The sequence below is a fragment of the Euzebya rosea genome (assembly GCF_003073135.1).
GTDB classification, from domain to species: Bacteria; Actinomycetota; Nitriliruptoria; order Euzebyales; family Euzebyaceae; genus Euzebya; species Euzebya rosea.
In genome coordinates this window covers 345,863-438,098 of sequence record NZ_PGDQ01000005.1, presented here as the reverse complement: position 1 = coordinate 438,098, position 92,236 = coordinate 345,863, and the positions used below count along the sequence as shown (strand labels likewise).

The window sequence follows — 92,236 nt, the reverse complement described above, 5'->3', positions numbered from 1 at the left end:
CCTCGAACCCCTCCTCGACCGGCCCGACGACCAACTAGCATCCATCCCCGCAGTGACCAACTGAATCAAGCGCACGGGCTTCTACACCACCCGATGGGACTCCATCCAGGCTTGCGGGAAGCGCACTAGAAAGAACGGGCCGAGCGGTAGCATCATCGTGGCAGCGGCCGCGCCGCCAGCAGTGGCGTCGACCCTTGCGAGTTCGCTGCCCGCAAGGCGATGTGGCCAACTGTCCGTTACGTGGCCCGTCGAGTCGGGCCCAACGCCGGTTACCCACACCACCAGTCGCGGGGCGACTGAAGCGCAAGCCGTACATCTATGGTGCAGGGGTGAGAGGGACCATTCCCACGTCGGTCGCCCACATGGGGGACCACCGGGCGTAGGTCCCTCTCGCCATCCCCGGCCACGCCTGTCCCCATCACCGCCCACCGGTCGCATTTTGAGCGGCGAGTCAGTCGCCGCTCTCGGTGCCGGGATCGAAGCGACCGGCGTTCGTCACGTTGCAGCGGCGTCCCCCTAGCCAGGTCACTGCCCACATCGTCCCTGACCGGCGACCGGCGACCCGGCGACCGCCGCATGCAACCCCGGACTCCTGTCACACACGTCTTGCAGACAAGGCCCGGCTGGGGCCGGCGGGACACCTCCCCAACATGGGAGGTGGTCGCCGGTGACGGTGTCGATGCGGGTCATGTCGGCCGGCAGCGGCTACCGGTACCTGCTTGATTCCGTCGCGGTGGGCGACGGCCACCGGCCCGCGCTGGACTACTTCACCGCTGCGGGCACCCCGCCGGGCCGTTGGTTGGGGGCAGGCCTGGCCCAGCTCGGCGACGCCGGCGTCCGGGCCGGCACGAGGGTGGAGGAGCCGCAACTAGCGAGGTTGTTCGGGGAAGGCCGTGATCCAGTCAGCGGGACAGCGCTCGGCCGGGCGTACCCGTCCTACACGCAAGGGTCGGGCCGGCGTGCCGTGGCCGGGTACGACCTGACGTTCTCCGCCCCCAAGTCGGTGTCGGTCCTGTGGGCCCTGTCCCCGCCGTCGGTGCAACGGAGGATATGGGAGGCCCACCACCGTGCCATCGACGACGTGCTCGGCCTCTTCGAACGGGAGGTGGCGGCCACCCGGATGGGGGCGACCGGCCCGGACGGGGCCGTGGCCCAGGTCGACGTGCACGGGGTGGCGGCGGTGGCGTTCGACCACTGGGACTCCCGCACCGGCGACCCGCAGCTGCACACCCACGTCGTGGTGTCCAACAAGGTCAGGACCGTCGCCGACGGCGCATGGCGGTCCCTTGACGGCCGCCCGGTGCACGCGGCGATGGTAGCCCTGTCGGAGCACTACAACGGCCTGATCGCCGACCACCTCACCCGGACACTCGGGGTGCAATGGGGGTTGCGTGCACGTGGTGCCGACCGCAACCCCGCGCTGGAGATCACCGGTGTCCCGCAATCCCTGCTCGACGGCTTCTCCTCACGCACCGCCGCGATCGAGCAGGCCAAGGACCAACTGATCGCCGACTACGTCACCACGCACGGTCGGCAACCCACCACAGAAGTGGTGATCCGGCTGCGCCAGCAAGCCACGCTGGCCACCCGTCCCGACAAGCAGGTCCGCTCCCTGCACGAGCTCACCACCGACTGGCTCGACCGGGCCGCGCGAATGCTCGACGACGACCCCGCCCAGTGGGCAGCCGGCCTGCTGGGGACCCCTGCAACCCCCGTGTTGTCCTCCGGCGCCCCGGATGTGGAGCAGATCGCCGCTGCGGTGCTCGAGTCGGTAGGTGACCGACGGTCGACCTGGCACCACTGGAACCTCCACGCCGAGGCCAGCCGCCGGTTGACCGATCACCGGTTCGACAGTCCCCGGGCGCGCGAGGCCGCCGTCGAGCAGGTAGTCACGCGAGCGAAGGCCGGTTCGGTCTCGATCGAACCACCTGACCTCGCCCCGGTGCCGGCGGCGTTGCGGCGGGCCGACGGCACCAGCGTGTTCCGACCCAGGCACGCCGTCCGCTTCACCTCCAGCGGGCTGCTCGCCGCGGAGGACCGACTGCTCCGGCTGTCTCGCGACACCAGCGGACCCGCCAGCCCCGACCATGTCGCATCCACGGTCGTGCAACTCCCCTACCGGCACGGCCACACACCCGGGAACGACCAGGCCGACGCAGTTGTTACGATCGCCCGGTCCGGCCGGAGGGTGGACCTGCTCGTCGGGCCGGCGGGCACCGGCAAGACCACCACGCTGGCCGCCCTCCGCAGGGTGTGGGAAACCAGCTTCGGCCCGGGCAGCGTGGTCGGACTCGCACCCTCCGCGGCAGCCGCACGGGTGCTCGCCGACGAGCTCGGCATCCCAACGGAGAACACCGCCAAGTGGCTCCACGACCACCGGAACGGACGCGCCACACATGGGCCCGGGCAGCTGGTCATCATCGACGAGGCCACCCTCGCCGGCACCCACACCATCGATGCGCTCGCCACACACGCGGCCACCGTCGACGCGAAGGTCCTGCTCGTCGGTGACCCAGCCCAGCTCGCCGCCGTCCAGGCCGGCGGCGCGTTCAGCCTCCTCGCCACCGACCGGCCCGACCACCCCACCCTCACCGAGGTCCGACGGTTCACCACCCCCTGGGAAGCCGACGCCTCGCTGCAGCTGCGTCGCGGCGACAGCGCCTGCCTGCACACCTATGCAGCGAACGGTCGGGTCCATGACGGGCCGACCGAGACGATGGTCGACACCGCCTACACCGCCTGGCACGCCGACACGCGGAACGGCCGGCACAGCCTGCTCATCGCCCCGACCCGTCAGCTCGTGACCGACCTCAACGGCCGGGCGCGGACCGACCTGATCGCCACCGGCCACGTCACCCCCCTACGCGAAGTGCCACTGCGCGATGGCACGCGCGCCTCGACTGGCGACCGGATCGTCACCCGCCGCAACGACCGGCGACTGCGGGCCGGCCGACGGTGGATCCGCAACGGCGATCACTGGACGGTGACCGCCACCCACGACGACGGCAGCCTCACCGCTACCGCGCCCGGCGGCGGGCCGAGAGTCACGCTCCCCGCCGACTACGTCGCCGAGCACGTCGACCTCGGCTACGCGACCACCACCCACCGCGCGCAGGGCTCGACGGTCGACACCGCCCACACCATCGTCACCGACTCCCTCACCCGCGAACAGCTCTACGTCGCCATGAGCAGGGGCCGGCACGTCAACACCGCCCATGTCTGTACCGACACCCCCGACGCGGAACCCCACAGCCGACACCGGAGGACCGCAACGGATGTCCTCGTTGCGGTCCTCGCCCGGACCGGGGCAGAGGAGTCCGCCCACGCCCGGATCCGCCAAGCCCAGGACCGCGCGGGCTCCGTCGCCACGCTCGCCGCGGAATACGAGACCATCGCGGCCGCCGCCCAGCACCACCGCTGGACACGGCTGCTGGAGACGAACCTTCCCGACCCCCTCGCCCGGCGTGTTGTCCGGTCACTCGCGTTCGGCCCGCTCGCCGCCGCACTCCGGATGGCCGACGCACACGGCCGGACCCCCGAACAGGTCCTGCCTGACCTTCTCGCCCGGGCTGGGCTGAGTGGTGCGCGGGACCCGGCCGCAGTGCTGCGGCACCGGGTCCTGTCCCACCTCCGATCGGTCGGCCCGACAGGCACGCCCAAGCTCGTCGCCGGGTTCCTCCCCGAAGCCACCGGGCCCATGGACCCGACCATGGTCGCGGCGCTGGACACCCGCCGGGCACTGATCCTGATGCGGGCCAAGGAACTGGTCCGTACCGCCATCGCCGACCGGCAGCCGTGGATCGTCAGTCTCGGCCCGCCCCCGCCCGACCGCGACCGGCGTCGCGCCTGGACGAGGGCACTGGTCACCATCGCCGCCTACCGCGACCGCCACCACATCCGCGCCGACACTCCCCTCGGGACCACGAGGCCATCCCTGCCCGACCACGCGCTCGCCGCCGCGGCACTCCACCGCGCCAGAACGCTCGCGCCCCGTCCGGTCACGGCGGTTCACCGGGATCCACGGGCACCCGATCGGGCCCATGGCGCCCCTGGGATGTAGTAGTCCCGCGCTGTCGTGCCGAGTCATTCAGCGCGATGGCAACGGCGGGCGCTCGGGTCAGCACGTCCAGCCATTCAGTGGAAGCGGGGATCTGTGTCCGCCGTCCTGACTGATGTCGCCGGTCAGCTCCCCGGGGGACCCGGGGGGTAGGTGTGGGTGTTCGGCCCGCTGATCAGGCAGGGACGCCGTTCGGTGCTGCCGACGGTGTCCTGCACGATGGACCCATCGGCGAGGAGGAGCACCCGGCACGCCGATCCGAACGCCAGGTCGTACCCGAAGAAGACGAAGTCGATGGGATGATCGGCATAGGCCTCCACCACCGCATCCACGCCGGTGGGGGTACCTCCCTCGATCGTGAAGGACTGCCACTGTCCCTGGATGGAAGATTCGACGTCGTCGGTGTGGCAGTGCATCGCGATGGGCGGGGCATGATCGGCGATCTCATATCCTTGGCACTGTCCGGTGTTGAACCCGGGCAGGTCGTCATCGAACCAGCCGACGCGCCGCGTGATGCCCACCAGACTCGGCGCCTCCCGTCCACCGGGGGTGACATCCGTGACCTCCACCGACACGCCACCGCGGATCGCAGTACGGACGGCGGTGTTGGGCGGTGGCCAGTCCTCCTCGAAGTACGACCCGACGGCAACGGCGACGTCGGCGACGACCTCCACCTCGTACAACCAGCCGTGGGTGCTGTCGAGCTCGAATGTCCACGTACGCACCAACGCCGGACCGTACTCGAGTGCGACCTTCTCGGGGTCGGGAGTAGGCGTTGCCGTCGGGGTCGGGGTCGGCGTGACGTCCGTGACCGGCGCGACCGATGCCGGTTGCCGGTTGAGGTCGATCGGGCCGTCGCCGAGGAGGCCGTCCTCGGGTTCGTCGTCGCCACCACCCAGGCTGAGCACGGCAAACAGCACAAGGACCGCCGCCACGGCGGCGCCAACAGCGAATCCACGCCGCCTGCCCCTTCTGGGCAGAACCGGCGTCGGGGCGACCGAGGGGCCGGCCCACGTCCGGCAGGCCCCGACGATGGGGGCCAGCCAGGCGTCGGGGTCGGGTGGTCTGGAATCGGGGTCCTCGGCCAGCCCGGCTGTGATGGCCCGTACGACGTCCGCCGGGACGCCACGTGCGAGGAGATCCTGTCGGGCGCGGTCCTGGTCCACGGGGGCCGCCCCGCTGATCAGCCAGGTCAGGACCGCTGAGGCCGCCCACAGATCCGATCGCACGTCCACGAGCCCGCCGACGCGCCGTTGCTCTGGAGGCTGGAAACCGTCGGTGCCACCCGCGGCCGTGATCCCGGTCGACCGGGCCAAGTCCTTGCAGAACCCGAGGTCGGTGACGGCCAGCCGCTCCCCCGGTCCGACCACGAGCGAATCCGGATCCACCGGCACCGCGGGTGGTGCGGTGGTCAGCAACAGGTTCGAGGGCGTCAGGTCCCGGTGCACCACCCCGGCAGTCGACATCGCCCCGATGGCCGCGGCGAGCGGTCTGGCTACCGCCGTGACGTCGGCCGCGCCAGCCGTCCAACCCTCCTGCCACAGCTCGTCAACGCGTTCGCGGACCGTTCCTCGGTCGCACAGCTCGAGGACCAGGAATGGCCGTCCGTCGTCGCCCTCTGCCAGGTCATGGGCCCGAACGACATGAGGTGAGCCGATCCGGCGCAGCACCTGCCCCTCGGCCACGAACCGGTCGCGCATATCGGGGTCGGCGGCACGGTTCTCGGCCAGGATCTTGACCGCAACCGGATCGTCGAGCTGCTCGTCGAAGCCGCGGTGAACCGTCGCGAAAGCCCCCGAGCCGAGCACACCGTCCAGCCGGTACCGGCCCAGCAGTCTGGTGGTCACTGCGCAGACTCCTCGAGTCGACGACCGATCATGTCCCGACCGCGGGACACACGCGTCCGCACCGTTGCAGGCTTGAGGTCGAGCAGCGCAGCGATCTCGTCGTAGTCCAACTGGTCGACATCGCGCATGATCACCGGGCGCCGGTAGCGCTCGGGCAGGTCGTCGAGCATCGCTTGGACATCACGGCGTTCCGCGATCATCGACGACACTCGCCGCTGGTCGGCGGCGAGACGCTCAGGGATCTCCTCGGTGGGTCGCTGGCGTCGGAGGGCGTCGATCGCCCGGTTGCGGGCGACTGTGTACAGCCAGGTGGAGAACCGGCTCCGACCGTCCCACGACCCGACCCGTTCCGCCACGACCACCACGACGTCCTGACAGACATCCTCCACCATCTCGGCATTGACGACGACACGCCGCACGGCAGTGCGAACGAGGCCGAGCCGGTCGATGAGTTCGAGAGTCCGATCGAGCGCCGCACGGTCGCCGGCGGCAGCAAGGACGGCGACCCGCTCGAGCTCCGCCCGCAGGTCGAAGCCGTCGCGTGGTGCGCCGCCGCGGATCATGACCGGTCGAGTCCCACTACACCGGCTGCGGGACGTCGCTGAACTTCACGCACGTGATGAGGTTCGACTCGAATCGTTCGGTGAGGCTCATCGTGACCCGCCGCCCCTCTTCCCAAGTCAGTTCGACGTCATGCACGCTCTCGGTGTCCTCGATGAACAGCCTCCCCACCGCCTCTCCCATCGAGCCCTCGAACCCGTAGTAGTCCAGGGACTCCCGGCCCTCCTCGCGCACGACGACGACCGTCACGTCACCGTTGTCCTGCCACTCACCCTCGAAGAGTTGCCCGTCGGTCAAGGGGCCGCCACGGGCCCGGAAGAACCCCTCGGGATGCACCGCAACCGTGGCCTCCACGACATCCAGGGAGTGGGACACGACCTCGTCGGGATGGGCAAGATGGGGGAACGAGTCGATCGTGCCATCGAGTTCGAAGGCCCCGTCGAACGGCGCAGGAAGGGAGTCGAGCTCGGCCACGTCACCCTGGTGCTCGTCCACCTCTTCAGCGCGGCACGACCACGTGCCTGCCGCCATCTCCGCAAGCGACGGTCGAAATCCGCACGCAACCGCCACGACGGCCATCACCCCCGCGATCCCCGCCCGAACCGGATGCCGAGAACTGCTCATCATCTTCTCCCTCAACGCTAGACCATTAACGGCCGGTTGGACGCGACAGGTTGTCCATCTGTGTCACCGCATTGCAGAAGTCGGCGGAACCCTGCAATCACGGTTCCGACCCCCCCTCAGGCGACTCGATGTCGCGGCTGCGCTCGACTTCGAGGGTCATCGCGCCTCACGCTGGACGACGGTCCCACGGCGCTAGGCGCTGCAAGGAGGACAAGCCAGGTGAGGTTTCGGCCGGATACAAAGTGGGACGAGATGTGTACGAGGAAGACGACCATCCACGGCTGGTGCGGGGTTCCAGCGATGAACAACAGGTCGGGCAGCATCGCCACCACCTGCCACACAGGATCGGCAGCAGCGGGATGGACACCGGGGCGTCGCGTCCGCAGGGTCCGGGACGGTCGAGGCGCTCATGAAGATCGTGCCGATCGCGATCGGAAGCACGAAGCCGATCGGCGCCAAGAAGCACGCGGCGAGTGGTACGGCGGCCGAGTTGTAGCCGGCAGCCACCACAGCTTCTGATCATCTTGCGGTAGGACGCGGCTGAGAGCTCGCCAATACCGACCACGACACGGGGGCCGTCTGATGCGAGACGAGTCCGGCGGACTCGATGGCGACCGGCATTTGACGGCCAGCGCGAACAGCAGCGCGGGTCGCTCCTCCGTCCTGGTAGCCGGACCGAGGCCGCCGTCGCGATCGCCGAAGTGGCGGCCGTCGAGGTCGCGGGCCGGCAAGGGTCTGACGTGTGGGAGCCCTCCACGCCCCTTGCGTCAGGTCAACACGGATCTCCTACCCCGTCGAGGTCGGCGAGGGCCATCCGGACGAGCTGTTCCTCGGTAGGTCTGTCCATGCCGTCGACGTGGAACCGGCCAACGGTCAGGTGGGCTTGCGTCCGGGTGTGGTGCCCTCGGCGAGGTAGACGGCCCCGGCGTGGCTCGTGGTGATGGTGGCGTCACTGAGGTGTTGACGGATGCTGGTCCACGGGGCGATGTCCCGGTAGGCCGGCGTCACGCCGAAGGGTCGGTTGAGCAGCGATCCGAGTCGGACGGCCCACTCCGGCCACCCCGCGGGCTCGCGGAGCCCGACCGAGGCAATCCGGACCCCCGGCGCGAGGTGCTCGACCAACCGCCGGATGGCCTCGTCGTGGTCGGGGACCATCTCCAGGGCGAACGCAGCGATGACTGCTGTGGTGTCGGCGGGCGGAACGTACGTGCGAAGGTCGGCATGCACAAACTCGACGCCCGAATGTGCGGCTTCCTCGACGCGTCGGCGTGCCCGGTCGAGCATGCGCTCCGACAGGTCGACGCCGATGACCCTACCGTCGGAGCCGACGCGGTCGGCGAGATGAGGCAGGTTCCACCCGGTCCCTGTGCCGAGGTCGACCACGGTGTCCCCGGGCTGCAACCCAAGCGCGTCGATCGCCTGCCGCTGCAGCCTCCGCCCGTCGATCAAGTCGTAGGGCGCAGCGAGCCGGTCATAGACACCAGCGAGCCGGTCGTAGAGTCGCTGCACCCCGTCGGCATCTCTGATGCCGGACGACCTGGTGCCCAGCCGGGCCAGTCCGCCGAGTGCCCCGGCCGCGCTCCACAGGCGCCGGCTCATGTCACAGCCATTTCGGTGGCGCATGAGGCGGTGTCGTCGATGGCCAGCACGACATCGAGGAGGTCGCCGAGGGCGTGGGCCAGGTTCCCGTCCACCAACTCGTAGCGCACCCGGCGTCCCTCGTAGGTGGCCACCACCAGGCCGCACCCTCGCAGGCAGGCCAAGTGGTTGCTGACCACCTGTGGTGAGACCTCCAGGGCTGCGGCGAGCTGCGCCGGATAGCCCGGGCCGGCAAGGAGTGCCATCAGGAGCCGACAGCGGGTCCGGTCGGACAGCGCGCGGCCGAGGGTAGCCATCGCGTCGAGTCGTGATGTTGCGTGAAACTTCATGATGATCGCAACTATACAGATCGTGCTGTACAGTCAATGCTCATGTCCGAACTGTTGCTCGTCCTCGGCTACGCGTTGTTGCCCGCAGCCGGCAATGCTGCCGGCGGGCTGCTGGCCGAGGTGACCCACCCGTCGTCCCGGTCTTTGTCGATTGCGCTGCACCTGGCCGCCGGCATCGTGCTGGCGGTCGTCGGGGTCGAGTTGACCCCCCGTGTGCTCGACACCGACATGCCGTGGGTGCCACTGCTTGCGTTCGTTGCCGGCGGTGGGGCGTTCCTCGCTCTCGAGCGTGTCGTGGAGGCCCTGGAGTGCCGCATGCAGGACGGGCAGGGTGGACTGGCGGTGTACGCGGGCGTGTCGATCGACCTGCTGAGCGACGGAATCCTCATCGGCACGGGTTCGGTGATCGACCCGGCACTCGGGCTTTTGCTCGCGCTCGGACAGGTCCCTGCCGACCTCCCGGAGGGATTCGCGGCCGCCGCGACGCTGCGCGAGCGAGGTGTCCCTCGAGCACGACGGTTGTGGCTCTCTGCTGCCTTCGCCTTGCCGGTGCTGTTCGGCGCCGCAGTCGGGTACCTGGCCCTACGCAACGCGCCGGAGATCCTGACGCTGTCGGTGCTCGCGACAACAGGGGCCGTTCTGCTCGCGGTCGCGGTCGAGGAGGTCGTTGGTGAGGCCCACGAGCATCCGCACGGCCGAGCCGACATCTGGGCGCTGGTCATCGGCTTTGCGCTGTTCACCGGCACCGCACTGCTGCTCGGTGACTGACACCCGCTTGAACCACGAGCGCGGGGCGGGTCATGGTCGGCACAAGGCAGCTGCGATCGGGTACGGGTCGGTCGGGCCTCGTCCTCCGGGGTGGACCTGCCAGTGCAGGTGGGGCGGCGTGCCGCGGGCGTTCCCGGACGTGCCGGCCCCACCGACGGTCTGGCCGGCGGCAACGGTCTGGCCGCTGGTCACGGCCACGCTGTCGAGGTGGGCGTAGTAGTAGCGGTTGCCGGCGGTGTCGTACAGGTTCACCGTCAGCCCGCCGAGGCCGTTGGAGCCCACGCGGACCGTGCCGGCCGCGGCGGCGAGGACGGGCATGCCGCGAGCGGCGAACATGTCGACGCCTTGGTGGCTGCGCCCGCCGGATCGGGGGGCTCCCCATGACGGGCTGAATCCGTTCGGCAGTCCGAGGGGGCAGGCCATGACCGGGGGTGGGGTCCAGCCGGCGCCACCACTGACCTGAGTCGCCGCCGCCTCAAGGTCCGCGGCCTCAGCCTCCCGCTCCTGTGCTGCCTGCACGATCTCTCGAGCGCCATCGACCTCCCGCAGCGCGATCTCCAGCTGTTCGTCGAGTCCCGCCCTCGCCAGTTCGAGGTCGTCCTGCGACGTCGCGGTGCCCGCGGTGATCAGCTCGTGCTGGCGGCGCTCGTCTGCCAGGAGGGTGCTTGTGGATTCGGCCCGCGCAGCTCGATCCGCAAGCAGATCCGGCAGTCGGTCGGCGAGGGCGGTGAGGTGCAAGGCGCTGGAGGCGTCCGACGCGCGCCGCCACGCCTGGAACACCCACAGCTGCGCGAGGGGCGGGGTCATGGACCGCCTCCGAACGGCGGCACGGACGGCTTCCTCAGCCTCGGCGTGGCGTTCCTGCGCATCCTGAACCGCGGCATCGGTCCGGCCGACCTCATCTGCAAGTCTCGTGGCATGCGCAGCGAGCGACTCGTAGGTCTCGGCCAGCCGGTCGAGACGTGTCTGCACCGCGGCCAGGCGCCGCTCGGCTGCGCCGAGCTCGGCTTCGGCGTCGGCGGTCTCATCGACCGTCGTCGCTCCCACCAATGTCAAGGCCAGCGCGACCGTGGCTGCCGCCCTGCGGATGGCGGTCACGTCGAACCGCTCTCCGGGGCGTCGGCGTCACCGGGATGTGGTTCGAGCTGCGCTGTGCCGCTGCGGTCCCGACGCACGGCGTTCGCCACCAGTCCGATGACGAGGCCGGCCATGCCGAGGACCACGACCACGAACACGATCGTGGCACCCCCGCGTCTGCCTCTCGCGGCCCCGGTGACCGTGGCCAGGATCAGCGTCGACGCTGCGGGTCCGCTCATCGGTTCTCGGTCCCGTCCGCACGTGGCGTCGCGTCCGTCCCAGGGACGTCCGGGTCCTCTGCCGCGTAGACGTCGACGAACGTGTCGAGCGCCGCCAGGTCCAGCGCATCGCATCGCTGCATCACGCCCCATGCAGCAAAGACGACTGCCTTCTGGCCGAGCGCCGGATAGGGCGTGACCGCGACCCGTGTGGAGTACCGATCGGTCACGTGCTGCTCCAGCGCCGTCTGATCCGGACCGGACAGACCGTCGTGGCTGACGACGACCGCACCCACCTCCAGCACGCTGACCTGCTGAGGTTCACTCAGCGTTGCGATGGTGATCGGGATCGCCCCCGACGCATGCCACCCGGACGTCGGCGGTGTGGAGCTGTAGGGCAGCGGGGGAGGCGTGTCACCCAGCAGATGGCTGCCGAACTGCAACTGCGGGAACTCCGGTTCCGCACACGCCGCCGTGGCTGATGGGGTTCGATCCTGTGCCTCCGGCGTTGAACATGCCGCCAGCAGCACCATCGCGATGCAGACCACGATCCGTGCGCGACGGGTCATACGAGCTGCTCGGCAAGGGCCATGATCTCCTCGGGCAGTACCGTGAGGGGGCCGTCGAGGCGACCCACGACGGTGCCGTCGGCACCGACGCCGAACAGCCAGGGTTCGGAGGGCAGGTTCCAGTCGGTCACCTGCTCCGCCAGGGTGACGCCGCCATCGACGAAGACCTCCAGGTGCACCCACGCAACGCGATCGTCGTCGCCTCGGGCCGTTCGGACCGACTCCACGACCTCGACAGTCGGCCCGCAGATCGCCGTCTCGCAGAAGCCCGGCGTGGCGATGCTCAGCATGACCGGGCGGCCGTCCGCGATCAGCGAATCGAAGCTGTTCTTGTGCATCCCGCACGGCGGGTAGAGCGTGCAGAGTCGCTCGAAGCCGAGGAGATCCTCCGTGGTCGGGGTCGCCACGACCGGGGCAGTGTCACCTGCCGCCGGCACGGTGGCGGTCTCGGGGTCCGCGACTCGGAGCGCGGTCTGGCCCGCTGCGCCGTCCGACGTGACTGCCGCCAGCGGAATCGCGCCGGCCACCGGCAGGTCCAGCCGGACGACGTACAGCCCGAGTGGCTGGTTGGGGATCTCGCGGAACTGTGCCGGCACCGGTCCGACCGCGGGTTCGCCCTCCCGGGTGCGCGTCCACACCTCGACGTCGGCGCCGATGACCGGCGTGTTGTCGGCGCCGACCAGACCGAAGGCGAACAGCTGGGTCGGCCCGGTGAGCGTCTCGAAGCTGGCGTTGATGACCTGGAGGTCCCCAGTACGCGACGGCGCAACCTCGTTCACCAAGTCGCTTGGACCGGTTGCAGGTGCGGTCGACGTCCTTGCGGTCGGCTGGACGGCTGCGTCTTCCTTCTCAGTGAGTGCGCTGCAGCCGGCCAGCACGGCCGCGATCGCGGTGCCTGACGTTGCGAGGAAGGTTCGTCTGTCGAGCATCACTGGTCTCCGTGTTCGTTCAGGGGGCGATACGTTGGGTCACGGCGTCCACGGCCGCGTCGGGGAGTGCTGCTGGACCACCGATCCCGTGGACGGCGCCTATCTGCACCGCGTTGTCGCTGACCCAGTCCAGCACCGCCGCAGAGCTCGAGGGCGCGCCCATGAGCAGCAGGACCGAGCCGACCGCGTACATCGCCGGGCCGGCGGCGAGCGCGTCCGGGAAGTTGTCGGCGGTCGCCAGGTGCAGCACGGACGCGGAGGCGTCGTCCACTTCAGCCAGAACCACGTCGGTGACGGCCAGCGCCGTCGTCAACCGTTCCGGTCCGGCGAGTCGTCGGACCGATGCGCCGCCGGCGGTGAGGTCATCGACGACTGCCTCGCTGATAACCGCCGTACCACCGATCACGTCGACGGTCTCGGTATCGTCGAGCGTCTGCACGACCGCTTCGGACAAGCTGTCACGCTGGGTCAGCAGGACCGGGGCGAAGGTGTAGGCCGCCAGCGTGCTGCCCATGAGCGCGTCGGGCCATCCGCGTGCCGCCTCGGCACTCAGCGGCGTGACCACCGCGGCGTCGCGCCTGCCCCCCGCTGTCCGGACGGCCGCAGCGACGGCAACCGACAGGGTGATCGGATCGGCATCGTCGATGATCTCCGGCTGCGTTCCCGTCGCCTCGCCCAGATCAGTGGCGACGGTCGGGGTCACCGTGCCGATGATCGTGACTCGCTCAGCGTCCAAGCGCTCGATCTCCTCGATGACCGCCTCGGGCACGGGACCATCCGGCGGAACGAGCAGGACCGGCGCGTGGTCGATCGCCGCGAGTGGCGCGGCGAGGAGGGCCGGGATGTAGTCGTCGGATGGCGCGACGACGACGTGATCGGCGCTGTTGTGCCCCGAGCGTGACAACGCCACCGCCGTCCCGATCCGATCCGCGCCTGCCTCTCGGATGATCCCCGACTCCACCTCTGCGCCCTGAGCGGTGGTGCGGCCGGCCTGCTCCGCAGCCACAAGCGAGGAATACGGGTTGACCTTGCCCGTCGACCCCCAGTCGTGATCGTTCCAGATCTCGAAGTGCAGCTGGTCGACACCGCACGTCGCGTTGCCGGAGGACCCGATGTAGCCAATGTGCTCGCCCTGCGCGACACGGACACCCGTGAGCGTCCCGCGTGCCCGCAGCTCCTGGACCAGCCTCGGGCTGAACGCGCTGCCGACTCCGCCCAGCCCGTCACATCCGTCCGGCCGGCCCGGTGTGTCGTTGTTCAGGTGCACGTAGAAGTAGCCGCGTCCATCGTCGCCGGCGACCGCAAGGTAGTACGACGAGCACGGTTCGTCCGCAACGCAGTCCTCGCCACGTGCCTTGATGATCTCACCCGCTTGCGCCGCCAGGACCTCATGCATCTGTGGCGCGAGCACGTCGGTGCCCTCGTGGGTCCGGTCCTCGCCCCGGGGCGCACCCCAGGTGTCGTCATAGCTGGTCACGGGCATTGCGACCGGAAACCAGAGGGACACCTCCTGCGCCGAGATCGGCGGCGCGACCAATGATGAAATCAGCACCGCGACGACGATCAGCCCGCCTCGTCCCCTCATGCCGACTTCGCCACACCGAGGTCGTCATCCACAAGACCCTCCTCGTCGAAATCCGGCAGCAATGCCCGCGTGCCCAGGATCGTCGCGGCCCCGAGCGGGACGATCTGCGCGACGCTGGCAGCGATGATCGCCCGGGTCAGCCACCCCGGGAACAGGCTGGCCGTCTGCGAGGCGCCCAACACCGAAAAGTACAGTAGCCCTTGGCCGATGAAGATGGCCCCCACGGCCACACCCAGCGCAGTGAATCCGCCCTCTCGGGACTGAATCGCTTTGACGCAGCCGAACACAGCGACGGCGATGAAGAAGAGCGTCTGAATCGCAGAAACCGCACTCTCGCTCAATGGCAACGGGGTGGCGAAGAGGTCGTCAATCAGGTGCACCACGTTGGCCAAGGCGATCACCAGGCCGATCCATCCTGCGACCCGAGACAATCCTGTCCATGTGAAGGCCTCGCGGTCCGGTTCAGTACGCCGGATGGCGACGAGGATGGGGACGGTCAGCAGGACGAGGGCTGGGAGCAGCCACAGCCACGGTGAATCGCCGGGAACCCAGGTCAGGTCGCCAACCACCTCGAACATCTCACCACCGATGGCGATGGGAACAGTCCACGTGTTGACCAGCTGCACCGTGCCCGGGTTGGCTGCGACAGCTGGCGGATCAGCTTGCGCCATCCAATGGATGCGGTGGTCGTGCCAGGCGTACGACGAACCCGTGCTGATCTGCTCCCAGTCGGGCTCAGCATCGAGATCGAGACCCGTGGGGGGGACCGACTGGCCGAACCGATCCTCGTTCAGATAGGTGGCAGTGCTGTTGAGATTGCGGAACACGCCGTCGGGGCCGACCCGCAGGTACGGCTCGCCGGTGTACCCAGGTACAGTGACTTCCGCGCCCGAGTCATTTCGCAGCTCAAGATATTCGTCACCGTTGAGCACACGCCACGACAACCCGTCGACATCAGGTCGAGCCGTGATGGTCGACGCGAAGTTGGTCGAATCCGACCCCCGCCCATGGGCCAGCGCTGGAGGCGTGGTCAGGGCGAAGATGGGCAACCCCAGCAGCAGAACAGTCAGTACGCGTCTCATCAACATTCCTTCAAGTCCCAGTCTCATCGGATGGTCACTGTCGCCGTTGCACGCCGGAGTTCGCCGTCCAGGTCGACCTCGACCGCCATGAGGTAGTCCCCGGCGCTGGGGATGGTCTGATCGAGGACCGTGTAGTGGCCCGGCCCGGAGACGAAGAGATCGACGGGTAGGTCGGCGGCACCGGTCAGACTGAGTCGGGCACCGTCGACCGGGCGAGGCTGACCGTTGGCACCCAAGATGTACAGATGCAGGACGTTGCTGCCGGGCTGGGCCGGGTCGATCGTGAGGTTGACGGTGGCCTCGTCGGTCAGCTGTGCGGCGATGAACTCCACGCGCGCCGCTGCCTCGGCCTCGGCGGGGATGCTGGACGCCAGTCCGCCGGCCACACCAAGCGCCACAACCATCACCGCGAGCTCCGTGAGTCCCAACCGCCAGAGCATCCGTCCGCCGGCCGCCGAGCTTGCTCCCCGTTGGACCGCCCGCCTCAGTTCGGGAATGGCCCGCGTCCGGTTCAGCAACCCAAGTCCGGCGATCCCACCGAACAGCGCCGTCTTGGCGATGACCAGGCGGCCGTAGTCGGTGCCGGCCAGCTGCGACAGCTCGCCGATGTGCAGCAGCGCGGTGACCACCCCGCTCGTCAACACCGCCCACACCGCGACGCCGGCCAGCCGACTGAACCGAATCACCGGCTCCAACCCACCGCTCATGTCACGAGCGCCGCGACCGACGACGCCGAGGGTCACCGCAAGGCCGCCGACCCACACGGCAGCGGCGACGACGTGCGTCCAGTCGCTAACGATGGCGACCGGAACGGGACTGGTGGTTCCTGCATGGCCCCACACGCCCGGCAGCGCCGCAGCCGTTACGCCCAACGCGGCAGCCGCCCACGGCCCACGACGACCCATCCGCGAGGCGGACAGCATCGCGATCCCCAGACCGATCGCCGCTTGGATGAGCACCAGACGCCCGAACCGCGTGCCTGCGAAACGCCCGACGAGTTCGCCACCCAGGGCGGCCGGCAGCGGTTCGGCAGCAGCCGAGGACAACCCGAACAGGAACACCATCACCGCGGCCACGGCGAGCGCAACGCCACCTGAGGCTGTCACGCGTTCCATGAGCCTGTGACGACCGGCAACCCCCGGTCTTTCGTCAGTGAACAGCCACAGCCTGCCCACGAGCCCGGCTGCGATCACGACGAGCGCGACGTAGTCCAGGATCCGGAACATCAGGAGGCCGACGTCGGTCCCGGGGCCGGCATCCTCGAGCTCGATGCTCTGCGGGTCCACAGCCGGACTCTCGCCAAGCGTCGTCGGGTCGAGCGTCGGGAGGACCGCAAGCTCTTCGTCTGTCGCGTCCTCCGCCCCCGGCGACGGCAACGCCGGCGGGTCTGTCGGCCCCGTGGGAACAGCGGTCTCGACCTCCGTCGTGGCATCCGCGGGCGTCGACTCGCTTGGTTCGGGGGCAGGTGTTCCCGCCAGTTGCGCGACTGGTTCGACGGTGAACGTGAGACGGGACTCCACCGGGTGCCCGTCCACCCCGATCACGCGGAAGAGCACCGTATACGTGCCACCGTCGGCGATCGGCATCATGGGTACGACGATTTCCGGCCCCTCGATCCGGGCCGCGCGCGCATCGACCCGGGTGCCTGCGGGATCGAAGACCTGGACGTCGGAGAAGGACTCCTCGACCGGTTCGCTGTACGTCAGCAGGACCTGATCGGGAGCCTCCGCGAGCGTTTCCCCGGCAGCCGGCTGGGTGGCGACCAGCCGCGCGTGAGCCATCGCCGGTGCCGCCAACAGCACGGACAGCCCGGTCAGCACCAACACCGCAACGGCAGTGACCACGGACAGCCGCGATCGACCGCAACACAAGAACTCCACAACGCAACCCACCTCGACCCTCAGGGGCCGATCGACGATTCACCGACGCAGCGCAGGTCCGGGAAACCGGCCTGCGCGTCAGGTCGTCAGCGGCGGAGCCCTCCCCAACGCAGACGAAGCCCACAGACGAGCCCTCCACGTCGCGGTCGCGGGCGAGAACCCATGGTGCAGGGCCACGCGCGGCCGATCGAACCCAGCACGCGGTAGCGCCTCCCAGATCGCGACGCCGACCGTTGCGATCAGCGCCGCACCACTGCACGCCACCAGCACGCCGATTGGAGCCAAGAAAAGCCACGGATCGTGGAACAGGTGCCACCCGAAGCCGTCGACCATGACCGTCTCAGCTGCCGAATAGGACGCGAGCCACGCTGTCCGACGGGCCAGCACGGCCGCCCCACCCAAACGTGAGCGAAACGCCGTCTGTCTGCACGCGACGGCGACCATGACGACGAAGGCGAGCACGGTCATGGGCAGATGCACAGCATGCGCACCCACGGCAGAATCGCTCGGTAAACCGTGCACGATCGCACCGACCGCCGCGTGGGACAACACCACGCTGGCGATCTCGACTGCACCTCGGCGCGCGAACGACATGGACCTGACCGACCTTACCTTCGCACCAGCGTCTTGGACGCATCCCGACCGGATCGCCCGGACAACTCGCGCCGCCGTGCGTTCGGGTGAGTCATGGTGGCGACATGTCGGTGTGGTCGCCTTTCTCCTGTCGGGCTTCCTCCTCGTGTCCTGCTGGATCATGACTTGGCTGCTGGCTGATCGCCTACCGAGTGGTGGGGGCGTGGCGACTGGCATCGGATTCCCGGGCTCCGTGGCGTGCGAAGGCGGCGGTTGGCGTCGCCGGACTGTTCGCCCACGTCCGCATCGACCCATCCTGACTTCCTTCCCGTGATCGGTGCACGGGTCGACGTCGTGGCAGTGGCGCCGGCGCTACGGTGTGAAATGCGCTCGCTCGCGATGCAGAAGTGGTGCGAGGTTCTGGTCGGGGATGCTGCCCCTTGCAATGGGCCTGCCACGACAGATGGGACGTCGGTGGGTCTCGCGGACCCAGTCTCACGTATTCCTGATCAGTTGGTTCACCGCCTCGAGGAGCGCGGTACCGATGCCACTCAGAGTCTCTCTCTGTCCCGAATCGGTCCTTCGCCCCGTCGGCGCACTGCTCGAGGCGGTGAACAACGAACTCGTCTTCACACGCGGCGCTTCGGGACCGCCGCCAGCAGATCCGTCCCGCTGCAAAGGCCAACGGCTGCGCTACGTGGGTGTCGAGGCATCCTGCGCCTCGCGCTGGACGATGGCCGCCGCGGCGCTCGTCGCCGCAACGAGGCCCAGCCAGGTGAGGTTTCGGCCGGGCACGAAGTGAGACGAGACGTGTCCGAGGAATACGTCCATCCACGGCTGGTGCGGGATCCCACCGATGAACAACAGGTCGGGCAGCATCGCCACCACGTGCCAGAACAGGATCTGCAGCAGCGGACTGCTCGCAGGACGTCGCGTCCGCAGGGTCCGGGCCGTCATCAGGGACAGTGCCGCGAGTGCACCGACCAGCAGATGGGTGAACCAGTGGAACGCGGCATCGTGACCGGTGTAGGTGGCGTAGAGCGCGGCCTCCGACGCCAGCACCACAACGATCTGTGCCCGTGTGCTCAAGCGTTCCTCACCGCCTCGATCATGGTGTTGATCTCGTCCACCAGGTGCGCCATGTCCGGGTCCAGCGTCCTGTACCGCAGGAGACCATCGGCATCGACGATCGCGTAGCCGACCGGGAAGCCCCCGTCGCGGGGCGTTCGCATCCCGACCTCTCGCGCCAGTCCCCAGGGGTCCGCGACACCCTTCAACCCGGGGCAGCCAGCGCGACCCGCCGCACCCTCGGGTGCCCCGATCGCGAGCACCACGGCGGCACGGGCGATCTCGAGCGCGTCCAGCCACGAGCAGGGCGGCTGGCTCTCACGCGCGAAGACGAACAGGGTCGGCCCGCCGTGGTCCTCCAAGTCGGGAAGGATCGGGGCTGGGGCCGGCAGCGAATCGAGGTCGAGGAGGCCGGGCCGCTGGTGCGCCGGGTCGGGATCGTCCAGCGGATCGACTCGGAGCTGGGTTGCACCCATCATCACGCCCACAACAGCAACGAGGGCCAGCGGCCACCACCACATCAACGGCGACGCATCGTCCATCACAGGTTGGTGATGGGTGCCCTGCGCAGCAGTTGGGCATTGAGAGCGACGATGACGGTCGAAACGCTCATGAAGATCGCGCCGATCGCAATCGGAAGCACGAAGCCGATCGGGGCCAGGATGCCTGCGGCGAGTGGTATGGCGGCCAAGTTGTAGCCGGCAGCCCACCACAGGTTCTGGATCATCTTGCGGTAGGTCGCGGCTGAGAGCTCACGAATTCCGACCACGCCACGGGGGTCGTCTGATGCGAGGACGAGTCCGGCGGATTCGATGGCGACGTCGGTGCCGGCGCCGATGGCGATGCCGACATCTGCCCGCGCCAGGGCCGGGGCGTCGTTCACGCCGTCGCCGACCATCGCGACGCGCTTGCCGTCGTCCTGCAGTTGACGGACTTTCTGCTCCTTGTCCTCGGGCAGCACTTCGGAGAATACGCGATCCAGTCCGAGTTCGTCGCCGACCGCGTCGGCAACCTGCCGGGCGTCCCCGGTGATCATCACCACTTCGACACCGGCGTCCTGCAGCGCCTCGACTGCCGCGCGTGATTCGGGTCGGATTTCGTCTGCCGTTGCGATCGCGCCGATGATCTCGCCGTCGCGCACGACGTGCAGAATCGCAGCGCCATTCGCAGCTGCGCCCCGGGTGCGTTGTTCGAGTCCAGGTGGCGGGCTGAGGCCGCGCTGCCGGAGCAGGCTCGGCCCGCCGACGGCAACCTCGGCACCAGCGACGGTGGCAGTGACTCCACGGCCGGTCATCGAGGCGAAGTCGTTCGCGTCCGGGATGATCAGTCCCTGCTCGTCGGCATGGGTCACGATCGCACGGGCGAGGGGATGTTCCGATGATCGCTCGACTGCGGCGGCGGTTGCCAGGAGATCGTCGGGGTCGATCCCGTGGGCTGGATGGATCTCGGTCACCACGTGGGCACCTCGGGTCAGTGTCCCGGTCTTGTCGAACAACACCGTGTCGACGTCACGCATGGCCTCCAGCGCCATGCGGTCCTTCACGAGTACACCGGCCTTGGCCGACCGCGACGTGGAGATGGCGGTCACCAACGGGATCGCCAACCCCAGCGCGTGGGGGCACGCGATCACGAGGACGGCGACGGTCCGATCCAGCGCCTGGTTGGAGTCGCCGGCGATCAGCCACGCCGTGGCGGTGATGACGGCCGCGGCCAACGCGACATAGAAGAGCATCGCCGCGGCACGGTCGGCGAGCACCTGGGTGCGTGACCGCGACGACTGTGCGTCGGCGACCATCTTCTGGATGCCGGCAAGCGTGGTGTCCTCACCGGTCGCCTCCACCGTGACCTCGATGGCTGATTCCGCCACGACGGTGCCCGCGACGACCCGGTCGCCCTCCCCGCGACTGACGGGGTTGGACTCGCCGGTGATCATGGACTCGTCTATGTCGGCGCTGCCATCTCGGATCGTTCCGTCAGCGGGGATCCGACCGCCGGGCCGGACCAGGACGACATCGCCAGGGGTCAGCTCGGCGGCGCTGACAGTGCGTGTGGATCCGTCGTCAGTGACGAGCTCGGCATCGTCAGGGAGCAGCTCGGCCAACGCTGCGAGGGCGCCCCGGGCCTGACCGACGGCGCGCATCTCCACGAAATGACCAAGGAGCATGATGTCGATCAGGAGCGCCAGCTCCCACCAGATGGCGCGGTCGAACAGGCCCACCCACTGCGCCATCGAGGCCAGATAGGCGACGGAGATCGCGAGGGTGATCAGCAGCATCATCCCGGGTTGTCGCCGCCGGGCCTCTGCGAGACCTCCGGTGAGGAACGGTTGGCCTCCGTACAAGTAGACGATCGTGCCGAGGACGGGCGCTAGGGCCGACGATCCGGCGAAGGTGGGGGCCGTGTAGCCCAGCAGCGACTGGACGGGTTCAGCGAAGACGAGGATCGGAACGGTCAAGACCGTCGACAGCAGCAGCCGGTCGAGGAACATTCGGGCATGGTCACCGTGTCCGCCGTCGTGGCCCTTCTGGGCGTCGTGGGCAGAGTCGCCCGGGCCGCCGCCATGTGGCCGGTGCGATTCGTCGGTGTCGTGGCTGGACCGCGCGTGAGATGTCGATGCCATGTGGGAATCCTCGCTCGAACCTGACCGGTCGATACTCCTGAGGGGTATCCACGACTGTAGGTCGTGCCGCAACCTGCGATACAGTCCCCGTGGTGCGCGTACTCCTGCTCCTCTGCGTGAGCGTCATCGTGGTGACGCAGAGCCTTGGCGTGCTCGTGGCACACAGCCACATCGACGCCGTCGGCGACGGGGGGCAGCACGCCCATTCCTACGTCGCGGATGCCGATGGCCACACCGGGCATCCAGACGACGCCACACCGGCCGACGGCGAGCACCTGAGGGGACAGCCCACCGCGCGCCTGTACGGCCTGGTGCTGCTCCTGGCTCTGGCGTTCGCCGCAGTGATGCGCGGCGAGCGGTCCGCCGATCAGTCAACCGGACCGGTGCTGCACGGCCTCTGGACCGGCCGACTGCAAAGGCGGCAGGCAACGCGACTGGCACTGCTCGCCATCCTCCGGATCTAGAGGACAGCGGGTCGCCCGGCCCGTGTTGCTGCGCCCGCACCCGGCGATCAGCGCGCCCAGGCGTTCATCACGCGACCACCAGTTGTTCGCGTGCACCGTGACCCGCCTCGCTCCACCCGGGTGCGACCCGCGACCACCGGTTCCTGCCGGATGGTCCCACCGAGTCGCGACCAAGGAACGCATCGCCATGACCACCCCCCACCAGAGCCGGCGACCGATGCCGGCCAGCCTCGTGCTGCTCGACCGCCAGCTCGCCGCGCCCGCCGCGGCCCGCTCCGCCCTCACCAGCACCTACAGGACCGAGCCAGTCGGGCCCCCGAAAGCGGCGACCCCACCGACTTCGTCGGTAGCCACCAACGTCCCCAGCGAGACTTCCCCAGTGGCAGCAGAACCGGCACCGCCCGCATCACCGTCAACCACCCCAACCGCACAGGCAGCTGCCTCGGGAGCCACGGAAGCCGCCGTTGGGCCGACTGCACGCTGGGCTGGAGGCGAGCCGGTTCCCCCTCCCGTCATGTGCATGGATATCGCCATGTCTCCCTCCGCCATGGCGCTCACCTCCGTCCTCGTCCGGATGTCGTCATGAGGCGCCTCATCACCGGCCTGGAGCAGCTGTTGCGCAACAGCCCCCTGTGGGTGCCACTGCGCAACCTGACCCGCTACGTCCTGGGACTGCTTGCCCGCACCGGGCTGAACCAGGGTGAGTCCGCCATCATCGATCAGTCGCACGACTACTGGACCCGCGAAGCGCTGGATGCGCCGAACATGTTCCACTGGCGCGGCGAAGAGGGCATCGGCGATGACGCCTTCGACCGGATGGGCGCTCGCAACGCAGCGCGCTTCCAGCGCTTCGCCACTGCGATCGATTTCCCCACGAGCGACCTGACGGTCCTCGAGTGGGGCTGTGGTGGCGGCACCAACCTGCGGGCGCTCGCCCCACACGCCTCGACGCTCTACGGCGTCGACGTCAGCCCGGAATCCCTCGACGAAGCCGAGCGTGAGCTGGCCGAGGTCGGCCCGGCCTTCACCCCGGTCCTGACCACCGTGGCCGACCCCGAGGCAGCCCTCAGCGCCGTAGCCGCCCCACTCGACCTGTTCCTGTGCGTCAACGTCATGGAGCTCATCCCGAGCCCCGAGTACGGCGAGCGCATCCTGCAGATCGCACGGCAGATGCTTCGACCCGGCGGTATGGCGCTGATCCAGATCCGCTACAGGACCGGTCGCGTCCGGACTCGCCCGATGCGCGCCTTCTACCGTCTGGATCCCGCAGCCGTCACCACATACGGCATCGACGAGTTCTGGACCCTGTGCCAGGCGAACGGCCTGACCCCGCACCTGTTGACCCTCGAACCCGCCGAGGAGGTCATCGGCGACCGCTACGCCTACTACGCGCTCACCGCCACCGACCGACCGATGGGCCGAACGGGGGCATCGTCGTGAGCGCCCTCCAGCAGCTGCCGCTCCGGCCTGGCGATCTCGTTGCGGTCAGATCTGCCGAGGACATCATCGCGACCCTTGATGCTGACGGACGGCTTGACGGACTTCCCTTCATGCCGGAAATGCTCGCCTTCTGCGGGCAAACCATGCGCGTGCACAAGACGGCGAAGGTGACCTGCGACGGCCGGGCTGACCTCCGCGAGATGGATGACGCCGTGTTCCTCTCGGGCGTTCGATGTGACGGGTCTGCTCACGGCGGATGCCAGGCACGATGCCTCATTCATTGGAAGGCAGCGTGGCTGGAACGTCTCGACCCCGATGGTGTCCGGGCGTTGCCGGGCAGCGGCGGCCAGCTGACGCCGGTACAGCGCGAGCAGCTCCTGCCCCTTGTCGCCCCGACGAGACACGACCCCGACGATGCAAGCCCGGCCTTCCTGTGCCAGGCCACCGAGATCCTCGATGCGACACGCCCGCTGCCGTTCACCCGCCTGGCGCAGTACCCGCACCACGTGCGGAACTGGGGGCTGCGCCGCCTCGTGAAGGTCATGCTCGTCGCACTGCTCAACAAGTACCAGGTCCTCAGCCGCCGACTCCCACGACGACTCCAGGTCAAGGACGGCGCGACCTTCCCGGCCATGCACGGCTCCCTTCGGGAGACACCCCCTTCCCCGTTCGAGCTGCAACCCGGCGACCGGGTTCGGATCAAGAGCCGAGAGGAGATCGAGGCGACCCTGGACGCCAACAACGCCAACCGCGGCCTGATCTTCGATGTCGAGGAACTCCGCTTCTGTGGACAGGAAGCCACCGTGCTGCAACGCGTCGATCGAATCATCGACGAGCGCACCGGCAGGATGATCGACTTCAACTCCGACGCCTACGTCCTGGACGGCATCGTCTGCCCCGGCGACTACCATCGCCTCTGCGCCCGGGGCATCTACTCCTACTGGCGGGCCGTGTGGCTGGAGAAGCTTCCACCAAGACCGTAGAACGCGCGAGATCGCGCGCCGACATCCAGACTCTCGACGGTGTGGCGGACAGGGCGATGCACCTCGGGCAACCGCCAACGGATCAGCCGGTTCCCACGCTCGTTGTGGCCTGTCCGCCTCCGTGCCGCAGGCCATGCGAAGTCCGTGCTCCTGCGCATCGACACGGTCGTTCCCGTCGTCGAGATTCGGCTACTGGAGTTCGTGGCGGAAGATGGCGATCCTGGTGTCGTCGCGGCCGGGCCACCCATTGGATGTTCGAACCCGACGAAATCCGCCGGCGTCGACGATGACCTGTTCGTACTTCGGATTGGCGTAGATGATGGTGACCTCGCGCGGGGTGCGGAGGATGGACTCCCTGAGGCTGTCGAGCACCGCAGACAGGATGTCGGGTCCGAATGGGTTGAACAGGTACACGAACGTGACGTCGTCGGGGACGGGATGGGTCCGCAGGTCTGCCGTCACCAGCTCGATCTGCCCCGCCCGACGGGCCGTACCCAGGCGTCGGACGTTCTCCTCCGCGACCGCGGCCAGCGCGGGATCGATCTCCACACCCAGCACGCGCTGGAACCGAAACTGCCGTGCCACCTGGCAGACGACACGGCCCATCCCGGAACCCAGGTCGATGAAGACGTCGTCGGGACGGACCCGAAGTCCCCGAAAGGCCCGCCGGACGAAGAACCACCCCGATGGATGATAGGGCCGACGGCCAACCGCCTCCCCAGCGGACCCTCTCGCGGCGGTGGCTGAGGTATCGGCCTGCCCACGTTCGAAGAGCAGGTGGCACACCCGCACTCCCACGATCCGGGCGGCGCCAACGACGGTCGTGAGCAACCCGTCCTCCATCCGTTCCGCACCACCCCAGCCACCGAACCACCGTCGGTCACCAGTTCGCTCCGTCATCCCGGGACGAGTCTAGTCACTGTCCTACCCGCGACCCTTTCACTCCCGTTCGACACCCTCCATGGGGGTGTCAGACGCCGAGTGGGCGAAGGGACGACCCTCAGGTCGGCTGGATGGTGATCACCATCCCGGAGGCGTAGTGGCCGGGCTGGTGGCAGCCGATGAGGGTGCCGTCGGGGCCGCCGGTCACGAGCAGTTCGGCGTCCTCGCCGGGCTGGACGGTCACACCTTCGGCGTCGGAGTCGTCCGTCCCGTGGTCCATGTCGGCCATCTCGGCCATTTCCTCCTCGTGGGCGTCCTGGGCGGCTTCGTCCCCGGCGAACGCGTCGTGGGTGATGGTGCCCTCGTTGGTGAACTGCAGGCGGACGGTCTCACCGTCGGCCACGGTGACGGTGTTCGGTTCGAAGGCGATGTCGCGCATCGTCACTTCGATGGTTCGGGTTGCTGCGGAGTCGTCATCGCCTGGAGGTGCGGTGCTGCATGCGGTGGTGAGGAGGGCGAGGACGGCGAGGGCCGCCCGGAGGAGGCGGTGGTGGGTGGTGGGCATGGTGATCATTCTCCGTCGACGGTGCGAGGTCGGAGCGAGTTGGCGTCGATGGACAGGATCGAGACCGCCCACGCGCGGTTCCCCGAGGGGGCTGGCGGCTTGCCGGGACCGGTGCTGGCGGTCGCAGGGGAGCGACCGATGCGAAGCCCTGGGGGCAGCGCGAGGCCAGTCAGTTCAACGGCTCGAGCCCGGCCACCAGGTTGAACGATCCGGTGAGCACGTTCAGTGCGACCAAGGCGACGATGTCGAGGATGTCGCGGTCGGTCAGCCCCAGCGCACGGAGCCGGGCGACGTCGTCGTCGGTGGTCGAGGCCGGGTCGACGTGGACCTGCCAGCCGAAGGCGACGACCTGCGCGAGCCGGGGGTCTGCAGAGGTTCCCTGCTTCGCCAGTGCGATCTCGGCCTCGTCGATCCCAAGGCCACGCGCGGCGTCGGTGTGGGCGGCGAGGCACAGCGCGCAGTCGAGGTTGGACTGCACCGCCAGCGAGATTCGTTCGGTGAGCGTGCGGGGCAGGCGGCTGCGGCCCATCGCGCGGGAGAGCTCGTGGTAGCCGACCAGAGTCGACGGGGACCCGGCCATGGTGGACACCATCGCCCCCACGGGGCCGCTGCGGGACTCCATCTGGGCCAGGCGCTCCGCCACGCCTCCACTGGTGGTGGCGGAGGAGTGGCGGGCGAAGCGGGCGGCGGTGGTGGGGACGGTGGACATGCGGGTGCTCCTTGGGGCGGCGGGCGGGGACGTTGTCGGGATATGGGTCGGTAAGGGTCACGGGTTCCAGCCCAGCACCGCCGCCCCGAGGGTCAGGAACGCGTACCAGACGAGGAGTGCCTGCAGTGCCACGAGCGGGACCAGACGGGGGCGGCGATGGCTGATCCGGGCGGCCAGCAGCGCGTGGGCGGTCCACAGCGCATGGACCACCAGGACGGCCCAGCCGGGGGCGATCAGACCGGATGCGGAGAATGGGAAGAGCCAGATGCCGATCAGGGCGGTCCAGCCGAGGCCGGCAAGCGCCCGGTCGAGGAGGACGGCGCTCCGTGACCGCGGCGCGTTGCCACCGAACCAGAGCGGCGGCCACGGGCGTGGGGTTGGGGCGACGGGCGGGGCGTGTGTCACCGCTGCCCGCCGGGGGCCAAGTCGATGCGGCGAAGCAGCTGGGCGTTGGCCGCCACGACGATGGTGGACAGGCTCATCAACGTCGCCCCGACCGCCATCGGCAGGACGAACCCGGCGAAGGCAAGGACGCCTGCGGCGAGCGGGATGGCGAGCAGGTTGTATCCGGCGGCCCACCACAGGTTCTGGATCATCTTGCGGTAGCTGGCCGCTGACAGGCGTCGCACGCCCAGGACCCCACGCGGGTCGTCGGATGCCAGTACGACGCCGGCGGACTCGATGGCGACGTCGGTGCCGGCACCGATGGCGATGCCGACGTCGGCGCGTGCCAGCGCGGGTGCGTCGTTGACGCCGTCGCCGACCATGGCCACCACATGGCCGCGGGCCTGGAGCGCCGCGACTGCGGCGTCCTTGTCGGCAGGCAGCACCTCGGCGAAGACCTCGGTGAGGCCCAGCTCGTCGGCGACCGCCTCGGCCACCTGTCGGGCGTCGCCGGTGATCATGCCGACGGTGATGCCGAGGCGCTGCAGTTCGGCGACCGCCTCGCGGCTCTCCGGACGGATCTCGTCCTCCAGGGCCAGGCTGCCGACGATCGCGCCGTCGCGGATGACGTGGAGCACGGCGGAGCCGCGTCGCTCCCACCGGCTGATCTGTCCGGCGAGCGCCTCGGGGATCGCGACGTCCAGCTCGCGCAGCAGCGCCGGCCCGCCGACGGCGACGGTGGCCCCGGCGACCTCGGCACGGACACCTCGGCCGGCGAGCGGCCGGAAGCCGGTTGCCGTCGGTGCGCGAAGGCCTTGCGTGGCCGCCGCGGCGATGATGGCGCGGGCGAGGGGATGCTCGCTGTCGGCCTCCACCGCGGCGGCCAGGGCCAGGATCTCCTCGTCGTCACCGCTGGTCGATGCGACGCCCGCCACGGTGTGCGCGCCGCGCGTCAGCGTGCCGGTCTTGTCGAACAGCACCGCGTCGACGGTGCGCATCTGCTCCAGCGCCAGCCGGTCCTTGACCAGGATGCCGCTGCGGGCGGACTTGGCGGTCGAGATCGACGTCACCAGGGGGATGGCAAGGCCCAGCGCGTGCGGGCAGGCGATGATCAGGACCGTGACGGCCCGTGTGAGCGCGTTGGCCGGCTGGCCGAGCATGGTCCAGACCAGCAGGGTGAGGGCACCGCTGGCCAGCGCGACGTAGAAGAGCAGCGCGGCGGCCCGGTCGGCGAGGACCTGGGTCCTGGAGCGGGACAGCTCCGCCTCCGCGACCAGGCGTTGGATGCCGGCCAGGGCCGTGTCGGCGCCGACCGCGTCGACCCGCAGACGGAGCGCGCCGTCCGTGGCGACGCTGCCGGCCACGACGCGGTCGCCCTCGCCGCGCGCGACGGGGTTGGACTCACCGGTCAGCATCGACTCGTCGATGTCGGCGGTGCCGGAGACGATGGTGCCGTCCACGGGGATGCGACCGCCGGGGCGGACCAGGACGACGTCGGCGATCCGCAGGTCGGCGACCGCGACGCGGGTGGTGCTGCCGTCCGCCGACACGCGTTCGGCGTCGTCGGGGAGGAGCTCGGCGAGGGCGGCGAGCGCGCCGCGGGCCTGGCCGATCGCCCGCATCTCCAGCCAGTGGCCGAGGAGCATGATGACGATGAGGAGCGACAGCTCCCACCAGACCTCGACGGAGAACCATCCGAGGCTCGCGGCCATGCTCGAGCCGAACGCGACGGTGATCGCCATCGAGATCAGCAGCATCATCCCGGGTGTGCGCTCGCGGGCCTCGGCGATCCCACCGGTCAGGAACGGCCAGCCGCCGTAGACGAAGACCAGCGTGCCGAGCACGGGGGAGACCAGCTCGTCGAAGGTGAAGTGGGGGAAGGAGTAGCCGAACCACATCTGGAGGTTGTGGCTCATGGCCACGACCGGGATCGCCAGCAGCAGGGAGAACCAGAAGCGGTCGCGGAACAGCGCGGCGTGGTCGCCGTGACCACCGTGCCCGCCGTGCCCGCCGTGCCCGTCGTGGTCGGGGGTGTGGGTGACGGTCAGGTCGGCGGGGGCGAGGCCGTGGCGGGCCGGGTCGCGGTGGACAGGATCGGGGGTGGTGGTGGTGCGCATGAGGGCAGCCTGCGGTGCCCCGCCGTCCAGCGACTGTCCAGCCGCCGTCCACGCCGCCGGGCTGCGCTGCCCAAGCCGACAGCGTCCGGACATCCGCACGCGGCATCGTCGGCGTCATGGACGACCTCGAGCTGATCGTCGTCGGTGTCGACGACCGCGAATCCCTCCGTCGTGTCAGCGCATGCATCCGCGACGTCGAGGGCGTCGTCACGCTGCTGGTCGACGTCCGGACGGGCCGGGTCTGCATCGGCGGCACCGCCACCCGCGACGCGGTCTGCCGGGCGATCCTCGAGGCGGGCTTCCGCACCGAGCCGTGACCCTCAGGCGCAGTCCGCGCACTCCTCGACGTCGCGCAACTGCACGGCCGGCGCCGGCAGCCGGTGCAGCCGTCGCAGGGAGGAGGCCCGTGCCAGCATGGCGCTGCAGCGCGGACCCTCACCGTCGCGCGCCGCGACCCGCGCGAGCTGCTCGCAGGATGCAGCCGTGACCCCCATGTCGGCGTGCCGCTCCCCGGCGTCGAGCGCCGCCAGCAGGACCCCGGTCACCTCGCCCGGGTCTGCCGCGCCGTCGTCCAGCAGCGCGGCGCCGAGCCCCACCCGCGCGGCGGCTGCCGTGATCTCGACGCCCGCGGCGTCCAGGTGCGCGATCGCCTCGCGGTAGCGGGCCTCCGCGGCTGGGCGGTCGCCCCGCAGCCGGGCAGCGGTGCCGCGGCCGAGCGCGATCAGCCCGTCGGAGGTCGCATCCGGGACCTGCGCGGCGACCTGCTCGGCCTCCGACAGCTTGCGCTCCGCCGTGACGGGGTCCCCACGGTGCAGCGCCGACTCGCCGAGCTCGACGAGCGCGCGCAGGAGGTTGTTCGGCAGGCCGCACTCGGTGGCCACCGACACGACCTCCGACAGGAACCGCTCGGCCTCCTCAATCCGGCCCGCAAGACGCATCGCCATGCCGAGGTGCAGCCGCACCGCCGAACGCCCCCAGGCGTCGTCCAGCCGATCGAAGGCCGTGGCGGCGCGCACACCCAGCTCGATCGCGAGACCCAGGTCCCCCGCGTGCAGCCGCAACTCCATCTCGACGAAGTCGGCCAGCGCCGACCCCCAGGCGTCGCCCACGGCGTCCAGGCGGGCACGCGCCGCCGCGACCTCGGCCACGGACGGCAGCGGATCGGCGGCGACGACCCCCTCGACGGCGGCGAGCAACGCCGAGACGGCCGCGGGACCAACCAGGCCGAGGTCCTCGAGGAGTGCGCGGCTCTCCCGCGCGGCCGCCGCGGCGTCCGCGTGGGGGTGCACGATGCAGCCGGCGGGGCGCAGGACCAGCGACAGCGACTGCAGCGCCCGCGCGCGTGCCTGCGATGGGCGCGGCGGCGCGGCGGCGAGCATGGTGGCCAGCCGCCCTCGCCCGTCCGCCTGTCGGCCGACGTACCAGTACCAGCCGAGCGAGGCGGTCAGCCGCAGCCCGAGGTCGGCCTCGTGCTCGGCGTGCGACTCCGCCCAGTCCAGAGCGGCCCGCAGGTTCGCCTCCTCCCCGCGCAGCAGCAGCAGCCAGCGCCGCTGGTCGGGACCCCGCAGTCCCGGCTCGGCCTCCTCGGCGAACCGGGTGAAGAAGTCCGCGTGGCGTCGGCCGGTGCGCTCGACGTCGTCGGGATCGGCACGGTGCCGCTCGGCGGCGTACAGCCGGACGGTCTGCAGCAGGTCGAACCGGCCGTCGTCGGTGAGGGCGACCATCGACTGCGCCACGAGTCGGTCGAGGAGGTCGAGGACCACGACCCCGGGTTCGGCGCACACGTCCTCGGCCGCCTCCACGGTCCAGCCACCGGCGAAGACGGACAGCCGACGCACCAGCCGTTGCGCACCGTCCGACAGCAGGTCGTAGCTCCAGTCGATGACCGCCCGCAGCGTCTGGTGACGACCCTCCGCGGTCCGCGGTCCTGCGGTGAGGACGCCGAAGCGGTCGTCCAGCCGTGCGAGCAGCTGCTGCGGGGGCAGCACGCCGACGCGCGCGGCCGCGAGCTCGATCGCAAGGGGCACGCCGTCCAGACGTTCGCAGATCCGGGCCACCACCGGATCGTCCTCCGCGATGCGCAGCCCGGGGCGCACCGCGTGGGCGCGGGCGACGAAGAGCCTGGAGCCGTCGGCCGGGGGCAGCGGCGGCAGCGGCACCTGCACCTCCCCGTGCACGCCGAGCGCCTCACGGCTGGTGGCGAGGACGCGGACGCCTTCGCCGGCGCCCAGCAGGTCCTCGACCACGTGCGCACACGCGTCGATGAGGTGCTCGCAGTTGTCGAGCAGCAGCAGGGCCTGGCGCTCGTGCAGCCAACGGCGGACGTGGGTGGACGGATCGGCGCTGGGCCCGACGTCGAGGCCGATCGCCCGCGCGATCGCGGCCGGGATGGCGGCGCCGTCGGCCACCTCGGCGAGGCGCACCAGCCAGCAGCCGTCGCGGTGGGCGCTGGTCAGATCGCGCGCGAGCGCCAGCGCAATGGTGGTCTTGCCCGCACCTCCGGGACCGGTGACCGTGACGACGCGGTGCTCAGCGAGCGCCTCGCGCAGCTGGTCCAGCTCGACCTGACGTCCGATCAGCTCCTGCAGCGGCGCACCGATGTTGCCGGTGCTCGTCTGCACGGCGGCCGGCGGCGCGAGCGCGGGGTCGTCGGCCAGGATCTGGCCCTGCAGCTGCCGGAGTCCGGCCGATGGCGGGAGACCGTAGCGCTCGTCGAGCACGCGGTAGCCCTCCTGGTAGATCTCCAGCGCCTCGGCGGTCCGGCCGCTGCGGTGCAGGGCGAGCATCAGCTGGCCGCGGAGCCGCTCCCGTAACGGATGCGCCACGAGCAACGCCTGTGCGTCGCCGATGACCTGCTCGTGGCCACCTGCGGCGAGGCGCTGCTCCAGCAGTTCCTCGTGCGCGTGCGCGTGCAGCTCCAGCAGCCGGGCGCTCTCGGCCCGCGCCCAGTCCAGCTCGATCATCTCCTCCAACGGGTCTCCACGCCACAGCGCCAGCGCGTCGGCGAACCGCCGGGCTGCCACGAGCCGCTCGAACGACACGAGGTCGACCTGGACCCCGTCGGCGAGGCGGTAGCCGGGCGGCTCGTGGACCACGGCCCCCGGCAGCGCCCGACGCAGCTTGGAGACGCGCACCTGCAGCGCGTTGGCCGGATCGGCAGGCAGCCTCGCCCCCCACAACCCGTCGATCAAGCGGTCGGCGCTGAGCGCGCGTCCTCCGGCCGTCGCCAGCATCGCCAGCAGGCTCCGCTCCGCCAGCGGCAGGGGGATCGGCGGGGAGTCGGGGTGGAGCCGCACCGTGAGCGGGCCGAGCACATCGATCTGCACCACGCCCTCCTCGCATGGACGGTCCCCACGGGCAGCTGTGGGGAGAGGAGCCTAGTCGCTGATTCCCGTCCTGCCTCGCGTCGGAGGGGCGGAGACCCAAGCCGGCTGATGCGCAGAGCCCCACCGTCCGCCTTCCTCAGCTGACTCGCAGCGTTGCCTCCATGCCTGCCTCCCGGTGGCCTTCGAGGGCGCAGTAGACCTCGTACTCCCCGGCGGGGAGTGCAGGGAGCGGATAGGGCAACGACGCGCCCTCGAACACAGCGAGGTCTACGAGGATGTCGTCGGGCAGGCCGTCGACGGTGAAGTCGTGTGGAACCGTCCCCTTGTTGGTGAGGGTGAGCTCGAACCCTTCGGTGTCAGCGGGAAGGTTGATCGTGGTCGGTCGGTAGGAAAAGTCGTCCATGACGAGCTCGCTGGTGGTCACCGGCGCCTCACAGCCAGCGCCGACCAGGGCGATGATGGCGAGGAGCACCCGAAGCGTGCGCATGCCGGGGCTACTCCAGGAGGCCGGCGGCCTGCTGCTGCGCACGGACGTAGGCGACGATGTCGGTGACGTCGTCGTCGCTGAGTCCGTCGATCGAGGGCATCGGCCCGAAGTTCCAGTGGTGTGGCCGGACGCCATCTCGGACGGCGAGGAAGAACGAGATGTCGGCGTGGTGGTTGGGCAGGTAGACGGCGTCGAGGTGCGGCGGCCCTTGGTCGGTCCCGCGAAGGTCGACGCCATGGCACTGAGCGCAGTTGGCTTGGTACAACTCCTCGCCGACGGCAACGTCGGCGGTGGCCCCGTCGGCCGATACGTCCGTCGAGGGAGTGCCGGCGCAGCCGGCGAGCAGCACGAGCAGGACGGTTGCGGTGAGATGGGCGCGCATACCCCCGCACAGTATCGTGGTCCCGGCCGAGTAACCTGTCCGGGTCAGTTCCAACGAGACGAGGACGGGCGCAGGTGGCGTACGGCTACTCCATCAACAAGGATCAGTACCGCAGCCGTCTTCGCCGCATCGAGGGTCAGGTGAAGGGCCTGCAGCGCATGGTCGACGAGGACGAGTACTGCATCGACATCCTGCAGCAGATCGCGGCGATCGATGGGGCCTTGCAGAAGGTCGCGATCGGGTTGTTGCACGATCACATCGGCCACTGCGTGGCGGGGGCCGGTGCGGACGAGGAGCAGCAGACCGCGCTGGTGGAGGAAGCCACGTCCGCGATCGCCAGGCTGATACGCGCGAACTGAGGCACTGCGCGGCCGTCGCAGCGGCTCGGGATCCCCCGAGGTCCCTAGAATTCGGGAACGGGGCGGGCGAGGGCCTCGTCGCGGGTATCAGCAGGGCCGTTGGTCGCGATGTCCTCGATCAGCCAGTTCATCTCACCGATCTCGCGCTCCTGGGCAGCGATGATCTCGTCAGCCAACTCGCGGACGCGGAGGTCCTCGATGCCGGCTCTGCTGCTGGTGAGGATCGCGATGGAGTGGTGGGGGATCATCGCCTTCATGTAGGAGGTGTCGTCCACGGTCGTCTGGCTGCGTGCCAGGAACAGTGCGGAGGCGAAGACGACGACGGCACCGAGGGCGATCGCGATGTTGACCGTCGTCTTGCGGTACATGTTCAGCATGAAGCCGAGCATCACGGCTGTCATCGTCGCACCCATCAGAAGCGACATGAACAGCCGGGTCTCGGAGAACCGGGCGTGGCCCACGATGTCGCTGCTGTTGAGGTAGGTGAGGCCGTACATGATCGCCGTGGAGGTGGCGATCATGGCGAAGAATCGGCCGTAGGACATCGAGGTCCCATCCGACGCCGAGGCCGGCTCGTCCGCGCGGGAGTGTGCGTGCTGTGGTGTCGTTGTCGAGCTCATGCACATACCCATCCCCAGTATTACGGCCTCGCCCTGCAGGAAGCGGGCGGGAACCCCTCGCCGAGCAGACCCGTACCCACCGAAGCGATACCGTTCGTTCCGTGGAGCCGAACCGTGCACGCACTCCGAGGCCACCGCCGTGGGTCATGGGAGCACAGCAGCAGGAACCCACCCGGGGTGGCGGCGTCGAACAGGTCCTTGCAACGAGGACGGCACGACGCTCACCGGGACGACACGAGACGGAACCGCCACCGTCATCGCGGAGTTCCTTCGGGAGGACGGCCGGTACGCAATCCACGAACTCGACGTCTGCGTTCGGTAGCAGGTGCCCACATCGACTCAGCCTCGTGGCATGGTCGCCTTGTGTCAATGCGGGTGTCACTTGCGATCCGAGGCGCCTTCAAATCGCCGATGACCTGCGGTTCCACGCCTCCGGCCGGGTGTCTGGGGGACCGGAGATCCGCGGTTCGAATCCGCGCATCCCGACGGTACGAACCTCACGACAGTCACCAACGCCACCCCGGTCCGGGGTGGCGTTTCCCGTTGCCAGCCCTCACGTCCACCGCACCTGCATCGTTGAGAGCGCTTTCAGAGCACGCTGATTTCCCCCTTGACCCGGGGTCTCGTAGCGCACTAGCGTGAGAGCGCTTCCAACGAGCCGTGTGGGAAGCGAGCCGCGGAGAGAGGGTGTGCGATGACGCTGACGCTGGACGACCTGGCGTCGATGAGCGGGGTCTCGCGTGCCACGATCTCCCGCGTCCTCAACGGGGGTTCCGTGTCGCCGCGTACTCGCGCCCGGGTCGAGGCGGTCCTGGCGGAGACCGGCTACGCCCCCAACCGGGCAGCACGCAGCCTCGCCTCGGGGCGGTCCGGTGTGGTCGGCGTCGTCATGCACCTCGAACCCTCCCGGCTGTTCGTCGACCCCTACTTCTCCGGCCTCCTCCAGGGCATGAGCGACGTCCTCGCCGAGCAGGCCACCGGCATGATGTTGTGGTTGGGCAACCGCTCCAAGCAGGAGACGCTCACCGACATCCAGCGAATGGGGCTGGTCGACGGCCTCATCGTCACGGCGCACTGGCTGGACGACCCGCTGGTCGACGGACTCCTGGCCTCCCCGATACCGACCGTCCTGATCGGGCACCGACGGGAGGACCACACCGCCAGCTACGTCGACGTGGACAACGTCGAGGCCGCTCGCAGCGTGGTCCAGCACCTCGTCGACACCGGTCGCACCCGCATCGCCCACGTCACGGGGATCCCCGGCAGCGTGGCGGGCGAGGACCGCCTCGTCGGCTACCGGCTCGGCATGGCGGACGCCGGGCTGCCCACCGAGGGCCTCGTCGTCACCGGCGACTTCAACGCCCCGTCCGGCGCGGCAGCCGTCCCCCGCCTGCTCGACCGTGGCGTCGACGCGATCTTCTGCGCCAACGATGCCACCGCGTCCGGCGCCATGGAGGCCCTGCAGTCGGCCGCGGTCACCGTCCCCGACGACGTCGCCCTCGTCGGCTTCGACGACCTCGACTTCGCTACGCGCCTCGACCCGCCGCTGACGACCATCCGCCAGCAGGTCCCCACCCAGGGTGCCGAGGCCGCCCGTGTGCTGCTGAACCTGCTCGACACCCCCGACAGCGGGCCGCGTCGCATCCTGCTGCCCACCGAGCTGGTCATCCGTCAGTCGACGATCGGAGCGTCCGACCGCTGACCACACCGGGCGGCGTCGCCGCCTGCCACAACCCCGACGACACCGTCGTCGATACAGATCGTGGGGCCGCCAGAGGTCCAGTCCGACGGCCCCACTTGCCAACCCAACGCCCGTAAGCAGAAGGAGAAGGCATGACAAGGATATTCGCTGCGCCGCGCCATGCGGTGCCCGCCGCCGCACGGCTGGCCGCCCTGATGGTGCTCGTGATGATGCTGGCCGCCTGCAGCGGCTCCGCCAGCGAGGGCAGCTCGGCATCGGAGGATGCTGACGACACCGCTGCCGCGGAGTCCACCGACGACGAGATGGCGGAGGAGGAACCCGAGCCGACCGACGCCGAGGACGATGCCGCCGACGACGACGCCGACACGGAGGACCCTGCCGAGGAGACCGCCTCCGGCGACGCCGTGGAGATCCGCTGGTTCGTGGGTCTCGGCGCAGGTGGCCAGCCCGAGCAGATCGCTGCACAGGAGGCCGTTGTCGAGGCGTTCAACGACAGTCACGACGACATCCAGATCCTGCTGGAGATCGTCGAGAACGACGTCGCCTACGACACGCTGTCCACCCAGATCGCCGGTGGCAACGTGCCCGACATCATCGGCCCGGTCGGCCGTGACGGCTCCAACTCCTACGCCGGCCTGTACCTCGACCTCGAGCCGCTGATCGAGTCGACCGGCTACGACATCTCGCGCTTCCCCGCCGAGACCGTGGAGAACTTCCGCGAGCCCGACGGCACCCTCCCCGGCCTGCCCTTCGCCTCCTATCCCTCCTCGATCTTCTTCAACACCGAGCTGTTCGACGAAGCCGGCCTTCCCTACCCGCCGCAGGAGTACGGGGCCGACGGCACCGCCGTCTACGGCGAGGGCACGGAGTACGAGGGCACCTGGGACTTCGACAAGGTGGCCGAGATCGCGGCGATCCTCGCCGTCGACGCCAACGGCAACGACGCCACCAGCCCCGACTTCGACCGCTCGCAGACCGTCCAGTGGGGCTACATCAACCAGTGGACGACGCTGATGTTCGCCCAGGGCACCCACTTCGGCGCCGGCAATCCCGTCGCAGAGGACGGCACCGCCGACATCCCCCAGGCATGGGAGGAGGAGTGGGCCTGGTACCACGACGGCATCTGGAACGGCGGCTGGGCACCCAGCCAGGAGCAGTTCGACTCCGAGCTGCTGAGCGGCAACCCGTTCTCCTCCGGCAACGTGGCCATGGCCAACACCCACCTCTGGTACACGTGCTGCGTCCGTGACGACGACGGCAACGGCCTGGACTTCTGGGACCTCGCGGTCATGCCGTCCCACAACGGCACCGTCACCGCCAAGATGCACGCCGACACCTTCCGGATCATGGCCGCCACCGAGCACCCCGACGAGGCGTTCGAGGTCCTGACCCACCTGCTGGACGACGCCGCGCTGGAGCTGCTCAACGCCTACGGCGCCGCACCGGCCGACCCGGGCCTGACCGACGCGTTCTTCGCCGACCTCGACACCGTGTTCCCGCAGGGCGTGAACTGGCAGGTGGCCCTCGACAGCGCCAGCTACACCGACGTGCCCAGCCACGAGCAGAACGTGCCGGGCTGGGACGAGTACAAGCTGGCGATGGCCGACTTCGAGAGCGCCCAGCTGTCGGACCCGGACATGGACATCGCTGCCGCGATCGCCGAGCTCGAGCAGGAGCTGTCCGGCATCTTCGCGGCCAACGCCGAGTAGCTGGTGTCGACGACCCTCCCGACCCGCGGCGGTGCGGCTGACCTCGTGTCGGCCGCACCGCTGCCCAGCCCATCTCCCAGCGGGAAGCCGTCCAGCGAGGACCGCCTGCACCGCCGTCGCGGACGGATCGGCCTGTGGTTCTCCATGCCGTGGATCGTCGGGTTCGTGCTGTTCTACGCCGCCCCGATGGCCGCGTCGTTGTGGTTCTCCTTCACCGACTTCAGCCTGACCTCGCCCGACCCCATGACCTTCGTGGGCAGCGACAACTGGGTGCGGCTGTTCGGCGACCGCGAGGTCATCGACTCCGCCCTCGTCACCCTCAAGTTCGGCGTGCTGTCGCTGCCGCTGACCATCCTCGTCCCGTTGGGCTTCGCCTGGCTGCTGACCGCCAAGCAGCTCTGGGGACGATCGATCTTCCGCACGTTGTTCTACATGCCCTCGGTCATCCCGTTCGTGGCCGCGGTCCTGGTCTTCAACGGCGTGCTCAACTCGCAGACCGGCTGGGCCAACCGGGCCCTCGGCGCGATCGGCGTTCCCGGACCGAACTGGCTGAACTCGGAGGTGTGGATCTATCCGACGCTGACCATGATCGCCCTCTGGGGTGTCGGCAACGCCATGATCATCTTCATCGCCGGGATCAACTCGGTGCCGAAGGACCTCTACGACGCCGCCGAGGTCGACGGGGCATCGACCTGGCAGCAGTTCCGCACCATCACCGTGCCCATGATCTCGCCGGTGCTCTTCTACAACGTCGTCGTGGCGCTGATCGGGCTGTTCCAGTACTTCCTGGTGCCGTTCGTCCTGAAGAACGGGTCGGGAGACCCCGGCGGCGCCACCTTCTTCTACTCCATGTACTTCTACCGGACCCTGTTCCGACTCCAGAACATGGGCTACGCCGCCACCCTGGCCTGGATGATGTTCCTGGTCGGCCTCGTCGTGACGGGCCTGCTCTTCTGGTCCGCCCGGTACTGGGTGCACTACGAGTTCGGGGACCAGTCATGAGCGCGTCCACCACCCTCCGACGCCGAACGCTGCGCGAACCCCGCCGCCCGCTGCGCGACACCGACACCGGCACCCGCAGGCTGCTCGCCGGCGGCCTGGTCACCATGGTCGCCACCGGCATCCTCGTGGTGTACCTGGCACCGCTGGCGTACATGGGCGTGACCTCGCTGAAGAGCGAAGCCATGATCCAGGACTTCCGGGCACCGCTCCTCCCGGCCGAACCCGCCACCGTCGAGGTCGACGGCGAGGAGCTGGACGTCTACAGCGTCCCGCTGGAGGGCGCGGACGGACCGACGACGGTGCTGGCGTTGCTGCAGCCGGGCCGCCAGGTGTCGACGTTCGTCGATCCTGCCGACCCCACCGGCCCGGTGATCGAGTGGGAGGGCAACTGGCGCCAGCTGGATCCCGCCTACGAGTTCGCGCCGAAGCTGGACAACTACGAGGCGGCGTGGGCGCAGATGGACTTCCTGGTCCTCCTGCGCAACACGGTCGCCATCGCCGTCCTCGGCATGATCGGCACGCTGGTCGCCTCGACCCTCGTCGCCTATGGCCTGTCCCGGTTCCACATGCCGTTCAAGCGGACGATCTTCGTGGTGCTGATCGCCACGATCATCCTGCCGAAGTTCGTCACGTTGGTGCCCACCTACGCGCTGTTCTTCCGCATCGGCTGGGTCGGCACGTGGCTGCCGCTGATCGTCCCGCACTTCTTCGGCAACGCCTACAACGTGTTCCTGCTGCGCCAGTACTTCCTGACGCTCCCCAAGGACCTCGACGAGGCGGCCGCCATCGACGGGGCCAGCCCCCTTCGCACCCTGTGGTCGGTCATCCTGCCGCAGGCCCGCCCGGCCCTCGTCGCCGTCGGCATCTTCCACTTCTTCTACGCGTGGAACGACTTCTTCGAACCGTTGGTCTACCTGTCGACCCGGCGTGACCTGCAGCCGATCGCCGTCGGCCTGCAGATCTTCAACAGCCTGTTCGACACCTCGCCGCACCTCATCCAGGCCGGCGCCCTCCTGGCGCTGGCGATCCCGCTCGTCATCTTCTTCTTCGCCCAACGGGTGTTCCTCAAGGGCATCGACCTGTCAGGAGTCAACAAGTGACCGATCTGTTCACCACCGCCGACCGCGACCGCCTGGTGCTGCCGGACGGGTTCCGCTGGGGTGTCGCGACGTCGTCCCACCAGATCGAGGGTGCCGTGGCCGAGGGGGGCCGGTCACCGTCGGTGTGGGACACCTTCAGCCACACCCCCGGCAAGGTCGTCGGTGGCCAGCACGCCGACGTGACCGTCGACCACTACCACCGCATGGAGGAGGACGTGGCGCTGATGGCCGACCTCGGCGTCGACACCTACCGGTTCTCCATCGCGTGGTCGCGCCTGCTCCCCGACGGGGTGGGCACCGTCAATCCCGAGGGGGCGGCGTTCTACCGTCGGCTGTGCGAGACGCTGCGCGAGGCGGGCATCACCCCGCTGGTGGCGCTGTACCACTGGGACCACCCGCAGGTGCTCCAGGACCGCGGCGGCTGGGCCAACCCCGAGATGGTGGAGTGGTTCGCAGCCTACGCCGCCGCCGCCAAGGGCACGCTCGGGGACCTGGCCACCGACTGGCTGACGCTCAACGAGCCGTACTGTGCGGCCTTCCTCGGGCACGCCTCGGGCATCCACGCCCCCGGCATCGCCGATCCGGCCACGGCCCACCTCGCCGCCCACCACATGATGCTCGCCCACCACCGGGCGGTCAGCAGCCTCCGGGAGACGGCGCCGAACGCCGACGACACGGTGACGATCGCCCTCAACCTCATCCCCGCGTGGGACGACGAGGAGGGACCCGACGGCCCGGCGGCGCGGGCCGTGGACATGGTCCAGAACCAGCTCTTCCTCGATGCGGTGCTCGAGGGGCGCTACCCCGACGAGGTCCTGGCCCACCACCGGCGCTTCGGCCTCGAGGACCGTATCGACCCCGACGACCTCGCACGGGTGCACCAGCCGATCGACTACCTGGCGATCAACTACTACAACATCACCCACGTGGTCCGGCGTGACGGAGCCCCCTTCCCCGACGGGTTCCCGGGGGCCGACGACGCGGTGTGCGTCGACCCCCCGGCCCCACGAACGGACATGGGCTGGGGGGTGGAGCCCGAGGGACTGGCCTGGATGCTCCGGCGCGTCGCCGCCGCCCACCCGGAGCTGCCCTTGATCATCAGCGAGAACGGTGCGGCGTTCCCCGACGAGGTCGGCGAGGACGGAGGGGTCCACGATCCGCAGCGGATCGCCTACCTGCGCGACCACATCGCCGTGGTCGTCGACGCCATCGCCGACGGCGTGGACATCCGCGGATACCACGTCTGGTCGCTGCTGGACAACTTCGAGTGGTCCCTCGGCTACGGCATGCGGTTCGGGATCGTCCGCGTCGACTTCGACAGCCTCGAACGGACTCCCAAGGACAGCGCCCGCTGGTACGCCGCGGTCATCGACGCCAACCGCGATCGAGCGATGGCCGGCTGACCGTGGCAGGAGGGCGGTCGGTCGTCCGGCTCGCGACGGGCCGCCCTCCATCCAATCCACCTGATACACAGAAGCCTGGTTCACGAACCCATCGGCAGACGTTATAGTGCCGGTTGCCAGTACATGCCGAGGTGGAGTCCTGGGACCGCCATCTCACACGGGGGGGTCCAGTCCCGAGGTCTCCACGGGGGAGGCCATCAGGCGAGAGGCATGCAGGCATGACGCAGTCACCCGGCCATCGGGCCGTTCCGCTGTCGCTCGACGCCGCCGTGCTCGGATCACGGGTGCTCGTCGTCGACGACGAACCCGACAACGTGGTGCTGTTCGAGCACGTCCTGGCCACGGTCGGCCTGACGGAGGTCTACGGGCTGCAGGACCCGACCCGGACCATGGATGTCATCAGGGAACGGGCCATCGACCTCGTCCTGCTGGACCTGAGCATGCCCGGCATGGACGGGTACGAGGTCCTCGACATGGTGCGCAGCGCCCAGGACCCCGAGGCCTTCCTCCCCATCCTGGTGCTCACCGCGGATCCGACGTCCTCCGCCCGGGACGCCGCGCTGCAGGCGGGTGCGAACGACTTCCTCACCCGGCCCGTCGACATGGCCGAGGCGCTGCTCCGCATCCAGAACCTCCTGCGGATCCGCCGGCTGCACGTGCAGACGATGGCCCGCAACACCGAGCTGCAGGCCGAGCTCAGCGCCCGTGCAGCCGCTGCGCAGCGACGGGCACGGGCCAAGCGCGCCAAGCGCGCCGCGATCGACACGATCCTCTCCGACAACCGGCTGCGCATGGTGTTCCAGCCGATCATGACGGTGGACGAGGTGACGGTGGTCGGCGTCGAGGCGCTCGCCCGGATCTCCCACGACCCGCGACGGCCGCCGGATGTCTGGTTCGACGAGGCCGAAGCGGTCGGCCGTGGCCTGGAGCTGGAGCTGGCGGCGGTCCAGGTGGCGCTCGCGGAGCTCACGAACATGGACGAGGGGTTCATGGCCATCAACGTGTCCCCGGGGGTGGCGCGGACCACCGAGTTCGCCGCCGCGCTGCGGCAGGTGGACGGCAGCCGCATCGTCGTGGAGCTGACCGAGCACACCAGGGTCCACGACGAAGCGGTGCTGCAGGTCGAGCTCGACGACATCCGGTCCCGGGGCGTGCGGCTCGCGGTGGACGACGCCGGTGCGGGGTACGCGGGGTTGCAGCGGATCCTCGGCTTGTCGCCCGACATCGTGAAGCTCGACGTCGCGTTGATCCGGGGGATCGACGCCGATCCCGCCCGCAGGGCGCTGGCGACGGCGTTCGTGGCCTTCACCAACGAGATCGGCGCCATGCTGATCGCCGAGGGAATCGAGACGGATGCGGAGCTGGAGACGTTGCGTGCGCTGGGGGTCCCGTGGGCTCAGGGATACCGGCTCGGCCGCCCCGGCCCGATGCCGGCGATCACGAGCTGACGGCCTCCTCGGCCAGCACGCCCTCGGCCAGCACACCCACGGCCGGAACGTCCACCCAGAACGTCGACCCCTCTCCCGGAGCGGACTGCACCCCCATCTGTCCGCCCATCGCCTCGACCAGCTCGCGGGAGACCACAAGCCCCAGGCCCGTCCCCTCCACCGCACCACCCTCGGCACCGAGCCGGTCGAACGGCTCGAACAGTCGCGCCTGCAGGTCCGTCGGGATGCCCGGACCCTCGTCGACCACGGCGAACCGCACGACGCCGTCGCGTGGCCGGGTGCACTCGAGGGAGACCGACGTCCCCGGGGCGGTGTACTTGACCGCGTTGATCAGCAGGTTGAGCAGGACCTGGCGCAGCCGCTGGCGGTCGGCACGAACGGTGGCGCCACCGTCCAGCACGGTGCGCACGTCCACGTCCCGCTCGCGCGCCGACGGCGTGACGAGCTCGATGGACTCGGCCATCACCTCGCCCGCCTGCACGACCTCCGGTCGCAACGCCACGGTGCCCGCCTCGATGCGCGACAGGTCGAGCACCTCGTCGATCAGGCGAAGCAGGTGGCGCCCCGCCCGGACGATGCGGCCTGCGGCATCCCGGTCGCGTTCGGCCAGCTCCGGCGCGCTCTCGAGCACCTGCCCGAACCCGAGGATCGCGTTCAGCGGGGTGCGCAGCTCGTGGCTCATCCGTGACAGGAAGGCGGTCTTGGCGTCGTTGGCCCGGACCGCCTCCTCCTGCGCCGCGACCAGCGCGGACTGCGCGCGGGTCATCGCGTCCATCCGGGCGCGGTCCTCGGCCAGCAGCTCGCACCGCTCGATGGCAAGGGATGCCACGGCCGCCATCTGCTCGGCCAGGCCGATCTCCTCGGGGCCGAACCACGGGGTGAAGGGGCTGGTCCACAGCACCAGGTCGCCGCGTCCATCCGGCAGGTGCACCACCGCCCGGGTGCTGTGCTCGAGGGCCTCCGAGCCGTCGGGTACCTGCCCGTGGGTGGCGACCACGGTGCCGTCGGCGCCGACGAGGGCCGCGCCGCGGGCGCTGAGGATGCGGCTGGTCGGGCGAAGGAGCTCCGCGGCGACTGCTTCGACGTCGGCCGCGCGAAGCACCGCCTGTGTCCCGGCGCGCAGCTGCGCTTCCTCCGGCCGTCGCCAGCGCAGGCGGGCCATCGGCGGTGGGCTGAACCCCAGCGCGAACACGATTGCGCTCAGGGTGGCGACGAGCCGGATGAGGAGGGAGACGGGGCCGCTGTCCTCCCCGAGGGGCGCGGCCAGCAGCAGGGCCACCGTCAGCATCGAGGTGGCCACGGCCATCAGCCGAGTGCGGATGCGCGCGACGCTGGGCTGTCCCCGTCCGGCGCTCCACAGCAGCCCCACCACCATCGCGGCCGTGCCCATCCAGTACCCGAGCGCCAGGACGACGTAGCCCACGATCCACGACGGCAGCTCCGCGCCTGGCTCGGGGATGACCGGCAGCGGCAGGGTCACCAGGACGATCAACGCCAGGCCGATCGCCGACAGGGCCTCCCATCGCCTGGGCAGCGGCGTGAAGGACCCGGTGAACCGCAGCAGCAGGTAGGGGAACGACAGCAGCAGCACGATCATGCTCCGCGACAGCGGCCCGGGCAGGTCCCACCCCAGGTGCTCGGGCAGCACGAACGCCCCCAGCGACGCGGCAACCGCGCCGAACGCCAACGCGACCCAGCGATCCGCGGGACGCCGTCGAGCCGACCCGAGGATCGCCAGCACTCCCAGCAGCCCGAAGGCGGCCACGAGCACGACGTCCACGACCAGCACCAGGTCGACCTGCACGGATCTCCGTTCCCACGAGTGTATACAGAGAGTACTATCGACCACACTCTCTGAAATCTTGCCCGTTCCGCGAGATTCAGTATCGCCCGACGGGACCGGTCCACTTCGACCCTCGGGTACGACACGATCCGAGGAGACAGCCCATGACCCGAGCAGGACTGCGGGCACCGGTGTCGACCGGCATGGAGGACGCCATCGCGGGCTCGCGCGTGCTGGTCGTCGACGACGAGCCGGCCAACGTGCTCGTCCTGGAGCGGATGTTCGAGTCCGTCGGCCTGACCGAGGTCCACGGGCTCACCGACCCACGCCGCACGCTGGAGATGGTCGAGGCGCACGCCATCGACCTGGTCCTGCTCGACCTGCACATGCCCCACATGGACGGTCTCGAGGTCCTGGCCGCGTTGCGCGCCACTGCCGATCCCGAGGGCTTCCTGCCCGTGCTGGTCCTGACCGCCGACGCCACGACCGACGCCCGCGACCGGGCCCTGGACGGGGGCGCCAACGACTTCCTCACCAAGCCCTTCGACCGTGTCGAGGCGCTCCTGCGGGTCCGCAACCTGCTGCGGCTGCGGCACCTGCACGTCCAGGCCATGTCGCGGCAGGCCGAGCTGCGCGCCGAGCTCGACGCCCGCGAGGCTGCCAGCCGCCGCGCCCAGCAGCACCGCGACGAGCAGCTTGCGCGCGTCGAACGGGCCCTGCACGGTGACGCCCTCTCGATGGTGTTCCAGCCGATCCACGATGTCGCGGACGGGGCGGTGGTGGGCATGGAGGCGCTGGCGCGCCTGGCGATCGAACCGTCCCGCGCCCCGGACGTCTGGTTCAGGGAAGCCGCCGCGGTCGGGCGAGGTGCCCAGCTGGAGCTGGCCGCCGCATCCCGCGCCCTTGCCCAGCTCGATCGCCTCGAGGGTTTCCTGGCGATCAACGTCTCACCCGAGGTCGCACGCCTGCCGGCGTTCACCGAGCTGCTGTCGGGCGTGGACTGCAGCCGTGTGGTCGTGGAGCTGACCGAGCACACCCGCGTGGCCGACGAGGTCGAGCTGGAGCGGGACCTCGCCCACCTCCGTGCACGGGGGGTTCGCCTCGCGGTCGACGACACCGGCGCGGGCTACGCGGGCCTGCAGCGCCTCCTGGGGCTCGCGCCCGACATCGTCAAGCTCGACATGGCCCTCATCCGCGGCATCGACGGTGACCCGGCCCGACGGGCGCTCGCAACCGCGCTGGTGACGTTCACCGACGAGATCGGCGCCGAGCTGATCGCCGAGGGCGTGGAGACCGAGGCCGAGCTGGCCACCCTTCGTGCCCTCGGCGTCCGGTGGGTGCAGGGCTTCCGGCTGGGTCGGCCGCAGCCGCTGCCGGCCACCGACGCCTACCGGTAGCGGTCCGCGAGCGCGAGGACGTTGGCGGCGTAGCGCCGGCCCGACTCGCTGGGCCCGTTGCGCACCACGCGCTCGGGACCCTCGAAGTAGGCCGCCAGCGTCCGCTCGATGTCCCCGTCGAAGCGCGAGTAGAGGTGGTCGAGGTACGCCATCCCCGCGGCCACGTTGTCGGCCGGGTCGGCCAGGTCGAGGCTGCGCCCGAGGAGGAAGCGGCCCACCCACTCCCCCGTCGCCGGCATGACCTGCATGATGCCGCGCGCACCGGCCGAGGAGACCACGCTGTTGTTCCAGCCCGACTCCTGCATGGCCAGCCCCAGCGGGACTGCCGGCCGCCATCCGTGCCGCTGCGCCTCCTGGGTGATCAGCCGCCGGACGTCCTCCCGCGAGCTGCCGGATGCCGACGTGGTGCTCGACGAGGAGGTCGTCGACGGCTGCGCCGCGTTCGAGGAGCCTCCGGCGACCCGCAGGTGCTGGCCGGCACGGATCAGGTTGGGGTTGGTGATGCTGTTCGCCTCGGCGAGCGCACTCGTGGACACCCCGTACCGCGCCGCGATGGCGGAGAGCGTCTCGCCGGGCTGCACCACGTGGCCCCCCACGGGCCCCTCACCGCCGGGGATGACGAGCACGGTGCCCGCCACGATGCGATCGGGGTCGTCCAGGCCGTTGGCGTCGACCAGCGATGCGGCGGAGACCCCGTGGCGGGCAGCGATGGCCGACAGCGTGTCACCCCCCTGCACGCGATAGTCCAGCCGGGCGTGTGCCACGCCGGGGAGCAACCCGACCAGCACGGTGGCGGCGACCAGCGATGCGCCGGCGCGTGCTCGCCTCGTGGTGTCCGTGCGTCCTTCACCCATCGTGTCCACCCAACGTGTTGCCAGTGTTGCCTGAGTAAAGGTAAGTCAACTACTGGGGTTTGGACAGGGTGAATTCGTCCGTATGGACACCGCCGGGCTCGGACAATTGGTTGCATATCGCTACCATTTGCGCATGCCACCAATCGCCGATCCGCTGGTCGGCCGCCCGCCATCGCTGGCCCGCCGACCCGCCTACCTCGCCACCCAGATCTCCAAGGCCGCGCTGCGCCTGCTGACCGACGCCTTCGCCGAGCACGACGTCCGCCCGGCCCACTTCGGGGTGCTCGCGACGCTGGACGACCTCGGTGCGTTGTGCCAGCGCGACCTGTGCGACCGCCTCGACATCGACAAGAGCCACATGGTCGGGTTCGTCGACGACCTCGAGCGTCGTGGCCTCGTCGATCGCGAGCGCGACGACGCCGACCGCCGCCGTTACCGGGTGGCGATCAGCCCTGCGGGTCGTGACCTGCTCGCCGAGCTCCGCCGCGTGCACGCCGCCTCGCAGGCCCCCTTGTTCGGCCACCTCTCCCCCGAGCAGGTCGAGACCCTCGCCGAGCTGCTGGGCAGCGTCGTCCAGCGCGCTGACCTGCTGCGCCTCGGCCCCGCCGAGTCCACGGACGCCGACGCCGACGCAGCCCTCGAGGGGGTGTCGTCGTGATGGCCGCCGCCCGTCGCCGCCTCGGCCAGTTCGAGTTCACCGCCCTGCTGGCCGCCACCATGTCCATGGCGGCCCTCGGCATCGACCTGCTGCTGCCGGCCTTCGGTGACATCCGCACCGACCTGGGCCTGTCCGTGGACTCCACGGCGGTCGCCGGCCTGGTCACCGCCTACTTCCTCGGCCTTGCGATCGGGCAGCCGGTCTACGGCCCGATCTCCGATGCGCTGGGTCGCAAGCCCGTGCTGTTCGCCAGCTTCGGCGTCTACATGGTCGGGGCGCTGGCCACTTCGCTGGCGCCGACCCTTCCCCTCCTCCTCGGTGCCCGGTTCCTGTGGGGACTGGGTGCGGCCGGCCCGCGGGTCATCACCGTGGCGATCATCCGCGATCGCTACGAGGGCGAGGAGATGTCGCGGGCCATGTCCCTGGTCATGTCGGTGTTCATGCTCGTGCCCGTCTTCGCGCCGACCATCGGGGCTGCCGGCATCAGCGTGGCGTCGTGGCGCTGGCTGTTCGTGGCCTGTGCGATCGCCGCGGGCCTGCTGGCCCTGTGGATGACCCGCATGTCGGAGACCCTCGACCCTGAGCTGCGCGGTGACCTCAACATGGGCCGCCTGGGTCGCGCCGCGAGGATGGTCGTCTCCAACCGGCAGACGGTCGGCTACACCCTCGCCATGACCTCGATGTACGGCGGCTTCACGTCGTACCTGGCCAGCAGCGAGCTGATCTTCGGTGACGTCTTCGGCGTCGGCGAGCGCTTCCCCGTCATCTTCGGTGGGCTGGCGATCGTGATGGGCTTCGGCATGCTGCTGAACGCCCGCATCGTCCGGCAGGTGGGGTCGGCCAGGCTCAGCCACATCACGTTGATGACCTACGTCTCGGCAGCCATCGTGCTGCTGGTCGCCTCGGTGCTGGGCGGCGGAGCCCCTCCCCTGTGGGCGTTCCTGCTGGTCATGGCCGTCGTGTTGTTCGGCCACGCCCTGATCATCCCGAACTTCAACACCATGGCGATGGCGCCGATGGGTGCGGTCGCCGGCATGGCGTCCTCCATCGTCGGTGCCGTCCAGGTGGCTGCCGGGGCGCTGCTCGGCGCCGTGATCGACCGCATGTACGACGGGACCGTGGTGCCGTTCTCCGCCTCGCTGCTGACCTGCGGTGTGGTCGCCGTCGGCCTCGTGATCTGGGCCGAGCGCGGCACGCTGACGCTGGCGCGGCCGGCCCGGCAGGCTCAGCCGGTGCCGAGCGCCGCCCGGTAGACCGCCACCGTGGCCTCGGCCACGGTGTCCCAGCCGAAGTCGGCGACGACACGCTGGCGGCCGAGCTCGCCCATGGCCGTGGCGCGGTCGGGGTCGGTCAGCAGCTCGTTGACGCCGTCGGCGATGCGCTGCTCGAAGGTGCCGGGCCGCGTCTCGTCGTAGGGGACGAGGATCCCGGTCTCGCCGTCGTCGACGACCTCGGGGATGCCACCCACGGCGCTGGCCACCACGGCGGTGCCGCAGGCCATCGCCTCGAGGTTGACGATGCCGAGCGGCTCGTAGACCGACGGGCAGACGAACACCGTCGCGTGGGTCAGCAGCTGCACGATGTCGGGGCGCGGCAACATCTCGTGGATCCAGTGCACGCCGTCCCGCTCGGCCCGGAGCGCCTCGACCTCCGCCCGTGTCAGCTCGCCGAGCTCCTCGGTGTCGGGGGCGCCGGCGCAGAGGATCAGCTGGGCGTCGGGGTGGAACTGGTGTGCGGCGGCAAGCAGGTGCGGCACGCCCTTCTGGCGGGTGATGCGACCAACGAAGATCACCGAGGGCCGGTCGGGGTCGATGCCCAGCCGGTCCAGCACGTCGGTGTCGTGGTCGGGCTGGTACAGCTCGGTGTCGATGCCGTTGCGGACGACGTGCAGGCGGTCGGGGTCCAGCGCCGGGTAGGCGTCGAGGATGTCGGCCCGCATGCCGTCGCTGACGGCGATGACGGCGTCGGCGCCCTCGTAGGCGGTCTTCTCCGCCCATGACGACACCGCGTAGCCGCCCCCGAGCTGCTCGGCCTTCCACGGGCGTCGCGGTTCCAGCGAGTGGGCGGTGACGACGTGGGGGATGTCGTGGAGCAGCTTGGCGATGTGGCCCCCCATGTTGGCGTACCAGGTGTGGCTGTGGACCAGCTCGGCCCTCTCGACGGCAGCCGCCATGCTGAGGTCGACCGACAGGGTCTGGAGCGTCGCGTTGGCGTCGGCCAGCTGCACCGCCGGGGTGTGGGCCGTGGCGTCGTCACGCGCGGCCCCGAAGCAGTGCACGTCGACGTCGACCAGCGCCCGGAGCTCGCGGGCCAGGAAGTCCACGTGCACACCGGCCCCGCCGTAGATGTCCGGCGGCCATTCCCTGGTCAGCATCGCGACGCGCATCGGTGTCACCGTACGCCACGCACGAGGCAGATGTTCGAGCGGCGGACATGTCCTGGGCGACACTGCCGACCATGGCCGACACCAGCCCACCCAGCGCCCAGTCCCTCCGCCTGTCCAGGGAGGGGGTCGTCGACTACGTCACCCGTGTGTGGCCACGGGCAGGACGGTCCTACGCCGACGGCCTGACGGAGCTGCGGCCGGGGTACTGCCGCTTCGAGCGGGTCGCCACCGAGCTCGACGAGCGGCCCGGCGGGACCATGCGCGGCCCCCTGCTCATGGAGGCGGTCGACCAGGCCGCGTACGCGCTGGTCCTGGGCCACCTCGGCGATGCCGCCCTGGCGGTGACCAGCCACCTGTCGGTGGAGTTCCTGCGCCGGCCCGCCATCGGCACGCTGATCGTCCTGGCCCACCTGCGCAAGCTCGGCCGGACCCAGATCACCATGACCTGTGACCTGCACGTCGACACCCCCGACCCCGACAGGCCCGTCGCGATCGCCACCGTCGCCTACAGCCAGGCCCTCCTCGGCTGACCGCCCCGGCCGGACAGGTGTGGGGCCGGGCCGTCGGGGGAACCCGTTCACCGTGCCTTCCCGACCCGACTCCGAACCCACCGACCAGGCCGCGCCCGACGCCGTCCTCCTGGACCTCGACGGCACGCTGGTCGACACGGTCTACCTGCACGTGCGCACCTGGTCCGCGGCGTTCGCGGAGGACCTCGACCACCCGGTGCCCGACTGGCGCATCCACGCCTGCATCGGCCTGCCGGGCGACTGGCTGATCCGTCGGCTGCTCGGCGAGGTGCCGGACGAGGAGGTACGGCAACGGTTGAGCCGTGGTCACCGCGAGCGGTTCCTCGCCGCGGCCGAGGATGGCCTCCATCCGACCCGAGGGGCCCTGGACCTGCTGCGCGACCTCGACGACCGGGGCGTGCCGCACGTCGTGGCCACCGCGGCCGGCAGCGAGGAGCGCGAAGCCCTGATGGCGGCGCTCGGCAACCCCGACATCGCCGTCACCGACGCCGACGACCTGCCGGGCGGCAAGCCCGACAGCAGCGTCATGCACGCCGCAGCCGCCCAGCTGGACGCCGACCCCAGCCACGTCCGCATGCTCGGCGACGCCCCGTGGGACGGCCATGCCGCCCGTGCGGCCGGGCTGTCGTTCGTGGCGGTGCGCACCGGCGGGTTCGGCGACGACGCCCTCCGCGGGGCCGGAGCCTCGATGGTGCTGGACGACCCCGCCGACTGCCTCGGCGTGCTCTGACCGCCTCCCCTGCAGCCGCCCCTCCTCCTCCAGCCAGCACCACCCTCCAGCCACCACCCTGCCCGAGCCAGACGCCCCTCACCAAGGAGACCGCCATGCCGCTGGACATCGATTCGCTCGCCGAGTACCTCAACGACCACCTGGGCGGTGCCGCCGGCGCGACCGACCTGCTGCGCCGACGCCTGGACGAGGGCCGTGGCGACGACGAGCTCGCCGAGCTGCTCGCCGGGATCGAGTCGCACCGCGCCCAGCTGGAGGAGCTGATGGGCGAGCTGGGGATCTCCCGCAGCGTCCTCCGCCAGACCGTCGGGTGGGTCGGCGAACGCATGGCGCAGCTCAAGCTGAAGGGCGAGGCGCTCCGCGACGACGGCGTGCGCGACCTGCTGGAGCTGGAGACCCTGTCCATCGGCGTGCACGGCAAGCAGCGGCTGTGGCTGGCGCTGGCGGAGATCCGCGGGTCGCATCCGGCGCTGGAAGCCCTCGACCTGGAGTGGCTGATTACCTCCGGCGAGGAGCAGCTGGCAACCGTCCAACGCCACCGACTGGCCGCCGTTCGCCGGGCGTTCGCCGAGCAGGATGGGTAGTCCCCAGCCGGCGAGGCCATACTGCGGCGCGTGACCACGACCACCCCGCCGACCTCGCTGCCGCCCGTCGAGTCCGAAGCAGAACGCCGCGCCGACCTCAAGCGGATGAAGACCCGCGCCACCGGATTGCTGGTCGGCGTCGCACTCGTCTGGGTGGCCCTGCTGCTGCTCACCGACGACGTCGGCGTGGCGGGCTACGCCATCGCCACCTTCGAGGCGGCCATGGTGGGAGCCCTCGCCGACTGGTTCGCCGTCACCGCGATCTTCCGCCATCCGCTTGGGCTGCCCATCCCCCACACCGCGGTCGTGGCGTCCCGCAAGGACCAGTTCGGCGTCACCCTCGGCCAGTTCATCCAGGAGAACTTCCTGACCCCGGACGTCGTCGGTCCGCGGCTGGCCGAGCTCGACGTCGCGAGCCGGGCCGGGGCATGGCTGGCCGACCCGGCCAACGCCGACCGGGCCGCGGCACACGCGGCCGGCATGATCGACCGCCTGGCCGAGAGCAGCGGCGACGACGACGTCATCACCCTCATCGAGCAGCAGGTCCGCCGGCGGGTCGAGGCCACCGACGCCGGGCCCCTCGCCGCCACCGGCATGCGGCTGCTGACCACCGAGGGCCATCACGAGCAGCTGCTGGACGAGCTGCTGGCCCTGCTCGACGGGTTCCTCGTCAGCAACCAGCACACGATGCGCGAGCGGTTCACCACCGAGTCGCCGTGGTGGCTGCCCGAACCCGTCGACGACGCCCTGTTCAACCGCCTCTTCGACGGGGTGCGCAACCTGATCAGCGACGCCGCCACACCGGGCGGCCCCGGTGGCCTGCGCGAGGAGATCCACAAGGGCATCGAGCGCTTCACCCGATCGCTCGAGGACGACCCCGACGTCGTGCTGCGCGCCAACGAGTTCAAGATGCAGCTGCTGGACAACCCCGAACTGCGCCGCTGGATCGCCGCGGTCTGGGGTGCGATCAAGTCCCAGCTGCGCGAGCAGGCGTTCGACGACACCTCGCGCCTGCGCCAGCGCATGCAGGAGCTGATCGTCCAGGGCGGTCAGCGGCTGCAGGACGATCCGGCGACGAACCGGGCCGTCAACGACCTCGTCGAGCGGACCGGGCGCGGTGCCGTCGAGCAGTTCTCCACCGAGATCTCGGGGCTGGTCAGCAACACCGTGTCCAGCTGGAACACCGCCGAGACCGCCGACCGGCTCGAGCTGCTGCTCGGCCGCGACCTGCAGTGGATCCGCATCAACGGCACCGTCGTGGGTGGCCTGGCCGGCTTCGTCATCCACACGATCGCGCGGATCGCTGGCTGACGGCGTTCGGAAACACCAGCCCGGCGGCAGGTGACGGAACCATCCGTGTCGAACCAAGAGTGGAGAAGCCGACCCACTTTCACGACCGGAGCCGATCGTGTCCCGAATCCTTGCCGCCGTCGTCGCCGTCCTGCTGCTGGTCCCCACCGCCGCGCTCGCCGAGGACTACACCGATCCCGACTACCGGGACCACGACCTGGACAGCATGGCGCGGGGCAACGGCCGCCAGCCCGCCCAGCTGACCGACCCGGCCTACGGGGAAGCCTTCGTGGGTGCCGGGGTCGACAGCTGGATGGCCGACGCCGGACAGGCGGCCAACGACCTGCGGGCCGGCCGGCTCTACACCGGTGGCGCGCGGTACGTGCCGGGCGGCTCGGCCGGCGACCCCCGCTACTACTACGACGTCGCGTCCATGGAGGTCGCCTTCACCGCCCGCACCGGCGCGAAGCTGACCGGCCACGTGTGGGCCCCCGTCGACGCCCCCGGCCGTCGGCCAGGCGTCGTCATCACCTCCGGGTCCATCCAGGGCTACGAGGCGATGTACTTCTGGGCCGCCCGTGACCTGGCCCGCCACGGCTACCTCGTCCTGACCTGGGACGCGCAGGGACAGGGCCGCTCCGAGGGCGTGGGCCACGCGCCCGGCAGCCCGATGCCGACGTTCGACGGAGTGCCGTTCCAGCAGTCGGCCAACTTCGTGGAGGCCACCGTCGACGCGCTGGAGTTCTTCCTCTCCACCCCCGAGGCCCCCTACGTGCCGCCGACGTGGACCGAGGAGGACGCCGCGGCCGCCCGCGAGGCCGCCGACGGGGTCGAGCAGCTGGACGACGTGAACCCGCTCCACGCCCTGCTCGACGCCGAGAACATCGGCCTGGCCGGCCACTCCCTCGGCGGGACCGGTGTGGGGACTGTCCAGCAGTGCTCCGACGAGGGCACCGTGTGGACGACCCTCGCCGAGCTGTGCAACGGACGCAGCTACCCCATCCGCGCCGTGGTCGGCTGGGACGGACTTCCCGGCGGCGTCACCCCGGTGGTCCCCGGCATGGACCAGAACGCCGACGGCTACTTCTTCAGCACCACCCCGCAGTACAGCTCGCCCGACCCCGACGCCAACCTCGGCCCGTTCGACGCCTGGGCCACGGCAGGGCTGGACGCCTACTCGATCACGGTCCGCGGCGGCACCCACCTGGAGTGGTGCGACATGCCGTACGCCCTGCCGGCCACGACCTACGGCACCCGCATGGCGACCGTGTACACGACCGCCTGGTTCGACCGGTACCTCGCACCGGAGGAGTCGACCCGCGCGGCGGCGCTGGACACGTTGATGACCGCACCCACTGCAGCTGCCGACCAGCCGGAGAGCGGCACCAACCTCTCCGGCAGCCGGGCCAGCGCCTACCGGCTGACGACCCTCGACGACTTCCCTGCGGTCCTGGAGACCCGAGACCTGCGGGCCACCGCCGGCTGGGCCGAGGTGGGCGACTGGGCCGCGATCCTGGCCGAGGACTGAGCCTGCCCCGGGGGCGTGCGACGTCTCGGCGCCGACCCCGGCCCCAACCGACACCCGACCGATGGAATCGCCCCCACCGGCGGATGGAATCCACCCCGGTCCATGGCCGAAACGCCGGAACAGGCGGGGTCGGACGGATGGAATCGTCCCCAGACGACCGTTCGATCCCCGTTGGATGGGGTCGATTCCATCCAACAGCCGCGCCGCGGGGATCAGACGGTGACGGCCAGCATGTCGGTGATGTGGTTGCGCAGCTCGCCGAGGCCATCGCCCTTGACGGCGCTCACCCAGAGGACCTCGTCGGACGCGACCTCGCAGGCCGTCGCGACCTCGCGCCGACGCCGGCCGCGGATCGACGGCTTGACCTTGTCGAGCTTGGTAGCGACGACGGTCAGGGGCACGTTGGCCTCGCGCATCTCCGCGATGACGCCGATGTCGAGCTTGGTCGGCCCGACGGCCCCATCGACCAGCAGCAGCAGGTCCACGAGCGGTTCGCGGTCGATCAGGTAGTCCTCCACCATCCGCATCCACTCGTCCCGCGAGGTCCTGGAGGCCTGCGCGTAGCCGTAGCCGGGGCAGTCGACGATCTGGGTGTCGTCGGTGACCGCGAAGGCGTTCAGCAGGCGGGTGCGTCCGGGGGTCGAGGAGACCTTCGCCAGCCCCTTCCGCTTGGCCACCGCGTTGATCAGGCTGGACTTGCCCACGTTGGAGCGGCCGAGCACGGCGACCTCGGCGCGCACGTCGGGCAGGTCCTCGTGGCGAGGGGCGGACATGACGAACTGCATCGGAAGGGGGCGGGCCATCCTCCCCATGCTGCCATCCCGGCGACGGATCGGGACCTGACCGTCGATCGGTGACCCGACCCTGTTTGGGGAGCGGGACGGCGGGGTAGGCGATGCCGAAGGGGGTGTGTCACCCATCCCCGTCCGTCACGCCGTTGGGAGGCACCCACGATGACCCGTCCGTCGTTGCGCTTGATCGTCTCGCTGCTCGGGGTGGTGATGCTGCTGGCCGCAGGCTGTTCCGGAGGAGGCGAGTCGGTCGAGGGCGAGGGCCTGGAGGAGCCGCTGGCCGACGCCACCGACACGCCGGAGGCGGGGTCGGACACCGTCGACCCCTGGGCCGCCGAGGACGACGCGGACGACGGTGGCGCGGACGACGGTGACGCGTCCACGGGTGGGGGTGGCACCTTCGTCGCCGCGATCGGCCAGCAGCCCGACCAGCTGGACCCGCACGTCACGACCGCCTACCCGAGCTTCCAGGTGCTGGAGAACGTCTACGACACCCTCGTCGTCCCCAACGCCGACACCCTGGAGATGGAGTCGTCGCTTGCCACCGACTGGGAGGTCAGCGAGGACAACCTGACCTGGACGTTCACCCTCGCCGAGGGCGTGGTCTTCCACGACGGGTCGACCTTCGACGCCGCCGACGTCGTGTACTCCTACAACCGGATCATCGACGAGCAGCTGGCCAACGCCTTCCGCTTCGGCACGGTCGAGTCCGTCGAGGCGGCCGACCCACGGACGGTCGTGATCACCCTGACCGAGCCGACCCCGAACCTGCTGGCCAACATCGGCGGGTTCAAGGGCATGGCGATCCTGCCGGAGGGTGCCGCGGAGGACTACGACCTGGCGACCGAGGCCGTCGGGACCGGCCCCTTCGCCCTCGAGGGCTCGAGCCCGTCGGGGCTGACCCTGCGCGCGAACCCCGATTACTGGGGCGAGGCCCCGTCGCTGGACACCGTGGAGTTCAGGTGGATCTCCGAGCCCACGACCGCGCTGACGGAGCTGCAGACCGGCGGGGTGCACTGGACCGACAACGTCCCGCCGCAGCAGATCGAGAGCCTGTCGGGCAACGACGACGTGGTGCTGGAGACCGTCCCGTCCAACGACTACTGGTACTGGACCGCCAACTTCGACCGGGAGCCCTTCGGTGACCCGCTCGTCCGCGAGGCGCTGGCGCTCGCCATCGACCGTGACGCCATCACCCAGGCCGCCACGTTCGGGGCCGGCACGGCCAACCAGACCGCCATCCCCGCCGACAGCTTCTGGGCCTCCGACCACGCCCCGTGGACCCACGATCCCGAGCGTGCCCGCGAGCTGCTGGACGAGGCCGGCGTGGCGGACCTGTCGATGGGCCTGATGGTCACCGACGAGTTCCCCCAGACGGTGACCGCCGCCGAGGTGATCGCCAGCCAGCTCGGCGAGGTCGGCATCGACGTGGAGATCCAGACCGAGACGTTCGCCACGTGGCTGGACCGGCAGGGACAGGGTGACTACGACGCGTTCATGCTGGGCTGGCTCGGGAACCTCGACCCGTTCGGCTTCTACCACTCCCAGCACCTGTGCGAGGGCTCCAACAACTACCAGGGCTACTGCAACGAGGAGGTCGACGCGCTGCTGACACAGGCCGCCGTGGAGACCGACGAGGACGCCCGCCGGGACCTCTACAACGACGCCGTGGAGATGATCGTCGACGACGGCAGCTACTGGTACCTCTACAACCCCGACGTCGTGCAGGCCTGGTCCCCCGACGTCGAGGGCTACACCATCCGCAGCGACCGAGCGATCAACTTCGAGACCGTCAGCCTGAACGGCTGACCCGTGGGGGCCTACCTGCTCCGGCGGACGCTGCAGGCGCTCGGCGTCCTGCTCGGCGTCAGCGTGCTGGTGTTCGCCATCATCCACCTGGTGCCTGGCGACCCCGTGCGCCTGGCGCTGGGCACCCGGTTCGACCAGGAGACCTACGACGCCCTGCGCAGCCGCGCCGGGCTGGACCAGCCCCTGCTCCAGCAGTACGTGACGTGGCTGGGCGGGGTGCTCCAGGGTGACTTCGGCGTGTCGTTCCGGTCGGGGCAGACGGTCCTGTCGATGGTCACCGAACGGCTGCCCGCCACCCTGTCGCTCGCCGGCGCCGCCGTCGTCGTGGCGCTGCTGATCGCCCTGCCGCTGGGCGTGCTGTCGGCGATCCGCCAGGGGTCGCGGACCGACACGATCGCCACGGCGATCAGCCAGTTCGGCATCTCCGTGCCGGACTTCTGGATGGGCATCCTGCTGATCCTGCTGTTCTCGTTGACGCTGGGCTGGCTGCCCGCGTCGGGCTACGTCGGGATCACCGAGGACCCGTTGGCCTGGGCCACGCGGCTGATCCTGCCCGGCGTCACCGTCGGGGTGGTGTCGGGGGCGGTGCTGACCCGCTTCGTCCGGTCCTCGGTGCTGGAGTCGCTGGGCGAGGACTTCGTGCGGACCGCCCAGTCAAAGGGGCTGTCGGAGCGACGGATCATCCGCGAGCACGTCCTGCCCAACGCGCTGGTCCCCGTCATCACCGTCACCGGACTGCAGCTGGCCTACCTGCTGTCGGGGGTCGTCGTCGTCGAGGCGGTCTTCGCCTGGCCCGGGCTGGGCCAGCTGGCGCTGGACGCGGTGCAGGACCGTGACTACCCCGTCCTGCAGGGGGCCGTGATGTTGTTCGCCGGCTTCTTCCTCCTCGTCAACCTGCTGGTGGACCTGCTGTACGCCGTCGTCGACCCGAGGATCCAGTACTGATGGCCGCTGCGAGCACGATGACCGACCCGGTGGAGGTCGAGGCGGGGGCACCACCGGCCGCCGACGACCGACCGCGCTGGCGCCGGACCCTGTCGTTGGTCACCACCAACCGCCTGGCGCTGTTCGGCCTGGTGACCCTGGTGGTGCTCGTGCTGGTGGCGCTGCTGGACGAGACGCTGGCGCCCTACGGCTACAACGCCGTCGACGTGCCCTCCCAGCTGCAGGCCCCCTCGTGGGACCATCCGTTCGGGACCGACAACCTCGGGCGCGACGTGCTCAGCCGGGTGCTGCTGGGGGCCAAGGTGTCGCTCCAGGTCGGCGTGGTCGCGGTCGGGTTGTCGCTGACGGCCGGGACGACGATCGGCCTGGTCGCGGGCTACGTCGGCGGCAGGCTCGACGACCTGCTGATGCGGGCGATGGACGTCCTGTTCGCATTCCCCGCGATCCTGATGGCCATCGCCGTCCTGGCCATCCTCGGCCCGGGCACGACCAACGCGATGGTGGCGATCGGGATCGTCTACACGCCGATCTTCGCCCGCGTCGCCCGCGCCTCGACGCTGTCGGTCCGCGAGGAGGTCTACGTCCGGGCCGCTCGGTCCGCGGGCGCGTCGGACCTGCGGATCATGCGGCTGCACATCCTCCCCAACATCGCCGCACCGGTGATCGTCCAGGCGTCGATCTCGCTGGCGTTCGCCATCCTCGCCGAGGCGGCCCTGTCCTTCCTCGGCCTCGGGACGCAAGCGCCCAACCCGTCATGGGGCCGGATGCTGTCGGAGGGCCGCGAGTTCCTCCAGCAGGCGTGGTGGATGGCGTTGTTCCCCGGCCTCGCCATCTTCGTGACGGTCCTGTCGTTCAACGTCCTCGGCGACGCCCTGCGCGACGCCCTCGACCCGCGCCAGGCCTCGGCGATGGAGTCCAGGGGGTTCGGCTCGTGACCGGCCACGACGACCAGCGCGATCGGGGCCTCCCTCGTCCCGAGCCGACGTCGGGCACGATCCGCGCGGCCGACGCGCCCGACGACGGGCACGATCGGGGCCTCCCTCGTCAGGAGGCGACGCAGGCCCCGATCGCGCCAGCCGGGGGCGGACGACCCGACGCCGACCCCGTCCTGGAGGTCGAGGACCTCCGCGTGTCGTTCGGGACCCGACGGGGGACCGCCGAGGTGGTCAACGGGTTGACCTACGACCTGCGCCCCGGCGAGACCGTCGCGCTGGTCGGCGAGTCCGGCAGCGGCAAGAGCGTGTCGTCCCTCGCGCTGCTCGGGCTGCTGCCCACTCCCCCGGCGAGGGTGGCCGGCTCCATCCGACTGGAGGGGCAGGAGCTGGTCGGCGCGTCCGACGACACCCTGCGCACCGTCCGCGGCAACGACATCGCGATGATCTTCCAGGACCCGATGACGTCGCTGAACCCGGTCATGCCGATCGGCCGGCAGGTCACCGAGGGCATGCGCCTGCACCTCGGGCTGTCGGCCAAGGACGCACGCGACCGGGCCGTGGACCTGCTGACCCGGGTGGGCATCCCCGCCCCCGGCAAGCGGATGGACGACTACCCCCACCAGCTGTCCGGCGGCATGCGCCAGCGGGTGATGATCGCCATCGGGCTGGCCTGCGACCCCACCGTGCTGATCGCCGACGAGCCGACGACGGCGCTGGACGTCACCATCCAGGCGCAGATCGTGGAGCTGGTCCAGCAGCTGCAGGCCGACACCGGCACCGCCGTGCTGTGGATCACCCACGACCTCGGCGTGGTGGCCGGGCTGGCCGACCGGGTGATGGTCATGTACGCCGGCCGGATCGTGGAGGAGGCACCGGTCGACGCCCTCTACGACGACCCGCGCCACCCCTACACCCGCGGGCTCCTGGCGTCGTTGCCGGTACTCGGCGAAACCACCGACGAGGGGTTGGAGTCCATCCCCGGCCTGCCGCCGGACCCCGTCGCCATGCCACCTGGCTGTCCGTTCTGGCCCCGGTGCACCGTCCGCGACGACCCACGCTGCGAGCACGAGGCCCCTCCCCTGCTCGAGGTCGGTGAGGGACACCGCGCCGCGACGTTCTACGCCGAGGCGATGGCCGACCGCCCCTCCCCCGTCCGCGACGCCGGGGACACGACGCCGGAGGCCCCCCACCGTGACTGAACCAACCGTGCCCGATCCGCTGCTGGCCGTGGAGGACCTGCGGGTGTGGTTCCCCGTGAAGGAGGGGCTGCTGCGCCGTACCACCGGCCACGTGCGCGCCGTCGACGGCGTGACCTTCGACATCCGCCGGGGCGAGACGCTCGGGCTGGTCGGCGAGTCCGGCTGCGGCAAGTCCACCACCGGGCTCGCGCTGCTGCGGCTGGTCGACCCGACGGCCGGCCGCGTGGTCTTCGACGGCACCGACGTGACCGCGGCGTCCCGAGGCGAGCTCCGCGAGCTGCGACGGCGCATGGCCATGATCTTCCAGGACCCGATGGCGTCGCTGAACCCCCGGCGGACCATCCGTGCGTCGATCGCCGAACCGCTGGAGATCCACGGGTTGCACCGTGGTCGCCACCGCGAACGGGTCGCCGAGCTGATGGAGCAGGTCGGCCTGTCCCCCGACCACATGGAACGCCATCCCCACGAGTTCTCCGGCGGCCAGCGACAGCGCGTCGGCATCGCCCGCGCCCTGGCCGGCGAGCCCGACCTCATCGTCGCCGACGAGCCGATCGCCAGCCTCGACGTGTCGATCCAGGCGCAGATCATGAACCTGCTCGAGCGGCTCCAGGCCGAGCTGGACCTCACCTACCTGTTCATCGCCCACGACCTCGCGGCGGTGCAGCACGTCTCGGACCGCATCGCCGTGATGTACCTGGGCCGGGTGGTGGAGGTGGGGGCACGCGACGCGCTGGTCGCCGACCCCGCCCACCCCTACACCCGTGCGCTGCTCTCGGCCGTTCCCGTCCCCTCCCCCCGGGTGGAGCGGACCCGTCGCCGCACCGTCCTGACCGGCGACGTGCCGAGTCCGCTGGACCCGCCGTCGGGCTGCAGCTTCCGGACCCGCTGCCCGGACGTGTTCGAGGCCTGCGGGAGGGTCGACCCGGCGCTGGTCACTCGCGACGAGCTGCCGGACCGGCCCGTCGCCTGCCACCTGTACGGGGTGGAGGGTGAGGAGGTCCCTCGGTCGCCCCACCCGGACGCAGGTGCGGGCGACGCAGGTGTGGGCCCAGAGGTGTTGGGGGTAGCGTGACCACATGTCCTCCAGCTCCCTGCGGATCCGGCCGGCTGCCGCAGACGAGCTCGGGCAGGTCGCCAGCCTCGTCCTCCACGGCCTGGCGGAACGATGGGGCACCCTCGACCCCCACCTCGACCTGGACCTGCAGTCGCTGTCGGAGGGGATGGCGCACGGCCTGGTCCTGACGGCGTGGCTGGGCCCGACGCTCGTGGGAACCGGCACCCTGGTCGGCGGACCGGACACGGCGGAGATCGTGCGCATGAGCACCGCCCACGACTTCCGGCGGCGCGGCGTCGCCACCAGGCTGCTCGCCGCCCTCGTCGACGCGGCGAGGGACCGCGGTGCCGCGCGCGTGGCGCTGGAGACCACCGCCACGTGGACCGATGCCCGCCGGCTCTACGAGCACGAGGGCTTCGTGCTGGACGCCGTCGTGCACGGCCCCCACGGCGACGACGCCCACTACCACCTGGACCTCGACCCCCTGCCTGTTCCTCCCTGATCGCCCGCCCCCATGCGGGACGTGCCGGGTCCGTCAGGCGACGTCGCCGTCGACGTACACCCAGCGGGTGCCGCGGCGGTCGAACCGGCTGCGTTCGGTCAGCTCGCCGGCACCATCGGGGGTCCGGTACCGGGCGGTGAAGGCCACGATGCCGGTGATGTCGTCCTCGCCGCCGTCGACCACCTCGGTGACCGCCAGCCCCTCCCACACGAGCGACGGGTCGGGGGTGATCCGGTCGGGCCGGGTACGCGGATGCCAGGTCCGCAGGAGGTAGTCGACGTCATCGGTGGCGTAGGCGCTGTAGCGCGACCGCATCAGCTGCTCGGCGGTGGCGGCCTGCCGTGCCCCGAGGTGGAGCGGACCACAGCAGGCGTCGTAGCGGTCGTCGCTGCCGCAGGGGCACGGGCGAGGGGGGACGGCGGGCATGGCGGCAGGGTAACCACCCGCCGACGCCGCGGTCAGCCCAGCGCCGCGTCGAACCGCGCGCGCAGGTCTGCCAGCCGTTCGACGGGTTCGTTGGCGAAGACCAGGCGCAGGTGGTGCTCGCCGGAGGGCCCCCAGCCGTCCATGGGCGTGGCCGCGACCCGGCCCTTCCGCATCAGCCGGTCCGACAGCTCCCCGGGTGACACGCCCAGCGGGCGCGTGTCGATCAGCAGCGACCAGCCACCGTCCGGCCGCACGCACGGATAGCCGTCGAGCTGCTCGAGGATCACCCGGCTGCGGGCCTCCAGCACGTCGGTGAACGCCCGCACGTCGGCCTCGGCATCAGGGGCCGTCAGCGCGGCTGCCACGGCCTGCTGGGCGATGCCGACCTGGCAGACGACGTTGGCCATGCCGACCAGCGCCACGTCGGCCATGATGGGCGCCGGTCCGACGACCCAGCCGACCCGCCAGCCGATCATGCGCAGCTCCTTGGACGCCGACCCGACCGTGATGGTCCGGTCGCGAAGGGCCTCGACGGCAGCCGGTCCCCCGTCGATGGGGCCACCGAAGCGCAGGCGGTCCATCGCCGTGTCGTGGATGATCCACGGCCGGTGGGCCCCGGTCCGCTCCGCCAGCGCCGCCCAGTGGGACGGCCCCATCACGCCGCCGGTGGGCATGCTCGTGATCACCGCGGCGGTACGTGGGCCCACCGCTGACGCGAGCTCCTCGGGGTCAACCAGCCAGCCATCCGGTGTGGCCCGAGCCGGGACGAACCGTGGCACGCCGCCGGCCAGCCGGACCCGGTTGACCAACCCGGCGTAGATCGGGTCGGTCAGCACGACCTCCTGCCCGGGTTCGACGGTCGCCAGCAGCACGTTCAGGATGCCGTTGAGGCCACCGGCGACGCTGACGCACTGGGTCCGCGGGTCGTAGGCGACACCGTCCCGCGCGCCCACCCATGCACAGGCGGCCTCACGCAGGGACAGGTGGCCCTGGAACGGCAGGTAGCTGTTGGCGTCGTCGTCGCCGATCGCGGTCACCGTGGCCTCGACGGCCACGCGGGGTGGGCGGACGTCGACGTCGAGGTTCTCCAGCCGCAGGATCTCCGGGTCGGCCAACGCATCGGCCGCATCGCCGACCCTGTCCACACCGATGCCCGGCACGTGTGCCAGCCGACTCACCCTCATCGCTCAACCTCCGCTAAGTTGGTACACATGGACCAGAACACCGAACAGACTACGCCGGGAAGCGTCGTGGGGCGCAACGTTCGTCGACTGCGGGAACGGCGGGGCCTGTCGTTGGCGGACCTCGGCACCCGTGCGGGCGTGTCGAAGACGACGGTGCACGACTTGGAGGGCGGATCGGCCAATCCCCGGCTGGAGACGCTGTACGCCGTCGCGACTGCCCTGTCGGTCGGGCTGGCCGACCTGCTGACGCCACCGGAGGAGGACCTGCCCGACTGGGTGGTCAGGGCGGAGGAGGGGCCGATGGTCCACGGCGAGGCGGTCGACGCCCGGTTGGTCGGCAGGATCGAGGTCGAGGGCCACATCGAGGTCTACGACTTCGTCGCCTCGGCCGGCCTGCAACGGTCACGCGCCCACGCGGGCCACGTCCGGGAGTGCCTGCTGGTCCACGACGGCACCGTGCGGATCGGCCCGCAGGCCGCGCCCGTGGACCTGGCCCCGGGCGACGCGATCCTGTTCACCGCCGCGGGTGACCACGTCTACGGGTCGCCGGACGCCGGCGGCGGGCGTGGGACCCTCCTGGTCATCCACTCGGGGGTCACGCCGTCCTGAGCCACCGGTGCCGACCTCACCGACTCCGTGCACCCGCGCACCGACTCGTGCACTACCGCCGGTCGGGGCACGAAGCTGCACTTCCCAGCCCGCATGGTGTGCAGCAACGCCGCCGGGTGATCGGAGCTGCACGAGCCGGGGACTGGACCCGACACGGCCAGCTCGCCCCTCGGACAGCCGGCTCGCGCCTGGGACGGCCACCCGACGGGAGGGTCGGACTGCCCTACATGCGAACGGCCGACATGACCACGAACCGCGGGTCGCTGCCGAGCACCTCGACGTTGCCGAACAGCCGCTTGAGCTTGGCGTGGTAGGCGAGGTGGCGGTTGCCGACGACGACGATCCGTCCGCCCGGGCGCAGGACCCGTCGGGCATCGCCGAACATCTCCCAGGCGATGTCGTCGGTGACGACGCGTCCCTGGTGGAACGGCGGGTTGACGACCACCAGGTCGGCGCTGCCGTCGGCGCAGGCGGTCAGCCCGTCGGCGACGTGGAACGTCGCCTCGGCGTCGGGCAGCGTGCGAGCAAGCGTCCGGCGCGCGGACGCCACCGCCAGGTCCGAGACGTCGGTGAACACCAGCCGTGCGTCCGGGTTGTCCCGCGCGACGACCGTCCCGACGATGCCGGTGCCGCAGCCGAGGTCCACGACGTCGACCGCGGTCCCCGCCGGCGGCAGGACCGTCGGCAGGTGCGCCAGCAGCAACCCCGTGCCGTCGTCGGTGGCCCCGGCGCCGAACACGCCCGGCAGCGCCACGACGGTGACGCCGTGCGACTCGTGCGTCGTCTCGCCGAGCACGACGTCGTGGTCCGGTGCCGTGCCGATGCGGACGGGGTCGACCTGCACGAGCAGCAACCGCGCCTTCTTCCGGGCACGGGTGGTGACGGTCGGCCCGAGGATTCGCTCGAACAGCTCCACGGTGCTGGTGTGGACCTCCCGGGTCATGCCGGCCCCGACGACGACGGTGCCCGGGGAGGACGCGGCGGCGATCTCGCGGAGCTGCCACTCCAGGGTCGCCTTGGCTCGTGGCACCTTCACGACGGCCACGCCGACCGGTGGAAGGCCGTTGCTGGCCGGCACGACCTCCGCGGCCGTCGGCTCGAGTCCGTTGGCGACCAGGTTGGCTCGGGTCACCTCCCACGTGAGGGCGGAGTCCGCCCACGAGGCGGGGTGCCGATCGGCCAGGCCGACCGCGAGCGCGCCGAAGCGGTCGTTCACCAGGACGGTTCGTCCGTGGGCGGTCTCCACGCTGCCCGGTGCGACGGGCGCCTCGACGTCATCGGCCAGCAACCCGTCGGTGTCCCCGGACATCCAGGCCAGCACCAGCTCGTCGGCGGCGTCCCACGCCCGGAGGTTGTCGGGCTGCGGACGGCTGGGGTGGCGTCGCAGGACGACGGTCCGGCCGTCGGGCAGGGTCAGCTGGGTCTGGGGAGGCACACGGTCGAGTATGGCCGTCCGCGCCACCCTGCGTATCCTCCCGCCCCGATGGCCCTCCCCTCCTCCCCCGTGCCAGCTCCTGCTGCAGACCGCCGGTGGAGGGTCGGTGTGGCCGTGGGGAAGTTCAACCCGCCGCACCTCGGCCACGTCCACCTGCTGACCGTCGGTGCCGGTCGGGTCGACCACCTGCACGTGCTGCTGTGCGACCGCCCCGACCAGACGATCCCGGCGGCCGACAGGGCGAGCTGGCTGGCCGATGCGCTGCCCGACAACGTCACCGTCCATGTGACGCCCGACGACCTGCCGGAGGCCAACGACCCGTGGGCAGCCCGGGCGCTGGAGGTGCTGCCCGAACCACCGGACGTGGCCTTCACCTCCGAACCGTGGGGGCCCGGCTGGGCACAGCTGATGGGAGCCGACCACGTGGCCGTCGACAACGACCGGACGACGGTGCCGGCCAGCGGCACGGCGCTGCGATCCGACCTGCCGGGCACCTTCCACCTGCTCGTCCCGGCGGCCCGTGCTGCGCTGGCCCGACGGATCGTCTGCGTCGGCGCGGAGTCGACCGGGAAGACGACCCTTGCCAAGGGACTGGCCGAACACATCGGGACCGTCTGGGTGCCGGAGCACGGCCGCTGGTACTGGGAGGGCCGCCGCTACCTGGCCGATCAGTCCTGGGACACCCAGGAGTTCCTGCGGATCGCCCGTGCCCAGGACGCGCTGGCGGACGACCTGTCACGACTGGCCGTCGGGGGTGTGGTCATCGGGGACACCGACCCGCTGGTCACGGCGGTCTGGCACCGTCGCTACCTCGGCGTCGACGACCACGCCCTGGACCTGCTGGTCGAGGAGACCCGGCCGGACCACTACCTGGTCTGTGCGCCCGACTTCGGATGGGTGCAGGACGGCACCCGCGAATCGTCGGACGAGCGGGAGGCCATGCACGTCGACACCCTCGACCGGGTGCGCCGGTCCGGCGTGCCGTCCACCGTGCTGACCGGCGGGGTCGCCGAACGGCTGGCGACGGCGTCGGCCGTCTGCGCCGACGTCGCCCGACGCCCACCCCTCACCTGACCCGGCGACCGCCGCCCACCTGACCCGACGTCCCCCATCCAACGAACCGGGACCCTGGTCCCACAACCGACGGGCAGCAGGGCCCTGTCCGTTGGGCCACCCTCGCCGCACGATGGTGGACGCGCCGCCCACAGCCGGCGGGCGACGCTGACCGTTCGGAGGAACCCGTGAACGTCCGTCGCCGCTGGGCAACGATCGCGTTGTCCGCACTCTGCCTCGTCTTCGGCCTCGTCGTGCCCGCATCGGCGCAGGCCACCATCTCCAGTCCGGGTCCGTTGACCACGATCACGACCTCGCCCGACCTCAACTGTGCGGTCAACCATGTGGACGACACCGCCGGCGAGTTCTACGCCAACACCGCCTGCGGCACCTTCGTGGCCCTCAACGGCACGCTGTACGGACCGGCGTCGATCCCGGCCGGCAGCGCCCTCGGCAGCTACACGCCCTACACGACCGCAGGCCAGACCAGCGGCGGTGGCGGCAACGTCAACGACCCGTACAGGATCACGACGACCGTCACGCTCGGTGACAGCGGCGTCAGCCTGACCCAGGTCGACACCTACGTCACCGGTCAGGCGTCGTTCCGGACCGACATCACCCTCACCAACAACGGTCCGTCGTCGGTCTCGGGCTACGTGTACCGCGCCGCAGACTGCTACCTGGCCAACTCCGACTCCGGGTTCGGTTCGGTCGGCAGCGACGGCCGCGTCGGCTGCACGAACGAGACCAGGGCGGAGGAGTTCGTCCCGATCACCGGCGGGTCGACCTACTTCGAGGGTGGGTACTCCGAGACGTGGGGCATGGTCGCGACCCAGCAGGCCCTGCCCAACACCTGCCGCTGCGAGGAGCGCATCGACAACGGGATGGCGCTGGCATGGAACGTCACCGCCGTCAGCGGCGGGAGCCGGGTCACCGTCTCCACGGCCACGTCGTTCGGCACCTCCACGACCGGGACCGACCAGGTCGAGGTCGTCCAGGCGAGCACCGGCACCTCCACCAACGAGCAGGGACAGGTGACCTTCAACGTGTCCCGCCCGTCCACCCGCGACCTGACCATCACCATCCGCCCGACAGTCGTCCCCGGCTGCGACATCCTGTCCGTGACGATCTTCCACAACGGCTTGTCCTACCCCGCCTCCGACCCGGAGGGTGACGGGACGTGGACGGCGACCATCCCCCGGTCCCAGCTGGCCGAGGCCGACATCACCTACTCCGTCACCGACACCTGCGGGACGAGGACTGGATCGGTCGGCCGGGTGACGTTCTACGACCCGAGCGGCGTGATCACCGACGCCGCGACCGGGGCCGTGATCCCCGACGCGACGGTGACCCTCCACAACGTGCCCGGCTGGCGCGCCCAGACCCCGGGCGACACCGGTCCGCAGACCTGCGAGACCGTCGACACCCGTGGACCGGGTGGCTGGACCCAGCCGGCCCCGACCAGCGACGGCGTCGTCGCCGTGGTCAGCAGCGGCACCTTCACCCCCGACGTGAACCCGCAGCGCACCGACCTCGATGGCCGCTACGGCTGGGACGTCGTGACCGGCTGCTGGTACGTGACCGTCTCCGCGACCGGCTACGCCTCGCTCACCAGCCCAGTGGTCGGCGTGCCGCCGGAGGTCACCGACCTCGACCTGGCGCTCGACCCCACCGGCGGCGGCACGACCCCCGTGGGCGTGACCCGGCTGGCCGGTGCCGAACGGATCGCCACCGCCAACGCCATCAGCCAGGACACCTGGTCGGCCGGCAGCGCCGATGTGGTCCTGCTGGCCCGGCACGACAACTTCCCCGACTCGCTGGCCGGCGGTCCGCTGGCCGTGGCGGCCGGGGGACCCCTGCTGCTGACCCCGTCCTCGGGGCTGTTCACCACGACCGCGCAGGAAATCGTGCGTGTCCTGCCCCCCGGCGGGCAGGTCATCCTCCTCGGCGGGGTGGCCGCCCTGTCGGAGGACGTCGCGTTCGACCTCATCGACCTTGGCTACACGGTGTCCCGGGCCGACGGTGCGACGCGGTACGACACCGCGGTGATGGTCGCCCGGATGACGGCCACCTCGCCCTCCACCATCTTCGTCGCCGACGGCAACACCTTCGGTGACGCCCTCGTGGCCAGCAGCGCCGCCCCCGCGATGGGCAACGCGACCGTCGTCCTGACGTCCGGGAACACGCTGCCGTCCTCGGTGGCCGACTACCTCGACGCCAACGTGGGGGCCACATGGCTGACCGTCGGCCAGGCCGCCACGGCTGCCCTCGGCAACGAGGATGCGTCCTACGTCGGCGTCGACCTGCCCGACACGTCGCGGCTGGTCGCCGAGGCGTTCCACCCGGCACCCACGGCCTTCGCCGTCGCCAGCAGCGAGAACTTCCCCGATGCCCTCGCGGGAAGCGCCCACGCCGGCCGACTGCTGATCCCGCTGCTGCTGTCCCCGACGAACGGGATGACGTCGTCGGTCCTCGGGTACCTGCAGGCCAACGGTCCGTTCCGGACCGCCTACCTGTACGGGGGCACGGCCGCCCTGAGCAACCAGGTCGCCCAGCAGGCAGCCGCCGTCATCGGCTGACCCCAACCGTCATCGGCTGACCCCAACCGTCATCGGCGGACCCCAGCCCGGGGTGTGTCGTCTGGATCGCAGGACACGCGGCCCGGACGACACCCCCACCCCGGGTCGTTGCCCCAACGGCACCGACGACCGGTGAGGCGACACGCCGCTGGGGTGTGGTGCCCCAGCGGTGCCGGGAGCGGGTCCGGCGACACACGGTCTGGCAGGCTGCGGGGCCCATGACGGCCTCCACGCTGCACAGTCCTTCCGCGCCCGCCACGCCGGTGCCGCCGGCGCCGCTGCTCGGGCGCCCGTGGGAGCACCGCCACGCCGTCGTCGCGGGCCTCGGGTCGCTCGCGGCCTGCGCGGGGTACTGGCTGGCCACCAGGGCGGTCGCCCCCGACGTCACGCCGGGGGCCGTGGAGTTCCTCGGCACGATGACGTCGCTCTGGTCGGTCTGGATCACCCAGCGGCGCAACGTGCTCGCCCTGCCGATCGGCATCGTGTCGGTCGCGCTGATGGGGTGGTTCTTCCTCGACATCGGGCTCGGCGGCCAGGTGCTGCTGCACTGGGCCTACTACCTGCCGGTCCAGGGCTGGGCGTGGTGGCACTGGGCCCGCGGCGGCGAGGAGGGCGGCGAGCTGACCGTCGGCCGGCTCGGCTGGGCAGCTCGCGCCGGGTGGCTGATCGCCATGGGGGCGGGCACCGTGGTCCTGGGCCGGGCCCTGGACGCCGGCTGGGACGACGCCCTCTACACCACCTGGGACGCCTCCATCGTCGCCGCGTCCGTGGTCGCCATGGTCCTGCTGTCCACCAAGAAGGTCGAGTCGTGGTGGCTGTGGATCGGTCCGGTCAACATCTCCGCGATCGGCCTGTACGCCCGCACCGGGGCGACGATGTTCGCCGCGCTCTACGTGCTGTTCCTCGTCATGGCCGTGGTCGGGCTGGTTCGCTGGCGGACGGCCGCCGCGTCGCACGCACCCTGACCTGCGGGCAGGGATTCGTTCGACCGACGTCGAAACCCCCACCATGAGCCGGTTGCGCGCCCTTGCGGCGCTTGTCCTCGTCCTCGTGCTGTCCGCGCCCGCCAGCGGACAGGTGCCGCTGGTGGACGCCGCCACGTCGACCGACACCAGCGACGTCACCGTGGGTGACGAGGCCGACCGCACGGCCCTGGTCGACCCGTTCATCGGCACGTTCGCCCCGGGCTTCACCAACCCCGGCCCGGTCCTGCCCCACGGGATGGTCGGGCTGGGCCCCGACACCGCCGAGGGGCCGCTCAACTACGGCGGCTACTACGTCAACAACACGCTCGTCACGGGGTTCAGCCACACCCACATGTCGGCCGGGGTCTTCCACGGCGGCCACATCCCCGTCATGCCGGTCCTCGGCGACGTGGACACCCGCATCCTCGACCATCCCGGCGGCGCCCCCGTCCCGGCCTACGCCTCCCCGTTCGACCGCGCCACGGAAGCCGCCGAACCGGGCTTCTACACCACGACCCTCACCCGCTACGGCGTCACCGCCGAGCTGACCGCCACCCTCCGCACCGGCCTGCACCGCTACACGTTCCCCGCGCTCAGCCAGCGAGAGGACCGCCACATCGTCGTCGACGTGGGGCGCACGCTGCGTGGACTCCACGGCGGCGAGGCCGTCCTTCGCGACGACGGGCTGGTCACCGGGGTGGTCCACACCGACGTGGCCGGTCCGATGCCCGTCCACTTCGCGCTGGAGGTGGACAAGCCGATGGCCTGGACGCTGCTGGACGGCGAACCGCTCGAGATCGGCCGGCGCGTCACCAGCGACGGCCGTCTCGGCGTGATCGGCACCCCCCACGTCGACGCGCCCGACCCCGTCCTCGGCGTCCGTGTCGGCATCTCCTACACCGACGAGGAGGGGGCGATCACCAACCTGCGTGCCGAGCAGCCCGGCTTCGACCTCGAGGCGACCCGGGCGGCCGCCGACGCCGCCTGGGAGCAGGCCCTCGGGCGGATCGAGGTGACGGGCGCCAACCCGGCCGACACCGTCCGGTTCCACACGGCCCTGTACCACGCACAGCTGTTCCCCAACCTGCACTCCGACGTCGACGGCCGGTACCGCGGCCCCGACCAGCGCATCCACCGCGACACCGCGCACGACCACTACAGCCAGCTGTCGCTGTGGGACTCCTACAACGGGCAGAGCGCGCTGCAGGCCGTCATCGACCCCGACGCCTACGCCGACATGCTGGTGTCCCTGGCCGACTTCGCCGACCAGAACGGCGGGGTCCTGCCCCGCTGGCAGCTGGGCCCCAACGATCCCGGCTACATGTCCGGCGACCCGGTGATCCCCTTCATCGGGGAGGGCTGGTGCCGCGGCCTGGTCGACGATGGCCTTGCGGACCGGCTCGAACCCGCGATGCGAACGCTGCTGGACCGCCGTCCGGCAGCGTGGCACGACCTCGGCTACCTGCCGGTCCCGCACGCCCCGCTGCTGCAGCAGCTCGAGGCGGGGGGCCGCAACGCCGGCACGACGCTGGAGTACGGGCTGGCCGACTTCGCCCTCGCCCTGATGACCGACGACGAGGCGCTGGCAGCGCGCTCGTTGGCCCACCGGACGCTGCTGGACCCCGAGACCGGGTTCGTCCGACCGCGCGACGAGACGGGTGCGTGGCTGCCGGAGTTCTCCCCCGAGAACGGCTACGGCTTCCAGGAGGGCACGTCGTGGCAGTACTCGTGGCTGGCGGCCCACGACTACGGCGGGCTGCTGGACGCGATGGGCGACAGCGCCCACGAGCTGTCCCCGGAGGAGAAGCTCGACGTGTTCTTCGGGCTGCCGGCGAGCGGCACCGTGCCCGTCGTGTGGCCGAAGGTGCAGAACCAGGCGACCGCGTTCGGCGTGGCGTACTACGGCAACCAGTACGCCCCGGGCAACGAGCACGACCTGCAGGCCCCGTTCGCCTACAGCTGGCTGGGGGTGCCGTGGAAGACCCAGGCGGTGACCCGTGCGGCGGTCAGCGTCTACACCCCCACACCCGACGGGCTGCCGGGCAACGACGACCTCGGGGCCCTCAGCGGCTGGCTGGTCTGGGCGATGCTCGGGCTGCACCCGGCGGTGCCCGGCGCCCCCGGCTACACCATCGCCTCGCCGATGTTCACCGAGGCGACCATCCACCGCCCGGGCCACGGCGACCTGGTCATCACCGCCGACGGCGCCTCGGCGGCGGGACGGTTCGTGCAGGACGCGACGCTCGAGGGCGCGCCGCTGGACACCACGTGGCTCACCGACGCCCAGCTCGGGCTGGTTCCCTCCTCCCCCACCAGCCAGCCGACGACCCTGTCGTTGGAGATGGGCGAGGTGCCGTCGGACTGGGCGGCGGGCTCGACCCCACCCTCGGCCTCGACCGACCCGCTGGGGGCCTGGGGCTGCGCCGGCTGACGCCAGCCCGTCAGCCGTCAGCCGTCAGCCGACGGTCACGCCCAGGACCGAGCCGATGCCGTAGGTGACACCCGCGGCGATCAGGCCGAGCAGCAGCGACCGGGTACCCGTGCGGGCGATGCCGGTCCCGGTGATCAGCGCCGTCGTGGCACCCAGCCCGAACAGGGCGAACCCGGCGAGGGTCAGGCTGAGCGCGACGGCCGCGCCGCCGGCCAGCCAGAAGAACGGGATCACGGGCACGATCGCGCCGAGGGAGAACAACGCGAAGGACGTGCCGGCCGCCTGCCACGCCGAGCCGCCCAGCTCGTCGGGGTCGATGCCCAGCTCCTCGCGGACCATCGTGTCGAGGAAGGCGTCGGGGTCGGACATGATGTCAGCCGCCGCACGTTCGGCCTCCTCCTGCGACATGCCCTTGGCCTGGTAGATCAGCGCCAGCTCCTCGGCCTCGGCCTCGGGCATCTCCAGGATCTCCGCCCGTTCCGTCGCGATCTGCGCCTGGTTGAGCTCCCGCGAGCTCTGCACCGACAGCCATTCCCCCAACGCCATGGAGATCGCCCCGGCCAACAAGCCGGCGAGGCCGGTCAGCAGCACCGCATCGGCGGCGAACGACGCGCCCGCGATGCCCATCACGAGGGAGGTGTTGGACACCAGCCCGTCGTTGGCGCCGAGCACCGCGGCACGCAGGGCGTTCCCGCCCACGGCCCGATGGCGACCCTCCAGCCGCGCCAGCACCCCGCCCCGCACGCCGCCGTTGCCGGGCGCCGCCGCCGACTCGCGGCGGAGGGCGTCGAGGATGACGGCGTGGCTGCGTTCGTCGGCCGGCAACGACGTCCCGGCGGCCTCCGGCTGGTTGTCGTACATCGTCCGGCCCGCACGTTCGGTGGACGCCATGACGTTGCTCAGCACACCGACGCCCCACCGCTTGGCCAGCCAGCCGAGCACCCGCGACCGGCTCGACGGATCGGCGGACGGCACCTCCTCGCCCGCATCGCGCAGCCGGTCGGCCCACAGGTCGGCGTGCCGCTCCTCGGTCTCGGCGAGCCGCAGGTACACGCCGGCGACGGCCTCGTCCTCCTCGATGTCGGCGGCGACCCGGTACAGCCAGGCCGCGTTGACCTCCTCCACGTAGTTCTCGCGGAAGCGGGCGACGTCTTCGCTGGTGGCCACGTGTTCCTCCTACGACGAGGCGGCGACGCAGCTGCGCCGCACCGGGCAACGGTAGCCGTCAGCCGCCGGTGGTCATCACCTGCTGCACCGCCAGTCGCAGCACCAGCCCCCGCAGCTCGTCGGACACCCGCTGTCCGGCGGCGTCGACCGCTTCCGGGGAGAGCGTGCCCTCGGTCCGCACGGTCACGGTGACGCTGTCGGCGGGCCCCGTGGTGTCCACGCCGACGACCTCCGCGCCGATCTCCTCCTCCACGATCGCCTGGACCCGGCCGAGGTCGGGACCGCGGCCGGACAGGCCGAAGAGGAACAGGGCCGCCAGCACACCGACCAGGACCGGCGCGGTGAACCGGACGTAGCGCTTGCGTCCCGCACCGGTCCGGTTGACGTGCACGCCCAGCCACAGCAGCACACCGGCGCTGGCCGCGGCGATGCAGGCGATGTTGGTGACGAACAGCAGCCCGGCTCCGATGGCCAGCCGGCCGCTGAGGGTCAACCCCAGCCCGAACACGCAGATCGGCGGCACCAGGGCCGCGGCGATCGCCACGCCGGCCAACGCAGCCGGGATGCCCTTGCGCGCCCCGGCGTAGCCGCCGACCACCCCGGAGGCAGCCGCCACCCCCGCGTCGATCAACGACGGCGATCCGCGGCCCAGCATCTCCGCCGTGGGGGCGTCGGGCCCCACCAACGCACCGATCAGGAACGCCGTGCCCGCGACGAGGAACGCCCCGACCGACACGGTGATCGTGGCGCGTCGCAGCGTACGGACCTCACCGTCGACCAGCGCCGTCCCGATCGCCACGATGGGGCTCATCAGCGGCGCGACGAGCATCGCCCCGATGATCACCGCCGAGGAGTCCAGCAGCAGGCCGAAGGTGGCCAGCATCGCGGAGATGACGCACAGGACGACGAAGTCGGTGTTCAGCGTGGCCTGCAGCCGAGCGGTCCACACGAGGGACTGCTCCTCGGCCTCGGTCAGCCGTGGCCGGAACCGCCGGACGGCCTGCGCGAACCGGTCGACGACGCCGGTGGTCCGGTCGGGACGCGAGATGGCCAGCACCGGTCCGCGGAGGGTGTCCATGGCGCCGCGGGTCGTGTCACCAAGGCGGCTGCCGGCGAAGTCCGCGATCGACCGGAACCCGACGACCGTCAGCTTGGTCGACGCCACCTGGCTGCGCAGGCCCTGCGGCACGGTGCGGGCCTCGACCACCCGTCGGGTGCAGCTCTCGGCACCCTCGAGCTTCTCCGCTTCCATGGCGAGGATCAGGTCGCCCTGCTGCTCGGTGTCGGAGGGCAGCCGGACGTGCAGCAGCTCCACCGGCTTGCCGAGGCCCTGTCCGAGGATGATGCCGAGCCGCGCGGCCACCCGGGCGTCGGCGCTGCCGTCCACCCCTGCCACGACGCCCTCGATGGCCTCCAGCCCCTTGCCGTGGCGTCCTCGGCGGTACACCAGCACGTCGCACTCGGCGGCCCGGATGACCTGCTCGGCGACCCCGCCGACCGCGACCTCGCCGGGGGTCGGGGCCTGCACGCCGAGCAGCACCATGTCGGCGTTCTCGTCACGCGTGGTGTCGAGGATGCCGCGGGCGACGCTGGCGGCGGGCCGGGTGATGACCTCGATGTCGATCTGCCCGTCGCGCGCCCGAACGGTGTCGACGATGTCCCGGATGGCGGAGATCCGGTCGAGGTTGTTCTCGGCGTCGGCGTCGCCGAGCACCACGATCAGCGCGATGACCCGCCCGCTGTCCTTGCGCACCACCGCGCGGGCCAGGCCGAGCAGCTCGGGCGCGGTGTCGGGGTTGGCGACCGGCACGACGACGGTGCTGGCGTGATCGGGCACCGCCGCCCGCTCGGGGACGGCAGCGTCCTGCCGTTCCACGGGCTCCGTGGCGGAGCGCGGGGACGGGTCGGTCGGTTCGGTGCCTGGATCGGGTGCGGTGGTGCTCATGGGCGTCGCAGGAGCGTATGAGATCGGCGGCCCGTGGCACGAGACGCGGTCTCGCCTTCCCCACTATGCGTACGGACGCGAGGATCACCGGCGTAGTCACCGGTGACGCCGACCGTCACCACATCCGATCGTGCGAGCGCGGACTCGCCGGTCGAGCCGAGGAGCCATCCATGCCCAGCACGTCCCCGTCCCGCCGTGTGCCCGTCCCGGCCACGCTGATCGTCGCCCTGGCGGCCGTCCTGGCCCTGCTCGCGGGCCTCCTGTCCCCCACCGAGGCACGCGCGGGCGACGACGAGGTCGTCGAGGTCCTGGTGCTGGGCAACCGCGCCGACCTGATCAGCGACGGCAACGTGCTGGTCGAGGTGACCGTCCCGACCGGCGAGGATGCCGCCTCCCTGACCGTGACCGCCGGCGACGTCGACGTCACCGACGCGTTCGCCGTCCGCGACAACGGACGGTTCATGGGCCGTGTCGAGGGGCTGCCGCTGGGCCGGACGCGGCTGACCGCGACGCTGCCGTCGGGCCACGGCGCCCACATCGACATCGACAACCACCCGCGGGGCGGCCCGGTCTTCTCGGGTCCGCAGATCCAGCCGTGGACCTGCCTCGACGGCGCCATCGACGACCAGTGCAACCGCGAGACGACCTGGTCCCTGCACTACATGCCGACGTCCGGGACCGGCTTCCGTGCCTACGACCCCGACAACCCACCGAATGACGTCGCGACGACCACCACGACGGAGGGCGAGGAGGTGCCCTACATCGTGCGCCGGGAGGAGGGCGCCATGAACCGCGACAGCTACGCGATCGCCGTCCTGTTCGACCCGGAGGCCCCCGACTACGAGCCATGGGCCCCGCAGCGCGGCTTCAACGGCCGCATGGTCATCGTGCACGGCCAGTCCTGCGACACCGCCTACAGCCAGGTCGAGGCGCTCGACGTGATGTCCGACAGCTACCTGTCGCAGGGCTTCGCGGTCGCCTCCCACGTGCTGAACCACTCCGGCCACAGCTGCAACGTGGTGGTGCAGGCCGAGGCGATGCTGATGATGAAGGAGCACTTCGTCGAGCGGTACGGCGAGCTGCGGTGGACCATCGGCACGGGGTGCTCGGGCGGGGCGCTGGCCCAGTACTGGACGGCCAACGCCTACCCGGGCGGGATCTACGAGGGCATCACGGCGTCCTGCTCGTTCCCCGACGCCGGCTCGTCGGCCAACCAGTACGTCGACTACGACCTGCTGCGTGAGTACTTCGAGTCCGAGGAGGCGCTGTCGGCCGGCATCGTGTGGACCCCCGACAAGCAGGAGGCGGTCTACGGGCACCCCAACGCCATCAACGCCGTCACCTTCACCGAGGTGATCCCGTCCTCCGGCGACCCGAGCCGCCGGCAAGCGCTGGCGCAGGTGCAGGGCGGCCTCGGTGGCCAGCGCTGTCCAGGCTTGCCCAACGACCTGCTCTACGACGCCGAGTCCAACCCCGACGGGGTCCGCTGCACCCTGCAGCAGTACAACGCCAACGCCCTGGGCACCGACCCGACGACCGGCTGGGCCAACCGGCCATTCGGCAACGTCGGGATCCAGTACGGCCTGTCGGGCCTGCTGGAGGGCACCATCTCGCCGGCCGAGTTCGTGCACCTCAACGCCAACGTCGGCGGCTGGGACCCCGACTACAACGTGCAGGACGAGCGGTACGACGCCGACCGGGCGGGGCTGGCCAACATCTACCGGTCGGGCCTCAACAACACCGCCTCCAACCTCGACACCACCGCGATCATCGACAACCGCGGGCCCGACCCCGGGGCGTTCCACGACACCTACCGGACCTACGCCCTGCGCGACCGGCTGGTCCGCGAGCACGGGCACGCCGACAACATGCTGCTGTGGCGCGGACCGGTGCCGTTGCTCGGCGACGCGACCTACGCCACCGCCTCGGTCCTGGCCATGGACCGCTGGCTGGCAGCCGTCGACGCCGACACCTCCGACCTCGGGCTGGACGAGAAGATCGTCCGCAGCCGCCCCGAGGACGTCGACCACCGGTGCGCCAACGGGGTCGGCATCGACCTCGACCCGGCGTTCTGCGACGCCGTCATCGACGTGTACTCCACGCCGCGGATCGAGGCCGGGGCCCCGTTGACCGACGATGTGATGCGGTGCCGGCTGATGCCGGTGGAGGAGGCGGACCACGGCGGAGTCGAGTTCACCGACGAGCAGCTGGCCACGCTCCGGGAGGTCTTCCCCGACGGCGTGTGCGACTGGACCCGGCCGGGCCTGGACGAGACCGACACCGTGCCGTGGCTGGACTACTCCGACCGCGAGGGGGGCGTTGCGATGGGACCCGCGCCCGTGTCGGTGCCGTTCGGGCCGGGCGAGCAGCCCGTCGACCCGCCGGTCGACCCGGCACCCACGGGCCCGCGCATCCAGCGCCACGCCGGCGACACCCGCATCGAGACGGCCGTCGCCGTGTCGGAGGCGTCGTGGACGACGGCGTCCACGGTCGTGGTCGCCAGGGCCGACGAGTTCGCCGACGCGCTGGCCGGCGCCCCGCTGGCGGTGGCCGTCCGTGGCCCGCTGCTGCTGTCCGACCCCGACGGCGTCCCCGACCCGACGATGCGCGAGATCGCCCGGCTGGGCGCGACCAGCGTCGTGCTGCTGGGTGGTGAGGCTGCGCTGTCCGCGGCGGTGGCCGACCAGCTCGGCGAGCTGGGGCTGGCCGTGCGACGCCTGGCCGGCCCCACCAGGGAGGGCACGTCGATCGCGATCGCCCACGAGATGGGCACGGCCGACGGGGCGGTGCTGGCCGCGCGGGACAGCTTCGCCGATGCGCTCAGCGTCTCTGCGCTGGCCGGGGCCGAGGGGCTGCCGATCCTGCTGGTCCAGCCCGACGACCTCGGTGAGGCGGCAGATGTGCTGACCGCCGGGGCCGACGTGCTGGTGGTCGGCGGTATCGCCGTGGTTGGCGAGGAGGTGATCCGTGCGGCCGACGACGTCGGTGGCACGGTCACGCGCCTGGCCGGCGCCACCCGCTACGACACGTCACGGGTGATCGCCGAGGCGGCCCTGACCCGTGGCCTGTCCGCCGACACCGTGTGGGTGGCCACCGGCCGGGACTTCGCCGACGGCCTGGTCGCCGGCGCGGCAGCCGCCCTGGACCGCGGCCCGCTGCTGCTGGTGGACGGGGCGGACACGGCCGGATCGCCGGAAGCGCTGTCCTTCCTGACCGACCACGCTGCTGACATCGTGCGAGTCAACGTCGCCGGGGGCCGGGCTGCGGTCAGCGACGTGGTCCTGGACGTCGTCGACCGCACCCTGGCGCCGTGACCCCGCGGTCGCGCCTGTCCGGATGTCACCGGGCAGGCGTACCGTGCAGGGCATGGCCCACACGCGTCCGCCCCTCGGCGATGTCCCCCTGTTCGCCCCCTGTCCACGGTGCCGTGGGGTCCTGCGTGCACGGGTCGACCTGCGGGTCGACCCGGTCGTGGGCGCGCTGGACTGCCCGTGGTGTCGTCAGCCGGTCCGGGTCCACCCACCTCGGTGATCGACGACGCACGACCGGACCCCTGCCGGGTCGGGCACGTCGGCTGCACCGATCCGCGTGGCTGGGTCGGTACAGTCTGACGCCATGACCGTTGCGAAGATCTGGACCATCATCCGGTGGCCCATCGCCATCGTTGCCCTGCTCGCGGTGGCGAACTACGCCTACCCGCGGTTCCTCGACACCCTCGACACCCTCGTGGAGTTCGATGCGTCGGGGTCCATCCTGGCGCCGGCGAGCGAGTCCACCGAGACCGAGCTGCCGGTGTCCACCGTGCCCACCGCGGTCCCCACGCTGGCACCGCCCACCGGGCCGGTCACCGACGGGGAGGCCGCCCCCATCGCGGACTTCTTCGTCAACGACACCGTCGCCGACATCGACAACACGTCGCTGATCCTGTCCGACGACCCGGCCGACAGCATCGTGGTCGCCTTCGACCTGCCGCCGGGTGACCCGGGCTGCATGTCGTCGTTGACCCTGGGCCTGAGCGTCGAGGACGTCCTGTCGACCACCGAGCTGGGCATCTACCCCTCCTCGATGATCGACGCGGCCAACGTCGTGGACAACCAGCAGGTCGACGGCGACCTGAAGGCGTCCCCCTCCCCGATGGCGACGGCGCTGGTCGAGGCCGAGGGACGGCTCGAGCTGGACGTGCTGGGCGGCTACCAGTCCTACTTCCTGCTGGAGCAGCCGCCGGGCACCCCGTTCGTCCTGACGATCGAACCCACCATCGACATCGAGAGCCAGGGTGGCGTGCGCATCGTGTCCGCCAACGTCGAGTCCGACGCCTCCCCCACCCTCACCTGGGTCGGGACCCCCGGATGCCCCGTCGGTGAGGGCACCACCGAGGGCCAGTGACCCTCCTCGGAACCGCTGAACGCCCCGACCATCGGTCGGGGCGTTCGTCGTTCCTGGCGGTGGGATCCGCTACTTGCGGTCCTCCCACTGGGTACGGATCGTCACGCCCAGGCGCAGCGGCGTGCCGGTGAAGTCGAAGGTCTCCCGCAGCTTGCGCTCGAGGTAGCGCAGGTAGCTGGCCTCCAGCCGCTGGTTGGTGAACAGCTTGAAGCGGGGCGGGCCGACGGCGACCTGGGTGACGTAGCGGATGCGGACCGGGCGGTGGTTCTGCCCGAGGGGTGGCGGCGTGGTGGCGACAGCGTCCTTGAGCCAGGCGTTGAGCTGCCCGGTGGGGATGCGCCGGTTCCAGCACTCCAGCACGTGGTCGATGTCACCGAAGAGCTTGCCGACGCCGCGGCCCGAGGTCGCCGAGATGCGACGCATCGGGGCGAAGTCGAGGAAGGCCAGCAGCCGGTCGCGTTCCTTGGCCAGCTGCGCACGACGCTCGTCGTCGACGAGGTCCCACTTGTTCTGCACCAGCAGGACGCCACGACCGGAGTCGATGATCTCGCGGGCAAGCTTCTGTTCCTGCTCGCCGATCGTCTCGCCGGCGTCCAGCAGCAGCAGCGCCACAGAGGAACGGTCCAGGGTCTTGCGGGTCCGGACCGTCGAGTAGTACTCGGTCGTGTCGACCTTGGACTTCTTCTTGCGCAGCCCAGCGGTGTCGATCATCCGGTACACCCGGTGGGTGCCGTCGTCGGCCTCGACCTCCAGCAGCGTGTCGACGGGGTCCCGTGTGGTGCCGGGCACGTTGTCGACGATGACCCGTTCCTCGCCGACGAGGCGGTTGAACAGGCTGGACTTGCCGACGTTGGGGCGGCCGATCAGCGCGATGCCGGGGATGCCGTCGTCGTCGTCCTGGGGCCGATCGAACGCACCGACCGCGCGGAGGCGCTTGACGACGACGTCGAGCAGGTCACCGGAGCCCTCGCCGTGCAGCGCCGACAGGGTGTAGGGATCGCCGAGGCCCAGGCCGTACAGCTCGGCCTCGACGGCCATCCGGTCGTTGGGCTTCAGGGTGTCGCCCTTGTTGGCGACCAGCAGCACCGGGATGCCGGCGCGACGCAGCCACTTGGCGACGGCCTCGTCCTCGGCGGTCACGCCGACGGAGGCGTCGAGCACGAACAGGACGAGGTCGGCCTCGGTCGTGGCCTGCTCGGCCTGGGCGCTGACCAGCTCGTCCATGGTGGTGCGGTCGGGCGCCCAGCCGGGTGTCCACCCACCCGTGTCGATGACGGTGAAGGACCGTCCCAGCCAGGTGGCCTGATGGGTCGACCGGTCACGGGTGACGCCGGGCATCTCCTGCACGATCGCGTCCCGCCTGCCGGCGAACCGGTTGACCAACGTCGACTTCCCCACGTTGGGACGGCCGACGATCGCAACCCGGGCACCCCCGACCGCGCGCGCCTGCCATGTACTCATCTTCGATGCCTTCCGGTGCCCTCAGCTGCCCCCGGCCGCAGTTCGGGCGAGGTCGGCCACGGTAGCAACCACGTGATCCAGCGACATCCCCGTGGTATTGACCACCACGGCGTCGTCCGCCCGCACCATCTGCGCCGCGTCGGCGGCGTCCCGGCGATGCAGGTCGGCGATGTAGTGGTCCAGCCGGTCGGGTTCACCGGCCTGGAGCGCCCGTCGACGTCCCCGTTCCTCCACGTCGGCGTCCAGCCAGACCTTCAGGTCGGCGTCGGGGACGATGCGGGTGGCCGCGTCCCGACCGTCGACGACCCCGCCGTCCCGGGCGATGCCGCTGCGCTGCGCGGCCAGCAGGAGCTCCCGCACCGGCCGGTGCGCTGCCACGGCCGACACGTGGGCGGTGACGGTGGCGCCGCGGATGTCGGACTCGACGTCCTCGCCGTCCAGCAACGTCCGCCCGTCGATCCGGTCGATGACCACGCCGCCGACGACCGCGGTGACCGCGTCGACGTCGGTCGGGTCGACCTCTGCCCGGAGCACCGCCAGGGTGGCGGCCCGGTAGTAGGCGCCGGAGTCGACGTGGGGGACCCCGAGCACGGTCGCCAGCGCGTCGGCGACGGTGGACTTGCCGGACCCGGCAGGTCCGTCGATGGCCACGACGATCACGCCGGGCGGACCTCGCCGCCGAGGCGGACCAGCGCTTGCCAGAAGCCCGGGTAGGTCTTGGCGACGCAGCCGGGGTCGTCGATGACCACGCCGGGCAGGCGGGCGCCGACGGCGGCGAACGACATCGCCAGGCGGTGGTCGTCGTAGGTGTCGAGGGTGGCGTGGCCGGTGGCGTTGGTGCCGTCGATGACCAGCCCGTCGGGCCGTTCCTCCACCTCGGCCCCGACCTTGCGGAGCTCGGTGGCGAGCGCGGACAGCCGGTCGGTCTCGTGGCCGCGGGCGACCTCGACGCCGGTGATCGTGGTGACCCCGTCGGCCAGGGCGGCGATGGCCGCGCAGGTGGTGACCTGGTCGGGCATGTCGGACAGGTCGATGTCGCCGGCGGCGATCGGCCGGTCCGGGCCGGCGACGACGATGACGTCGCCTTCCCGGGTCACGTCGGCGCCGAAGCGGGCCAGGACGTCGGGGAAGACCGCGTCGGGCTGCAGCGTGTCGGGGCTTGCGTGCACCACGGCCACCCTGCCGCCGGTTGCGGTGGCCAGGCCGAACAGGTGGGCTGCGGCCGAGGCGTCGTACTCCACGGTCTGGTCGCAGGCGGTGTAGCCACCGATGCGGACCTGCCAGGCGTTGTCGCCGACGGGGTCGACCACCGCACCCCACACGTCCATGGCCGAGGTGGTGAGCTCGACGTAGGCGGCGGCGTGATCGCCGAGCGCCCGGACGGTCACGGCCTCGCGGGCGTAGGGTGCGGCCAGCAGCACGGCCGAGGCGTACTGGCTGGATCCGGTGACGTCGATGGCGACCTCGCCGCCGGCCAGTCCCCCGCCGACGGTGACGGGCGGATAGCCGTCGTGGTCGATGGCCACGGCCGCGCCGAGGTCGCGCAGGGCCTCGACCAGGGGGCCGATGGGCCGGTTCCGCAGCGGTTCCTCGCCCGTCAGCGTGACCTCGCCGTCGGCGAGGGCGGCCACGGCCGTGGCGAACCGGATCGTCGTGCCGGACAGGCGGCAGTCCAGCGGGGCGTCGGGGGCGCTGATCCGACCGCCGGTGCCCGAGACGTGCCAGGCATACCCCGCTTCGCCGGGCGAGCCGACGTCGGACACCGCGGCCCCGAGGCCGGTGACGACGTCGCGCATGGCCGCGGAGTCGTTGCTGACCAGCGGGTTGCGCAGCACCGAGGTGCCGTCGGCGAGGCTGGCCAGCAGCAGCAGGCGGTTGGTGACGCTCTTGCTGGCTGGCGGGGCGACGCTGCCCGACAGGGGGCCCGTCGGGACGATCTCGAACGCGTCGGGGATGGCGGTCACGACGCGCGTTCCAGGACCTCGTAGCCGTTGGCGCCGAGGGCTTCGTGTGCCTTCTCGGCCGCCTCGAAGCCGTTGACGGCCAGCCGCATCTGTCCGCGCTTGCCGTCGGGGGCGTGGTCGATGCCGATGTCCTCGATGTTGATGCCGAGGCCGCTGACGGTGGAGGTGATGTCGGCGATGGCACCCGGCGCGTCGGGGATGACCACCCGCAGCTCGACCAGCTGGCCGGACACCCCACCCTTGCCGGGCATGGCGTTGCGGGCCTCGCGGGCGTCGGTGAGCATCGCCGACAGCCGTTCGCTGTCGAAGTCGTGCAGCATCATGCGCAGCTGCCCGATCCGTGCGGCGTACTCGTCGAGCACCTGGACGATGGCCTCGGAGTTCTCGCGGCAGATCTGCAGCCACATCTCCGGGTTGCTGGCGGCGACCCGGGTGGCGTCCCGGAACCCCCCGCCGGCGAGCAGCAGCAGGCGGGCGTCCTCCTTGCGTGCCCGCTCGGCCGCGAGGGTCATGAGCGTGGTCGCGGTCAGCTGCGGCACGTGGCTGATGACCGCGACCAGCAGGTCGTGGGCCTTGGGGTCCACGACGACGGGCTGGGCACCGACGCCGGCCACGAGGGCCGTCATGCGGTCAAGCGCAGCCTGGTTGGTGGAGGCCGTCGGCGTCAGGAGCCAGGTGGCGCCGACGAACATGTCGGCCATGGCCGTTTCGGGACCGTGTTCGTGGGAGCCGGCCATCGGGTGGCCACCGACGACGTGGACGCTGCTGCCGGCAACCGCCCGCTCCATCGCAGCGACGACCTCGCCCTTGACGCTGCCGACGTCGGTCAGGATCGCGTCCTCCGCCATGTGCGGGACGACCTGCTCGGCGACCTGCTCGATGACCGACGGCGGGACGGCGAGGACGACGACGTCGGCGTTCTCCGCGGCGTCGGTGAGGTTGGTGGTGGCCGAGTCGAGCGCGCCCTTGGTGAGGGCGGTGGCCAGGTTGGTGTTGTCGGCATCGTGGCCGACGACGGTCTTCACGCTCTCGGCCCGACGAAACGCCAGGCCGAGGGATGCACCGATCAGTCCGGTGCCGATGATTGCTACGCGCATGGTGGTGGTCTCCAGGTGATGTCTGTGGTGCCGGTCATTCCGGCAGGTCACTGCGCAGCTGGCGTGCGCCGCGCAGGTAGGCATGTCGAAGGGCGGCGCGAGGCCGCTCCGTATAGACATGCGCCATCACCCGGATGCAGAGCGGGATGTTGGATTCGCCGTCGATGCCCAGCTCGCGGGCACACACCATCGGGACGTCGCTGATGCCGGCCTTGCGGACGGCGGCGGCGGGGAACTCCGAGGTGATGTCGGCGGTGGCGGTGAACAACATGGAGATGATGTCGTCGGGCTGCAGGTCGTTGCGCTGCAGCAGCTCGCCCAGCATCTGGGCGGTGCGGACGAGCACCTCCTCGCGGCTGTCGGTGTCGAGCGTGATGGCGCCACGAAGCGCCTCCACACGCAGGCCGGAGGGTGGCATCAGCTGGTCTCCTCGTTCGGGGCGGCGTCGAGGCCGACCGCGGCGTACAGCTCGCGGACCTCCTTGCCGTTGAGCGGACGAACCTTGCCGGGGCCGATGTCGCCGAGGTGGATGGGGCCGATCCGGACGCGGACGAGCTGCTCGAGCTCCAGCCCCACGGCCTTCATCATGCGGCGGACCTCACGGTTGCGTCCCTCGGCGATGACGATCTCCAGCAACGACCGGGTCTGGTCGGCGATCTTGAGGGTGGCCTTGCGGGCCTTCGCGGGGCCGTCGTCGAGCTCGACGCCGTTCTGCAGCTGGTGCAGGTGCTTGCGCGACACCGGCCCGCGGATCTGGACCATGTAGGTCTTCTCGACCTCGTAGCGAGGGTGGGTGACCCGGTTGGCAAGCTCGCCGTCGTTGGTGAGCAGCAGCAGACCGGTGGTGTCCTGGTCGAGCCGGCCGACGGGGAACACCCGCGGGTTGGCGGGGACGTAGTCGATCACGGTCGGCCGTCCCTCGGGGTCGTTGGCCGTGGTGACGACGCCTGCCGGCTTGTTGAACAGCAGGTACACGAGGTCGGTGTTGACGTGGATGCGTTCCCCGTCGATGGCGATCACGTCGACCTTGGGGTCGGCCTTGTCGCCGAGGGTGGCGGTGCGACCGTTGACGCTGATCCGGCCCTCGGCGATCAGCCCCTCGCACACCCGTCGGCTGCCCTGCCCGGCGTGGGCAAGGACCTTCTGCAGTCGTTCAGCGGGCATCGTCGGTGGGCTCCTCGACGGTCGTGGCCGCCTCGTTGGGGGTCTGTTCGGTGGTCGTGTGGGTCGAGGACGGGTCGGTGGACGACGTGTCGGTGGATGACGGGTCGTCCTCGTCGGGGTCGTCGTCGACCCGGGTCATGTCCTCGACCAGGTTCTTCGCGGCCTTGATGGCGGCGTTGGCCTGCTTGTCGGCGTCGTCGAGCAACGCGGTCAGCCGGGCGCCGGGTGCTGGCGTATCGTCGCCGTCGTCGGCGTCGCCCTCGCGTTCCAGCGCGACCAGCTCCTTGCGAGCCGCACGGTAGCCGCCCGGGGCCGGTTCGGGGGGTGGCGGACCGGTCGGGACCAGCGCCGGCAGCGCCGGCAGGGTCGACAGGTCGTCCAGTCCCAGCTTCTCGAGGAACGAGGCGGTGGTGCCGTACAGCAGCGGCTGGCCGGGCGCGTCGGCGCGACCGACCTCCTCCACCAGCCCGCGGGCCATCAGGTTGCGCACGCCGGAGTCGGCGTCGACGCCGCGGATCTCGGAGATGTCGGCGCGGGTGACCGGCTGCTTGTAGGCCACGATCGCAAGCGTCTCCAGCGCGGCCTGGCTGAGCTTGCCGGTCCGGCCGTGCAGCACGAAGCGCTCGACGTAGGGCGCTGCGCCCGGGTCGGTGTACATCCGCCAGCCGCCCCCGGCCCGACGCAGCACGAAGCCGCGGCCCTGCTCGACGTACTCCGCGGCGAGCGCCAGCAGCCCGTCCTCGATCTCGTCCATGCCGACCTCGAGCACCTGGGCGAGGGTCTCGGCGGGAACCGGTTCGTCGACGACGAGCAGGATCGCCTCCAGCGCCTTGCGCAGCTCCGGCTCCAGCCGCAGCTCCTGCGCGTGCTCCTCACCCGCAGCGGCGTCGACGGCGGGTACGGGGGCGTCGCCAGGTGACGTCTCGGTCAGGTGCTCACTGCTCATGTCGGGCTGCCTCGTCGGCGGGGGTGTGGTCGGGATGGTGGTCGGCGCCCGTGTCGTCGACAGCGGGCTCGTCGTCCTCGTCGTCGGCATCCACGTCGACGTCCATGCCGTCGTAGGTGTCCAGCTCGAAGGTGGCCGCGTCGATCCTGCCGCGGTCGGGCGTCCATTCCACGGTCATCCGGCCGAAGTTGTCGGGCTGGTCGAGCTCGACGTGGTCCAGCTTGTACAGCTCCAGGCACGCCAGGAAGTGCACGACGACCTCGGCGACATGCCGGCAGCCCGCGGTGAGCTCCTCGAAGGTGAGGGGCTGATCGGCACGGGTCAGCTCGTCCAGGATCATCCCGGCGGCCTCGCGCACCGTCATGCGGACCGGCTGGATGTGGGACAGGTCGATGGACGTCTCGGCCGACGGGGCCAGCACCCGTGCGGCCAGCCGGGCGAAGGCGTCGGGGGTCAGCCCCAGCGACGCCTCGGGCCTGAGCTTGTCGAACGGCGACTCCAGCGACACGTCGCGGGGGATGTAGCCGTCGTGGGCCTGCAGCAGCGTGCGCAGGTGGGCGGCGGCCTCGCGGAACGTGCGGTACTCCAGCAGCCGGGCGTACAGCAGGTCCCGGGCCTCCAGCGCCAACTCGTCGAGCTCCGGGTCGTCCTCGCTGGGCAGCAGGCGCGCGGCCTTCAGCTCGATGAGGGTCGCGGCGACCACGAGGAACTCGGTCGTGACCTCGAGGTCGAGGACGTCCATCGACCCCAGCACGGCGAGGTAGTCGTCGGTGATCTCGGCGATGGAGACCTCGTAGATGTCGACCTTGCGCCGTGCGATCAGGTGCAGCAGCAGGTCGAAGGGCCCCTCGAACGCCTGGACGGAGACATGGTAGGTCCCCGAACGGGCCCGCTCGCGGTTCTCGTCCGCGCGGGGCTCGTCGGTGTCGACGACCGGGCCGTCGACGGGGATGTCTGCCATGGGTGGAAGGAGTCTATCGGCGGCGCCCGACACACAGCCGCAACGGAGGGCCGGATACGATGCGGCGATGCAGTCATGGGTCAAGGTGTTCCCCGTCCTCGTTCTGCTCTGCGCGCTGGTGGTGGTGGGCCCCCCGCCGTCCTCGGCGTCGCCGGTGTGCACGGATCCCGCCACCCGGGACGTGCTCTGCGGCGGCCGCGTCTTCCCCGAGCCGATCAGCTCGTTGACAGGCCTGACGTACGCCGAGACCGTCGCGGGCCTGGAGGCGTTGGCGGCCGAGTCCGACGGCTGGCTGACGGTGTCCACCATCGGGACGTCGTTCGACGGCTTCCCGGTGGTGATGGCCGAGCTGACCGATCCGGCGTCGACGGTGCCGCTGGACGACCGCAAGGTCGTGCTGGTCTCGCAGTCCATCCACGGCAACGAGCCGGGCGGCCGCGAGGGCGGCGTTCGGTACGTCGAGGACCTGCTGCGCGGCGAGGACGACGCCCGGCTGGCCCAGCTCGATCGCGTCCGCCTGGTGCAGGTGTTCCTCAACCCCGACGGGTGGACCGCGGGTGACCACGACCAGGTGCCCGACGGCGACTCCGTGGGCCTGTGGGCGCGTGGCAACGGCAACGGCACCCTCGGCGTCGGCGACGTCGGCGGGGTCGACCTCAACCGCAACGCCGCATGGTTCGGGCCGATCCCCACCTCCCGTCCGGACCCCCTCTCCGAACCCGAGTCCCAGGCGCTGTTCGACGAGGTCACCGCTCGGCTGGCCGCTGGGCAGGACATCCAGGCCTCGGTGGACATCCACGGCGAGGTGCCCGACGCGGCTGCCGTCGTGATGCTGTCGGCTGGCCAGTTCGACCTCCAGGGGTCGATGCAGCAGCGCAACCACGGCGAGGCGTTGCACGCCAGCGTCGACGACGAGCTGTCCGACAGCTCGGTGTTCGCCCTGCAGGAGCTGGTCTCCGGCGACATCGAGCCGACGATCCTCCACGCCTCCTCGGAGTTCGGGTCGGTCGGTGTCGGCGGATCCGGATCGGGGTTCCTCGGTGACTGGCTGGCCCAGGCCAACGGCGGGGACTCCTCCAGCCTGTCGACCGTCGAGCTGATCAACCTGCAGGGCACGCCCGGCGTCAACTCGCTGACGTTCCGCCGTGACGTGTTCCAGATCTACCGCGAGACGGTCCGTGGCATCCTCGGCGGGCTGATCGACCAGGCCGTCATCGACTGGGTCCCGTCGGTGCAGCTGCCCGGGCCGACCGGCTTCGTGCGCGACCCCGCGGTCGTGATCGATCCCGTCCGCGGGATCGCACGGACGCAGATGGACTTCTTCGACGACCTCGACGCCTACCTCGACCAGCCGCTCGTGGCGCTGGATCCGGCGGGGCTCGACGCCGGTGACCTGACCGGGCTCGACAACGTGGTCGTGGCCACCGACGTCCTGGACGCCAGCGGGATCGCCGCGCTGCGTGCCTGGGCGCAGGCCGGGGGCAACCTCGTCCTCACCGACTCGGCGATGGCCGAGCTGCCGGGCCTCGTCGACGGGGTCCAGCCGGCCGACGTCACCGTGGACCTCTCCGACATCAACCAGATCGACTTCCCCCAACCACGCACCGACCCCCTCCTCGACGGCATCCGCGAGATCGCCTTCCTGATGACCGAGCCCGCCACGATCGGCTACGACACCACCAGCGAGGACCTGACGCCCGCGTACCGGGTGGCGACCTCGACGTGGACCGGCCTCGGCGGCACCTCGGTCGGCACGATCGCCGGTCAGACGGCGCTGGGACGGGTCGACGTCGGTTCGGGCCGGGTGACGGTGATCGGGCAGCTGCTGCCGCCCCCCGTGGCCCACGACCGCACCCTGTACGGCATCGACAGCTACGGCGTGCTCGACACGGGGTACCACGTGCTGCTGAACGCCCTCGGGGCGACGCTGACCGTCACGCCGGTCGACATCGACGACGACTCGCTGCTGGTCGCCGACGTCGCGGTCTCCGTCGACGCGCCGCCCCGGGTCGACGTCGGCGACGCCGTGCCCGTCACGGTTCGGCTGGCCAACGACGGCCCCGACACGGCGGCGGCGATCACCACGACCGTCACCCTCCCCTCCGCCCTCGCGCCGGGCACCCTGCCGCAGGCCTGCAGCAGCGCCGGTCGGGTGATCACCTGCCAGCGCGCCACCCTCGGCGACGGCAGCGATGCGACCATGGCGATCCCGACGACGGCGACGGCCAGCGGAGCCGTCACGGTCTCGGCACGCATCGCCACGGCGTCCACCGACCGGGTCGCGGCCAACGACACCGACTCCACGGTGATCAGCATCACCGCGCCCGGTGGTGGGGGCGGAACCGGCGGCGGTGGTGGCGGCGGCGAGACCCCGGTCGAGGGGTTGACCCTGGAGCTCTCGACGAGCAGCGCCACGCCGGCCATCGGCGAGACCATCGTGCTGACCGGCGTGGTCGGCAACGACGGGGCGGCCACCATCGAGGAGGTCACCCTCGACCTGTCCCTGCCGCCGGGGTTGGTGCACGTCGGCGGGTCCGTCGGCTGCACGGCCCACGACGAGGTCGTGACCTGTCCCGTCGAGCTGTCCGGGTCCTTCGCGGGCCTGGACGTCGGCGAGACCGCCGACGTCGAGCTCGCCGTCGTGCCGACGCGGGTGGGTGACCTCGATGTGGGCGGGACCGCCCGCGGTGGTGACGCGGTCGTCCCCGCGGTGGACGTGGTCGCGGTCGCGGCCGTCAGCCCGGATCCGACCGTGGTGCGGCTGGACGGTCCCGAACGGATCGCCACGGCCATCGCGGCGTCACGGGACGCCTATCCCGACGGCACCGCGCGGGCGGTCGTACTGGCCCGCGCCGACGCCTTCCCCGACGCGCTGGCCGGCGGGCCGCTGGCCGCCGCGGCCCGGGGTCCGCTGCTGCTGACCCCGACCGACACGCTGCCCGACGCCGTGGCCGAGGAGATCGAGCGTGTGCTCGGCGACGGTGGGATCGTGCACGTGCTGGGCGGGCCCAACGCCGTCTCACCGGCGGTGGAGACGGCGGTCGGCCGACTCGCCGCCGAGGTCCGACGGCACGGCGGCAACGACCGGTTCGAGACGGCGGTCGCCATCGCCCGCGAGGTCGGGGACCCCGAGCGGGTCTTCGTCGCCACCGGCGGGGACTTCCCCGACGCCCTGGCCGCGGGTGCGGCCGCTGCGCACACCGACGGGGTGGTGGTCCTGACCGCAGGGTCGGCCCTGCCCGCTGCCACCCGCGCCTACCTCGAGGAGGTCGACGGCGTGCCCGTCACCGCCGTGGGCGGGCTGGCCGCGCAGGCGACTCCCGGGACCGACCAGCTGGTGGGTGCCAACCGGTTCGAGACCGCCGCGCTGGTCGCCGAGTCGGTGTTCGACGACCCGACGTCGGCCGGCATCGCCACCGGCGCCGCGTTCGCCGATGCCCTCGCCGGGGTGGCCCACATCGCCGGACGCGAGGGACCGATCCTGCTGGCCGAGCGCGACCGCCTGCCCTTCGCCACCGAGCAGTGGCTGGGCACCCACACCCGCTCGCTGGAGCGCCTGTACCTCTACGGCGGCCCCGCCGCGCTCGGGGAGGACGTCGAGGCCACCCTGCGCACGGTCTTCGACTGACCCGGCCGGGCTGGCCGACCGGGTCGGGCTGGCTCGACGGCTACGCCTCGATGGTGCGCAGGACCGTCGGGGCGGCCTGGCCGTCCTCGCCGACCTCGACCAGCGCCGTCAGGCGGGCCACCGCCGCCTCCGCCGCGTCGGTGGTGCGCGCGTGGACGGTGGCGAGGGGCTGACCGGCCTCGATCGCGTCGCCCTCTGCGACGAGCAGCTCGATGCCGACCGCCGGGTCGACGTCGTCGTCCTTGCGCTGCCGGCCGGCGCCCAGCGACATCGACAGCAGGCCGACCGCCTTCGCGGGCAGGCGTGTCACCGAGCCGGTGGACGGCGCGGGGACCTCGACGACGACTGGGGCTGCGGGCATGACCTCCCGCGGACGGTCACAGACCGCTGGGTCACCGCCCTGTGCGTCGATCATGCGACGCAGCGTCTCCAGCGCGTCCCCGGACTCCCACACCCCCACGAGGCGTTCGTGCGCGTCGGCCGGGTCGACGCCCGTTGCCGCGGACAGTCCGGTCGTGGCCAGCGCCAGGCACACCTCGGCGAAACGCCCCTCGGGAGCAGTGCGGAGCGTCTCGACGACCTCGATGACCTCCAGGCCGTTGCCGATGCCCGACCCCAGCGGGGTGTTCATGTCGGTCACCAGCGCCCGGGTTCGCCGGCCGGCATCGTTGCCGATCGCGACGCACAGCTCGGCCAGCGCCGCAGCCTCCTCGACGGTGCCCATGAAGGCGCCGTCGCCCGCCTTGACATCCAGCACGATCGTGCCGGCGCCGCTGGCCAGCTTCTTGCTCATCACGCTGGAGGCGATGAGGGCGGTGGACTCCACGGTCGCGGTGACGTCGCGAAGGGCGTACAGGGCCTTGTCGGCGGGGACCAGGTCACCGGTCTGGGCCGCCACGACACAGCCGATCGCCTCGGCCTGCGCCATGATCGCCTCGCCCACGAGCTGCACGCTGAACCCGGGGATGGCCTCCAGCTTGTCCAGGGTGCCGCCGGTGTGGCCGAGGCCTCGTCCCGACAGCTTGACCACCTGGGCGCCGGCGGCAGCCAGCAGGGGCGCCACGACCAGCGTCGTGCCGTCCCCCACTCCCCCGGTGGAGTGCTTGTCGATCGTGGGCCCGCGCAGGTCCGACAGGTCCAGCCGGTCGCCGGACTCCAGCAGCACCGTCGTCAGCGCCCGTGCCTCGGCCAGGGTGAAGCCCTTCAGGACGCCGGCCATCAGGAAGGCCCCCATCTGGCCCTCCATGACCGTTCCGTCCTCGGCCAGGTAGCCGCTGACGAACGCCCGGAGCTCGTCCAGGTCCAGCTCGCCGCCATCGCGCTTGCGGGTGATCAGCTCGACGGGGTTCATGCGGAACGGTCCTCTCGGGGGGCGGCGGCGACCCGCGTGGC

79 protein-coding genes and 1 pseudogene (1 of these 80 only partly in view) are annotated in these 92,236 nt (G+C 71.0%); 35 read left to right on the top strand and 45 right to left on the bottom strand.

Annotated features, from left to right (window positions below; translation table 11 throughout):
• The first annotated feature begins 667 nt into the window (after positions 1-667).
• Positions 668-4,060, top strand: a complete 3,393-nt coding sequence (gene mobF, locus CUC05_RS09095; RefSeq protein WP_205712227.1) for a MobF family relaxase — start codon at positions 668-670, stop codon at positions 4,058-4,060.
• A 122-nt stretch (positions 4,061-4,182) separates the two neighbouring features.
• On the opposite strand, the gene CUC05_RS09090 is transcribed toward mobF, so the two are convergent.
• The 6 genes and pseudogenes from CUC05_RS09090 to CUC05_RS09065 form a co-directional block, all read right to left on the bottom strand.
• Entirely contained in the window at positions 4,183-5,904 is a 1,722-nt protein-coding gene (locus CUC05_RS09090; protein ID WP_108665749.1) for a serine/threonine-protein kinase, read from the bottom strand.
• Positions 5,901-6,467, bottom strand: coding sequence for an RNA polymerase sigma factor (locus CUC05_RS09085; RefSeq protein WP_108665748.1), 567 nt, complete (start codon positions 6,465-6,467; stop codon positions 5,901-5,903). The genes CUC05_RS09090 and CUC05_RS09085 overlap by 4 nt, the downstream gene beginning before the upstream one ends.
• A 16-nt stretch (positions 6,468-6,483) precedes the next feature.
• Positions 6,484-7,089: a hypothetical protein gene (locus tag CUC05_RS09080; RefSeq protein WP_157965393.1), complete on the bottom strand. Its 606-nt coding sequence runs from the start codon at positions 7,087-7,089 to the stop codon at positions 6,484-6,486.
• A gap of 192 nt (positions 7,090-7,281) precedes the next feature.
• Positions 7,282-7,710: pseudogene (locus CUC05_RS26095) on the bottom strand (hypothetical protein); the annotation flags it as partial.
• Between the two features lie 252 nt (positions 7,711-7,962).
• Positions 7,963-8,688 (bottom strand): class I SAM-dependent methyltransferase, encoded by a 726-nt coding sequence (locus CUC05_RS09070; protein ID WP_108665746.1) that lies wholly within the window; start codon positions 8,686-8,688, stop codon positions 7,963-7,965.
• On the bottom strand, positions 8,685-9,017 hold the full coding sequence (locus CUC05_RS09065; protein ID WP_108665745.1) for an ArsR/SmtB family transcription factor: 333 nt from the start codon (positions 9,015-9,017) through the stop codon (positions 8,685-8,687). Before CUC05_RS09065 ends, CUC05_RS09070 begins: the two co-directional genes overlap by 4 nt.
• Between CUC05_RS09065 and CUC05_RS09060 the strand changes: the two genes are divergently transcribed.
• Complete coding sequence (locus CUC05_RS09060; RefSeq protein WP_205712226.1) at positions 9,006-9,785, top strand: ZIP family metal transporter; 780 nt, start codon at positions 9,006-9,008, stop codon at positions 9,783-9,785. The two genes, CUC05_RS09065 and CUC05_RS09060, sit on opposite strands and share 12 nt — an antisense overlap.
• A 30-nt stretch (positions 9,786-9,815) precedes the next feature.
• On the opposite strand, the gene CUC05_RS09055 is transcribed toward CUC05_RS09060, so the two are convergent.
• The 11 genes from CUC05_RS09055 to CUC05_RS09005 form a co-directional block, all read right to left on the bottom strand.
• Entirely contained in the window at positions 9,816-10,883 is a 1,068-nt protein-coding gene (locus CUC05_RS09055; protein WP_108665744.1) for a M23 family metallopeptidase, read from the bottom strand.
• Entirely contained in the window at positions 10,880-11,101 is a 222-nt protein-coding gene (locus CUC05_RS09050) for a hypothetical protein (protein WP_108665743.1), read from the bottom strand. The genes CUC05_RS09055 and CUC05_RS09050 overlap by 4 nt, the downstream gene beginning before the upstream one ends.
• Positions 11,098-11,649, bottom strand: coding sequence for a DUF3105 domain-containing protein (locus CUC05_RS09045; RefSeq protein WP_108665742.1), 552 nt, complete (start codon positions 11,647-11,649; stop codon positions 11,098-11,100). Before CUC05_RS09045 ends, CUC05_RS09050 begins: the two co-directional genes overlap by 4 nt.
• Positions 11,646-12,428 (bottom strand): hypothetical protein, encoded by a 783-nt coding sequence (locus CUC05_RS09040; RefSeq protein ID WP_157965392.1) that lies wholly within the window; start codon positions 12,426-12,428, stop codon positions 11,646-11,648. Before CUC05_RS09040 ends, CUC05_RS09045 begins: the two co-directional genes overlap by 4 nt.
• Positions 12,429-12,597: 169 nt before the next feature.
• A complete protein-coding gene (locus CUC05_RS09035) occupies positions 12,598-14,055 on the bottom strand; it encodes a cell wall-binding repeat-containing protein (RefSeq protein ID WP_170127962.1) in 1,458 nt (485 codons plus the stop codon).
• A gap of 104 nt (positions 14,056-14,159) precedes the next feature.
• A complete protein-coding gene (locus CUC05_RS09030; RefSeq protein WP_157965391.1) occupies positions 14,160-15,245 on the bottom strand; it encodes a hypothetical protein in 1,086 nt (361 codons plus the stop codon).
• Between the two features lie 23 nt (positions 15,246-15,268).
• Positions 15,269-17,089 (bottom strand): copper resistance CopC/CopD family protein, encoded by a 1,821-nt coding sequence (locus CUC05_RS09025; RefSeq protein WP_157965390.1) that lies wholly within the window; start codon positions 17,087-17,089, stop codon positions 15,269-15,271.
• 114 nt (positions 17,090-17,203) lie between these two features.
• Positions 17,204-17,719: a hypothetical protein gene (locus CUC05_RS09020; RefSeq protein WP_108665737.1), complete on the bottom strand. Its 516-nt coding sequence runs from the start codon at positions 17,717-17,719 to the stop codon at positions 17,204-17,206.
• Between the two features lie 672 nt (positions 17,720-18,391).
• Positions 18,392-18,787: a hypothetical protein gene (locus tag CUC05_RS09015; protein ID WP_157965389.1), complete on the bottom strand. Its 396-nt coding sequence runs from the start codon at positions 18,785-18,787 to the stop codon at positions 18,392-18,394.
• On the bottom strand, positions 18,784-19,308 hold the full coding sequence (locus tag CUC05_RS09010) for a hypothetical protein (RefSeq protein ID WP_157965388.1): 525 nt from the start codon (positions 19,306-19,308) through the stop codon (positions 18,784-18,786). Before CUC05_RS09010 ends, CUC05_RS09015 begins: the two co-directional genes overlap by 4 nt.
• Positions 19,308-21,386: a heavy metal translocating P-type ATPase gene (locus tag CUC05_RS09005; protein WP_170127961.1), complete on the bottom strand. Its 2,079-nt coding sequence runs from the start codon at positions 21,384-21,386 to the stop codon at positions 19,308-19,310. Before CUC05_RS09005 ends, CUC05_RS09010 begins: the two co-directional genes overlap by 1 nt.
• A 116-nt stretch (positions 21,387-21,502) precedes the next feature.
• Between CUC05_RS09005 and CUC05_RS09000 the strand changes: the two genes are divergently transcribed.
• The 3 genes from CUC05_RS09000 (at position 21,503) to CUC05_RS08990 (ending at position 24,273) form a co-directional block, all read left to right on the top strand.
• Complete coding sequence (locus CUC05_RS09000; protein ID WP_157965387.1) at positions 21,503-21,850, top strand: hypothetical protein; 348 nt, start codon at positions 21,503-21,505, stop codon at positions 21,848-21,850.
• Positions 21,851-22,432: 582 nt separating this feature from the next.
• Positions 22,433-23,290, top strand: a complete 858-nt coding sequence (locus tag CUC05_RS08995; RefSeq protein ID WP_108665732.1) for a class I SAM-dependent methyltransferase — start codon at positions 22,433-22,435, stop codon at positions 23,288-23,290.
• A 329-nt stretch (positions 23,291-23,619) separates the two neighbouring features.
• Positions 23,620-24,273 carry a hypothetical protein gene (locus CUC05_RS08990; protein ID WP_108665731.1) on the top strand — a complete coding sequence of 218 codons (654 nt, stop codon included), beginning with the start codon at positions 23,620-23,622 and terminating at the stop codon, positions 24,271-24,273.
• Between the two features lie 189 nt (positions 24,274-24,462).
• Here the strand turns inward: CUC05_RS08990 and CUC05_RS25560 are convergent, their stop codons facing one another.
• The 5 genes from CUC05_RS25560 to CUC05_RS08965 all read right to left on the bottom strand — a co-directional run bounded on the left by CUC05_RS25560 (position 24,463) and on the right by CUC05_RS08965 (position 28,930).
• Positions 24,463-25,116, bottom strand: coding sequence for an SAM-dependent methyltransferase (locus tag CUC05_RS25560; RefSeq protein ID WP_240606233.1), 654 nt, complete (start codon positions 25,114-25,116; stop codon positions 24,463-24,465).
• A 157-nt stretch (positions 25,117-25,273) separates the two neighbouring features.
• On the bottom strand, positions 25,274-25,720 hold the full coding sequence (locus tag CUC05_RS08980; RefSeq protein WP_170127960.1) for a cupredoxin domain-containing protein: 447 nt from the start codon (positions 25,718-25,720) through the stop codon (positions 25,274-25,276).
• A 169-nt stretch (positions 25,721-25,889) separates the two neighbouring features.
• Entirely contained in the window at positions 25,890-26,429 is a 540-nt protein-coding gene (locus tag CUC05_RS08975; RefSeq protein WP_108665728.1) for a carboxymuconolactone decarboxylase family protein, read from the bottom strand.
• 57 nt (positions 26,430-26,486) lie between these two features.
• Positions 26,487-26,834, bottom strand: a complete 348-nt coding sequence (locus tag CUC05_RS08970) for a hypothetical protein (protein WP_108665727.1) — start codon at positions 26,832-26,834, stop codon at positions 26,487-26,489.
• The gene (locus tag CUC05_RS08965; RefSeq protein WP_108665726.1) at positions 26,831-28,930 is read right to left on the bottom strand and encodes a heavy metal translocating P-type ATPase; all 2,100 of its coding nucleotides are present in this window, start codon (positions 28,928-28,930) and stop codon (positions 26,831-26,833) included. The genes CUC05_RS08970 and CUC05_RS08965 overlap by 4 nt, the downstream gene beginning before the upstream one ends.
• A 116-nt stretch (positions 28,931-29,046) precedes the next feature.
• On the opposite strand from CUC05_RS08965, the gene CUC05_RS08960 reads away from it, so the two are divergent.
• Complete coding sequence (locus tag CUC05_RS08960) at positions 29,047-29,247, top strand: hypothetical protein (RefSeq protein WP_108665725.1); 201 nt, start codon at positions 29,047-29,049, stop codon at positions 29,245-29,247.
• Positions 29,248-29,250: 3 nt separating this feature from the next.
• On the opposite strand, the gene CUC05_RS08955 is transcribed toward CUC05_RS08960, so the two are convergent.
• The 3 genes from CUC05_RS08955 to CUC05_RS08945 form a co-directional block, all read right to left on the bottom strand.
• The gene (locus CUC05_RS08955; protein WP_157965385.1) at positions 29,251-32,256 is read right to left on the bottom strand and encodes an AfsR/SARP family transcriptional regulator; all 3,006 of its coding nucleotides are present in this window, start codon (positions 32,254-32,256) and stop codon (positions 29,251-29,253) included.
• 136 nt (positions 32,257-32,392) lie between these two features.
• A complete protein-coding gene (locus tag CUC05_RS08950) occupies positions 32,393-32,743 on the bottom strand; it encodes a cupredoxin domain-containing protein (protein ID WP_108665723.1) in 351 nt (116 codons plus the stop codon).
• Positions 32,744-32,750: 7 nt separating this feature from the next.
• Entirely contained in the window at positions 32,751-33,125 is a 375-nt protein-coding gene (locus tag CUC05_RS08945) for a c-type cytochrome (protein WP_108665722.1), read from the bottom strand.
• A gap of 74 nt (positions 33,126-33,199) precedes the next feature.
• On the opposite strand from CUC05_RS08945, the gene CUC05_RS08940 reads away from it, so the two are divergent.
• The gene (locus CUC05_RS08940; protein WP_108665721.1) at positions 33,200-33,484 is read left to right on the top strand and encodes a metal-sensitive transcriptional regulator; all 285 of its coding nucleotides are present in this window, start codon (positions 33,200-33,202) and stop codon (positions 33,482-33,484) included.
• Positions 33,485-33,528: 44 nt separating this feature from the next.
• On the opposite strand, the gene CUC05_RS08935 is transcribed toward CUC05_RS08940, so the two are convergent.
• Positions 33,529-34,029, bottom strand: coding sequence for a DUF305 domain-containing protein (locus tag CUC05_RS08935; protein ID WP_108665720.1), 501 nt, complete (start codon positions 34,027-34,029; stop codon positions 33,529-33,531).
• A gap of 769 nt (positions 34,030-34,798) precedes the next feature.
• Between CUC05_RS08935 and CUC05_RS08930 the strand changes: the two genes are divergently transcribed.
• From CUC05_RS08930 to CUC05_RS08905, 6 genes are all read left to right on the top strand, one after another.
• A complete protein-coding gene (locus CUC05_RS08930; RefSeq protein ID WP_108665719.1) occupies positions 34,799-35,806 on the top strand; it encodes a LacI family DNA-binding transcriptional regulator in 1,008 nt (335 codons plus the stop codon).
• A 131-nt stretch (positions 35,807-35,937) separates the two neighbouring features.
• Positions 35,938-37,515 carry an ABC transporter substrate-binding protein gene (locus CUC05_RS08925; RefSeq protein ID WP_157965384.1) on the top strand — a complete coding sequence of 526 codons (1,578 nt, stop codon included), beginning with the start codon at positions 35,938-35,940 and terminating at the stop codon, positions 37,513-37,515.
• Between the two features lie 3 nt (positions 37,516-37,518).
• The gene (locus CUC05_RS08920; RefSeq protein ID WP_108665717.1) at positions 37,519-38,517 is read left to right on the top strand and encodes a carbohydrate ABC transporter permease; all 999 of its coding nucleotides are present in this window, start codon (positions 37,519-37,521) and stop codon (positions 38,515-38,517) included.
• Positions 38,514-39,617, top strand: coding sequence for a carbohydrate ABC transporter permease (locus tag CUC05_RS08915; protein ID WP_108665716.1), 1,104 nt, complete (start codon positions 38,514-38,516; stop codon positions 39,615-39,617). Before CUC05_RS08920 ends, CUC05_RS08915 begins: the two co-directional genes overlap by 4 nt.
• Positions 39,614-41,020 (top strand): GH1 family beta-glucosidase, encoded by a 1,407-nt coding sequence (locus CUC05_RS08910; RefSeq protein WP_205712225.1) that lies wholly within the window; start codon positions 39,614-39,616, stop codon positions 41,018-41,020. The genes CUC05_RS08915 and CUC05_RS08910 overlap by 4 nt, the downstream gene beginning before the upstream one ends.
• 218 nt (positions 41,021-41,238) lie before the next feature.
• Positions 41,239-42,468, top strand: coding sequence for an EAL domain-containing response regulator (locus CUC05_RS08905; protein ID WP_108665715.1), 1,230 nt, complete (start codon positions 41,239-41,241; stop codon positions 42,466-42,468).
• Here the strand turns inward: CUC05_RS08905 and CUC05_RS08900 are convergent.
• A complete protein-coding gene (locus CUC05_RS08900; RefSeq protein WP_108665714.1) occupies positions 42,458-44,272 on the bottom strand; it encodes a sensor histidine kinase in 1,815 nt (604 codons plus the stop codon). The two genes, CUC05_RS08905 and CUC05_RS08900, sit on opposite strands and share 11 nt — an antisense overlap.
• A gap of 143 nt (positions 44,273-44,415) precedes the next feature.
• On the opposite strand from CUC05_RS08900, the gene CUC05_RS08895 reads away from it, so the two are divergent.
• Positions 44,416-45,648, top strand: a complete 1,233-nt coding sequence (locus tag CUC05_RS08895; protein ID WP_205712224.1) for an EAL domain-containing response regulator — start codon at positions 44,416-44,418, stop codon at positions 45,646-45,648.
• On the opposite strand, the gene CUC05_RS08890 is transcribed toward CUC05_RS08895, so the two are convergent.
• The gene (locus CUC05_RS08890; RefSeq protein WP_157965383.1) at positions 45,639-46,502 is read right to left on the bottom strand and encodes a lytic transglycosylase; all 864 of its coding nucleotides are present in this window, start codon (positions 46,500-46,502) and stop codon (positions 45,639-45,641) included. The two genes, CUC05_RS08895 and CUC05_RS08890, sit on opposite strands and share 10 nt — an antisense overlap.
• A gap of 133 nt (positions 46,503-46,635) precedes the next feature.
• Here CUC05_RS08890 and CUC05_RS08885 point away from each other — a divergent pair, with 133 nt between their 5' ends.
• Together CUC05_RS08885 and CUC05_RS08880 are read left to right on the top strand one after the other, a co-directional pair.
• Positions 46,636-47,160 carry a MarR family winged helix-turn-helix transcriptional regulator gene (locus CUC05_RS08885; RefSeq protein ID WP_108665712.1) on the top strand — a complete coding sequence of 175 codons (525 nt, stop codon included), beginning with the start codon at positions 46,636-46,638 and terminating at the stop codon, positions 47,158-47,160.
• Positions 47,160-48,413: a multidrug effflux MFS transporter gene (locus tag CUC05_RS08880; RefSeq protein WP_108665711.1), complete on the top strand. Its 1,254-nt coding sequence runs from the start codon at positions 47,160-47,162 to the stop codon at positions 48,411-48,413. Before CUC05_RS08885 ends, CUC05_RS08880 begins: the two co-directional genes overlap by 1 nt.
• On the opposite strand, the gene glgA is transcribed toward CUC05_RS08880, so the two are convergent.
• Entirely contained in the window at positions 48,386-49,546 is a 1,161-nt protein-coding gene (glgA, locus tag CUC05_RS08875; protein WP_108665710.1) for a glycogen synthase, read from the bottom strand. The two genes, CUC05_RS08880 and glgA, sit on opposite strands and share 28 nt — an antisense overlap.
• Before the next feature lie 71 nt (positions 49,547-49,617).
• On the opposite strand from glgA, the gene CUC05_RS08870 reads away from it, so the two are divergent.
• The 5 genes from CUC05_RS08870 (at position 49,618) to CUC05_RS08850 (ending at position 54,208) form a co-directional block, all read left to right on the top strand.
• A complete protein-coding gene (locus tag CUC05_RS08870; RefSeq protein WP_157965382.1) occupies positions 49,618-50,076 on the top strand; it encodes a PaaI family thioesterase in 459 nt (152 codons plus the stop codon).
• 52 nt (positions 50,077-50,128) lie between these two features.
• On the top strand, positions 50,129-50,806 hold the full coding sequence (locus tag CUC05_RS08865) for an HAD family hydrolase (RefSeq protein WP_157965381.1): 678 nt from the start codon (positions 50,129-50,131) through the stop codon (positions 50,804-50,806).
• Between the two features lie 95 nt (positions 50,807-50,901).
• Complete coding sequence (locus CUC05_RS08860; protein WP_108665707.1) at positions 50,902-51,390, top strand: hypothetical protein; 489 nt, start codon at positions 50,902-50,904, stop codon at positions 51,388-51,390.
• A gap of 30 nt (positions 51,391-51,420) precedes the next feature.
• Positions 51,421-52,701, top strand: a complete 1,281-nt coding sequence (locus CUC05_RS08855) for a DUF445 domain-containing protein (protein ID WP_108665706.1) — start codon at positions 51,421-51,423, stop codon at positions 52,699-52,701.
• A 97-nt stretch (positions 52,702-52,798) separates the two neighbouring features.
• The gene (locus tag CUC05_RS08850; protein ID WP_108665705.1) at positions 52,799-54,208 is read left to right on the top strand and encodes an alpha/beta hydrolase family protein; all 1,410 of its coding nucleotides are present in this window, start codon (positions 52,799-52,801) and stop codon (positions 54,206-54,208) included.
• 212 nt (positions 54,209-54,420) lie between these two features.
• Here the strand turns inward: CUC05_RS08850 and yihA are convergent, their stop codons facing one another.
• Positions 54,421-55,011, bottom strand: a complete 591-nt coding sequence (yihA, locus tag CUC05_RS08845; protein WP_157965380.1) for a ribosome biogenesis GTP-binding protein YihA/YsxC — start codon at positions 55,009-55,011, stop codon at positions 54,421-54,423.
• A gap of 150 nt (positions 55,012-55,161) precedes the next feature.
• Here yihA and CUC05_RS08840 point away from each other — a divergent pair, with 150 nt between their 5' ends.
• The 6 genes from CUC05_RS08840 (at position 55,162) to CUC05_RS08815 (ending at position 61,443) form a co-directional block, all read left to right on the top strand.
• Complete coding sequence (locus tag CUC05_RS08840; RefSeq protein WP_205712223.1) at positions 55,162-56,808, top strand: ABC transporter substrate-binding protein; 1,647 nt, start codon at positions 55,162-55,164, stop codon at positions 56,806-56,808.
• A 3-nt stretch (positions 56,809-56,811) separates the two neighbouring features.
• Positions 56,812-57,753, top strand: coding sequence for an ABC transporter permease (locus CUC05_RS08835; protein ID WP_108665703.1), 942 nt, complete (start codon positions 56,812-56,814; stop codon positions 57,751-57,753).
• Positions 57,753-58,688: an ABC transporter permease gene (locus CUC05_RS08830; protein ID WP_205712222.1), complete on the top strand. Its 936-nt coding sequence runs from the start codon at positions 57,753-57,755 to the stop codon at positions 58,686-58,688. Before CUC05_RS08835 ends, CUC05_RS08830 begins: the two co-directional genes overlap by 1 nt.
• A 131-nt stretch (positions 58,689-58,819) precedes the next feature.
• A complete protein-coding gene (locus CUC05_RS08825) occupies positions 58,820-59,887 on the top strand; it encodes an ABC transporter ATP-binding protein (protein ID WP_108665793.1) in 1,068 nt (355 codons plus the stop codon).
• Entirely contained in the window at positions 59,880-60,959 is a 1,080-nt protein-coding gene (locus CUC05_RS08820) for an ABC transporter ATP-binding protein (protein ID WP_108665702.1), read from the top strand. The genes CUC05_RS08825 and CUC05_RS08820 overlap by 8 nt, the downstream gene beginning before the upstream one ends.
• A 4-nt stretch (positions 60,960-60,963) precedes the next feature.
• Positions 60,964-61,443, top strand: a complete 480-nt coding sequence (locus CUC05_RS08815; RefSeq protein ID WP_108665701.1) for a GNAT family N-acetyltransferase — start codon at positions 60,964-60,966, stop codon at positions 61,441-61,443.
• Between the two features lie 33 nt (positions 61,444-61,476).
• Here the strand turns inward: CUC05_RS08815 and CUC05_RS08810 are convergent, their stop codons facing one another.
• Complete coding sequence (locus CUC05_RS08810) at positions 61,477-61,869, bottom strand: YchJ family protein (protein WP_108665700.1); 393 nt, start codon at positions 61,867-61,869, stop codon at positions 61,477-61,479.
• A gap of 32 nt (positions 61,870-61,901) precedes the next feature.
• Positions 61,902-63,053, bottom strand: a complete 1,152-nt coding sequence (locus CUC05_RS08805; RefSeq protein ID WP_108665699.1) for a pyridoxal phosphate-dependent aminotransferase — start codon at positions 63,051-63,053, stop codon at positions 61,902-61,904.
• A 27-nt stretch (positions 63,054-63,080) separates the two neighbouring features.
• On the opposite strand from CUC05_RS08805, the gene CUC05_RS08800 reads away from it, so the two are divergent.
• Positions 63,081-63,662, top strand: a complete 582-nt coding sequence (locus CUC05_RS08800) for a helix-turn-helix domain-containing protein (protein ID WP_108665698.1) — start codon at positions 63,081-63,083, stop codon at positions 63,660-63,662.
• A 223-nt stretch (positions 63,663-63,885) separates the two neighbouring features.
• Here the strand turns inward: CUC05_RS08800 and CUC05_RS08795 are convergent, their stop codons facing one another.
• Entirely contained in the window at positions 63,886-65,097 is a 1,212-nt protein-coding gene (locus tag CUC05_RS08795; RefSeq protein WP_205712220.1) for a methyltransferase, read from the bottom strand.
• A gap of 108 nt (positions 65,098-65,205) precedes the next feature.
• On the opposite strand from CUC05_RS08795, the gene CUC05_RS08790 reads away from it, so the two are divergent.
• The 4 genes from CUC05_RS08790 (at position 65,206) to CUC05_RS08775 (ending at position 72,125) form a co-directional block, all read left to right on the top strand.
• The gene (locus tag CUC05_RS08790) at positions 65,206-66,171 is read left to right on the top strand and encodes an AAA family ATPase (protein WP_205712219.1); all 966 of its coding nucleotides are present in this window, start codon (positions 65,206-65,208) and stop codon (positions 66,169-66,171) included.
• A gap of 167 nt (positions 66,172-66,338) precedes the next feature.
• Positions 66,339-68,729: a cell wall-binding repeat-containing protein gene (locus CUC05_RS08785; RefSeq protein ID WP_108665697.1), complete on the top strand. Its 2,391-nt coding sequence runs from the start codon at positions 66,339-66,341 to the stop codon at positions 68,727-68,729.
• 218 nt (positions 68,730-68,947) lie between these two features.
• Entirely contained in the window at positions 68,948-69,694 is a 747-nt protein-coding gene (pnuC, locus tag CUC05_RS08780) for a nicotinamide riboside transporter PnuC (protein WP_108665696.1), read from the top strand.
• A gap of 43 nt (positions 69,695-69,737) precedes the next feature.
• Positions 69,738-72,125 carry a GH92 family glycosyl hydrolase gene (locus CUC05_RS08775; protein WP_108665695.1) on the top strand — a complete coding sequence of 796 codons (2,388 nt, stop codon included), beginning with the start codon at positions 69,738-69,740 and terminating at the stop codon, positions 72,123-72,125.
• A 24-nt stretch (positions 72,126-72,149) separates the two neighbouring features.
• On the opposite strand, the gene CUC05_RS08770 is transcribed toward CUC05_RS08775, so the two are convergent.
• On the bottom strand, positions 72,150-73,292 hold the full coding sequence (locus tag CUC05_RS08770) for a VIT1/CCC1 transporter family protein (protein WP_108665694.1): 1,143 nt from the start codon (positions 73,290-73,292) through the stop codon (positions 72,150-72,152).
• A 58-nt stretch (positions 73,293-73,350) separates the two neighbouring features.
• On the bottom strand, positions 73,351-75,237 hold the full coding sequence (locus CUC05_RS08765) for a DUF389 domain-containing protein (protein ID WP_108665693.1): 1,887 nt from the start codon (positions 75,235-75,237) through the stop codon (positions 73,351-73,353).
• A gap of 170 nt (positions 75,238-75,407) precedes the next feature.
• Between CUC05_RS08765 and CUC05_RS08760 the strand changes: the two genes are divergently transcribed.
• Both CUC05_RS08760 and CUC05_RS08755 read left to right on the top strand, forming a co-directional pair.
• A complete protein-coding gene (locus CUC05_RS08760) occupies positions 75,408-78,551 on the top strand; it encodes a DUF6351 family protein (RefSeq protein ID WP_157965378.1) in 3,144 nt (1,047 codons plus the stop codon).
• Positions 78,552-78,852: 301 nt separating this feature from the next.
• Entirely contained in the window at positions 78,853-79,623 is a 771-nt protein-coding gene (locus tag CUC05_RS08755; protein ID WP_108665691.1) for a hypothetical protein, read from the top strand.
• A 69-nt stretch (positions 79,624-79,692) separates the two neighbouring features.
• Here CUC05_RS08755 and der read toward each other — a convergent pair whose 3' ends face one another.
• From der to CUC05_RS08715, 8 genes are read right to left on the bottom strand one after another with little or no spacing between them, the layout of a single operon-like run.
• Positions 79,693-81,084 (bottom strand): ribosome biogenesis GTPase Der, encoded by a 1,392-nt coding sequence (gene der / locus CUC05_RS08750; RefSeq protein WP_108665690.1) that lies wholly within the window; start codon positions 81,082-81,084, stop codon positions 79,693-79,695.
• Positions 81,085-81,105: 21 nt separating this feature from the next.
• On the bottom strand, positions 81,106-81,744 hold the full coding sequence (gene cmk / locus CUC05_RS08745; RefSeq protein WP_108665689.1) for a (d)CMP kinase: 639 nt from the start codon (positions 81,742-81,744) through the stop codon (positions 81,106-81,108).
• Entirely contained in the window at positions 81,741-83,048 is a 1,308-nt protein-coding gene (aroA, locus tag CUC05_RS08740; protein WP_108665688.1) for a 3-phosphoshikimate 1-carboxyvinyltransferase, read from the bottom strand. Before aroA ends, cmk begins: the two co-directional genes overlap by 4 nt.
• Entirely contained in the window at positions 83,045-84,229 is a 1,185-nt protein-coding gene (locus CUC05_RS08735; RefSeq protein ID WP_420810896.1) for a prephenate dehydrogenase/arogenate dehydrogenase family protein, read from the bottom strand. Before CUC05_RS08735 ends, aroA begins: the two co-directional genes overlap by 4 nt.
• On the bottom strand, positions 84,180-84,563 hold the full coding sequence (aroH, locus tag CUC05_RS08730) for a chorismate mutase (RefSeq protein WP_108665790.1): 384 nt from the start codon (positions 84,561-84,563) through the stop codon (positions 84,180-84,182). The genes CUC05_RS08735 and aroH overlap by 50 nt, the downstream gene beginning before the upstream one ends.
• Positions 84,563-85,309: a pseudouridine synthase gene (locus CUC05_RS08725; protein ID WP_108665686.1), complete on the bottom strand. Its 747-nt coding sequence runs from the start codon at positions 85,307-85,309 to the stop codon at positions 84,563-84,565. Before CUC05_RS08725 ends, aroH begins: the two co-directional genes overlap by 1 nt.
• Positions 85,299-86,255 carry an SMC-Scp complex subunit ScpB gene (gene scpB, locus CUC05_RS25305; protein WP_205712218.1) on the bottom strand — a complete coding sequence of 319 codons (957 nt, stop codon included), beginning with the start codon at positions 86,253-86,255 and terminating at the stop codon, positions 85,299-85,301. The genes CUC05_RS08725 and scpB overlap by 11 nt, the downstream gene beginning before the upstream one ends.
• Complete coding sequence (locus CUC05_RS08715) at positions 86,245-87,216, bottom strand: segregation and condensation protein A (RefSeq protein WP_157965376.1); 972 nt, start codon at positions 87,214-87,216, stop codon at positions 86,245-86,247. The genes scpB and CUC05_RS08715 overlap by 11 nt, the downstream gene beginning before the upstream one ends.
• Before the next feature lie 67 nt (positions 87,217-87,283).
• On the opposite strand from CUC05_RS08715, the gene CUC05_RS08710 reads away from it, so the two are divergent.
• On the top strand, positions 87,284-90,844 hold the full coding sequence (locus CUC05_RS08710; RefSeq protein ID WP_170127959.1) for a cell wall-binding repeat-containing protein: 3,561 nt from the start codon (positions 87,284-87,286) through the stop codon (positions 90,842-90,844).
• A 40-nt stretch (positions 90,845-90,884) separates the two neighbouring features.
• Here the strand turns inward: CUC05_RS08710 and CUC05_RS08705 are convergent, their stop codons facing one another.
• On the bottom strand, positions 90,885-92,195 hold the full coding sequence (locus CUC05_RS08705; protein WP_108665684.1) for a thymidine phosphorylase: 1,311 nt from the start codon (positions 92,193-92,195) through the stop codon (positions 90,885-90,887).
• Positions 92,192-92,236: the final stretch of a site-specific tyrosine recombinase XerD gene (locus CUC05_RS08700; RefSeq protein WP_108665683.1), read on the bottom strand. Its footprint extends 936 nt past the window's final position; the window shows 45 of its 981 coding nt (coding positions 937-981); the start codon falls outside the window, past its right edge; the stop codon is at positions 92,192-92,194. The genes CUC05_RS08705 and CUC05_RS08700 overlap by 4 nt, the downstream gene beginning before the upstream one ends.

Excerpts from the sequence above, each read along its gene's own strand:
- CUC05_RS08715 (WP_157965376.1), bottom strand. The coding sequence starts at position 87,216 with ATGGCAGACATCCCCGTCGACGGCCCGGTCGTCGACACCGACGAGCCC.
- CUC05_RS08935 (WP_108665720.1), bottom strand. The coding sequence starts at position 34,029 with ATGTCCTACGGCCGATTCTTCGCCATGATCGCCACCTCCACGGCGATC.
- CUC05_RS08805 (WP_108665699.1), bottom strand. The coding sequence starts at position 63,053 with ATGAGGGTGAGTCGGCTGGCACACGTGCCGGGCATCGGTGTGGACAGG.
- CUC05_RS08895 (WP_205712224.1), top strand. The coding sequence starts at position 44,416 with ATGACCCGAGCAGGACTGCGGGCACCGGTGTCGACCGGCATGGAGGAC.
- CUC05_RS09065 (WP_108665745.1), bottom strand. The coding sequence starts at position 9,017 with ATGAAGTTTCACGCAACATCACGACTCGACGCGATGGCTACCCTCGGC.
- CUC05_RS08705 (WP_108665684.1), bottom strand. The coding sequence starts at position 92,195 with ATGAACCCCGTCGAGCTGATCACCCGCAAGCGCGATGGCGGCGAGCTG.
- CUC05_RS08980 (WP_170127960.1), bottom strand. The coding sequence starts at position 25,720 with ATGCCCACCACCCACCACCGCCTCCTCCGGGCGGCCCTCGCCGTCCTC.
- glgA (WP_108665710.1), bottom strand. The coding sequence starts at position 49,546 with ATGCGCGTCGCGATGCTGACCAGGGAATGGCCGCCGGACATCTACGGC.
- CUC05_RS09010 (WP_157965388.1), bottom strand. The coding sequence starts at position 19,308 with ATGGACGATGCGTCGCCGTTGATGTGGTGGTGGCCGCTGGCCCTCGTT.
- CUC05_RS08880 (WP_108665711.1), top strand. The coding sequence starts at position 47,160 with ATGGCCGCCGCCCGTCGCCGCCTCGGCCAGTTCGAGTTCACCGCCCTG.
- CUC05_RS09070 (WP_108665746.1), bottom strand. The coding sequence starts at position 8,688 with ATGAGCCGGCGCCTGTGGAGCGCGGCCGGGGCACTCGGCGGACTGGCC.
- CUC05_RS08710 (WP_170127959.1), top strand. The coding sequence starts at position 87,284 with ATGCAGTCATGGGTCAAGGTGTTCCCCGTCCTCGTTCTGCTCTGCGCG.
- CUC05_RS08995 (WP_108665732.1), top strand. The coding sequence starts at position 22,433 with ATGAGGCGCCTCATCACCGGCCTGGAGCAGCTGTTGCGCAACAGCCCC.
- CUC05_RS08925 (WP_157965384.1), top strand. The coding sequence starts at position 35,938 with ATGACAAGGATATTCGCTGCGCCGCGCCATGCGGTGCCCGCCGCCGCA.
- CUC05_RS09005 (WP_170127961.1), bottom strand. The coding sequence starts at position 21,386 with ATGGCATCGACATCTCACGCGCGGTCCAGCCACGACACCGACGAATCG.
- CUC05_RS09020 (WP_108665737.1), bottom strand. The coding sequence starts at position 17,719 with ATGTCGTTCGCGCGCCGAGGTGCAGTCGAGATCGCCAGCGTGGTGTTG.
- CUC05_RS08840 (WP_205712223.1), top strand. The coding sequence starts at position 55,162 with ATGACCCGTCCGTCGTTGCGCTTGATCGTCTCGCTGCTCGGGGTGGTG.
- der (WP_108665690.1), bottom strand. The coding sequence starts at position 81,084 with ATGAGTACATGGCAGGCGCGCGCGGTCGGGGGTGCCCGGGTTGCGATC.
- CUC05_RS08915 (WP_108665716.1), top strand. The coding sequence starts at position 38,514 with ATGAGCGCGTCCACCACCCTCCGACGCCGAACGCTGCGCGAACCCCGC.
- CUC05_RS09045 (WP_108665742.1), bottom strand. The coding sequence starts at position 11,649 with ATGACCCGTCGCGCACGGATCGTGGTCTGCATCGCGATGGTGCTGCTG.
- CUC05_RS08905 (WP_108665715.1), top strand. The coding sequence starts at position 41,239 with ATGACGCAGTCACCCGGCCATCGGGCCGTTCCGCTGTCGCTCGACGCC.
- aroH (WP_108665790.1), bottom strand. The coding sequence starts at position 84,563 with ATGCCACCCTCCGGCCTGCGTGTGGAGGCGCTTCGTGGCGCCATCACG.
- CUC05_RS08815 (WP_108665701.1), top strand. The coding sequence starts at position 60,964 with ATGTCCTCCAGCTCCCTGCGGATCCGGCCGGCTGCCGCAGACGAGCTC.
- CUC05_RS08885 (WP_108665712.1), top strand. The coding sequence starts at position 46,636 with ATGCCACCAATCGCCGATCCGCTGGTCGGCCGCCCGCCATCGCTGGCC.
- CUC05_RS08950 (WP_108665723.1), bottom strand. The coding sequence starts at position 32,743 with ATGCGCACGCTTCGGGTGCTCCTCGCCATCATCGCCCTGGTCGGCGCT.
- CUC05_RS09030 (WP_157965391.1), bottom strand. The coding sequence starts at position 15,245 with ATGAGACGCGTACTGACTGTTCTGCTGCTGGGGTTGCCCATCTTCGCC.
- CUC05_RS08860 (WP_108665707.1), top strand. The coding sequence starts at position 50,902 with ATGCCGCTGGACATCGATTCGCTCGCCGAGTACCTCAACGACCACCTG.
- CUC05_RS09080 (WP_157965393.1), bottom strand. The coding sequence starts at position 7,089 with ATGAGCAGTTCTCGGCATCCGGTTCGGGCGGGGATCGCGGGGGTGATG.
- CUC05_RS08760 (WP_157965378.1), top strand. The coding sequence starts at position 75,408 with ATGCCCAGCACGTCCCCGTCCCGCCGTGTGCCCGTCCCGGCCACGCTG.
- CUC05_RS08975 (WP_108665728.1), bottom strand. The coding sequence starts at position 26,429 with ATGTCCACCGTCCCCACCACCGCCGCCCGCTTCGCCCGCCACTCCTCC.
- CUC05_RS08870 (WP_157965382.1), top strand. The coding sequence starts at position 49,618 with ATGGCCGACACCAGCCCACCCAGCGCCCAGTCCCTCCGCCTGTCCAGG.
- CUC05_RS08890 (WP_157965383.1), bottom strand. The coding sequence starts at position 46,502 with ATGGGTGAAGGACGCACGGACACCACGAGGCGAGCACGCGCCGGCGCA.
- CUC05_RS09085 (WP_108665748.1), bottom strand. The coding sequence starts at position 6,467 with ATGATCCGCGGCGGCGCACCACGCGACGGCTTCGACCTGCGGGCGGAG.
- CUC05_RS08775 (WP_108665695.1), top strand. The coding sequence starts at position 69,738 with ATGAGCCGGTTGCGCGCCCTTGCGGCGCTTGTCCTCGTCCTCGTGCTG.
- CUC05_RS08735 (WP_420810896.1), bottom strand. The coding sequence starts at position 84,229 with ATGCCTACCTGCGCGGCGCACGCCAGCTGCGCAGTGACCTGCCGGAAT.
- CUC05_RS08765 (WP_108665693.1), bottom strand. The coding sequence starts at position 75,237 with ATGAGCACCACCGCACCCGATCCAGGCACCGAACCGACCGACCCGTCC.
- CUC05_RS08800 (WP_108665698.1), top strand. The coding sequence starts at position 63,081 with ATGGACCAGAACACCGAACAGACTACGCCGGGAAGCGTCGTGGGGCGC.
- CUC05_RS08945 (WP_108665722.1), bottom strand. The coding sequence starts at position 33,125 with ATGCGCGCCCATCTCACCGCAACCGTCCTGCTCGTGCTGCTCGCCGGC.
- pnuC (WP_108665696.1), top strand. The coding sequence starts at position 68,948 with ATGACGGCCTCCACGCTGCACAGTCCTTCCGCGCCCGCCACGCCGGTG.
- CUC05_RS09050 (WP_108665743.1), bottom strand. The coding sequence starts at position 11,101 with ATGAGCGGACCCGCAGCGTCGACGCTGATCCTGGCCACGGTCACCGGG.
- CUC05_RS08965 (WP_108665726.1), bottom strand. The coding sequence starts at position 28,930 with ATGCGCACCACCACCACCCCCGATCCTGTCCACCGCGACCCGGCCCGC.
- scpB (WP_205712218.1), bottom strand. The coding sequence starts at position 86,255 with ATGAGCAGTGAGCACCTGACCGAGACGTCACCTGGCGACGCCCCCGTA.
- CUC05_RS25560 (WP_240606233.1), bottom strand. The coding sequence starts at position 25,116 with ATGGAGGACGGGTTGCTCACGACCGTCGTTGGCGCCGCCCGGATCGTG.
- CUC05_RS08725 (WP_108665686.1), bottom strand. The coding sequence starts at position 85,309 with ATGCCCGCTGAACGACTGCAGAAGGTCCTTGCCCACGCCGGGCAGGGC.
- CUC05_RS08810 (WP_108665700.1), bottom strand. The coding sequence starts at position 61,869 with ATGCCCGCCGTCCCCCCTCGCCCGTGCCCCTGCGGCAGCGACGACCGC.
- CUC05_RS08930 (WP_108665719.1), top strand. The coding sequence starts at position 34,799 with ATGACGCTGACGCTGGACGACCTGGCGTCGATGAGCGGGGTCTCGCGT.
- CUC05_RS08830 (WP_205712222.1), top strand. The coding sequence starts at position 57,753 with ATGGCCGCTGCGAGCACGATGACCGACCCGGTGGAGGTCGAGGCGGGG.
- yihA (WP_157965380.1), bottom strand. The coding sequence starts at position 55,011 with ATGGCCCGCCCCCTTCCGATGCAGTTCGTCATGTCCGCCCCTCGCCAC.
- CUC05_RS08755 (WP_108665691.1), top strand. The coding sequence starts at position 78,853 with ATGACCGTTGCGAAGATCTGGACCATCATCCGGTGGCCCATCGCCATC.
- CUC05_RS08960 (WP_108665725.1), top strand. The coding sequence starts at position 29,047 with ATGGACGACCTCGAGCTGATCGTCGTCGGTGTCGACGACCGCGAATCC.